General features: G+C 73.5%; 114 protein-coding genes and 6 tRNA genes (2 of these 120 only partly in view). 33 read left to right on the top strand and 87 right to left on the bottom strand.

What is annotated here, in order from left to right:
- Positions 1-969: the 3' portion of a valine--tRNA ligase gene (gene valS, locus GV155_RS13275; protein ID WP_160008649.1), read on the top strand. Its footprint begins 1659 nt before the window's first position; only the last 969 of its 2628 coding nucleotides appear in the window; the start codon falls outside the window, past its left edge; its stop codon occupies positions 967-969.
- A gap of 93 nt (positions 970-1062) precedes the next feature.
- Here the strand turns inward: valS and GV155_RS13280 are convergent, their stop codons facing one another.
- The 18 genes from GV155_RS13280 to GV155_RS13365 all read right to left on the bottom strand — a co-directional run bounded on the left by GV155_RS13280 (position 1063) and on the right by GV155_RS13365 (position 17924).
- Complete coding sequence (locus GV155_RS13280) at positions 1063-1953, bottom strand: hypothetical protein (protein ID WP_160008651.1); 891 nt, start codon at positions 1951-1953, stop codon at positions 1063-1065.
- A gap of 148 nt (positions 1954-2101) precedes the next feature.
- Positions 2102-3385 carry an ATP-dependent Clp protease ATP-binding subunit ClpX gene (clpX, locus tag GV155_RS13285; protein ID WP_160008653.1) on the bottom strand — a complete coding sequence of 428 codons (1284 nt, stop codon included), beginning with the start codon at positions 3383-3385 and terminating at the stop codon, positions 2102-2104.
- 86 nt (positions 3386-3471) lie between these two features.
- A complete protein-coding gene (locus tag GV155_RS13290; protein WP_160008655.1) occupies positions 3472-4086 on the bottom strand; it encodes an ATP-dependent Clp protease proteolytic subunit in 615 nt (204 codons plus the stop codon).
- Between the two features lie 4 nt (positions 4087-4090).
- The gene (locus GV155_RS13295) at positions 4091-4696 is read right to left on the bottom strand and encodes an ATP-dependent Clp protease proteolytic subunit (RefSeq protein ID WP_160011338.1); all 606 of its coding nucleotides are present in this window, start codon (positions 4694-4696) and stop codon (positions 4091-4093) included.
- Between the two features lie 52 nt (positions 4697-4748).
- Positions 4749-5306 carry an SRPBCC family protein gene (locus tag GV155_RS13300; RefSeq protein WP_160008657.1) on the bottom strand — a complete coding sequence of 186 codons (558 nt, stop codon included), beginning with the start codon at positions 5304-5306 and terminating at the stop codon, positions 4749-4751.
- Positions 5307-5313: 7 nt separating this feature from the next.
- Positions 5314-6516: an esterase/lipase family protein gene (locus GV155_RS13305; protein WP_160008659.1), complete on the bottom strand. Its 1203-nt coding sequence runs from the start codon at positions 6514-6516 to the stop codon at positions 5314-5316.
- Between the two features lie 53 nt (positions 6517-6569).
- Positions 6570-8054, bottom strand: coding sequence for a trigger factor (gene tig / locus GV155_RS13310; RefSeq protein WP_160008661.1), 1485 nt, complete (start codon positions 8052-8054; stop codon positions 6570-6572).
- A gap of 51 nt (positions 8055-8105) precedes the next feature.
- Positions 8106-8181: transfer RNA gene (locus tag GV155_RS13315), tRNA-Pro, on the bottom strand.
- A gap of 55 nt (positions 8182-8236) precedes the next feature.
- Positions 8237-8310, bottom strand: a tRNA-Gly gene (locus GV155_RS13320).
- A gap of 73 nt (positions 8311-8383) precedes the next feature.
- A complete protein-coding gene (locus tag GV155_RS13325; protein ID WP_160008663.1) occupies positions 8384-9505 on the bottom strand; it encodes a PP2C family protein-serine/threonine phosphatase in 1122 nt (373 codons plus the stop codon).
- A gap of 34 nt (positions 9506-9539) precedes the next feature.
- Positions 9540-10403 (bottom strand): Fpg/Nei family DNA glycosylase, encoded by an 864-nt coding sequence (locus tag GV155_RS13330; protein ID WP_160008665.1) that lies wholly within the window; start codon positions 10401-10403, stop codon positions 9540-9542.
- A gap of 4 nt (positions 10404-10407) precedes the next feature.
- On the bottom strand, positions 10408-10917 hold the full coding sequence (locus GV155_RS13335; protein WP_160008667.1) for a ribose-5-phosphate isomerase: 510 nt from the start codon (positions 10915-10917) through the stop codon (positions 10408-10410).
- Between the two features lie 12 nt (positions 10918-10929).
- Positions 10930-11856 (bottom strand): alpha/beta hydrolase, encoded by a 927-nt coding sequence (locus GV155_RS13340; protein ID WP_160008669.1) that lies wholly within the window; start codon positions 11854-11856, stop codon positions 10930-10932.
- 14 nt (positions 11857-11870) lie between these two features.
- On the bottom strand, positions 11871-12440 hold the full coding sequence (locus GV155_RS13345) for a hypothetical protein (protein ID WP_236554314.1): 570 nt from the start codon (positions 12438-12440) through the stop codon (positions 11871-11873).
- A 20-nt stretch (positions 12441-12460) separates the two neighbouring features.
- Positions 12461-14272: a methionine--tRNA ligase gene (gene metG / locus GV155_RS13350; protein ID WP_160008671.1), complete on the bottom strand. Its 1812-nt coding sequence runs from the start codon at positions 14270-14272 to the stop codon at positions 12461-12463.
- A gap of 25 nt (positions 14273-14297) precedes the next feature.
- Positions 14298-15494 (bottom strand): N-acetylmuramoyl-L-alanine amidase, encoded by a 1197-nt coding sequence (locus tag GV155_RS13355; protein WP_160008674.1) that lies wholly within the window; start codon positions 15492-15494, stop codon positions 14298-14300.
- Positions 15495-15590: 96 nt separating this feature from the next.
- Positions 15591-16190 carry a mycothiol-dependent nitroreductase Rv2466c family protein gene (locus tag GV155_RS13360; RefSeq protein WP_160008676.1) on the bottom strand — a complete coding sequence of 200 codons (600 nt, stop codon included), beginning with the start codon at positions 16188-16190 and terminating at the stop codon, positions 15591-15593.
- Positions 16191-16247: 57 nt separating this feature from the next.
- On the bottom strand, positions 16248-17924 hold the full coding sequence (locus tag GV155_RS13365) for a CHAP domain-containing protein (RefSeq protein ID WP_160008678.1): 1677 nt from the start codon (positions 17922-17924) through the stop codon (positions 16248-16250).
- 154 nt (positions 17925-18078) lie between these two features.
- Between GV155_RS13365 and pepN the strand changes: the two genes are divergently transcribed.
- The gene (pepN, locus tag GV155_RS13370) at positions 18079-20625 is read left to right on the top strand and encodes an aminopeptidase N (RefSeq protein WP_160008680.1); all 2547 of its coding nucleotides are present in this window, start codon (positions 18079-18081) and stop codon (positions 20623-20625) included.
- 37 nt (positions 20626-20662) lie between these two features.
- On the opposite strand, the gene GV155_RS13375 is transcribed toward pepN, so the two are convergent.
- Complete coding sequence (locus tag GV155_RS13375) at positions 20663-21064, bottom strand: DUF5130 family protein (RefSeq protein WP_160008682.1); 402 nt, start codon at positions 21062-21064, stop codon at positions 20663-20665.
- Positions 21051-21452: a hypothetical protein gene (locus tag GV155_RS13380; RefSeq protein WP_160008684.1), complete on the bottom strand. Its 402-nt coding sequence runs from the start codon at positions 21450-21452 to the stop codon at positions 21051-21053. Before GV155_RS13380 ends, GV155_RS13375 begins: the two co-directional genes overlap by 14 nt.
- 153 nt (positions 21453-21605) lie before the next feature.
- On the opposite strand from GV155_RS13380, the gene GV155_RS13385 reads away from it, so the two are divergent.
- The gene (locus tag GV155_RS13385) at positions 21606-22640 is read left to right on the top strand and encodes a mechanosensitive ion channel family protein (RefSeq protein WP_160008686.1); all 1035 of its coding nucleotides are present in this window, start codon (positions 21606-21608) and stop codon (positions 22638-22640) included.
- A gap of 23 nt (positions 22641-22663) precedes the next feature.
- Entirely contained in the window at positions 22664-23050 is a 387-nt protein-coding gene (locus GV155_RS13390) for a globin (protein WP_160008688.1), read from the top strand.
- On the opposite strand, the gene GV155_RS13395 is transcribed toward GV155_RS13390, so the two are convergent.
- On the bottom strand, positions 23044-23949 hold the full coding sequence (locus tag GV155_RS13395) for an acyl-CoA thioesterase (protein WP_236554315.1): 906 nt from the start codon (positions 23947-23949) through the stop codon (positions 23044-23046). The two genes, GV155_RS13390 and GV155_RS13395, sit on opposite strands and share 7 nt — an antisense overlap.
- 86 nt (positions 23950-24035) lie before the next feature.
- On the opposite strand from GV155_RS13395, the gene GV155_RS13400 reads away from it, so the two are divergent.
- On the top strand, positions 24036-25250 hold the full coding sequence (locus GV155_RS13400; protein ID WP_160008690.1) for an acetyl-CoA C-acetyltransferase: 1215 nt from the start codon (positions 24036-24038) through the stop codon (positions 25248-25250).
- On the top strand, positions 25202-25777 hold the full coding sequence (locus GV155_RS13405; RefSeq protein WP_236554316.1) for a MarR family winged helix-turn-helix transcriptional regulator: 576 nt from the start codon (positions 25202-25204) through the stop codon (positions 25775-25777). Before GV155_RS13400 ends, GV155_RS13405 begins: the two co-directional genes overlap by 49 nt.
- Positions 25778-25804: 27 nt before the next feature.
- On the opposite strand, the gene ettA is transcribed toward GV155_RS13405, so the two are convergent.
- The 5 genes from ettA to GV155_RS13430 all read right to left on the bottom strand — a co-directional run bounded on the left by ettA (position 25805) and on the right by GV155_RS13430 (position 32576).
- A complete protein-coding gene (gene ettA, locus GV155_RS13410) occupies positions 25805-27487 on the bottom strand; it encodes an energy-dependent translational throttle protein EttA (protein WP_160008692.1) in 1683 nt (560 codons plus the stop codon).
- Positions 27488-27497: 10 nt separating this feature from the next.
- Positions 27498-27899 carry a single-stranded DNA-binding protein gene (locus tag GV155_RS13415; RefSeq protein WP_160008694.1) on the bottom strand — a complete coding sequence of 134 codons (402 nt, stop codon included), beginning with the start codon at positions 27897-27899 and terminating at the stop codon, positions 27498-27500.
- A gap of 158 nt (positions 27900-28057) precedes the next feature.
- Positions 28058-29716, bottom strand: coding sequence for a GTPase (locus GV155_RS13420; protein WP_160008696.1), 1659 nt, complete (start codon positions 29714-29716; stop codon positions 28058-28060).
- Positions 29713-31458 carry a GTPase domain-containing protein gene (locus GV155_RS13425; protein WP_236554317.1) on the bottom strand — a complete coding sequence of 582 codons (1746 nt, stop codon included), beginning with the start codon at positions 31456-31458 and terminating at the stop codon, positions 29713-29715. Before GV155_RS13425 ends, GV155_RS13420 begins: the two co-directional genes overlap by 4 nt.
- The gene (locus GV155_RS13430) at positions 31455-32576 is read right to left on the bottom strand and encodes a PrsW family intramembrane metalloprotease (RefSeq protein ID WP_160008698.1); all 1122 of its coding nucleotides are present in this window, start codon (positions 32574-32576) and stop codon (positions 31455-31457) included. The genes GV155_RS13425 and GV155_RS13430 overlap by 4 nt, the downstream gene beginning before the upstream one ends.
- A 53-nt stretch (positions 32577-32629) precedes the next feature.
- On the opposite strand from GV155_RS13430, the gene GV155_RS13435 reads away from it, so the two are divergent.
- Positions 32630-34075 carry an aminopeptidase P family protein gene (locus GV155_RS13435; protein WP_236554318.1) on the top strand — a complete coding sequence of 482 codons (1446 nt, stop codon included), beginning with the start codon at positions 32630-32632 and terminating at the stop codon, positions 34073-34075.
- 6 nt (positions 34076-34081) lie between these two features.
- Here GV155_RS13435 and GV155_RS13440 read toward each other — a convergent pair whose 3' ends face one another.
- The 16 genes from GV155_RS13440 to GV155_RS13515 all read right to left on the bottom strand — a co-directional run bounded on the left by GV155_RS13440 (position 34082) and on the right by GV155_RS13515 (position 50288).
- The gene (locus GV155_RS13440; protein ID WP_160008700.1) at positions 34082-35104 is read right to left on the bottom strand and encodes a hemolysin family protein; all 1023 of its coding nucleotides are present in this window, start codon (positions 35102-35104) and stop codon (positions 34082-34084) included.
- Positions 35101-36546, bottom strand: a complete 1446-nt coding sequence (locus GV155_RS13445) for a hemolysin family protein (protein WP_160008702.1) — start codon at positions 36544-36546, stop codon at positions 35101-35103. The genes GV155_RS13440 and GV155_RS13445 overlap by 4 nt, the downstream gene beginning before the upstream one ends.
- A 13-nt stretch (positions 36547-36559) precedes the next feature.
- Positions 36560-37060: a hypothetical protein gene (locus GV155_RS13450; RefSeq protein ID WP_160008704.1), complete on the bottom strand. Its 501-nt coding sequence runs from the start codon at positions 37058-37060 to the stop codon at positions 36560-36562.
- A 6-nt stretch (positions 37061-37066) separates the two neighbouring features.
- Positions 37067-37546 (bottom strand): hypothetical protein, encoded by a 480-nt coding sequence (locus tag GV155_RS13455; RefSeq protein ID WP_160008706.1) that lies wholly within the window; start codon positions 37544-37546, stop codon positions 37067-37069.
- A 5-nt stretch (positions 37547-37551) separates the two neighbouring features.
- Entirely contained in the window at positions 37552-38832 is a 1281-nt protein-coding gene (locus GV155_RS13460) for a glutathionylspermidine synthase family protein (protein ID WP_160008708.1), read from the bottom strand.
- The gene (locus GV155_RS13465) at positions 38832-39296 is read right to left on the bottom strand and encodes a DUF350 domain-containing protein (RefSeq protein ID WP_160008710.1); all 465 of its coding nucleotides are present in this window, start codon (positions 39294-39296) and stop codon (positions 38832-38834) included. Before GV155_RS13465 ends, GV155_RS13460 begins: the two co-directional genes overlap by 1 nt.
- Before the next feature lie 31 nt (positions 39297-39327).
- On the bottom strand, positions 39328-39720 hold the full coding sequence (locus tag GV155_RS13470; protein ID WP_236554319.1) for a hypothetical protein: 393 nt from the start codon (positions 39718-39720) through the stop codon (positions 39328-39330).
- 37 nt (positions 39721-39757) lie between these two features.
- Positions 39758-40240 (bottom strand): hypothetical protein, encoded by a 483-nt coding sequence (locus GV155_RS13475; RefSeq protein ID WP_160008712.1) that lies wholly within the window; start codon positions 40238-40240, stop codon positions 39758-39760.
- 24 nt (positions 40241-40264) lie between these two features.
- Positions 40265-41650: an HNH endonuclease gene (locus GV155_RS13480; protein ID WP_201300165.1), complete on the bottom strand. Its 1386-nt coding sequence runs from the start codon at positions 41648-41650 to the stop codon at positions 40265-40267.
- 71 nt (positions 41651-41721) lie between these two features.
- Positions 41722-42357, bottom strand: coding sequence for a TetR/AcrR family transcriptional regulator (locus tag GV155_RS13485; protein WP_160008714.1), 636 nt, complete (start codon positions 42355-42357; stop codon positions 41722-41724).
- Between the two features lie 54 nt (positions 42358-42411).
- Entirely contained in the window at positions 42412-44211 is a 1800-nt protein-coding gene (locus tag GV155_RS13490; protein ID WP_160008716.1) for an acetyl/propionyl/methylcrotonyl-CoA carboxylase subunit alpha, read from the bottom strand.
- Between the two features lie 46 nt (positions 44212-44257).
- Positions 44258-45091: an HpcH/HpaI aldolase/citrate lyase family protein gene (locus GV155_RS13495; RefSeq protein WP_201300166.1), complete on the bottom strand. Its 834-nt coding sequence runs from the start codon at positions 45089-45091 to the stop codon at positions 44258-44260.
- 55 nt (positions 45092-45146) lie between these two features.
- The gene (locus tag GV155_RS13500; RefSeq protein WP_160008718.1) at positions 45147-46667 is read right to left on the bottom strand and encodes an acyl-CoA carboxylase subunit beta; all 1521 of its coding nucleotides are present in this window, start codon (positions 46665-46667) and stop codon (positions 45147-45149) included.
- Positions 46660-47136, bottom strand: coding sequence for a MaoC family dehydratase (locus GV155_RS13505; protein ID WP_160008720.1), 477 nt, complete (start codon positions 47134-47136; stop codon positions 46660-46662). Before GV155_RS13505 ends, GV155_RS13500 begins: the two co-directional genes overlap by 8 nt.
- Positions 47133-49088 carry an AMP-binding protein gene (locus GV155_RS13510; protein WP_160008722.1) on the bottom strand — a complete coding sequence of 652 codons (1956 nt, stop codon included), beginning with the start codon at positions 49086-49088 and terminating at the stop codon, positions 47133-47135. The genes GV155_RS13505 and GV155_RS13510 overlap by 4 nt, the downstream gene beginning before the upstream one ends.
- 54 nt (positions 49089-49142) lie before the next feature.
- The gene (locus tag GV155_RS13515; RefSeq protein WP_160008724.1) at positions 49143-50288 is read right to left on the bottom strand and encodes an acyl-CoA dehydrogenase family protein; all 1146 of its coding nucleotides are present in this window, start codon (positions 50286-50288) and stop codon (positions 49143-49145) included.
- Positions 50289-50546: 258 nt separating this feature from the next.
- On the opposite strand from GV155_RS13515, the gene GV155_RS13520 reads away from it, so the two are divergent.
- Positions 50547-53288: a hypothetical protein gene (locus tag GV155_RS13520; protein ID WP_160008726.1), complete on the top strand. Its 2742-nt coding sequence runs from the start codon at positions 50547-50549 to the stop codon at positions 53286-53288.
- A 418-nt stretch (positions 53289-53706) separates the two neighbouring features.
- Positions 53707-53780, top strand: a tRNA-Arg gene (locus GV155_RS13525).
- A gap of 84 nt (positions 53781-53864) precedes the next feature.
- Here the strand turns inward: GV155_RS13525 and GV155_RS13530 are convergent.
- On the bottom strand, positions 53865-55283 hold the full coding sequence (locus GV155_RS13530; RefSeq protein WP_160008728.1) for a glutamate decarboxylase: 1419 nt from the start codon (positions 55281-55283) through the stop codon (positions 53865-53867).
- A gap of 152 nt (positions 55284-55435) precedes the next feature.
- Here GV155_RS13530 and GV155_RS13535 point away from each other — a divergent pair, with 152 nt between their 5' ends.
- From GV155_RS13535 to GV155_RS13550, 4 genes are all read left to right on the top strand, one after another.
- Positions 55436-55987 (top strand): TetR/AcrR family transcriptional regulator, encoded by a 552-nt coding sequence (locus GV155_RS13535; RefSeq protein ID WP_160008729.1) that lies wholly within the window; start codon positions 55436-55438, stop codon positions 55985-55987.
- Between the two features lie 20 nt (positions 55988-56007).
- On the top strand, positions 56008-56358 hold the full coding sequence (locus GV155_RS13540) for a DMT family transporter (protein ID WP_160008731.1): 351 nt from the start codon (positions 56008-56010) through the stop codon (positions 56356-56358).
- A complete protein-coding gene (locus GV155_RS13545) occupies positions 56355-56669 on the top strand; it encodes a DMT family transporter (protein ID WP_160008733.1) in 315 nt (104 codons plus the stop codon). The genes GV155_RS13540 and GV155_RS13545 overlap by 4 nt, the downstream gene beginning before the upstream one ends.
- Before the next feature lie 68 nt (positions 56670-56737).
- On the top strand, positions 56738-57463 hold the full coding sequence (locus GV155_RS13550; protein WP_160008735.1) for a PIG-L deacetylase family protein: 726 nt from the start codon (positions 56738-56740) through the stop codon (positions 57461-57463).
- A gap of 9 nt (positions 57464-57472) precedes the next feature.
- Here the strand turns inward: GV155_RS13550 and GV155_RS13555 are convergent, their stop codons facing one another.
- Together GV155_RS13555 and GV155_RS13560 are read right to left on the bottom strand one after the other, a co-directional pair.
- Positions 57473-58516, bottom strand: coding sequence for an adenosine deaminase (locus GV155_RS13555; RefSeq protein WP_160008737.1), 1044 nt, complete (start codon positions 58514-58516; stop codon positions 57473-57475).
- 5 nt (positions 58517-58521) lie between these two features.
- On the bottom strand, positions 58522-59268 hold the full coding sequence (locus GV155_RS13560) for a DsbA family protein (protein WP_160008739.1): 747 nt from the start codon (positions 59266-59268) through the stop codon (positions 58522-58524).
- Positions 59269-59343: 75 nt separating this feature from the next.
- Here GV155_RS13560 and orn point away from each other — a divergent pair, with 75 nt between their 5' ends.
- Positions 59344-59997 (top strand): oligoribonuclease, encoded by a 654-nt coding sequence (gene orn / locus GV155_RS13565; protein WP_160008741.1) that lies wholly within the window; start codon positions 59344-59346, stop codon positions 59995-59997.
- 47 nt (positions 59998-60044) lie between these two features.
- Positions 60045-60120 (top strand) — tRNA-His (locus tag GV155_RS13570).
- A gap of 48 nt (positions 60121-60168) precedes the next feature.
- Here GV155_RS13570 and GV155_RS13575 read toward each other — a convergent pair.
- From GV155_RS13575 to GV155_RS13595, 5 genes are read right to left on the bottom strand one after another with little or no spacing between them, the layout of a single operon-like run.
- Positions 60169-61239 (bottom strand): sulfate/molybdate ABC transporter ATP-binding protein, encoded by a 1071-nt coding sequence (locus tag GV155_RS13575; protein ID WP_160008743.1) that lies wholly within the window; start codon positions 61237-61239, stop codon positions 60169-60171.
- On the bottom strand, positions 61236-62006 hold the full coding sequence (locus tag GV155_RS13580) for an ABC transporter permease (protein ID WP_236554320.1): 771 nt from the start codon (positions 62004-62006) through the stop codon (positions 61236-61238). The genes GV155_RS13575 and GV155_RS13580 overlap by 4 nt, the downstream gene beginning before the upstream one ends.
- A gap of 28 nt (positions 62007-62034) precedes the next feature.
- Complete coding sequence (modA, locus tag GV155_RS13585) at positions 62035-62811, bottom strand: molybdate ABC transporter substrate-binding protein (protein ID WP_160008747.1); 777 nt, start codon at positions 62809-62811, stop codon at positions 62035-62037.
- Complete coding sequence (locus GV155_RS13590; RefSeq protein WP_442938844.1) at positions 62808-63203, bottom strand: TOBE domain-containing protein; 396 nt, start codon at positions 63201-63203, stop codon at positions 62808-62810. Before GV155_RS13590 ends, modA begins: the two co-directional genes overlap by 4 nt.
- Before the next feature lie 52 nt (positions 63204-63255).
- The gene (locus tag GV155_RS13595; RefSeq protein WP_201300167.1) at positions 63256-64395 is read right to left on the bottom strand and encodes a YibE/F family protein; all 1140 of its coding nucleotides are present in this window, start codon (positions 64393-64395) and stop codon (positions 63256-63258) included.
- Between the two features lie 136 nt (positions 64396-64531).
- On the opposite strand from GV155_RS13595, the gene GV155_RS13600 reads away from it, so the two are divergent.
- From GV155_RS13600 to GV155_RS13615, 4 genes are all read left to right on the top strand, one after another.
- Entirely contained in the window at positions 64532-65977 is a 1446-nt protein-coding gene (locus tag GV155_RS13600) for a cytochrome ubiquinol oxidase subunit I (RefSeq protein WP_236554321.1), read from the top strand.
- Complete coding sequence (locus tag GV155_RS13605) at positions 65974-66981, top strand: cytochrome d ubiquinol oxidase subunit II (protein ID WP_160008751.1); 1008 nt, start codon at positions 65974-65976, stop codon at positions 66979-66981. The genes GV155_RS13600 and GV155_RS13605 overlap by 4 nt, the downstream gene beginning before the upstream one ends.
- A gap of 70 nt (positions 66982-67051) precedes the next feature.
- A complete protein-coding gene (locus GV155_RS13610) occupies positions 67052-67678 on the top strand; it encodes a DUF805 domain-containing protein (protein ID WP_160008753.1) in 627 nt (208 codons plus the stop codon).
- Entirely contained in the window at positions 67678-68307 is a 630-nt protein-coding gene (locus tag GV155_RS13615) for a TetR/AcrR family transcriptional regulator (protein ID WP_160008755.1), read from the top strand. The genes GV155_RS13610 and GV155_RS13615 overlap by 1 nt, the downstream gene beginning before the upstream one ends.
- On the opposite strand, the gene paaI is transcribed toward GV155_RS13615, so the two are convergent.
- The 7 genes from paaI to ctlX form a co-directional block, all read right to left on the bottom strand.
- Positions 68304-68771: a hydroxyphenylacetyl-CoA thioesterase PaaI gene (gene paaI / locus GV155_RS13620; RefSeq protein ID WP_160008757.1), complete on the bottom strand. Its 468-nt coding sequence runs from the start codon at positions 68769-68771 to the stop codon at positions 68304-68306. The two genes, GV155_RS13615 and paaI, sit on opposite strands and share 4 nt — an antisense overlap.
- Entirely contained in the window at positions 68764-69855 is a 1092-nt protein-coding gene (gene paaE, locus GV155_RS13625; protein ID WP_160008759.1) for a 1,2-phenylacetyl-CoA epoxidase subunit PaaE, read from the bottom strand. Before paaE ends, paaI begins: the two co-directional genes overlap by 8 nt.
- 2 nt (positions 69856-69857) lie before the next feature.
- Entirely contained in the window at positions 69858-70373 is a 516-nt protein-coding gene (gene paaD, locus GV155_RS13630) for a 1,2-phenylacetyl-CoA epoxidase subunit PaaD (protein WP_236554322.1), read from the bottom strand.
- Positions 70370-71284, bottom strand: a complete 915-nt coding sequence (gene paaC / locus GV155_RS13635) for a 1,2-phenylacetyl-CoA epoxidase subunit PaaC (protein WP_160008761.1) — start codon at positions 71282-71284, stop codon at positions 70370-70372. Before paaC ends, paaD begins: the two co-directional genes overlap by 4 nt.
- Positions 71285-71293: 9 nt before the next feature.
- A complete protein-coding gene (paaB, locus tag GV155_RS13640; RefSeq protein ID WP_442938845.1) occupies positions 71294-71692 on the bottom strand; it encodes a 1,2-phenylacetyl-CoA epoxidase subunit PaaB in 399 nt (132 codons plus the stop codon).
- The gene (gene paaA, locus GV155_RS13645; RefSeq protein WP_160008763.1) at positions 71689-72678 is read right to left on the bottom strand and encodes a 1,2-phenylacetyl-CoA epoxidase subunit PaaA; all 990 of its coding nucleotides are present in this window, start codon (positions 72676-72678) and stop codon (positions 71689-71691) included. Before paaA ends, paaB begins: the two co-directional genes overlap by 4 nt.
- 87 nt (positions 72679-72765) lie before the next feature.
- Positions 72766-73809: a citrulline utilization hydrolase CtlX gene (gene ctlX, locus GV155_RS13650; RefSeq protein WP_160008765.1), complete on the bottom strand. Its 1044-nt coding sequence runs from the start codon at positions 73807-73809 to the stop codon at positions 72766-72768.
- Positions 73810-73990: 181 nt separating this feature from the next.
- Between ctlX and GV155_RS13655 the strand changes: the two genes are divergently transcribed.
- On the top strand, positions 73991-75373 hold the full coding sequence (locus tag GV155_RS13655) for an HNH endonuclease signature motif containing protein (RefSeq protein WP_160008767.1): 1383 nt from the start codon (positions 73991-73993) through the stop codon (positions 75371-75373).
- 37 nt (positions 75374-75410) lie between these two features.
- Here the strand turns inward: GV155_RS13655 and paaK are convergent, their stop codons facing one another.
- Positions 75411-76718, bottom strand: coding sequence for a phenylacetate--CoA ligase PaaK (gene paaK, locus GV155_RS13660; protein ID WP_160008769.1), 1308 nt, complete (start codon positions 76716-76718; stop codon positions 75411-75413).
- A gap of 113 nt (positions 76719-76831) precedes the next feature.
- Here paaK and GV155_RS13665 point away from each other — a divergent pair, with 113 nt between their 5' ends.
- The gene (locus GV155_RS13665; protein WP_160008771.1) at positions 76832-77329 is read left to right on the top strand and encodes a GNAT family N-acetyltransferase; all 498 of its coding nucleotides are present in this window, start codon (positions 76832-76834) and stop codon (positions 77327-77329) included.
- Here GV155_RS13665 and GV155_RS13670 read toward each other — a convergent pair.
- Together GV155_RS13670 and GV155_RS13675 are read right to left on the bottom strand one after the other, a co-directional pair.
- Positions 77304-79364, bottom strand: coding sequence for a penicillin acylase family protein (locus GV155_RS13670; protein ID WP_160008773.1), 2061 nt, complete (start codon positions 79362-79364; stop codon positions 77304-77306). The two genes, GV155_RS13665 and GV155_RS13670, sit on opposite strands and share 26 nt — an antisense overlap.
- 34 nt (positions 79365-79398) lie before the next feature.
- Positions 79399-80349 carry a pirin family protein gene (locus GV155_RS13675; protein ID WP_160008775.1) on the bottom strand — a complete coding sequence of 317 codons (951 nt, stop codon included), beginning with the start codon at positions 80347-80349 and terminating at the stop codon, positions 79399-79401.
- Between the two features lie 63 nt (positions 80350-80412).
- Between GV155_RS13675 and GV155_RS13680 the strand changes: the two genes are divergently transcribed.
- The 3 genes from GV155_RS13680 (at position 80413) to GV155_RS13690 (ending at position 83986) form a co-directional block, all read left to right on the top strand.
- Positions 80413-82035, top strand: a complete 1623-nt coding sequence (locus GV155_RS13680; RefSeq protein WP_160008777.1) for a phytoene desaturase family protein — start codon at positions 80413-80415, stop codon at positions 82033-82035.
- Between the two features lie 95 nt (positions 82036-82130).
- A tRNA-Lys gene (locus GV155_RS13685) sits at positions 82131-82203 on the top strand.
- Positions 82204-82552: 349 nt separating this feature from the next.
- The gene (locus GV155_RS13690) at positions 82553-83986 is read left to right on the top strand and encodes an MFS transporter (protein WP_160008779.1); all 1434 of its coding nucleotides are present in this window, start codon (positions 82553-82555) and stop codon (positions 83984-83986) included.
- Here the strand turns inward: GV155_RS13690 and GV155_RS13695 are convergent.
- The 10 genes from GV155_RS13695 to GV155_RS13735 form a co-directional block, all read right to left on the bottom strand.
- Positions 83958-85964: an ATP-binding protein gene (locus GV155_RS13695; RefSeq protein ID WP_160008781.1), complete on the bottom strand. Its 2007-nt coding sequence runs from the start codon at positions 85962-85964 to the stop codon at positions 83958-83960. The genes GV155_RS13690 and GV155_RS13695 overlap by 29 nt on opposite strands.
- A gap of 94 nt (positions 85965-86058) precedes the next feature.
- Complete coding sequence (locus GV155_RS13700) at positions 86059-87507, bottom strand: sensor histidine kinase (protein WP_201300168.1); 1449 nt, start codon at positions 87505-87507, stop codon at positions 86059-86061.
- The gene (locus GV155_RS13705) at positions 87504-88214 is read right to left on the bottom strand and encodes a response regulator transcription factor (protein WP_160008783.1); all 711 of its coding nucleotides are present in this window, start codon (positions 88212-88214) and stop codon (positions 87504-87506) included. Before GV155_RS13705 ends, GV155_RS13700 begins: the two co-directional genes overlap by 4 nt.
- 53 nt (positions 88215-88267) lie before the next feature.
- Complete coding sequence (locus GV155_RS13710) at positions 88268-88543, bottom strand: hypothetical protein (protein WP_160008785.1); 276 nt, start codon at positions 88541-88543, stop codon at positions 88268-88270.
- Between the two features lie 126 nt (positions 88544-88669).
- On the bottom strand, positions 88670-88969 hold the full coding sequence (locus GV155_RS13715) for a GroES family chaperonin (protein WP_160008787.1): 300 nt from the start codon (positions 88967-88969) through the stop codon (positions 88670-88672).
- 11 nt (positions 88970-88980) lie between these two features.
- Positions 88981-89229, bottom strand: coding sequence for a DUF3618 domain-containing protein (locus GV155_RS13720; RefSeq protein WP_236554323.1), 249 nt, complete (start codon positions 89227-89229; stop codon positions 88981-88983).
- Positions 89226-89981, bottom strand: coding sequence for an energy-coupling factor ABC transporter ATP-binding protein (locus tag GV155_RS13725; RefSeq protein ID WP_160008789.1), 756 nt, complete (start codon positions 89979-89981; stop codon positions 89226-89228). The genes GV155_RS13720 and GV155_RS13725 overlap by 4 nt, the downstream gene beginning before the upstream one ends.
- Positions 89982-90003: 22 nt before the next feature.
- Positions 90004-90672 (bottom strand): cobalt ECF transporter T component CbiQ, encoded by a 669-nt coding sequence (cbiQ, locus tag GV155_RS13730; RefSeq protein ID WP_160008791.1) that lies wholly within the window; start codon positions 90670-90672, stop codon positions 90004-90006.
- Entirely contained in the window at positions 90672-91037 is a 366-nt protein-coding gene (locus tag GV155_RS20470) for a PDGLE domain-containing protein (RefSeq protein WP_201300169.1), read from the bottom strand. The genes cbiQ and GV155_RS20470 overlap by 1 nt, the downstream gene beginning before the upstream one ends.
- On the bottom strand, positions 91034-91750 hold the full coding sequence (locus tag GV155_RS13735) for an energy-coupling factor ABC transporter permease (RefSeq protein WP_201300170.1): 717 nt from the start codon (positions 91748-91750) through the stop codon (positions 91034-91036). The genes GV155_RS20470 and GV155_RS13735 overlap by 4 nt, the downstream gene beginning before the upstream one ends.
- A gap of 104 nt (positions 91751-91854) precedes the next feature.
- On the opposite strand from GV155_RS13735, the gene bcp reads away from it, so the two are divergent.
- Both bcp and GV155_RS13745 read left to right on the top strand, forming a co-directional pair.
- Complete coding sequence (gene bcp, locus GV155_RS13740) at positions 91855-92355, top strand: thioredoxin-dependent thiol peroxidase (protein WP_160008793.1); 501 nt, start codon at positions 91855-91857, stop codon at positions 92353-92355.
- A 49-nt stretch (positions 92356-92404) separates the two neighbouring features.
- Positions 92405-92486: transfer RNA gene (locus GV155_RS13745), tRNA-Leu, on the top strand.
- A 15-nt stretch (positions 92487-92501) separates the two neighbouring features.
- On the opposite strand, the gene GV155_RS13750 is transcribed toward GV155_RS13745, so the two are convergent.
- The 6 genes from GV155_RS13750 to GV155_RS13775 form a co-directional block, all read right to left on the bottom strand.
- Positions 92502-93083: a 1-acyl-sn-glycerol-3-phosphate acyltransferase gene (locus GV155_RS13750; RefSeq protein WP_160008795.1), complete on the bottom strand. Its 582-nt coding sequence runs from the start codon at positions 93081-93083 to the stop codon at positions 92502-92504.
- Positions 93084-93179: 96 nt separating this feature from the next.
- Complete coding sequence (locus tag GV155_RS13755; RefSeq protein WP_160008797.1) at positions 93180-93587, bottom strand: NUDIX domain-containing protein; 408 nt, start codon at positions 93585-93587, stop codon at positions 93180-93182.
- 83 nt (positions 93588-93670) lie between these two features.
- Positions 93671-94282, bottom strand: a complete 612-nt coding sequence (locus GV155_RS13760) for a non-canonical purine NTP pyrophosphatase (protein WP_160008799.1) — start codon at positions 94280-94282, stop codon at positions 93671-93673.
- A complete protein-coding gene (gene rph, locus GV155_RS13765) occupies positions 94279-95001 on the bottom strand; it encodes a ribonuclease PH (protein ID WP_160008801.1) in 723 nt (240 codons plus the stop codon). The genes GV155_RS13760 and rph overlap by 4 nt, the downstream gene beginning before the upstream one ends.
- 40 nt (positions 95002-95041) lie before the next feature.
- Entirely contained in the window at positions 95042-95857 is an 816-nt protein-coding gene (locus GV155_RS13770; RefSeq protein WP_160008803.1) for an ABC transporter permease, read from the bottom strand.
- Positions 95854-96780, bottom strand: a complete 927-nt coding sequence (locus GV155_RS13775; protein ID WP_160008805.1) for an ABC transporter ATP-binding protein — start codon at positions 96778-96780, stop codon at positions 95854-95856. The genes GV155_RS13770 and GV155_RS13775 overlap by 4 nt, the downstream gene beginning before the upstream one ends.
- A 130-nt stretch (positions 96781-96910) precedes the next feature.
- On the opposite strand from GV155_RS13775, the gene GV155_RS13780 reads away from it, so the two are divergent.
- Both GV155_RS13780 and GV155_RS13785 read left to right on the top strand, forming a co-directional pair.
- Entirely contained in the window at positions 96911-98080 is a 1170-nt protein-coding gene (locus GV155_RS13780) for a histidine kinase (RefSeq protein WP_160008807.1), read from the top strand.
- Positions 98077-98754, top strand: coding sequence for a response regulator transcription factor (locus GV155_RS13785; protein WP_236554324.1), 678 nt, complete (start codon positions 98077-98079; stop codon positions 98752-98754). Before GV155_RS13780 ends, GV155_RS13785 begins: the two co-directional genes overlap by 4 nt.
- Positions 98755-98776: 22 nt before the next feature.
- Here GV155_RS13785 and GV155_RS13790 read toward each other — a convergent pair whose 3' ends face one another.
- Positions 98777-99559, bottom strand: coding sequence for an MBL fold metallo-hydrolase (locus tag GV155_RS13790; RefSeq protein ID WP_160008809.1), 783 nt, complete (start codon positions 99557-99559; stop codon positions 98777-98779).
- The gene (gene murI, locus GV155_RS13795) at positions 99556-100419 is read right to left on the bottom strand and encodes a glutamate racemase (RefSeq protein WP_236554325.1); all 864 of its coding nucleotides are present in this window, start codon (positions 100417-100419) and stop codon (positions 99556-99558) included. Before murI ends, GV155_RS13790 begins: the two co-directional genes overlap by 4 nt.
- 148 nt (positions 100420-100567) lie before the next feature.
- On the opposite strand from murI, the gene GV155_RS13800 reads away from it, so the two are divergent.
- The gene (locus GV155_RS13800; protein ID WP_160008811.1) at positions 100568-101650 is read left to right on the top strand and encodes an alkaline phosphatase family protein; all 1083 of its coding nucleotides are present in this window, start codon (positions 100568-100570) and stop codon (positions 101648-101650) included.
- Positions 101651-101666: 16 nt separating this feature from the next.
- Here GV155_RS13800 and GV155_RS13805 read toward each other — a convergent pair whose 3' ends face one another.
- The 5 genes from GV155_RS13805 to GV155_RS13825 are packed head-to-tail and all read right to left on the bottom strand — an operon-like array spanning position 101667 to position 104412.
- Positions 101667-102614, bottom strand: a complete 948-nt coding sequence (locus GV155_RS13805) for a PLP-dependent cysteine synthase family protein (protein WP_160008813.1) — start codon at positions 102612-102614, stop codon at positions 101667-101669.
- A gap of 29 nt (positions 102615-102643) precedes the next feature.
- On the bottom strand, positions 102644-102928 hold the full coding sequence (locus GV155_RS13810) for a MoaD/ThiS family protein (RefSeq protein WP_160008815.1): 285 nt from the start codon (positions 102926-102928) through the stop codon (positions 102644-102646).
- A 28-nt stretch (positions 102929-102956) separates the two neighbouring features.
- Positions 102957-103397, bottom strand: coding sequence for a Mov34/MPN/PAD-1 family protein (locus tag GV155_RS13815; RefSeq protein WP_160008817.1), 441 nt, complete (start codon positions 103395-103397; stop codon positions 102957-102959).
- 43 nt (positions 103398-103440) lie between these two features.
- The gene (locus GV155_RS13820; RefSeq protein WP_160008819.1) at positions 103441-103923 is read right to left on the bottom strand and encodes an NUDIX hydrolase; all 483 of its coding nucleotides are present in this window, start codon (positions 103921-103923) and stop codon (positions 103441-103443) included.
- Between the two features lie 9 nt (positions 103924-103932).
- On the bottom strand, positions 103933-104412 hold the full coding sequence (locus GV155_RS13825) for an NUDIX hydrolase (RefSeq protein ID WP_160008821.1): 480 nt from the start codon (positions 104410-104412) through the stop codon (positions 103933-103935).
- A 120-nt stretch (positions 104413-104532) separates the two neighbouring features.
- Here GV155_RS13825 and GV155_RS13830 point away from each other — a divergent pair, with 120 nt between their 5' ends.
- Positions 104533-105147: a hypothetical protein gene (locus GV155_RS13830; RefSeq protein WP_160008823.1), complete on the top strand. Its 615-nt coding sequence runs from the start codon at positions 104533-104535 to the stop codon at positions 105145-105147.
- On the opposite strand, the gene GV155_RS13835 is transcribed toward GV155_RS13830, so the two are convergent.
- The 4 genes from GV155_RS13835 to clpS all read right to left on the bottom strand — a co-directional run bounded on the left by GV155_RS13835 (position 105087) and on the right by clpS (position 110320).
- Positions 105087-108365: a DUF3604 domain-containing protein gene (locus tag GV155_RS13835; protein WP_160008825.1), complete on the bottom strand. Its 3279-nt coding sequence runs from the start codon at positions 108363-108365 to the stop codon at positions 105087-105089. The two genes, GV155_RS13830 and GV155_RS13835, sit on opposite strands and share 61 nt — an antisense overlap.
- A gap of 80 nt (positions 108366-108445) precedes the next feature.
- Positions 108446-109402, bottom strand: coding sequence for a LysR family transcriptional regulator (locus tag GV155_RS13840; RefSeq protein ID WP_160008827.1), 957 nt, complete (start codon positions 109400-109402; stop codon positions 108446-108448).
- A gap of 10 nt (positions 109403-109412) precedes the next feature.
- Complete coding sequence (locus tag GV155_RS13845; protein ID WP_160008829.1) at positions 109413-110000, bottom strand: DUF2017 domain-containing protein; 588 nt, start codon at positions 109998-110000, stop codon at positions 109413-109415.
- A 23-nt stretch (positions 110001-110023) separates the two neighbouring features.
- On the bottom strand, positions 110024-110320 hold the full coding sequence (gene clpS / locus GV155_RS13850) for an ATP-dependent Clp protease adapter ClpS (RefSeq protein WP_160008831.1): 297 nt from the start codon (positions 110318-110320) through the stop codon (positions 110024-110026).
- 26 nt (positions 110321-110346) lie between these two features.
- On the opposite strand from clpS, the gene GV155_RS13855 reads away from it, so the two are divergent.
- The 3 genes from GV155_RS13855 to GV155_RS13865 form a co-directional block, all read left to right on the top strand.
- Entirely contained in the window at positions 110347-111141 is a 795-nt protein-coding gene (locus GV155_RS13855; RefSeq protein WP_160008833.1) for an enoyl-CoA hydratase-related protein, read from the top strand.
- 148 nt (positions 111142-111289) lie between these two features.
- Positions 111290-111850, top strand: coding sequence for an ArsR/SmtB family transcription factor (locus GV155_RS13860; protein ID WP_201300171.1), 561 nt, complete (start codon positions 111290-111292; stop codon positions 111848-111850).
- Positions 111847-112681, top strand: partial view of an MFS transporter gene (locus GV155_RS13865; protein ID WP_160008835.1) — the 5' portion only. Its footprint extends 434 nt past the window's final position; the window shows 835 of its 1269 coding nt (coding positions 1-835); the start codon lies at positions 111847-111849; its stop codon lies beyond the right edge, outside the window. Before GV155_RS13860 ends, GV155_RS13865 begins: the two co-directional genes overlap by 4 nt.

A 112681-nucleotide genomic window follows, 5' to 3' on the forward strand; every position in this document is an offset into this window, starting at 1 on the left:
GCCCACGACATCATCCGGACCTGGCTCTTCTCGCGGGTCGTGCGCGCGCACTTCGAGAACGGCGTCGCCCCCTGGAGCCACGCGCTGATCTCCGGCTTCGTGGTCGACCCCGACCGCAAGAAGATGTCGAAGTCCAAGGGCAACGTCGTCGTCCCGACCGACATCCTCGACCGGTTCGGTGCGGACGCCGTCCGCTGGCGCGCCGCGATGTCGCGCCCGGGCCTGGACTCGCCGTTCGACGAGAGCCAGATGAAGGTCGGACGCCGGCTGGCGATGAAGGTCCTCAACGCCTCGCGGTTCGTGCTCGGCAACGTCGGCGCCACCTCGCTGAACGCCTTCGAGGTCGCCGAGCCGGTCGACTGCGCGCTGCTGGGCCGGCTGGCCGGCGTGGTGACCCGCGCGACCGACGCCTTCGAGGCCTACGACTACACCACCGCCCTCGAGGTGACCGAGCGCTTCTTCTGGGAGTTCTGCGACGACTACCTCGAGCTGGTCAAGGAGCGGGCCTACGCCGAGGACGGTGGCTCCCCCACCGCCTCGGCCCGCGCCACGCTCGCACTGGCGCTCGAGGTCCAGCTCCGGCTGCTGGCGCCGTTCCTGCCCTACGTGACCGAGGAGGTCTGGTCGTGGTGGCGACCGGGCTCGGTGCACCGCGCCGCCTGGCCGGTCGTGGCCGACCTCGGCGCGCCCGCCGCTGCCGACGCCTCGTCCCTGGAGGCCGTCGCCGCCACGCTGACCGGCATCCGCGGCGCGAAGTCCCAGGCCAAGGTCTCGATGCGCACCCCGCTGTCGCGGGTCGAGGTGCGCGGCCCGCAGCAGCTGGTCGACGCCGCCGCGACCGCCGAGCGCGACCTGCGGGCCACGGGCCGGGTGACCGGTGAGATGACCTTCGTCGGCGACGACAGCCGTACCGACATCCTGGTCACGGCCGAGGTCGCCCCCGAGGCGCCCGAGGCCCCACAGGGCTGAGCCCGGCGGAGCACCGCCCGGGAGACACAGCAGCGGATCACTGCCACCTGGTGGCAGTGATCCGCTGCTGTCGTACCGGCAGGGGTCGTGTGGTCAGGCGACGGGCGCGGCCGGCTCCGTCGGTACGGCGGGCTCCGCGGGCTCCGCAGGCGCGGCGGGCTCTGCCGGGACCGCGGGCTCGACCGGGACGACGGTCGGCCCCTCCTCCTCGACGCGCGGCTCGCACACGATCGGCGGGGTCGGCGGCACGATCGGCAGCGTGGGCAGGGCCGGGGCCCCCGGTGCCGGCGGCGGTGCCGGGCTCTCGCCGACCGAGGGGCCCTCGTCGGAGCCGTCGTCGCCGCCACCGTCCGGCGCGCCGAGGGTCGGGGCGCCCTTCACGGGCGGCGACCCGGGTGCGGCCGGGGCCGGCCCGGGCGCCGGGGTCGGGCCGGCGGACTGGTCGGGCCCCTCGGCCGACGTGTCGTCGTCCCCGGCGTCCTCGCCGCCGTCGTCGGCCACGTCCGCACCACCGGCTCCGTCCGTCGAGGCGGACCAGGAGCCCGCAGGCCCCTGACCGGAGGATCCCGGGTCGGCCGGGGAGCCCGCACCGGAGGCTGCGGGCCCACGGCCCGCGGGTCCGCCCGAGGTCGCGTCCGGCGCGGACCACTCGCCGGCGGTCGCGGCCGCGGCGCCGGTGGCGGCCGTCATCGGCGGCTCACCCGCGGCCAGCGAACCGTCCGTGGTGTCCGTGGTGTCGACGACCGACCCCGCGCCGTCCTCGGCGGGCACCTCCCAGGGCACGTCGGCCGGCCCGGACTCCTGCAGCAGGGACCCGCCGAGCGGGGTGCGCTGGATCAGCTCGGTGGCGTAGGCGCGCCCGTCGAAGGGCACCCCCGGGGTCCGCGACCCGTCGCCACGCGACGCCGTCGCGACCATGACGAAGCCGCACAGCACCGCCACCATGCAGAACACCAGGAACGGTGCTCGTTGGTTCTTGCTCATCTCGTCCGCTGCCCCCGCAGGTCATGAGGTCGTGAGGACCCGGGAACATCCTCTCGCGACCTCGGGCCCCCGCAGACCAGAACGGGAGAAATGACTCGAAGTGACTAGCAGCCGACGCACCCGGGACGACCCGGGACCGTGCGGAGGCTCAGGCCGACTTCTTCTTCTTGGTCTCGGCCTCGCGCAGCACCAACGTCGGAGGCACCTCGTCGTCGACCACCTCGCGGGTGATCACGACCTTGGCGACGTCGGCGCGCGACGGCACGTCGTACATGACGTAGAGGAGGACCTCCTCGATGATCGCGCGCAGCCCACGGGCGCCGGTGCCCCGCTCCATGGCCTTGTCGGCGATGGCGAGGATCGCCTCGTCGGTGAACTCCAGCTCGACGCCGTCGAGCTCGAAGAGCTTCTTGTACTGCTTGACCAGCGCGTTGCGCGGCTCGGTGAGGATCTGGACCAGCGCCTCCTGGTCGAGCTTGTTGACGCTGGCGATCAGCGGGAGGCGGCCGATGAACTCGGGGATCAGGCCGAACTTCGTCAGGTCCTCGGGGCGTACCTGCGACAGCAGGTCGGTAGCCTCGCGCTCGGCCTGGCCGCGGACCTCGGCGGTGAAGCCCAGGGACTTCTTGCCGACCCGCTGCTCGACGATGTGCTCGAGGCCCGCGAAGGCGCCGCCCACCACGAAGAGGATGTTGGTGGTGTCGATCTGGATGAACTCCTGGTGCGGGTGCTTGCGCCCGCCCTGCGGAGGCACCGAGGCGCTGGTGCCCTCGATGATCTTCAGCAGGGCCTGCTGCACGCCCTCACCGGAGACGTCACGCGTGATCGAGGGGTTCTCCGCCTTGCGGGCCACCTTGTCGATCTCGTCGATGTAGATGATCCCGGTCTCGGCCTTCTTGACGTCGTAGTCGGCGGCCTGGATCAGCTTGAGCAGGATGTTCTCGACGTCCTCGCCGACGTAGCCGGCCTCGGTCAGCGCCGTGGCGTCCGCGATGGCGAACGGCACGTTCAGCATCCGCGCGAGGGTCTGGGCGAGGTACGTCTTGCCGCACCCGGTCGGACCGATCACCAGGATGTTGGACTTGGCGACCTCGACGACCTCGTCCTTGCTGTGCTTGCCCCCGGCCGGCGCGACGCCGGCCTGGACCCGCTTGTAGTGGTTGTAGACCGCCACCGCGAGGGACTTCTTGGCCTGCTCCTGCCCGATGACGTAGGAGTTGAGGAAGTCGAAGATCTCCTTCGGCTTGGGCAGCTCCTCGAGACCGACCTCGGAGCCCTCGTTCAGCTCCTCCTCGATGATCTCGTTGCACAGGTCGATGCACTCGTCGCAGATGTACACGCCGGGGCCGGCGATCAGCTTCTTGACCTGCTTCTGGCTCTTCCCGCAGAAGGAGCACTTCAGCAGGTCACCCCCGTCACCGATCCGGGCCACCGGCGATCTCCCCTCTAGACGGACGTACAACCATCGAACGGTACCCCGTGCCACCCCCGGACCGGCGGGTGACACGGGGGCGGTGCTCAGGTGCCGGCGAGTGCCGGCGTGCCCTTGCGTGAGTCCAGGACACCGTCGATGAGGCCGTAGTCCTTGGCCTGGGCTGCGGTGAGGATCTTGTCGCGCTCGATGTCGCGGCTGACCTGCTCGATGTCCTGGCCGCTGTGCTCGCTGATCATCTTCTCGAGCAGCTCGCGCATGCGCAGGATCTCGTTGGCCTGGATCTCGATGTCCGAGGTCTGGCCGAAGGTGCCCTCGGTGTAGGGCTGGTGGATCAGGATCCGGCTGTTGGGCAGGGCCAGGCGCTTGCCGGGGGCCCCCGCCGCGAGCAGGATCGCGGCCGCGGAGGCGGCCTGCCCCAGGCACACGGTCTGCACGTCGGGCTTGATGAACCGCATCGTGTCGTAGATCGCGGTGAGCGCCGTGAAGGAGCCGCCCGGGGAGTTGATGTAGATCTGGATGTCCTGGTCGGGGTTCAGCGACTCCAGGCACAGCAGCTGGGCCATCACCGCGTTCGCGATGTCGTCGGAGATCGGGGTGCCGAGGAAGATGATCCGGTCCTCGAACAGCTTGCCGTAGGGGTCGATGCGCCGCACGCCGTACGACGTGCGCTCTTCCCACTGGGGGATGTAGTAGTTCATGTCGTCAGTCCTTCGTGTGGGCCGGGCGGCCCTCGTCGGCGGCGTCGCGGGCGTTCTTGACCACCTTGTCGACCAGGCCGTACTCCATGGCCTGCTCGGCGGTGAACCAGCGGTCCCGGTCGGCGTCGGCGATGACCTGGTCGATGTCCTGGCCGGTGTGCTCGGCGATGAGGTCGAGGAGCACCTTCTTGATGTGCAGCGACTGCTGGGCCTGGATCTTGATGTCCGAGGCGGATCCGCCCATGCCCGAGGAGGGCTGGTGCATCATGATCCGCGCGTGCGGCAGGGCGTAGCGCTTGCCCTTCGCGCCGGCGCAGAGCAGGAACTGTCCCATCGAGGCCGCCAGGCCCATCCCGACGGTCGCGACGTCGTTGGGGATGTAGTTCATGGTGTCGTAGATCGCCATGCCGGCGTCCACGGAGCCACCGGGGCTGTTGATGTGCAGGAAGATGTCGGCCTCGGGGTCCTCGGCCGAGAGCAGCAGCAGCTGGGCGCAGATCGCGTTCGCGTTCTGGTCGCGCACCTCGGAGCCGAGGAACACGATCCGCTCGCGCAGCAGCCGCTGGTAGATGTGGTCGTCGAGCACGTTGAGCCCTGCCCCGCCGTTCATCTGCGGGAGGCCCTCGCCAGGTCGGGTCTCGTAGTCGTTCACCCGGCCGACACTAGCCCGCGTCGGGCCCCGAACCACGGGTGATCCACCCCTGTTCGCCAACAGCGGACGCGGACGCCGCGGCGCCCATCCGCTCGACCGTGCGGGCCATGCCCGCCTCGAGCTCGTCGGCGTGGGCGTCGCTGCCGCCCAGCAGCAGCGGCGCCGCCAGCCGGCTGAGCCCGGTGAGCCCCCGGGGCACGGGCCGGCGGTGCACCACCCTGGTCCGGCCGTCGTCGGTCGGCTCCAGCTCCCAGATCCAGCGGGCGCCGCTGGTGCGCGTGTCCCACGACAGCAGGCGCCCCGGCTCCAGCTCGGCCACCACCGACCGGCTGGGCCAGACCACGGCCCCGCGCCGGTTGATCCCGAGGTACTGCTGCCCGACCCGCAGCCCGCCCGGCAGCAGCGCGCGCATGGTGACCAGCTCCGGGCTCCACTCCCCCATCCGCGCCACGTCGGACACCGTGGCCCAGACGACCGCGGGCGGGGCGTCGACCACCCGCTCCGCGCGCAGCTCGCGGGCAGCGGGTGACGGGTCGGGTGACGTGGACGCGGCGGGGTCGGAGGTCATCGCGCGATCATCCCCGGCCGGCCCCGGCGGCGTCGAGCCACCGGCCCAGGGCGGCGTGGACGTCGGGGTGGTTGAGCAGGCCGAAGTGGTCGGTGCCGCCGACGTGGAGCACGTCGGCGCCCGGGAAGAGCTCCGCGCCGCGACGGTCCCGGCCGTACGCCGAGCGCGGCCGCACCAGGACGTCGCCGACCAGGTCGCCCACCGGGTGACGCTGCTCGCGGGTCAGGGTGGCGGCCACCAGGTGGTAGCGCGCGTGCGGCCAGGGCGGCACGTCGGCGGTCAGGCCGGCCACCAGGTCGTGCACGCCCTGGGAGCGCCAGTCGAGGATGCGGCCGAACGCCGCGGTCTCGGGGAGCAGCCCCAGCCCGCGCGAGCCGTGGCCGACCCCCCACGCGATCGGAGCGCCGAGGTGGGGCGTGCCGAGGGTGACGACGTCGCTGACCAGGTCCGCCCACGGCCGTCCCGACTCCGGCGGGGCGGCGGCCACGGCACCGGCGGCCCGCACCACCAGACCACCCATGGAGTGGCCCACCAGGACCACCCGGCGCACCGGGACCGGCCAGGCCTCGACCAGGCGCTGCATCAGGGCGGCGAGCGCGACGCCGTTCTCCCGCAGCGGCAGCCCGGAGTTGAGCCGCAGGAAGAGCGGCGTCCAGCCGCGGGCGGCCACCGCCTCGCCGTAGGTCGTGCCCACACTCTCGCGGTGGAGGTCCCAGGCCTCCTCGCTCTCGCACAGCCCGTGCAGGAAGACCACGAGGTCCCCGGTGGCCGCCGGGAACGCCTCGGCCAGCGGCGCCGGGTCGGGCTCGACGTCACGGTGCCGCACGCGCACCGCCAGCGGGATCGCCATCTGCGGCCGCTCCCGGAGCAGCCGGTCCCCGATCAGCCCGTTGACGGCCGAGGCCAGGAACCGACCGCGCGGGTGGTCCTCCAGCCGGGGCCCGACGCCGGTCGCGGCGAGCCGGTCCAGGCCGGTCGAGGTGACCTGCAGGCCGGCACCGATGCCGGCGTACACCGCCGAGGCGATGCTGCGGTGGGCCACCTCGGGCACGGTGGAGGCACCGAAGGTGGCCTTGCGGGTCACGCAGCGCACCCGGTCGGCGATCGCCAGGTGCGTGTCGCGGGCGCTGCGCACGACGACCTCGTCGGCGACCTGCGCCAGCAGCGACAACGCGTCCAGCACGGACGCACCCGGGGCGGCGGAGCTCATGCCACCACGCTAACCGATCCGGTGCACAGATGTGCACCGGACCGGTCGGCGGCTCACTTCTCGGCGTCGTCCTCGGTGGCGTCGTCCTCGGTGGCGTCGCCCTCGGCGGGCTCGGCCTCGGCGGCGCTGTCCTCGACGGTCTCGTCGGCGGTCTCGTCGCCGGCGGCGTCCTGCTCGGCCGCCTCGGCCGCGGCGACCTCCTCGGCGGAGGCGATGCTGCCGTCGGGGCGCAGGTTCCGCATCTCGACCACGTTGCCGGACTCGTCGGTGACGGTGGCGGACTCGACGATGGAGGCCAGCGCCTTGCCGCGCAGGATCTCCTGGACCAGGTCGGGGATGTGGTTGTGCGCGAACATGTGGTTCGCGAACTCCTGCGGGTCCTGGCCGGACTGCTGCGCGCGACGCACGAGGTGCTGGGAGAGCTCGTTCTGGTCGACGCCGAGCTCCTCCTTCTTGGCGATCTCGTCGAGGATGAACTGGGCGGCGACCGCGTCGCGGACCCGCTTCTCCAGGTCGGCCTCGAACTCGTCGACCGTCTGGCCCTCGTCGTCGAGGTAGGCCTGCATCGTCATCCCGGCCTGGGCGAGCTGCTGCTCGACGCTCTGGCGGCGGGCGGTGAGCTCCTCGGCCACGACGGACTCCGGCAGCGGGACGTCGACCTTGTCGAGGAGGACCTCGAGGACGGCGTCGCGCGCGGCGGCGGCCTGCTCGAGGCGCTTGCCGTTGCGCAGCCGGCCGCGGACGTCCTCGGTGAGCTCCTCGTAGGTGTCGAACTCCGAGGCCTCCTGCGCGAAGTCGTCGTCGAGCTCGGGCAGCTCCTGCTCCTGCACCTGGCTGACGCGCACGCTCACCTCGACGTCCTCGCCGACCAGGTCGCCACCGACGAGCTGCGTGGTGAAGACCTTGTCGTCACCGGCCGACAGCCCGACGAGGGCGTCGTCGAGGCCCTCGATCATGCCGCCGCGGCCGACCTGGTAGCTCATCTGGCTGACCTCGGCGCCCTCGACGGCCTCGCCGCCCTGGGTGGCGAGCAGGTCGATGACCACGAAGTCGCCGTCGGCTGCGGGGCGCTCGACGTCGGAGAGGGTGCCGAAGCGCTCACGCAGCGCGGCGACCTGCTCCTCGACGTCGGCGTCGCTGACCTCGAGGTCCTCGACGCTGGCCTCGATGCCGTCGTACTCCGGCAGCTCGATGGTCGGCTTGACGTCCACCTCGGCGGTGAACTCCAGCTGCTCGTCCGGGGCGAGGTTGGTGACCTCGATCTCGGGCTGGGCCAGCGGCTGCAGGTCGTTCTCCTGCAGCGCCTCCATGTACTTCTGCGGCACCAGGTCCTGCACGGCCTCCTGGAGCACGGCCTCGCGGCCGACCTGCCGGTCGATGATGGCGGCAGGGACCTTGCCCCGGCGGAAGCCGGGGACGTTGATCTGCTGGGCGATCTTCTTGTAGGCCGCGTCGAGGCTCGGCTTGAGCTCCTCGAAGGGCACCTCGACGGTCAGCTTGGCCCGGGTCGGGGTCAAGGTCTCGACGGCGCTCTTCACAGGTTGTCTCCTCGGTGTTCAGGTGTGCTCGGGTGGGTGGTGCTGGGACGGTGGTCGGGGCGACAGGACTCGAACCTGCGGTCTCCTGCTCCCAAAGCAGGCGCGCTAGCCACTACGCTACGCCCCGCCAAGAGGCCCTGGCCGCCTGCGCGGTCACCCGCACAGGTCGTCCGGCAGCTCCTTGGAGCGGATGACGGGAATCGAACCCGCGTAGCCAGTTTGGAAGACTGGGGCTCTACCATTGAGCTACATCCGCCGGCGCGGGATCGGGCCCCGTACACCCCGGGAATCCTCGCACAACGCCGGGACGGCACCCAATCGGGTCCGGCTCAGGAGCGGTGGACCACGATCATCGCCCGGTCGTCGTCGGGTGATCCGAGCGCGGTCACCAGCCGGGTCGCGGCCCCGTCCACGCTGGCCCGGAGCATCTGCTCCGAGGCGCCGAGCAGCCGGTCGATGCCCAGGTCGATGTCGCGCCGGGGCTCCTCGACCATGCCGTCGGTGTAGAGCAGGAGGCTGTCGCCGGGGCCGACCACGCCGCACGCCGCCACGAAGTCCGCTCCCTCGATCAGCCCGAGCACGGGTCCCTCGCTGTCCAGCAGCCCCCACCGGCCGGACCCGGCCGAGCGGTGCAGGGCCGGCGGGTGGCCGGCGGAGCGGACCTCGTAGCGCCCCGTGGCGAGGTCGAGGGAGAGGTGCACGGCGGTCGCGAAGCCCTCGTCCCAGTCCTGGCGCACCATGTAGTCGTTGGCCGCGGGCAGGAACCCGTCGGGACGCGTGGCCCCGAGCAGGCCGCCGAAGGCGCCGGAGAGCAGGAGCGCGCGGGTGCCGGCGTCGGCACCCTTGCCGGAGACGTCCACGACCACCAGCTCGAGACGGCCGGGCAGCTCGGGGCGGCCCGGGTCGTCGACCCGGGTGGCCACCACGAAGTCCCCCGCGAAGGGCGTGCCTCCCGCGGAGTGGATCGCGGAGTCGACCTGCCACCCCGCGGGCAGCGCCGGGATGCCGCCCTGGGTGAGGATCCGGTCGCGGAGGTCGACCAGCATCGACTCCCCCCGCAGGCCGCCGACGCCGAGCTGCGAGCGGCGGAAGGAGGTGAAGAGCACGATCAGCCCCATCGTGAACTGCACCGTGGTCGGGCCGACGATGCGCGGTCCGGAGTTCCCGACGAGCGCGACCTGCGCGGTCAGCAGCACCATCAGGTAGATCACGAACCACGGCAGCGTGCGGGGGCCGAGGAAGATGCTGCCGACCAGCAGCGGGACCATCAGGCTGGTGAACGGCATGATCCCGTAGAAGGCCACCACGAGCAGGGCCACCACGGTCGACAGCGCACCGAGGCCGAGCGAGAGACGCGTCTCCGGGCTCACGCCGTGCCGGCGCAGCGAGCGGAACCCCCTCCGGGGCGCGAGCAGGCGCTCCGGGCGCACGTCCCGGGTCGGGGTGCTCATCGCGGCACGGCCTCCGCTCGCTCGCTGGGAGCGCTCACCCTACGGCGCGGGAGCGGAACACGGGCTGGCAACGCGGGCACCAGAACAGGTTCCGCGCCGCGAGCTCCTTGGTCCGCACCGTCGCCCCGCAGACCAGGCACTCCTGCCCGTCGCGGCGGTAGACGTAGTGCTGACCGGTACGCCGTCGGGCCGGCCGCTGGCGGGCCGCAGCACGGTCCTCGGGGCGCAGCGTCTCGATCCGCCCGCTGCGGACACCCGCGGCCATCAGCTCGACCAGGTCGTCCCACACCGCCTGCCACTGGCTGACCCGCAGGGTCCGGCCGGGGCGCATCGGGTCGAGCCGCTGCCGGAAGAGCACCTCGGCCCGGTAGACGTTCCCGACGCCGGCCAGCACGGACTGGTCCATCAGCAGACCCCCGATCGGGGCCCGGCTGCGGCGGATCCGCTGCCAGGCCCGGTCCGGGTCGGCGTCCGGCTTGAGCGGGTCCGGCCCGATCCGGTCGAGCACGGCGGCCCGCTCGGCGGAGGTGACCAGCGCGCACTGCGTGGCGCCGCGCAGGTCGCCGTACGCCGTGCCGGCGCCGTGCCCGTCGGCGCCGTCGGCGACCAGACGCATCCGGACCGCTCCGACGGGGCCCGGCACCGCGTCCAGGCCGGGCAGTCCCGCGTGGACCGGCAGCTTGCCGTAGAGGCCGAGGTGGACGTGCACGACGTCCTCCTCGTCGAAGTCGAGGAACAGGTGCTTGCCGGTGGCCTCGGCGGCGCGCAGCACCCGGCCGTCCAGGATCGCCGCGGACTCCTCGAAGCGGCCCTGCGGGCTGGTGACGGAGACGTGGCGGCCGCCGAAGGCGGCGTCGAGGTCGAGCGCGAGCCGCAGGAGGGTGTGGCCCTCGGGCACGTCCTCAGCCCTGCTCTGCGGGGGGTCGTGCGGAGGCCGGCAGCGGCGGCAGCCCGCCCCCGGTCTCGTAGGTCGCGAGCTGCTCGATGCGGCGCACGTGGCGCTCGTCGCCGCTGAACGGCTCGGCGAGGAACACCTCCACGAAGCGGGTCATGTCCTCGAGCGGGTGCAGCCGCCCGCCGACGGAGACCACCGTGGCGTCGTTGTGCTGCCGGGCCAGGCGCGCGGTCTCCTCCGACCACGCCAGCGCGCAGCGGACGCCCCGCACCTTGTTGGCCGCGATCTGCTCGCCGTTGCCCGAGCCACCGACCACCACGCCCAGGCTGTCGCGGCCCTCGGCCCGCTCGGTCGCGACGGCCTCGGCCGCGCGCAGGCAGAAGACGGGGTAGTCGTCGAGCGCGTCGTAGGCGAACGGCCCGTGGTCGACGCCCTCGAAGCCGTGGTCGGCGAGCCAGGCCAGCAGGTGGTCCTTGAGCTCGAGCCCGGCGTGGTCGGATCCGACGTGGACGCGCATGGCTCGATCCTCTCAGGCCCCCGGTGCCGGACGGGTGGTGGGCAGGTGGTGCGCGACGAAGGCACCGACCTGCTGCACGGCCGTGGTCGCGGCGTCGTAGGCCGCCGGGTGCCGCCAGAACCCGTGCAGCATCCCGAGGTAGCGGGTGCCGGTCACCTCGACACCGGCCTCGGCCAGCAGCGCGACCAGGTGCTCCCCCTCGTCGAGCAGCGGGTCGTGCTCGGCGGTGAGCACCAGCGTCGGGGGCAGCGTCGCGAGGTGGTCGGAGAGCAGCGGCGCGAGGTCGGGGTCGGCGAGGTCGGCCGGCGACGCGGCGTACTGCGCCCAGTACCAGTCGGCGTCGCGCGGGTCGAAGCCGTGCGTCTCGCGGCGGAAGGACGGGAACGAGCCGGTGGGGTCGAGGAAGGGGTAGATCAGCACGGTCGCGGCGAAGCGGCCGGGGTGGCGCAGCGCCGCGACGAGGGCCAGGTTGGCGCCGGCGCTGTCGCCGTGGACGACGACCGGGACGTCGAGCCCACGCGCGGGCCCCTCGGCGGCCAGCCAGGACAGCACCGCGTCGACGTCGTCGGGCGCTGCGGGGAACCGGTGCTCGGGCGGGCGCCGGTAGTCGACGCTGAGCACGGCGTGCCCGCTGGAGCGGGCCAGGCGCCGGCTGGCGGCGTCGTGGACCTCGACGTCGTTGAGCACGAAGCCGCCGCCGTGCAGGTGCAGGACCAGCCCGGCCACCGGGGCGTCGTCCGGGTCGACGGGCAGGTAGAGCCGGCACGGGACGCCGCCCGCGTCGACGTCCTCGACGTGGGGCAGGTCCTCGCGGGGCTCGGCCGCGGCGGCGGCCCGGGACTCGGCCCGGGCACGGTCGACGTCGAAGGCCGGGTCCCGGACCGGGACGTCGCCGGCGGCCGCCGCCAGCGCGGCCCGGGCCTGGGGGTGCAGCGCCATCGGGGTCCGCCCGCTCAGCGGGCCATCAGGGCGTCGAGCGCCACCGCGACCGCGGCGGCGACGCGGAAGTCGACCTCGGGGTGCGGCACCGTGACCGTGTACTTGTCGCGCACCGAGCCCTGACGCGTGACGGAGAGCAGCGGGGCGCCGTCGGGGGCCACGAAGTCGAAGTGGATCGGCAGGAACGGCAGGTCGGTGACGCGCCGGATGATCGCGACCGGCAGGCTCCGCTCCTGACCGGTCCCGGCGTACCCCGGCCCCTCGAGGTGGAAGGTCGAGCGGAGCAGGCTCGCCCCGAAGTCCTTGCGGAAGAAGCCCAGCGGTGCGCCGGCCTCGTCGGTGACGTCGTAGCCGGAGTTGAGGTCCACCCGCTTGCGCGCCTTGAACGCGAACACCGGGCGGGTCTTGGAGGCGTCCTCGAAGAACGTGACCTGCTCCTTGAACGCCAGCCGCTTCTGCTCGGCCAGGCCCATCAGCGCGCCGAACGAGCCGTCGGGGTTGGCGGCGTAGAGCTCGTAGCGGTTGGTCGTCATCGCGATCTTCTGCTTGACGAAGAACGAGGGCAGGTACATCGAGGCGGTCACGGCGGTGATCCTAGGCCGGTTCAGCCCTCGCGCGTGGCGAGACGCTCCCGCTCCTCCTCGACGACCGACGGGTCGAGCTTGGTGAAGACCGGGGTCGGCTTGGCGACCGGCGTCCCGACAACGACCGGACGGGACTCCCAGCGTGGCGTGGCGGTGTAGTCGCCGGTGATCACCGGGTACGGCCCGAGGCCGGCGCCGGCGCCCGGGTCGAGGTCCTCGACCTGCTCGATGCGCGGCATCGGCACCAGCTCTCCCTCGCCGCCGTAGACCGCCCACACCCGGTTCGCGGCGTGGGGCAGGAACGGCGCGAGCAGCAGGTTGCAGTCCAGGACGCACTGCGCGGCGACGTGCAGGACGGTGCCGAGGCGCTCGCGCTGCGCCTCGTCCTTCATCTTGTAGGGCTCGGTGACGGTGAGGTACTTGTTGACCTCGCCGACGCAGCGCATCGCCTCCGCGATCGCGGCGCGCTGGCGGTGCCGGCCGATCAGCCCGCCGACGGAGTCGAACCCGGCGCGCACGGTGGCCAGCACGTCCTCGTCGACCTGCTCGAGCGGTCCGCGGGGCGGGACCTCGCCGAAGCTCTTGGCGATCATCGTGGCCGTCCGGTTCACCAGGTTGCCCCAGCCGGCCACCAGCTCGGAGTTGGTGCGCTGCACGAACTCGGCCCAGGTGAAGTCGGAGTCGGAGGTCTCGGGGCCGGCGGCACAGATGAAGTAGCGCAGCGCGTCCGGCTGGTAGCGCGTCAGCATGTCGCCGACCAGGATCACGTGGCCGCGGCTGGTCGAGAACTGCTTGCTCTCCATGGTCATGAACTCCGAGGAGACGACCTCGGTGGGCAGCACGAGGTCGCCGTATGTCCCGGGCTCGCCGCCGCGCTCCCCGCGCCCGTCGTAGGCCAGCAGCTCGGCGGGCCAGATCTGGCTGTGGAAGACGATGTTGTCCTTGCCCATGAAGTAGTAGGCCAGGGTCTCGGGGTCGTTCCACCAGTCGCGCCAGGCCTCCGGCGTGCCCTGGCGGCGGGCCCACTCGATCGAGGCCGAGAGGTAGCCGATCACGGCGTCGAACCAGACGTAGAGCCGCTTGGTGGGCTGGTCCTCCCAGCCCGGCACGGGGATGCCCCAGTCGATGTCGCGCGTCATCGCGCGGGGGCGGATCTCCTTCAGGATGTTCTGGCTGAACCGGATCACGTTGGGGCGCCAGAGCCCGGTGGCCTCGCGCTCGTCGAGCCACTCCCCCAGCGCGTCGGCCAGCGCGGGCAGGTCGAGGAAGTAGTGCTGGGTGTCGACGAAGGACGGCGTCTCGCCGTTGATCTTGGAGCGGGGCGCGACCAGGTCGGTGGCGTCGAGCTGGTTGCCGCAGTTGTCGCACTGGTCCCCGCGGGCCTCGGTGTAGCCGCAGATCGGGCAGGTGCCCTCGATGTAGCGGTCGGGCAGGGTGCGTCCGGTCGAGGGGCTGATCGCCGACTGGGTGGTCTGCTCGACCAGGTAGCCGTTGCGGTGCACGGTGCGGAACATCTCCTGCACCGTCAGGTAGTGGTTGCCCGTCGTGGTGCGGGTGAACAGGTCGTAGGAGAGCCCGAGGTCGTGCAGGTCCTGCACGATCACCGCGTTGTTGCGGTCCGCGAGGTCCCGGGCGCTGACGCCCTCGGCGTCGGCGGCGACCAGGATCGGCGTGCCGTGCTCGTCGGTGCCGGAGACCATCAGGACGTCGTGGCCGGCCATCCGCATGTAGCGGCTGAAGACGTCGGAGGGCACTCCGAAGCCTGCGACGTGGCCGATGTGGCGGGGGCCGTTGGCGTAGGGCCAGGCGACGGCGGACAGGACGTGGCTCATGCCGCGATCCTAGGGACCCGCCTGCTCAGCCCAGCCGCTGGATCCTCCCGGCGGCCCGACGGCGCACCCACTTCAGCCGCCCGTAGAGCGCGCTGCCCGGGCAGGCGGTCTCGTTGGTGTCGCGGTGACCGTCGATCACGCGCAGCCGCACCCGCTGGCCGGGGCCGTACCGGTCGCTGCCCGAGGAGGTGACGCGGGTGCGCGCGCGGGGGTGCCGGCCGTGCTTGTGCAGCTTCCACGCCGCGATCTTGGCCAGGCCCTTGATGATGCGCTTGTTCGGCGGCCCCTCCTCGAAGTTGCCGATCACCGCGACGCCGAAGGAGTCGGTGTTGAAGCCGAGGGTGTGGGCGCCGCGCACCGGGCGCTCGACGCCGCCGGCGCGGCCGGTCCAGACCCGGCCGTAGCGGTCGACGAGGAAGTTGTAGCCGATGTCGGACCACCCGAGGTTCTGGGTGTGGTAGCGGTACATGCCGCGGATCAGGCCTGCCACGTCGGCCCGGTCGTAGGAGTTCGAGTTGACGGTGTGGTGCACGTGCATCTGCCGGATCGTGCTGTCGATCGTCGGCGACCCGCTGCGCAGCCCCTCGTCGGCGCCCCAGTCCCGGCGCGACCGGATGGCCGGGCGCAGGCCCTTCCCCCGGGTCGACGTGCGGGGCAGGGCCCGCGCGGTGAGCACCTCGGGCTCGAGGAGGGCCAGGGCGGGGTCCGTCGCGGCGCCGCTGGTGCGGACCTGGAGGGCGTCGCTGGCACCCACCCAGGTCAGCTCGGTGGCCCGGAGGGTGGGGTCGCCCTCGCCGCTGTCGGGGTCGGGGCCGTCGTGCTGGTAGCGCAACGTGCGCCAGCGTCCCCAGGTGCCCGACCCGACCGGGCGGGTCCGCACCTCGACGGTGGTCTCGTCGCCCCGCCAGGTCACCCCGACCATGGAGAACGGGTCGGTCTCGACCGTGCTGGTCTCGAGCCCCGCGGCGCCCGTGCTGCGTCGGGCCGACCCGGCGGCCAGCGAGGACAGCGGCACGTCGGCGGCGCGGACGCCGCCGGGACCGGTGGTCAGGGCGACGCCGGTGCGACCGCCCGACAGGCGGGCCCGGGCGGCGCCGTCACCGGTCCCGGGGTCGTCGCCCCCGCCGGAGAGGGCGTCGATGACGGGCACGGCGACGAGGGCGCCGACGGTCGCCGTCGCGACCACGGTGACGGTGCGTCGGGTGGGAGACGGGAGGTCCATGGTGATTGATCATGCGTCACACCAGCAACATCCGTCCAACCCGTCACACCCCCGGCGCGGCGCGCCGAGGGTCCGGGCGGCGACCGGGGCGACCCGTCAGCTGAAGTCGAGCGCCTCGTTGCGGGACCGCTTGAGCTCGAAGAAGTGCGGGTAGGAGGCCATCGCCACCGCGCCGTCCCAGATCGCACCGGCCTGCTCGCCCCGCGGGATCCGGGTCATCACCGGGCCGAAGAAGGCGACGCCGTCGATGGCGATGGTGGGCGTGCCGACGTCCTCGCCGACCTGGTCCATGCCCTCGTGGTGGGAGGTGATGATGGCCTCGTCGTAGGAGGTGTCGTCGAAGGCCTCGGCCAGCTCGACGGGCAGGCCCACCTCGGCGAGCGCCTCGACCATCACCGGCTTGTCGCGGCCCCGGTCCTGGTCGTGGATGCGGGTGCCCATCGCGGTGTAGAGCGGCAGGAGGTGCTCGCGACCGTGCTGCTGCTGCACCGCCATCGCCACGCGGACCGGGCCCCAGGCGCCCTCGAGCGCCTTGCGGTACTCCTCGGGGATCTCCTTGTCCTGGTTGAGGTAGCCGAGGCTCATGATGTGCCAGGTGACGTCGACGTCACGGACCTGCTCCACCTCCAGCATCCAGCGCGAGGTGATCCAGGCGAACGGGCAGAGCGGGTCGAACCAGAAGTCGGCTTTCGTCATGCCGGTGCAGCCGTCGTCGGGCGCGCGCTATTCCCGCGCGCCCGACGACGGGTGTGCTCAGCGTGCCGGCAGCACGGTCACCGGGACCTCGACCGAGGTCGGCTCGATCAGCTCCGAGCCGAGGAAGTCGACCCGGACCGTGCGCTCGCCGGCGCGCAGCGGCTCGACGACGACGCGCGCGGCGCCGTCCACCACCGTGGCGGGGACCTGGCGGCCGCCCACGGTGACCAGCGCCTCGCCGGTCGGCGCGTCCACGCCCGGGGCGTCCAGCGCGAGGGTGACCACGGCCTTGCGGGCCCGGCCGGAGGTCACCACCTCGAGCTCGGGGGTGGTCCGCACCGCTCGGTCGACCTCGACCACCTGCGTGGTGCGGCGGTAGCCGGACCGGACCAGCTCGACCTCGACCGAGAGCCACGTGCCGACGTCGCGCACCCGGACCGGGTAGGTCGCCTCGCGGGCGCCCTTGATCCGGGTCCCGTCGCGCAACCACCGGTAGCGCACCTCGGCCTGCGCCGGGGCGAAGGTGCCCGGGTCGACGGCGAGCTCCTCGCCGAGCAGCGGCGTGCCGTCCACGCGGGCCGGCTCGACGACCTCGACCGACGGGGCCGCCACGGCCTCGGTGGGCACCGACCGCGTCCGGGCGGGGACGTAGCCCTTGCCGAACCCGTCGACGCCGGCCACCAGGCGGGCGCCCTGGAGCTCCTCGGTCACCGTCAGACGCGGCCCGGTGGCCCCCTCCACGAGCTCCCCGTCGGCGAACCACGAGACCTCGGTGCGTCCCGGCTCCGGCGTCATCGTGCCCGGCGTCATCGTCAGCACCTCGCCCACCTCGGGGGTGCCGGTGACCACGGGCGCGGTGGTCGCGAAGCGGCCGCGCTTGACCGCGGCGCTGCGCTGCGAGACCGCGGTGGCCGGCTCGAAGCCGTCCTTGCGGGCCGTCACCTGCAGGGCGACGGTCTTGCCGAAGTCGCGGGGCCGCGGGGTGAAGCGCTTCGCGGTGGCGCCGGTGACGGCGTCGCCGTCGACCAGCCACTGCCGGGAGACGCCGTCGACCCGGTTGCTCCAGGTGCCACGGCCACTGGCCAGTGACGCGCCGACCTGGGGGGTGCCGCCGAGCTTCGGCACGGTCTTGTTCGCCAGCGCCGGCGTGCTGTCGACGAAGTGGACGAACCCGTCGGGCCAGGTGCCGGCCGCCACGCTGTAGCGGCGCCAGTGGAAGTCGCCGCCCCAGCTGTCCTCGCTGACGATGATCTCGGTCGGGCTGACGACCCGCTCGACGTAGGCGACGTGACCGGCGGAGCCCGAGACGCCGGACCGGTTCGCCCGGAACCAGGCCACCGCCCCCACCTCGGGCGTGCGGTCGGTCTTCGAGGAGTTCGAGGTGCCCCAGAACATCGCGTTGCCGCTGCCGGACCACGGGCGCACGTTCGGCATGCCCGCCTGCACCATCCGGTACGCCACGTAGTTGGTGCAGTTGTGGCCGGAGTACATGTTCCAGTACATCGTCCCACCGCGCTCCTTGTAGCCCGCGTGGCCGTAGCCGGCGCGTGCGCAGGCGTCGTAGCCGGTGCAGAGGTACGAGCTGCTGCTGCTGGTGACCGCCTCCTTCGCCGCGGCGGTGCCGGCGACCGGCAGCAGGGTCGACGCGCCGAGCGCGAGGGCGAGCACGCCCGCGACGAGAAGCCGCAGCAGGGCGTCGGGGCGGGTGCGGGGAACGCTGGACGTGGGGGTCACAGGGTGGAGGGAATCACATGTCAAGCACCGACACGCCGACACGCGACAATTTTCTCAACTTTCCCATGCATCACAGCCGCCCCATCCTCCCCGCGCCCGAGGCCGCCGGACGCCGCCCGGGCCACCACCCCCACCGGGTGGCAGGATCGCGGTCATGCCTGGAACCAACCTGACCCGGGACGAGGCCGCCACCCGCGCCGGCCTCCTCACCGTGGGGTCCTACCTCGTCGAGCTCGACCTCACGACGGGCGAGGAGACCTTCGCCTCGACCACGACGATCGAGTTCACCTGCGCCTCCCCCGGCGCCTCCACCTTCGCCGACCTCGTCGGCGCCGAGGTGCACGAGGTCACCCTCAACGGTCGCGCGCTCGACCCCGCGGCCGTCTACGTCGACAGCCGCATCCTGCTGGACGACCTCGCCGCGACGAACACGCTCGTGGTGCGCGCCGACGGCACGTACTCCCGTTCCGGGGAGGGCCTGCACCGCTTCGTCGACCCGGTCGACGACCGCGTCTACCTCTACACGCAGTTCGAGGTGCCCGACGCCCGGCGCGTCTACACGACCTTCGAGCAGCCCGACCTCAAGTCGGTCTTCACCTTCCGCGTGACCGCGCCCGAGGGCTGGAAGGTGGTCTCGAACTCCCCCACCCCCGACCCCGTCCCGCTCGGGGCCGGCCGTGCCCGCTGGGACTTCAAGCCGACGAAGCCGATGTCGACCTACATCACCGCGGTGGTCGCCGGGGAGTACCACGAGGTGCAGGACGTCTACGTCGGCGCGCACGGCGAGATCCCGCTGGGCCACTACTGCCGCCAGTCGCTGGTCGAGCACCTCGACGTCGAGGAGCTGCTGACGATCACCCGGCAGGGCTTCGAGTTCTTCGAGGAGGCCTTCGACTTCCCCTACCCCTTCGGCAAGTACGACCAGCTCTACGTGCCGGAGTACAACATGGGCGCGATGGAGAACGCCGGCTGCGTGACCCTGCGCGACGAGTACCTCCCCCGCAGCCGTCAGGACGGCGCGTTCTACGAGTTCCGCGCCTCGGTGGTCCTGCACGAGATGGCCCACATGTGGTTCGGCGACCTGGTGACCATGCGCTGGTGGGACGACCTGTGGCTCAACGAGTCCTTCGCGGAGTGGGCCTGCTACCACGCGGCGGTCGAGAACACCGCGTTCACGGAGTCGTGGACCGGCTTCACCAACGCCCGCAAGGTCACCGGCTACCGCCAGGACCAGATGCCCTCCACGCACCCGATCGCGGCCGACAACCACGACCTCGAGGCCGTCGAGGTCAACTTCGACATGATCACCTACGCCAAGGGCGCCTCGGTGCTCAAGCAGCTGGTGGCCTGGGTCGGGCTCGACCCGTTCCTGGTCGGCCTGCGGCAGTACTTCAAGGACCACGCCTACGGCAGCTCGGAGTTCGCCGACCTCCTCGCCGCCCTGGAGCGCTCCTCGGGCCGCGAGCTCCAGGGCTGGGCCCGGGAGTGGCTGCAGACCGCCGGCGTCAACACGCTCGCCCCGGTCTCCGTCGTCGACGACGAGGGCCGCTACACCTCCGTGACCGTCCACCAGACCGCCGTGCCGGAGTGGCCCACGCTGCGTCGCCACCGCCTCGGCGTCGGCCTCTACGACGACGTCGACGGTCGCCTCGTGCTGCGCCGGCACCTCGAGATCGACGTCGAGGGCGCCACGACCGAGGTGCCCGAGCTCGTCGGCGAGCCCCGGCCCGACCTGCTGCTGCTCAACGACCGCGACCTCGCCTACGCCAAGATCCGGCTCGACGAGCAGTCGCTGGCCACCGTCGTGCGGGGCCTGGCCACGCTGGACGACTCGCTGGCCCGCGCCCTGTGCTGGGGCGCCGCCTGGGACATGGTCCGCGACGGCGAGCTGGCCGCCACGGCCTACGTCGACCTCGTCCTCGGGGCGGTCGGCTCCGAGACCGACGCCTTCGGCGGGAGCGTCATCCCGCGCTTCGCCGCCACCGCCGCGAACCTCTACGCGGCGCCCGACCACCGCGACGAGCTCGTGGCGCGCTGGGAGCAGGGCGTACGCCGGCTGCTGCACGAGGCCGCCCCCGGCAGCGACCTGCAGCTGACCTTCGCCCGCGCCCTGGCCGGTGCGGCACGCAGCGACGACGTGCTCGACGAGCTCGAGGGGCTGCTGGCCGGCACCGTCGTCGTCGACGGCCTGGAGGTCGACACGGACCTGCGCTGGGTCCTGGTCACCGCCCTCGCGGCGCGGGGTCGTCTCGGCGAGGACCGGATCGCCGCGGAGGAGGCACGCGACGCCACCATCTCGGGTCGCGAGCACGCCGCCGGCGCCCGCGCGGCCCTGCCGACGCCGGAGGCCAAGGAGGCCGCCTGGCAGCAGGCGTTCCTGGACCCCGGGACCCCGAACGAGACCCAGCGCTCGATCGTCACCTCGTTCTTCCAGCACGGGCAGGCCGACGTCCTGGCGCCGTACGTCGGGCGCTTCCTCGACGTGGCCGGCACCGCCTACGAGCAGCTGGGGACCCAGCGGGCCTCGACGGCGCTGCGCTTCGGCTTCCCCACGCTGCTGGCCTCGCCGGCCCTGCTCGCCGACGTCGACGCGTGGCTGACCACGAACCAGGCGAACGCCAACGCCGTCCGCTACGTCACCGAGGGCCGCTCCGAGGTCGTCCGGGCCCTGGCCGCGCGGGAGGCGGACGCGGCCCGGTAGCGGGACGGCCCGGCAGCGGGCACCCGGCCCCGGTCGCTCAGTCCTCGGTGGAGGAGTGCAGCGTCCGGGGCGCCCGGGCGTGCTCGCCGAGCATCGTGACGCCGCGCCGCAGCCCGCCGATGAGGTCACCCTCGGCGAAGGCGCTCTGCATCGTCAGCGCCACCAGCTCGACCTGCTTGTCGCTGAGGTGCCGGCGCACCCAGCCGCCGGTCACGATCTCCAGGGCCCGGGCGGTCGGGTCGACCATCACCAGGATGCTGCGCGACGGCGCGACCAGCGAGTTGTGCAGCGACGTCGCGAAGGCGCGGGCACCGCCCTCGGCGGTCCCCACGAACACCGAGATCTCGGCCCGGCAGGCCTGCTCGGCACGTCGGATCGTGTCGTCGAGCACGGCCCGGTCGGCGCCCGTCAGGTGGGAGGAGCGGTCACCAGCGGGCACCGGCACCCCCGGCCTCGGAACCTTCACGGTCAGGCCCGGCGAGCTCGCCGGCCGCCTTGCGGGGACCGCCGATCCACTGGTTCTCGGCGACCGAGACACCCGGGGTGATCCGTTCGCCGCGGGCCAGCGCCGGGCCGACGGTGAGCACGGTGATCACGAGGATCACCGCGAGCGTGACCCCGCCGATCAGCAGCAGCGCGTCGAGGATGTTCACCGGGGGGTTCTCGGGCCAGCCCTGGGCCGGCACCTCCGCCGCAGCGGGGGCGGCCAGGGCCACCCCGAGGACGAGGACGGCCGTCACGGCGGTGGTCGCGGAGAGCGCCGCGCGACGGAGCGGGCGCGGGGTGTCACCGGGCGGGCGGGCGGCGGGGCTGGCGTGCTGCGTCACGGCGCCAGGGTATCGGTCCCCACCCCGATCGCCTCCCCCGGAGGCCACCGGGACCGCCGCCGCGTCGTCGCCTTGGTCACACCGGGGCCGTGCATCGGCGACGGGCCCGCCGTCGGGTCGAGATCGGGACCGGTCGGCTGCTACACACGGGGGATGCTTCCCGCCCTCCCCCTCGCCGTGGCCGTCCCCGGCCTCGACACCCTCCTCGACCTCGTCGTCGGTCCTCGGGGTACCGGCGTCGCCAACCCCTGCACCGAGGGCCAACAGGTCTGCACCACCGTCTGGGAGTGGTCGGGCAACTCCCGTCTCGCGGCGGCCGCCGACCTGGTCATCGGGACCCCGCTCCAGCTCGTGGGCTACCTCGTGCTGGCCCTGGTCGTCCGGTGGGTCGTCCACCGGCTCATCGGCCGGGTGGTGCTGCGGGCCGAGAAGGGGCCCGCCGCCGCCCCCGGCCAGCAGCACCGCAGCACCCGGCGCACGCAGCGCGCACAGACCGTCGGCAGCCTGCTCAAGAGCGTGAGCACCGGTGTCATCACCGCGGTCGTGGGCACCATGATGCTGAGCGAGATCGGCGTCAACATCGCCCCGATCATCGCCTCGGCCGGGATCATCGGCATCGCGGTCGGCTTCGGCGCCCAGTCCCTCGTGGCCGACTTCCTGTCCGGCATCTTCATGATCGTCGAGGACCAGTACGGCGTCGGCGACGTCGTCGACCTCGGGGAGGCCATCGGCACGGTCGAGGCGGTGACCCTGCGGATCACCCGGGTCCGCGACATCAACGGCACCGTCTGGTACGTCCCCAACGGCTCGATCACCCGGGTCGGCAACCAGAGCCAGAACTGGGCGCAGACCGTGCTCGACGTGACCGTGGGCTACGACGAGGACCTCGCCCGGGTGCGCAGCGTGCTGGAGTCGGTCGCCCACGACCTGTGGGAGGACGAGGCCTTCGAGGGCAAGATCATCGAGGAGCCGTCCGTCTGGGGCGTGCAGAACCTCGGCCCCGACGGCGTCGACGTCCGGGTCGTGCTCAAGACCGCGCCGCTGGAGCAGTGGGCCGTCGCGCGTGAGATGCGCCAGCGGATCAAGGCCCGCTTCGACGCCGAGGGCATCGAGATCCCGAACCTGCAGCGGATGATGTGGCGCCCGGGAGGCGAGGCCGCCGCCGATCAGCCCGCCTCCGGCACGTGAGCACGGCACGCGATGATGGGGCCGTGAGCACCTACTACGACGAGATCGGCGGCGAGCCCGTCATCCGGGCGATCGTCCACCGCTTCTACGAGGGCGTGGCCGACGACGAGGTGCTGCGCCCGCTCTACCCCGAGGAGGACCTCGGCCCGGCCGAGGAGCGCTTCGCGACCTTCCTGATGCAGTACTGGGGCGGCCCGACGACCTACTCCGAGGCCCGCGGCCACCCGCGGCTGCGGATGCGGCACGCCCCGTTCAAGGTCGACCCGGTCGCCAAGGACCACTGGCTCCTGCACTTCCGGGCCGGCCTGGACTCGGTCGACCTGACCCCCGAGCAGGACGCGCAGTTCTGGGACTACGTCACCCACGCCGCGCAGTTCATGGTCAACACCTTCGACCAGCAGGATCAATAGGCGCGACCCCGCGCGAGGGCCTCCTCCAGGCGCGCGCGCAACCGGGCCGAGGGCTCGACGGAGCGGCCATGCTCGCGGTCGAAGAAGACCATCACCACCCGCCCGCGGGCGCACACCACGTCCCCGTCGCGGATCTCCGAGGACAGGTCCATCGAGCGCGTCCCGAGCCGCGACACCGTGGTCAGCACGGTGTAGGGCTCCGGGCGCAGCACCATCGGGCGGTGGTAGTCCACCTCGGCCCGACCGACGACCACCCCGGTGGCGTCGGAGCCGGGGTCGCGCCACAGCGCGTCGCCGATCGCGATCCGCGCCTCCTGGAGGTACTCGACGTACTTGACGTTGTTGACGTGGCGGTAGACGTCGACGTCGGAGAAGCGCACCCGCAGGTCGTAGGTCGTGGCCCGCTCGGCGTCGACGGCTCCCGGTCGGGCCCCGGCCGGGCGGTCGTCGGGCTCGAGGAACCCGGTGAGCACCTCGCGCTCGGCCGGGGTCAGCCGGCGCGGCCGGCCGCTGGCGAAGACGTACGGCGTGAGCAGCGTCGTGGCGCGGGCGTAGACGCGACGGCCCGCGTCCGGCGCGCCCGGCTCGTCCGACCCGGGGTGGAAGAGCTCGTAGCCGAGGGTGAAGCTGGCGGCCCTCACCTCGGTCACCCAGACCTCGATGTGCAGCGGACCGCGGTCGAGGACGAGGGGCTTGAGGTAGTCGATGTCGTGGCGGACCACCAGGGCGGCCTCCCCCGACGACGCCTCGTCGGGCGAGCCCGGCACGACCCCGGGACGCAGCAGGCGGAGGAGCTCGACCCGGGCCTCCTGGAGGTAGTCGACGTAGACGACGTTGTTGACGTGACCGAGCTCGTCGAGGTCGGCCCACCGCAGAGGGCACAGGTACGTGTGGCGCACGGACCGATGCTGTCAGAAGTCGGCTCCTCTAGGGTGGCCGGAGGCGTCGGAGCCGACGTCGCCCCCGGCAGATCGGAGCCTCACCCATGCCCGAAGCAGTCATCGTCGCCGCGACGCGCTCGCCCATCGGCCGAGCCAACAAGGGCTCGCTGAAGGACCTGCGCCCCGACGACCTGGCGGCGACGATCGTCCGGGCCGCCCTGGACAAGGTCCCCGCCCTGGACCCGAGCACCGTCGACGACCTCTATCTCGGCTGCGGCCTCCCGGGTGGCGAGTCGGGCAGCAACATGGGCCGGGTCGTCAACGTGCTCAACGGCATGGACAGCGTGCCCGGCGCCACCGTCACCCGCTACTGCGCCTCGTCGGTGCAGACCACCCGGATGGCCTTCCACGCCATCAAGGCCGGCGAGGGCGACGTGTTCGTCTCCGCCGGCGTCGAGATGGTCTCGCGCTTCTTCAAGGGCACCTCCGACCACCTGCCCGACACCGTGAACCACGCCTTCGACGACGCCCAGTCGCGCACCAAGGCCACCGCGGAGAGCAACGCGCCGTGGCACGACCCCCGCCAGGACGGCGCGATGCCCGACGTCTACATCGCGATGGGCCAGACCGCGGAGAACCTCGCCACCAGCCGCGGGCTGAGCCGGCAGGAGCTCGACGAGTTCGGTGTCCGCTCGCAGAACCTCGCCGAGAAGGCGATCGCGAACGGGTTCTGGCAGCGGGAGATCACCCCGGTCACCACGCCCGACGGCACCGTCGTGACCGCCGACGACGGTCCCCGCGCCGGCGTCACCTACGACGCGATCAAGGACCTCAAGCCGGTCTTCCGCGCCGACGGCGTCGTCACCGCCGCGAACTGCTGCCCGCTCAACGACGGCGCGGCCGCCGTGGTGATCATGTCCGACACGAAGGCCGCCGAGCTCGGGCTGACCCCGCTGGCCCGGATCGTGTCCACCGGCGTGTCGGGCCTCTCGCCCGAGATCATGGGCCTCGGCCCGGTCGAGGCCACCCAGCGCGCCCTGGCCCTGGCCGGGATGAGCATCGGCGACATCGATCTGGTCGAGATCAACGAGGCCTTCGCGGCCCAGGTGGTCCCGTCCTACCAGGACCTCGGCATCGACCTCGACCGGCTCAACGTCAACGGCGGCGCGATCGCCGTGGGCCACCCGTTCGGGATGACCGGCGCGCGCCTGCAGAACACGATGCTGAACTCGCTGGACTTCCACGACAAGTCGACCGGCCTGATCACCATGTGCGTCGGCGGCGGCCAGGGCATGGCCCTCATCCTGGAGCGGGTCTGACGCCCGGGCCCGGGGCCGGGGACGAGGCGGCCGCCGAGGCCGGTCGTACCCCGACCCCGTGGCTCGACGACGACGAGCAGCACGCCTGGCGCGCGCTGGTCCTCGGCTCCGAGCTCCTCTTCGGCCGCCTCAACGACGAGCTCGAGCGCCGGCACGGGCTGACCTTTACCGAGTACTCGATCCTGGTGCGGCTCTCCGAGCGGGACGGCCGGATGCGGATGGCGCAGCTCGCGGACGCGCTGGCGCACAGCCGGAGCCGCGTCACCCACACCATCAAGCGGATGGAGGGCCGCCAGCTGGTCCGCCGGGAGGACTCCCCCGAGGACGGCCGCGGCGTCGACGCGGTGATGACCGAGGAGGGGCTGGCCGTGCTCGAGCGGACCGCGCCCACCCACGTGCGCGGCGTGCGCCGCCACCTGCTCGACCTCGCCGGGCCCGGCGAGGTGGCCGCGCTCGGCCGCGTCATGGACGCGGTCTGCGACCACCTCATCGCCGGGCACCCGGAGATGGAGATCCGGGAGGGCTGAGCAGCAGGGTCGAGCAGCCGGGGCCGCTCAGTCGCGGGTCAGGCGGCGGTGGGTGACCCGGTGCGGGCGGGTCGCGTCGGCACCGAGGCGCTCGATCTTGTTCTCCTCGTACGACGCGAAGTTCCCCTCGAACCAGAACCAGCGGCCGGGCTCGTCCCCGTCGCCCTCCCACGCCAGGATGTGGGTGGCGACGCGGTCCAGGAACCACCGGTCGTGCGAGGTGACCACGGCGCAGCCGGGGAACTCCAGCAGTGCGTCCTCGAGCGAGGACAGCGTCTCGACGTCCAGGTCGTTGGTCGGCTCGTCGAGCAGCAGCAGGTTGCCGCCCATCTTCAGGGTCAGGGCCAGGTTCAAGCGGTTGCGCTCACCGCCCGAGAGCACGCCGGACTTCTTCTGCTGGTCGGGGCCCTTGAAGCCGAACGAGGCCACGTAGGCGCGGGAGTTCATCTCGAAGTTCGCGACCTTGATGTAGTCCAGGCCGTCCGAGACGACCTCCCACACGTTCTTGGTCCCGTCGAGGCCGCCGCGGCTCTGGTCGACGTAGGAGATCTTGACCGTCTGCCCGACGTCGAGGCTGCCCTCGTCCGGCTGCTCCTGGTCGGTGATCATCCGGAACAGCGTGGTCTTGCCGACGCCGTTGGGGCCGATCACGCCGACGATCCCGGCGCGCGGCAGCGAGAAGGACAGGTCGCCGATCAGCACCCGGTCGTCGAAGCCCTTGGTCAGGTCGCGGGCCTCGAGGACCACGTCGCCCAGCCGGGGGCCGGCGGGGATGTTGATCTCGGAGGTGTCGATCTTGCGGGTCCGGTCGGCCTCGGCGGCCATCTCCTCGTAGCGCGCCAGGCGCGAGCGGCTCTTGGTCTGGCGGGCCTTCGCGTTCGAGCGCACCCACTCGAGCTCGCGCTCGAGCATCCGGGCGCGCTTGACGTCCTTCTGGCCCTCGATCTTGAGCCGGTCCTTCTTGGTCTCCAGGTAGGTGGAGTAGTTGCCCTCGTAGCCGTGGATCTGGCCGCGGTCGACCTCGGCGATCCACTCGGCGACGTTGTCGAGGAAGTACCGGTCGTGGGTGACGGCCAGGACGGCGCCGGGGTAATTCTTCAGGTGCCCCTCGAGCCACTGGACCGACTCGGCGTCGAGGTGGTTGGTGGGCTCGTCGAGGAGCAGCAGGTCGGGCTGCTGGAGCAGCAGCTTGCACAGCGCGACGCGGCGTCGCTCACCACCGGAGAGGTGGTCGACCAGGCTGTCGGCGGGCGGGCAGCGCAGCGCGTCCATGGCCTGGTCGAGGCGGGAGTCGAGGTCCCACGCGCCGGCGTTGTCCAGGTCGGTCTGCAGGTCGCCCATCTCGGCGAGGAGCTTGTCGAAGTCGGCCTCCGGGTCGCCCATCGCCTCGGAGATCTCGTTGTAGCGGTCCAGCTTGCCCTTGACCTCGCCCACGGCCTCCTGGACGTTCTCCAGCACCGTGCGGCCCTCGGTCAGCGGCGGCTCCTGCTGGAGCATGCCGACCGTGGCGTCGGGGTCCTTGACGGCCTCGCCGTTGTTGGCGTGGTCGAGCCCGGCCATGATCTTCAGCAGGGTCGACTTGCCGGCCCCGTTGGGGCCGACGACACCGATCTTCGCTCCGTGCAGGAACGACATCGTGACGTTGTCGAGGATGACTTTCTCGCCGTGGGCCTTCCGCACCTTGTGCAGGGTGAACACATACTCCGCCATGCTCACGAGCCTACGCAGCGACGTGCTCCCCCGGCTCCGCGGGGGTGGCGGCCGCGGTCCGCGTGAAGACGGTGCTGCCGCGGGCCAGGTCGTGGCCCACCAGGACCGCCTCCACCTCGTGCGTGGTGACCGCGACGCCGTCCTTGCCCGTCCAGGTACGCGCCGCCAGCCGTCCGTGGACCACCACCGGCTGACCCTTGTGGAGCGACGCGGCGCAGTTCTCGGCCAGGCCGCGCCAGGCGTTCACGGTGTACCACTGCGTCTCGGCGTCGCCCCAGGTCTCGGTGCGCCGGTTCCAGCGCCGTGGGGTGCAGCCCACCCGGAAGCTGGTCACCGGGATGTCGCCGGCCAGGCGCAGCGAGACCTCCCCGCCGATCCAGCCCTGCAGCGTCACCAGGGTCTCGTTGCTCATGCGTCCGTCCTCCCCGCCCGCCGGCGACGGGCACGGCACCAGCCTGCGGCCGGTGCCCGCGCCGGGGCGACCGGGCCGGGGGCACCGGTGGACGGGCCGTCCGGACGCGGCGCTGTGGACGGATCCCGGTCGGTCCGGGGCCCTCGGCGGGGCGGGGGTCAGCCGCGCCGGATCGTCGCGAGCGCCTCGCGCACCTGGGCGTGCGCGGCCAGCTCGGCGGAGACCGGCGTCACGACCAGCTCGGTGGCGACCTCGCCGACCGCCGCCCGCAGCCGCTTGTCGGCCGTCCTGGCCCGCGAGCGGGCGGTGAACCGGACCAGGACGCGGCCTGCGAGGCCGAGCAGGACCCCGAGCAGCACCCCGCCGAGCAGCATCACCGTGGGCGCCGGGAGCCCGCCGGCCGACGGCGTCGACACCTCGGGGAGACCGAGGAAGCCGAGCACGGCGAGGACCAGCAGCCAGGCCAGCCCCGCGGCACCGGTCAGCAGCAGCACCCACTGCACCGCCCGGACGACACCGGTCCACCACGGCAGGCGGTCGACCTGGAGGTCGGTGGAGGCCATCGCGGCGTCGAGCCGGTCGCCGAGGTCGTCGAGACGCGACGTCGAGGCGCGCCGGACCGAGGCCGCCCACGGCCGGCCGAGGCCGGCAGCGGCCTCGTCGGCCAGGGCGCGCACCTCGGTGTCGACCCGCGCCCGCTGGACGGGAGTCGTCGCCGGCAGGGAGGTGCGGGAGAGCCCGGTGAACTGGCGACCGGCGTCGCCGAGGTCGAGGTGCAGCCGCTTGAGCGGGTCCGGGCGCAGCCGGGCGACCCAGCTGACGACCGGCCAGCCGGTGGCGCGACCGCCGCGCACCCGGGTGGACCGCTCGACGGCCTCGACGACCGTCGGAACGCCCGCCGCGTCGGCCAGGGCGTCCTCCAGCTCGCGGACCCGCTGCTCGGACAGGCTGCGGGCCTGGCCCTCGCCGCTGTGCTCGGCCATCCGGTCGGCCACGGTGCGCAGGTCGGCCTCGAGCCGCAGCCGGGTGGCGGCCTTGTCGCGCACCCGTCCGGCGATCTCGCTGCGCAGGTCCTCGATCCCGATGCCGTGCCGGGCGCTGACGGCGTAGACCGGGACGTCGGGCAGCCCGTCGGCCACGAGCAGCCGGCGGACGTCGGCGACCATCGCCTCGCGCCGGTCCTCGGGCACGGTGTCGATGTGGTTGAGCACCACCACCATCACGTCGCGGTGCGACACCAGGGGGGCGAGGTAGCGGTCGTGGATCGCGGCGTCGGCGTACTTCTGGGGGTCGAGGACCCAGACGAGCAGGTCCGTGAGCTGCACGAGCCGGTCCACCTCGAGGTGGTGGCTGACCTCGGTCGAGTCGTGGTCGGGGAGGTCGAGCAGGACGACCCCGTCGAGCTGGCCGTCGTCGCGGCGCGCGTCGAGCATCGAGTCGCGGGTGGCCCGGTGGCGCGGCGGGATGCCGAGCCACTCCAGCAGCTCCTCGGCGTCCTCGTGGCCCCAGATGCAGGCCGAGGCCCACGAGGTGGTGGGGCGGCGGACGCCGACGGCGGAGAGCTCGAGGCCGGTCAGGGCGTTGTAAGTCGACGACTTGCCCGACCCGGTCGCCCCGGCGAGGCCGACCACGGTGTGCCGGGCCGAGAGACGCATCCGGGACGCCGCGCGGTCCGCGGCGGCCGCGGCCTCGTCGACCAGGCCGTCGTCGAGCCGTCCGCGCGCGCCCTGCGCGGCGACCTCCAGGGCCTCGATCCGGGTCCCGAGCTCGGTGCCCCGGGTGACCAGTCGGCGGGCCCCCTCCAGCAGCGTCGTCACGTCGTCCTCTCCTGGGTGGTCCTCGGGGGCGCGGCCACGCCGCCGTGGCGGCGGGCCGCGAAGCGCTGGTCGTCGACCTTGCGGGCGGCCTCGCGCAGCCGGTCGGCCGCACCGGGGGCCAGCCCCTGCTCGTCGAGCAGGTCGGTGAAACGGGCCCGCTCGCCCTCGAGCAGCGCGCGCAGGCGCTGGTCGAGGGAGCGCTTGGCGCGGTCGGCGAGGCGGCGTACGGCCTGGTCGCCGAAGACGGCCTCGAGCAGCTTCTGGCCGAGCACGGCCGAGCCGCCGGCGATGCCGACCTCGGTGCCGGTGACCCCGGCGGTGCTGGCGAAGACGACCACCATCAGCGCGACGGAGAGACCGTTCACGCCGAAGGCCAGGAAGCGCGCCGTGGTCCGCTTGTCGGCGCCTTCGGTGCGGACCATCTCCAGCACGTCGGACTGCCACTCGCGCACGGTGCGCTCGGCCTGGCGGCGCAGGTCACGCGAGGCGCGGCCGAGGTCGCGGTCGCCACGCTCGAGCAGCGTGCGTCCGGCAGGGCTCTGCCGCCAGGCGGACTCGGCCCGCTCGGCGGCGGCCTCGGCGTGCTCGAGGATCAGCGTCTCCAGGCCGGACTCGACGGCCACCGTGACCTGCTCGGCCTGCCGGGGCTTGCCCTTGACCGTGCTGACCACCCGGTCGCGCAGCCAGCCGACCTTGGCCTCCAAGGACCGCAGCAGGTCGCCGGTGCCCACGAACTCCTGCCACCGGGCCAGGACCTCGCCGCGCAGCAGCGTCCCGTCGGCGCAGGCGCGGTTGACGGCGTCGACGGCCTCCTCGTAGGCCCGGTCCACGTCGTCGCGGAGCGTGTCGGTGGCGCGAGCCTGCTCGGCGACCGCGTCGGCGACGGGGTACGCGCGCCGCGCGACGTCGCGCACGGCCCCCTCGAGGGTCTGCTGGACCACCGCGGCGCGCGCGGCCGTGTCACCGGCGAGGTTCTCCAACCACGCCCGGACCGGAGCGACGTGGGCCGGCGGCAGCAGGCCCTCGTCGTCGACGGGGCCCTCGGCGACGGTGAAGAGCGGGGAGTCCTTGAGACCGCGGCTGGCCAGCATCCGAGCGAGGTGGGAGGAGACCGTGGCGACGGCGTCCTCGGGCGTGCGGTCGAGGACCACGGCCACGGCCGTCGAGCGCTCCGCAGCCTGCTTGAGGAAGCCCCACGGGACCTGGTCGGCGTACCGGGCCGCCGAGGTGACGAAGAGCCAGAGGTCGGCGGCGGCCAGGAGCTGGGCGGCCAGCTGCCGGTTGCGCTCCTCGACGGAGTCGACGTCGGGGGCGTCGAGCACGGCCAGCCCGGCCGGGACGGCCGTGGTCGCGACCAGCTGGAGCGCGGCGGGGTCGTTGGTGGAGTGCGTGACGCGCTCGAGGTCCGGCAGCAGCCGGTCCTGACCGAACCACGCCGCGTCGTCGGGGTGGTGCACGAGCACCGGCGAGCGGGTCGTCGGCCGGAGCACCCCCGGGGTGGTGACCCGGTGGCCGACCAGGGAGTTGACCAGCGTCGACTTGCCGGCGCCGGTGGAGCCACCGACCACCGTGAGCAGCGGGGCGTCGAGCGTCATCAGGCGCGGGATGACGTAGTCCTCGAGCTGGTCGACCATGGCGCGCCGGGAGTCGCGCAGCGCCTCGACCCCGGGGAGGTCGAGGGGCAGCTCGGCTGCCTGGAGCGCGCTGCGGAGCCGCACGAGCGCGGTCACCATCTGGGTCATCGGGTCGGTACCACCTGTCCGGGGAAGGCTACGGCAGGTCGGACCGCTCGGATGCGGAGGACGTGGGCCTGCCCCCGAGCCTGCCAGTCGTCGGGCGCGGTGCCGCGCAGCAGGCGGTGGTGGAGGAAGCCGAGCTCGATCACGGCCTGCTGGTAGTCGCGCATCGCCCGCTCCGCCGGGCGGCCCTCGGTCGCCCGGGCGTGGCGGCGTGCGGCCCGTCGCGCGGGCAGGTCGACGACCCACCCGATGTCGGTGGCGGGCACCAGCCCGCGCTGCGCCGCGTCGCCCAGCGCAGCCGCCAGCAGCAGCCGCTCGGAGCGGCGTGCCCAGACCGCGAGCGCGACGATCCCGGCCAGCGCGGGGAGCATGAGCACGACGTAGACGCCGACGAAGCCGCCGAGACCGGCGACGGTCGAGCCGTTCCACAGGCCGTGGGCCAGCACCGCGGCGACGTAGCCGAGCAGCGGCGCGCCCAGGCGTACCGACCGGGAGCGGCTGGAGACGGCCAGGCCCACGCCGATCCCGATGAAGGCCGTGAACAGGGGGTGGGCGAAGGGGCTGAGCACGCAGCGCACCACGAAGAGCGTGGTCAGCCCGGCCACTCCCCCGGGCCCGGCGCCGTCCGTGCCGTTGTAGGCGGCGGCGAGGTAGAGGATGTTCTCGGTGAAGGCGAACCCGATGCCGACCATGCCGGCGTACACGAGGCCGTCGAGCAGCCCGTCGAGCTCGGCGCGGCGCCACCACAGCAGCAGGAGCAGGAAGAGGCCCTTGCTGGCCTCCTCGGTCACCGGGGCCACCACGGCCAGCGAGGCCGTCTGGCCGTAGCCGATGACGAGCCCGCCGATGCCGCCGAGCACGACCGCCGCGACCGTGGCCACGAAGGCGCCCCAGGCGAGGCCGGCCAGGAGCAGGCCGCGGGGCTCGGGCTCGTAGCGGTCGAGCCACAGGTAGCAGGCCACGAGCGGGACGACCGGGACCGCGGCGGCCACCGCGGCGACGAGCGTGATCGCGGGTGCGCCGGACAGCGCGAGGACCAGCAGCACCGCGAGCGCCCCGAGCACCACGAGGACGGTGACGATGACCGTGAAGGCGACGCTGTCGCGGCGGGGGGCCGGCATGGGCGCAGCCTAACGAAGAGCGGCCCCGGGCCCGGCCGCCGTAGGCTGGCCGGGTGAGCAAGGACGAGCACCAGACCGCTGCCCCGACCGCCGCCGAGCCCGAGCAGGGCACGGAGTCGCACGACCCGGCGGTGCCGCCGGCCTACCGCGACTTCATGCGCACCGGTTGGGGCGAGCGCGAGCTCGACCTGCCTGCCCACCCGGTCGCGCCGTACGCCGCCGCACGCCGCCGCCGTCTGGCCGAGGCGTTCCCCGGGGAGCGTCTCGTGCTGCCGGCCGGCACCTTCAAGGTCCGCTCGAACGACACCGACTACCGGTTCCGCCCCGACACCGCGCACACCTACTTCTCCGGCAACCAGACCACCGACGCCGTCCTGGTCGTCGAGGACGGCACCGAGGTGCTGTACGCCCGCCCGCGCTCCTCGCGCGACACCGACGAGTTCTTCCGGGACCGCCAGTACGGCGAGCTGTGGGCCGGGCGCCGGCCGTCCATGCACGAGATGTCCTCGTCGCTCGGCCTCGAGGTGCGCCACCTGGACAGCCTCGAGGACGACCTGCAGCGCCGCGGGTCCACGAAGACGCGGGTGCTGCGCGGCCTCTCCTCGGCGGTGGACCGGATCGTGACCCCCGACGCCGGCCTCGACGACGAGCTCGGCCGGGTGGCCTCGGAGATGCGCCTGGTCAAGGACGAGTGGGAGGTCGGCGAGCTGCGGGAGGCCTGCGACGTCACCACGCTCGGGTTCGAGGACTCCGTGCGGGAGTGGGACAACGTGCTCGAGCACGGCGAGCGCTGGATCGAGGGCACCTTCTTCCGCCGCGCGCGGGCGATGGGCAACGACATCGGCTACGACTCCATCGTGGGCGGCGGCAAGCACGCGACCACGCTGCACTGGATCGAGAACTCCGGGTCGATCACGCCCGGCGAGCTGGTCCTGCTCGACATGGGCGTCGAGGGCCGCAACCTCTACACCGCCGACGTGACGCGCACCCTGCCCGTCGACGGCCGCTGGACCGCCCGCCAGCGCGAGCTGTACTCCGCGGTGCTCGCCGCCCAGCAGGCCGGCATCGACGCCGTCCGGCCCGGGGCGCGGTTCGCGTCCGTGCACGAGGCCTCGATGGAGGTGCTGGCGCACGCGCTGGCGGACATGGGCCTGCTCCCGGTCAGCGCCGAGGAGGCGCTCGACCCGGAGTCGAAGGTGTACGCCCGGTGGACCCTGCACGGCACCAGCCACATGCTCGGGATGGACGTCCACGACTGCGGGCGGGCGGCGCCGGAGGCGTACGCCAAGGGGGTGCTCGCCGAGGGGATGGTCCTGACCGTCGAGCCGGGTCTGTACTTCCAGGAGGACGACCTGCTGGTGCCCGAGGAGCTGCGCGGCACCGGGATCCGGATCGAGGACGACGTCCTGGTGACCGCCACCGGCAGCGAGAACCTGTCGGCGTCCCTGCCCCGCGGCGCCGACGAGGTCGAGGCATGGATGGCGCGCCTCCGGCGCTGAGGACCGCTACCGCTCGCGGACCCCTTCGGCCCCGGCCGAGGCCGGCATCATCCGGGACAGCAGGTCGGCCAGCGTGACCACGGTCGAGCCGCCGTCGGCGCGGTGGACGACCGCGATCTGGGTGCCGGCGGCGCGCAGCGTCGTCATGGCGTCCAGGACGCTCACGTCGCTGTCGAGCTGGTGCAGGTCCCGGACGTAGGCGGCGACCGGCTCCTGCGCGGCGGCGGTGAGGGTGTCGCGGACGTGCACGACACCGCTGGGGTCCTCGGCGGGGCCGACCAGGATCCGCAGGTGGCCCGACTCGCGGGCCTGCTGCTGGACGTCGGCGACGGTGGCGTCCGCTGGCACGCCCACCAGCCGGGAGCTGCTGGTGATGTCGTCGAGGGTGGCCTGCGAGGTCTCCAGCGCCCCGGAGAGCTGCTCGGAGGACCGCGCGTCGAGGTCGCCGGTCTCGGCGGAGTGCAGGACCAGCTGACGGAGGTCGTCGGGGTTCTGCTCGATGGCCACCTCGTCGACCGGATCGACGCCGACCCGGCGGACCAGCCCGTTCGCGGCGTTGTTGAGCAGGGTCAGCACGGGACGGAAGAGCCACATGAAGCCGCGCATCGGGATCGCGAAGAGCGTCGCCGACTTCTCGGGGTGGCTGATCGCCCACGACTTCGGCGCCATCTCCCCCACGACGAGGTGCAGGAAGGTGGTGATCACCAGGGCGAGGCCGAAGGCGACGGCGTACGACAGCCAGCCCGGCAGGCCGACCTGCTCGATCAGCGGCTCGAGGGCGTGCTCGATGGCCGGCTCGGTGATCGCGCCCAGGGCCAGGGTGCAGGCGGTGATGCCGAGCTGGCAGCCCGCCAGGAGGACGGAGACCTCCGAGGCGCTGCGCAGCGCCGCGCGGGAGGCCTTGCTGTGGGTGGCGGCCTCCTCGAGGCGGGTGCGGCGCGAGGCGATGCTGGCGAACTCGACCGAGACGAAGAACGCGCTCAGCACGATGATCGCCACGGTCGCGGGGATGGCGGCGAGCCCGGTCATCGGCTGACCTCCTCGGTCTGCTCGGTGGTCTCGGTGGTGTCGTCCTCGGTGTCCTGCCCGGGCAGCGGCGCGCCGACCAGCTCCAGGCGCAGGTGGGCGGGCACGTGGTGCGCGACCTCGAGGACCTCCGCGCGCAGGGTCCGCTCCGGCGGGTGCTCGGAGTGGGCGAGCTCGAGCGGGTCCGGTGGGAGGTGGACCTCGACGACGTCTCCCTCCTCCGGCAGCGCCCCGTGCTCGGCGATCACCATCCCGGCGACGGTCTCGAAGTCGCCGCGCGGCAGCACCGCGCCGACCTCGCGCTCCACCTCGTCGAGCGGGGCGTCCCCGCGCACGGTCCAGGCGCGGGCCGAGTCCTCGGGCACGAGGTGCGGCTCCTCGTCGCCGTCGTGCTCGTCGGTGATCTCGCCGACGACCTCCTCCACGAGGTCCTCGAGGGTGATGATGCCGGCGAACCCGCCGTACTCGTCGACGACGCAGGCCAGCTGGTCACCGGCCTCCGTCATCTCCGCCAGGGCGTCGGGCAGGCGCATCAGCGTCGGCAGCACGGTCGCGTCGCGGCTGACCTCGCGCACGGTCACCGTCGGGCCCTCGTGGGCGCGGTCCTCGCAGGGCCGCAGCGCCTCGATGACGTCGACCAGGTGGACCACGCCGACGACCTCGCCGTGGGTGTCGAGCACGGGGTAGCGGGAGTGGCCGCCCTCCATCACCTGCAGGACGTCGCGCAGGTCGGTGCCGGCGTCGAAGACGTCGACCCGCGAGCGCGGGACCAGGGCGTGGTCGACGTCGCGCTCGGGGAAGTCGAGCATCCGGTCCAGGACGAGACTGAGGTCGGCCGGCAGCTCGCCGGCGTCCTTGGACGCACTGACGATGCGCTGCAGGTCGTGCAGGTTGGCCGAGTGGGCCACGTCGTGGACGGGCTCGATCCGCAGCAGGCGGAGCAGGCCGTTGGAGGCCGCGTCGAAGAAGCGGATCACCCACCCGAAGGTGCGCATGTAGAGCAGGGTCGACCCGGAGAGGCGCTGCGCGACGGGGTACGGCCGGGCGATCGAGAGGTTCTTGGGGAACAGCTCCCCGAAGAGCATCTGCGCGAACGTGGCCACCACCAGCGTGCCGACGGTGCCGATCGCGATGCCGGTCCCGGTCGGTACGCCGACCCCGCCGAGAAGCTCCCCGACGGCGGACCCGATCAGCGGCTCGGCGGTGTAGCCGACGAGCAGGCCCGTGACCGTGATGCCGAGCTGGGCTCCGGAGAGCATGAAGGACGTGCGGTCGGTGATCTGCAGCGTCCGCTTGGCCGACCTGTCGCCCTGCTCCGCCAGGGAGTTCAGCCGGGAGCGGTCCACGGCCATGTAGGAGAACTCCTGGGCCACGAAGTAGCCGTTGGCCGCGATGATCAGGCCGATCAGGAGCACACCACCGACCAGGGACAACGCGATGCTCATGGTCGTCATGGTGTCAGTGCCGTGGGCGGTCCCCAGGGGTGTGCGACGCCGACCGGCGCAGGGCCCGGCGCTTCTGGAGGGTGTGGGTCCAGGCCAGGGCCCCCGGGACGCCGGCCAGCAGGGTGAACAGGGGGAACGCGACGAACCCGACCCTGGTGTCGTCCGGACCGGGCACCTGGATCCCCTCGCCCGGGTCGTAGTGGACGAGAGCGTTCTCCTCCAGGCCCCCGCACGTGCCGAGCCGCCCACCGCTGGCCTCCCGGACGGCCTCGACCGGCGGCCCGTCAGGACGGTCGGCGATCACCAGCACGCACTCCGGCGAGCTCGACACGACGTAGCCGGAGGGATCGTCCGCCGCGAGGCGCTCGTGCAGGATGAAGCCACCGGAGACGCCGATCACGACGGCGCAGACCGGGCACAGCCACAGCAGCACGAACCTGCGCCACGCGGTGCTGTCCCAGGGCTTGCCACCCGTGCCGAACCCCTTGTCGAGCATCGACTCGATGGTGGGCATGCCTGGTCACCCGCCGTTCGCGACGAGCCGGCGGCGGGCCCGGCGCTTCTGCACCGTGGCGGTCCAGGCGAGGGCACCCGGCACCGCGCCCATCAGCGCCATGACCGGGAACACCACGAACCCCACCTCGGTGTCGTCGTCGCCGAAGACCTGGATCCCTCGGCCCGGGTCGTAGAAGACCTCCTGGTCGAGGTCCAGGCCTCCGCACGTGCCCAGGCGCCCGCCACTGTTCTGCTCGACGGTCTCGACCGGGGGGCCGCCCGGCGTCGCGGCGACGACCAGCGTGCAGTCAGCGTCGTTCGACACGACGTAGCCGACCGGGTAGTCCGCGGCCAGCCGGTCGCGGACGAGGAACGCACCGGACACACCGATGACCAGGGCGCCGATCGGGCACACCCAGAGCAGGGCCAGCCTGCGCCACCACGTGCGGTCCCAGGGCTGCCCGTTGCTGAACCCCTTGTTGAGGATGTCCTCGGCGGTGGCCATGGCGGTCAGGAGGCCGGCAGGGTGGGCACGTCGGCACCGACGCGGTCGGCCAGCCAGGCCCGGACCTGGGCCGGGTCGGGGCTGACGGTGTCGCTGATGACGTGCGGGACCACCCGGCTGTAGTAGTCGGTGACGAGGCCGTCGGACTCGCGCACGAGCATGCCGGCGGCCTCACCGCCGACGATCCAGGACCCGATGACGACGCGGTTGCCCTCGTAGCTCGGCAGCTCGGCGTACCCCTGGTAGACGAAGCCCTCGGCGCCGTACGCACCCGGCATCTGCACGTCCTCGCTGCCGTCCGCGAGGTGGATGCGGACGTTGTCGCCCTCCCGGCCGTGGAGCGGCTTGGCCACCCACTGCAGCAGGTCGCGCGGCTCGTCGAAGTACGCCGGCAGGAGGTGCCGGTGGCCCGGGTTCCGCTCCCACAACACCGGGAGGATCGCCTTGGTCGACAGCAGGGCCTTCCAGGCCGGCTCGAACCAGGTGACCGGCCTGGCCTCGCGCCCCTCCAGGAGCATCTGACCGAACCGCTCCCCCAGCATGTCCTCCCACGGGTACAGCTTGAACACGTTGCGCAGGGGGAGGTCGTGCGCGTCGCGGAACTCGCGGTGGTCGGGGTTCCACCCGACCTCGGACACGGGGTGCGCCATCACCGTCAGACCGGCCTGGATGGCGGTGTCCATCATGTAGTGGATGGTCATCTCGAGCTCGCCGTCGTCGTACTCCGCGCCGCCGCCGAGGTGGTAGACGAAGTGGACGTGGTCGCCCTCGATGGCCCCGGAGGCCCGCAGCTCGGCCCACCGGGCGACCAGCCGGTCGTGCACGGAGTTCCACTGGTCGGCGTCGGGGAGGACGTCCTCGAGCCAGCGCCACTGGGCGACCGCGGTCTCGACGAGCCCGGTGGGGGTGTCGCCGTTGATCTCGAGCATCTTGAGGGAGCCGTCGGCGCCGTAGACGAGGTCGAAACGGGCGTAGACGGACGGGTGGCCGGCCTCGACCGACCGGCGGACCAGGTCCAGGCTGCCGGCCGGCAGGCCGAGCCGGGCATCGGTCATCCCGGACCCGGGCGAGACCATGTGGGCGACGGCGTCGATGCAGAGCGCCCACAGCTCCTCCGTGGCCGACTCCAGGCGCTCGACCTCGTCCATGGTGACCTCGTACCAGGCCGACTCGTTCCAGTAGGGCACGGTGCTGCCGTCGTCCTTCGTGGTGACGGGGAAGATCAGGCCCTGCTCGGTGACGATCCGTTCCCAGTCCTTGCGGGGCCGGATCCGGTGGCGCCACATCAGGCGATGCTCGCGCTCACGATGGCCGCCACCGACACCGCCGTCGCCGAGGCCACGTAGGCGAGGGGCCGGACCGGGCCCGGCTCGCACACGATCTTGCGCAGGTTGCCCGGGGTGATCGCCTCGATGGCGAAGAACATCACCGTGTTGAGCAGGATGCCGAGCGCACCGAACGACACGGTCCAGAGCAGCGCCCACCCGAGGTCGGTCTCCCCGTTGGTCCAGATGGCGGTGAAGAGGACCAGTGCGTTCGAGACCAGCCAGGCCGAGGTGACCAGGCCCGCGGAGCGGGACTGGGCGTGCACGGACTCGGTGCCGGTCTCGTCGACACCGCGCAGGTGCGAGCCCAGGTGGCCGGGGGTGACCAGGTCGAGCACGTAGTAGGACACCACGAGCATCGCTCCGGCGATGACGGCGTACACGACGGCGTGGTAGAGCGCGACGAAGAGGTCGAGGAAGGTCATCAGGGGTCGGTCCTTTGTCGGTGCGGGCTGGTCAGGATGAGATGCCGCGGCTGATGCCGCCGAACCCGCCCTTGGTCGTCGATGACTTCACGGTGCTGCCGCCCGTGGTGGGCAGCCCGCCGCGCTGGACGGTCCCGGACAGCGAAGACCCGTTGAACGTCCCTCCCGAGACCCCGGAGCCGAGCGCGGGCACCGTCCGGCTCGCCGCCAGGTAGTACCAGAAGAAGCCGGACCCGGTGCCGTTGTAGTCGTCCTGCTCGTCGTCGCAGGACTCGTCGTCGACGCGCTCCTCGGTCTCGGGGTCGACGCACACCGCGGCGTAGTCGGCCGAGGACGAGCAGCCGGTCAGGCCGCTGGCCATCACGGCGGTCACGCCGATCGCGACGGTGGTCGATCGCATCCTGCGACGGGTGGGGGTGTCCATGGGCGTCCTCTGTCGGTCCTCGGTGGTGCCGAGGACGCTACTGCCCCGTCCCGACCCGTCGGCACGACGTCGCCCGCGCGCGCCGCTTCTGCAGCGTGTGCGTCCACGCGAGGGCCCCGGGCACCGCGACGAGCAGGACGACGACGGGCAGGACGACCATCCCGACCACGTTGTTGTCGGGCCCGAACGCCTGGACCCCGCGCCCGACGTCGTAGTAGACCTCCTGGTTCTCGTCCAGCCCGCCGCACGTCCCCAAGCGCCCACCGCTGCTCTGCTGGACGGTGGCGACCGGTGGTCCGTCGGGGCGCTCGGCGACGACGAGCGTGCAGTCCTCCGAGCTCGACACGACATAGCCCATGGGGTAGTCCGCCGTGACGTCGTCGTAGATGATCGTGGCACCTGCCACGGCGATGACCAGGGCGGCCAGGGGCAGGACCAGCAGCATCATCGCCTTGCGCAGCGGGGTCCGGTCCCAGGGCTGCCCGTTGCTGAAGCCCCGGTTCAAGATCCTCTCGCTCATGCCCGTCATCGTGGCAGGGCGGGCTCAGGCCGCGGCGACGTAGTCGACCGCGATGCGCACCGGCCATCGCGCTCCGGGGAGCCGGGGGGCCGACGACGCGTGCTCGTGGCCGGTCGGGGTGGTGGTGACCACCTCGTGCCGGCCGCTGCCGGACGCCGGACCGGGACGGGGCCGGGCAGTCCATCCCGGCGCCTCCTTGGCCCAGTTGCAGGCGGCGCACAACCCCTGGGCGTTCTCCTCGCTCGTGGGACCGCCCTCCGCGACGGCCACCACGTGGTCGGAGTGTCGGATGGGCGCGTCGCACCACGGGGTGCGGCAGATCCCGGCATCCCGGACGGCGACCAGGTCGGCGAGCTGCTCCGGGAAGCCGCGCTGGGTCGAGCTCATCGCCACCACGGCACCCGAGCGCGGGTCGGTGACGATCCTGCGGATCCAGGAGGCCAGGCGGGAGTCATCGTGCGCCGCCGCCGTGACCAGGAGGTCGCGCGCCCACGCCGCGGGGACGGTGCCGTACCCCGGCAGCAGCACGGGCTCGTGCAGGTCGTCCCCCGCGGCACCGGCGAACCCGGTGCCGCCGAAGAACGAGCCGCCGGCACCCACGAGGTGCACCGCGACCGGCACGGCGTCGGCCACCACCTGGCCGGTGACCCGCTCGACCAGGGTGTCCGCCATGACCTGGCCACGCCCCCGGGGGTCTCCGCCGGCCTGGGCGGAGTCCGCCGCCCGCTTCAGGGCCGCGAACACCGCGACCCCTTGGGCCACCGGGAGCAGGGCGCTGACCTGGACCATCGTGTCCGGCATCGGCCGCGTCGTCACCCGACGGTCCGAGGCGGCCCTGGCGGCACGGCGTACGGCTGCGGCCGGGTCCAGCTTCTGCCCCAGCCGTCGCGCGGCGGCGGCGATCCCCCGGTCGCCGAGGCCGTCGAGGGTGGCGGGGTCGGCACAGAGCTTCTCGTCGACGAGCGCCCGCTGCTCGGCCGTCAGCACCGCCGTCTCCCGCGCCAGCAGCGTGGCCTGGAACTCGGTGACGAGGCCGTCGGTCATCCGGGCCAGGGTGTGCGGCATCTCCCCCACCAGCACCCCGGCCAGTCCGAGGTGGACCTGGCCCCGGTGCGGGGACTCGCGCCGCGCGAGCCCGACCTGGGACCCGACGCCCCTGCCCCGGCGCGCTGCCGGCACCCCCGCGGCGGCCTGCTCGGCGCGCTGGGACGTCGCGAAGGCTGCGGTGATCCGGGCCTGCGCTGCGGCGGCGGCCGACTTCAACTCCTCCAGCGCACGCAGCGCCTCGACCCGGCCCGCGTCGTCACCGACCCGCGTGTGCAGCACCGCCATCTCCTCACGCACACCGGACACCCAGGTCGCGGCCGCGGCGTCGGCCGCCGGCAGCAGAGGGGTGGTGACGATCGGCATGGAACGATGCTATCGAACGTCTGTTCGAACGTCAAGCGCGTGATCGGCAGCCATGGGTGATGGGCCGAGGGCTACTGCGGACTGTCGTCCGTCGCCCTCGAGCGGTGGGAGGGCAACGACGACGTTCCCAGCGGGTGGAGTGCGTACGCCGCGATCTGGTGCCCCAGCTGTTCCGGGGTGCTGGCGCCGTCCGAGCGGTACCACTTGTAGACCCAGTTGGCAGCGCCCAGGCACGTGTTCACGAACACGGTGACGTCGATGTCGGGCGGGTCGGGGTGGGCGTCGAGGAAGCGGCGCACCTGGGTGCGGTAGACGTCCTCGTAGCGTCGGCGCTGCTCGATGACGGTCTCGACGAGGTCGCGCGGGAGCTCCTCCTCCTCCTCGAAGAACACCTTGTGGATCGACTGGCGCTCACAGGTCGTGCGGACGCGGTAGACGAGGAGACGGCGGAGCACCTCGAGCGGTTCGTCCACCGCCTCGGAGATCTCGACGGCGTTGTCCACGGCGTCGCTCATCACCTCCTCGTAGAGGCGCACCAGGATCTCTTCCTTGTTGTGGAAGTAGTGGTAGAGCGTCGGCTTGCTCAGACCGACGGCCGCGGCGATCTCGTTCATGGACGTCGCCCGGTAGCCGCGGCGGCTGAAGATGTCGGCGGCACCGTCGAGGATCAGCCGCCTGACCTCGTGGGCCCGGCTGGGACGTCCCATCACCGTCGTCCTCTCAGCCGATGTGACCGCAACCCTACGAGGCCCCTCCGGCTGTCACGGACGTGGGACGGGCCCCGGTGACTCGTTCGCTTCGATCCGGCACACGAGCGATCCCTGGGCGCATACGTCTCCCACGACGACGCTGACCTCACTCACGGTCCCTGACCGGTGTGCCCTGATCGCGTTCTCCATCTTCATCGCCTCGACCGCACCGATCAGGTCGCCCTCCTCGACCTGGTCGCCGTCGTTCACCGCGACCCTGACCACCGTGCCCTGCATGGGCGTGCGCACGTCGTCGCCCGCCTCGGCGGGCGAGACCTGCTCACGCACGCTCTGCCGGATCGGCTCCGCCCGCTCGCCCAGCGTGGCCAGCCCGGGCAGGGCGACCCGGTGCACCTGCCGGCCGATCAGGACGTCGACCGCGTCGGGTGTCTCGACATCGAAACTGCCACCCCCCGCCCCGCCGTCGAGGAGCTCGTCGAGGTGCTCCTCGATCCACCCGGTGTGCACGCTGAAACCGTCTCCCCCGCCGGTGAAGTCGGGATGAGCCAGGATGGCGCGGTCGAGCGGGAGCACGGTCGCGACGCCGACGATGCGCAGCTCGTCGAGCGCGCGCCGCGTCCGGGCCAGCACCGTCGCGCGGTCTTTGCCCGAGACGACCAGCTTGCCGAGCATCGAGTCGTAGAACTCGGTCACCACGCTACCGGCCACGACACCGGTGTCGATGCGGATGCCGGGACCACGGGGGACGTCCCACGTGGTGACGCGGCCCGGTGACGGAGCGAAGGCCCGGCCCGGGTCCTCGGCGTTGATGCGCAGCTCGATGCTGTGGCCGCGCGGGACGGGGGTCTCGCGGACCCGGAGGTGCTCGCCGCGGGCGATCGCGAACTGCTCGCTCACCAGGTCGACTCCGGTGGTCTCCTCGGTCACGGGGTGCTCGACCTGCAGCCGGGTGTTGACCTCGAGGAAGGAGATCACGCCGTCGTCGCCGACGAGGAACTCCGCGGTCCCGGCGCCGACGTAGCCGGCCGACCGGGCGATCGCGACCGAGGCCTCGACGATGGTGGTGGTCTGCTCCTCGGTGAGGAACGGTGCGGGCGCCTCCTCGACCAGCTTCTGGTGCCGGCGCTGCAGGGAGCAGTCCCGTGTCCCCACCACGACGGCGTCGCCGTACCGGTCGGCGAGCAGCTGTGCCTCTACGTGCCGGGGGTGTTCGAGGTAGCGCTCGACGAAGCACTCGCCGCGTCCGAACGCCGCGACCGCCTCGCGCGTGGCGGAGTCGAAGTCCTCGGCGATCGAGGCCCTGTCCCGCACGACGCGCAGCCCGCGGCCTCCGCCGCCGAAGGCGGCCTTGATGGCGATCGGCATGCCGTACGCCTCGACGAACAGCTCGATCTCGGCCACGGTGGCGACGGGCTTCTCGGTGCCCGGGGCCAGGGGTGCCCCGACGCTCCGGGCGACAGCGCGGGCCTCGACCTTGTCTCCCAGGATGTCGATGGCCCGGGGTGACGGGCCGATCCACACGAGCCCGGCGGCGATGACGGCCTCCGCGAAGTCGGCGCTCTCGGAGAGGAAGCCGTAACCCGGGTGGACGGCCTGCGCGCCGGCAGCGAGCGCGACGTCGATGAGCTTGTCGGCGTGGAGGTAGGTGTCCTTGGCCAGGACTCCGTGCAGCGCGTGCGCCTCGTCGGCGGTCCGCACGTGGAGGGCGTCGGCATCGACGTCGGAGTGGACCGCGATCGCGCGAAGACCCTCGTCGCGCGCCGCCTGGAGGACGCGGACGGCTATCTCTCCGCGGTTGGCGACCAGGACGCTGTCGAACGCGCCGTGGACGAGCTCGCGTCGGTCGTTCATGGGGACTCCGTCCGGTTCGGTGGTGGGGGGGCTGCCGCGCACGGCGTCAGCCCTGGTCGCGCTGCAGCAGGGCACGGGCCTGCTCGAGGTGGACGCGGTCGACCATGAGGCCGTCGACGACGCCGACACCCTCGGCTGCGGCCTCCAGGACCCGACGCGCGTGCTCCCGCTCCGCGGGCGTCGGGGTGAAGCTCTGGTGGGCCAGCTCGACCTGACGGGGGTGGAGGCAGATCTTGCCGATGTACCCGAGGTCGCGTCCTCGCTCCGCGTCCGCGGTGAACCGGTCGTCGTCACGCACCGCGACCACCGCTTGGTCGATTGCGAACCGGCCGGTGACGGCAGCGGCCAGGACGACCTGGCTGCGCGCGTACAGCACCTCCGCTCCGCCCTCGGTCCGGCGTCCGCCCAGGTCCGCGATGTAGTCCTCGGCTCCGAAGTAGCACCCGTCCGGCCCCGACGCCAGGATGGAGCGTGCCTCGAGCACGCCCAGCCCGCTCTCCAGGCCGACGACGAGAGGCGCGTCGGGCAGGACGTCCCGGACGGTGGCCACGTCCTGCGGCCCCTCGACCTTCGGGACGACCACACCGACCGCTCCCGACGTGCCGGCGAGCTCCCGGACCAGGGCCAGGTCGTCCTCGAACCAGGGGCTGCCGACCTCGTTGACACGGACCAGGACCACCGACCTGCCACCGAGGACCACCCCGTCCGCCAGGCAGTCACGCACGGCCTGCCTGGCTGCTGCCTTCGCCTCGGTGGCGACGGCGTCCTCGAGGTCGAGCACGGCCAGGTCGGGGCCGATCTCCGGGATCTTGGCGGCCATCCTCGGCCGGCCGGCCGGCATGAACAGCATGCTCCTGGGTGCGGTCAGCGCGCTCGGCACGGGCACTCCTCGTCTGGGGGTCAGGTCGTGGTCGGTCTGCAGGTGGCCGGCCGCATCAGACCGGGCTGATCACGTGGTGCCGCCGAGGCGGCAGGCGGGTCCAGCCTGCGGCGGCGCGGAACCGGGCGACCAGCTCCGCACGGAGCTGCCGGGGCGGTACCACGGCGTCCACCACGAGCCGGCTCGCCACGTCGACCAGGTCGGCACCGGCCGCCTGCTCGGCGATCTTCTCGGCCACGAACGCCTCCCGCTCCTCCGGATCGTCGATGGCCTCGATCCGTCTCGCGTAGATCGCGTTGGTGGAGGCCTCCGGGGACATCGGCGCGATCGCTGATCCCGGCAGGGCCAGCGTCGCCCGCGGCTCGAAGCCGGGCGCGCACATCGCGTAGTAGCCGGCGGCGTAGGCCTTGCGGAGGACGACGGTGATCTTGGGGACCTCCGCGCTCGCCATGGCGGTGACCATCTTCGCGCCGTGCCGGATGATCCCCTGTCTCTCGATCGCCGCACCGACCATGAAGCCGGGCACGTCCTGGAGGAAGAGCAGAGGGATGTTGTAGGCGTCGCACATGCTGATGAACCGGGCGGCCTTGTCGGCGGAGTCCACGAAGATCGCGCCGCTGCGCACCGACGGCTGGTTGGCCACGATCCCGACAACGTCGCCGTCCAGCCGGGCCAGGCCGACGACCATCTCGGTGGCCCAGCGCGCCTTGACCTCGAAGAAGCTGTCGGCGTCGACGAAGCGGTCGATCACCTCGCGGACGTCGTAGCCGGCCTGGGGGTCCTCGGGGATCAGGTCGGCGGGCCAGTCGAGAGGTGTGGGCGGCAGGGGCTCGCGGCGGGCCGGTGCCTGCTCCCAGCTGTCGGGCAGGTAGCCCAGCAGGTGGCGGGCGGCCGCGACGACCTCCCAGTCGGAGTCGAACACCTCGTCGCCGCAGCCCGACACGCTGGCGTGCATCATCGCCCCGCCCATCTCCTCCAGCGTGGTCCTCTCCCCCGTGACCTTCTCGGCCACACGGGGAGAGGCCAGGTACATCGAGGCGTTGCCGGCCACCATCCCGACCCAGTCGGTGAAGGCCGGCATGTAGGCGCCGCCGGCCGCCGACGGCCCGTGGAGGCAGCAGATCTGCGGCACCCGGCCCGAGAGCGCCACCTGGAGCTGGAAGATCCTCGACGCACCGCGGCGGCCGTGGAAGAACCCGTACTGGTCGGTGAGGCGTCCGCCCGCGGAGTCGACGAGGTAGAACACCGGCAGCAGGTCACGGTCGGCGCGCTCGAGGATGCGGATCTGCTTCTCGACGTTCAGCGCGCCCCACGACCCGGCCTTGACCGCGAAGTCGTGTGCGATCACGGCGACCTTGCGGCCGTGGACCTCCCCGACCCCGGTCAGGACGCCGTCGGCGGCCATCCCGTCGACGGTCGCGTTGGCCAGGAGGCCGTCCTCCACCCAGGTGCCCGGGTCCAGCAGCAGCGCGATCCGGTCGCGGACCGGGATCTTGTCCGCCCAGCGGCTGGCGTCGTTCCCTGCGAGCGCCACCTCCATCCTCTCCAGCACCTGCGGCCGGGACTCCTCAGTCATCGGCGGGCTCCTTGAGCATCAGACCGGTGCGCTGCAGGCGGCACACCAGCAGGTCGTGCTGGTTGTGGGCGCGGTGCTCGAAGACGACGAGCCCTGCGTCCGGGCGCGACCTCGACTCCCGCGCACTGACGACCTCGGTCTCCACGCGGATCGTGTCGCCGGTGAAGACCGGGGCGGGGAAGGTCGCCTCGGAGATCCCGAGCTGGGCGACGATGGTGCCCAGGGTCAGCTCGGTGACCGAGATGCCAACGACCAGCGCCATCGTGAACATGCTGTTGACCAGCGGCTTCTTGAACTCCGTCGTCGCGGCGTAGGCGGCGTCAAGGTGCAGCGGCGCGGTGTTCATCGTCATCGTCGTGAACATGACGTTGTCCGTCTCGGTGACGGTGCGCCGGACCGCGTGGTGCACGGTGGTGCCGGGCTGCAGCTCCTCGAACCACAGCCCCCGGGAGGTGCGCGGCCCGCTCACGTGCCTGCCTCCTCGTCCGCGGAGGGCTTCGAGACCAGGGCGATGATCTCGTCCAGGACCGCGACGTCCTCGACCGCGCTCGTGTCCCCGGTCGCCCGTCCGGTGGTGGCGACGTCGCGGAGCAGCCTGCGCATGGTCTTGCCGGTCCGGGTGCGGGGCAGCGCGCCGGCGACGTACACCCTGGCCAGCTGGACGTACCTGCCCAGCTCCCGGGGCACCGCTGCCTGGATCGCCTGCTCGGTGCCGGCGGGCGCGTCCTGGGCCAGGCGGACGAAGGCCACGGGCACGGTGCCCTTGGTCGGGTCCGGCACCCCGACCACGGCGGCCTCCAGGACACCGGGGACGCCGCCGACGACCTCCTCGATCTCCATCGTGGAGATGCGGTGCGCGGCGATGTTGATGACGTCGTCCGACCGACCCAGGACCCAGAGGTGGCCGTCACCGTCGACGACGGCCTCGTCGTTGGTGGCGTACATGCCGGGAAAGCGGCTGAAGTAGGCGTCGTGGTAGCGCTGGGGGTCCTTCCACACCGTGCGGGCCAGCGTCGGGAACGGCCGGGTGATGACCAGGTCCCCCTTCACCCCGGCCGGCACCGGTCGGCCCGCGGCGTCGACGACGGCGTACTCGTGGCCGGGCACCGGCGTTCCGGCGGACCCGGCCTTGAGCGCGTCGACCCCGTAGATCGGGTAGGTCCAGGTCGAGCCGGTCTCGGTCTGGCCGTAGGCGTTGATCACCGGCACGCCACCGCCCAGGTTCTCCGTCGCCCAGGTGAACGACTCGCTGTCGAGCGGCTCCCCCTGCGCGGTGACGAGCTTCAGGGGGGACAGCGGGTGGGCGGCGCGCTTGTCGGGGTCGACGCCGCGCAGCACCCGGAGGATGGTCGGCGCCGCGAGGACCTTGGTGACCCCGTGCTTCTCGCAGACCTCGAAGAACCGCTCGTCGGTGGGGGTGTCCAGCGCGCCCTCGTAGCACAGGACGGTCATGCCGTTCGCGAGACCGCCGACGACCGCCTGGATCGGGAAGGTCAGCCAGCCGACGTCGGCGGCCACCCAGTAGACGTCCCCCTCCTCGGGGCCGACCTGCCAGTGCGCGTTGGCCCACGTGCCGACGAGGAAGCCGCCCACGCTGTGGACGACCCCCTTGGGCTTGGCCGAGGTGCCGCTGGTGAAGATCAGGAAGGCCGGCTCGTTCGGGTCCATCTCCTCCATCGGCGCCCACTCGGTCTGGGCGTCGACCAGCCGGCCGTAGTCCACCTCGCCCGCGACGAGCTCCGTCCCCGACCCCGTCCGGTCGAGCACGACCGTGGTCGGCTGCACCGCCAGCCTCGCTCGTGCGGCCCTCAGCGTCTCGAGGAGCGGCACGACCCGGCCGCGGCGGTAGCTGCCGTCGGCGACGATGACGACCGTGGCCTCGGCCTGCTCGAGTCGCGACCGGGTCGCCTCCTCGCTGAACCCCGAGAAGAGGATCGTGTAGATCGCCCCGATCCTGTTGCAGGCGTGGACCGCGACGAACGCCTCGATCGTGTTGGGCAGGTAGATCGCGACCACGTCGCCGCGTCTCACGCCCAGCTCGAGCAACCCGGCAGCCAGTCGCCCGACCTGGTCGGCGAGCTCGGCGTAGGTCACGGTGCGGGTGTCGCCCGGCTCGCCCTCCCAGATGACCGCCGGCCGGTCGCGGACCGCCGGGTCCTCGGCCCACCGGTCGACGCAGTTGTCTGCGACGTTGATGCGGCCACCGACGTAGTACTCGAAGTCCCCGAGCTCGCCCCGCCGCAACGTCGTCCAGGGGCGCTGCCAGCGCTGCCGGGCAGCGACCCATTCCCAGTACAGGTCGGGGTCCTGGGCGTCGAGCGCACGCGCCTCGGCGGCCTCGTCCTGGTACTGCTGCGAGATCCACTCCGGACGGAGCGGGACGAGCTCCGCGGCGATGAGCGCACTCAGGTTGTCGGACATGGGTTCCTCCTCGAACGGGTGGGCCGACGGCTGCCGGTGGTGGGCGGGTCGGAGCTAGCTCGAGACGAAGGCCTTGCCGAGGATGTCGAGCTGCACCTCGTCCGCGCCGCCGCCGATGCGCAGGATGCGGACGTCGCGGTGGTGCCGCGCGATGTCGGACTCCTCGACGTAGCCGGACCCGCCGTGGAGCTGGACGGCGTCGTCGACGACCCGGGCCGCCGCGACCGCCGCGTGGTACTTCGCCTTGGCGACCGTCCTCGCTGCGTCGGGGTGGCCGGAGCTGAGCTGGGAGGCCGCCAGATGGGTGATCAGGCGCGCCGTGTCCAGGTCGATCTCCATGAGGGCGAGCTTGTGCCTGATGGCCTGCTTCTCGATCAGGGGTGCGCCGAAGGCGACGCGGTCGCGCACGTAGCGCGTCGCCAGCTCGAGGGCCTCGGCAGCGTGTCCGACCGCCATGGCTGCGAGCACGATGCGCTCGAGCTGGAAGGCCGTCATGATCTGGTAGAACCCGCGGTTCAGGTCGCCGAGCACCGCCGAGTGCGGAACAAGCACGTCCTCGAGCACGACCTCGCGGGTGTCGGAAGAGTGCCACCCCATCTTCGCCAGCGGACTCCCCACCGAGAGGCCCGGAGTCCCGGCCGCGACGAGGAACGTCGTGATGCCGCGGTGCCCGAGGTCGGGCTCGGTCTTGGCTCCCACGATGACCACGTCGGCGTACCCAGCGTTCGTGATGTACATCTTCTGGCCGCTGATCCGGTAGCCCTCGTCGGTCTCGACAGCCCTGGTCGTGATGCCGGCGACGTCGGAGCCGGCGCCGGGCTCGGTGACGGCGATCGAGGCGATCGCCTCACCGGCGGCCAGCGGGGCCGACCACCGCTCACGCTGCTCGGCGGTGCCGTGCTCGACGATGTGGGTCCCGGCCATGTAGGCGCTCACCATCGGCCCGATGGCCATCCCGCCGGCGGCCCGGCTGAGCTCGGCGGAGACGATCGCGACGGCGAGCGGGTCCTGACCGCTGCCGCCGTGCTCCTCGGGCGTCATTAGCCCGAGCAGGCCGGCGGCGCCCATCTCGCGCCACAGGTCCGGGGAGGCGAAACCCTTGGCCTCGGCCTCGGCCACGAGAGGGCGGACCTGCTTGTCGGTGAAGGCGCGACACATCGCCTCGAAGTCGAGGTGTTCGGAATCGAGCTGCGCTGTCATGGCTGCCTGCCTTCTGGTTACTTTCCCGACCGGTCGGGAAAGTGTCGCAGAGATGGGCGGTCTCGGGAAGGGCGGTGCTGGCATGGGTCGTCTGGGGCGAGCACCTGCCGCCGATCTGCCGCGTCACCACGACCTCGATACGCGGTCGTCGGACGTCCTCGGCAAGAAAGCAGCCACGTGGGGCAACCGCGCGGTCGACCGTTGCGTCTATGTTCGACGACGGCGTGACCGCACGCCCCGGACGGACGGACGACCACGATGCCGAGCACCTTCCTGACGAGACTGGCGGGCGCCGGCGCTCTCTCCCTGGCTCTCACCGCCTCGTCGCTGCCCCTGTTGCCGGCTGGCGCGGCAGCGACCTCCGCCCCCGCTCCCGGCCCCGCTCCCGACGCCGGCGGCTGGCTGGTCGAGCCGGCGGGCGGCGACTCGTACACGGTGTCGTGGCGCTCCCCCACCCGCTTCCCGCTGACCTCCGACCGGCCCACGGTGGGCCCGGCCGACCCGACCGCCGCCGACGTCGTGGTGGGTCCCCCGACGGTGTCCCGGGACGGCCGGACCGTCACCGCGACGGTCCGTGCCGCCACGGCACCGGTCGCTGCCGACCTCGACGTCGTGCTCTCCGGCGAACGCCTCGACGAGCCCGGCGACGACCGCCGCGCGGCCCCGGCGGGACCGGACGGCCGTACGAGCCGGCTCGCCCCCGACCCCGCCGACGCGGTCGAGCTGCCCGTCGACCCGGGCGAGCCCGGCACCTTCGAGACCGTCACCAGCGACTACGAGCTGGACCCGGTCAAGCTCCCGGGGATGCCCGAGCCCATCGAGATGGTCGGCCACGTCGTCGAGCCCGCGCCCGGTGAGGTCGAGGGCACCACCCCGCTCGTGCTGTTCCAGCACGGCCGCCACGCCGTCTGCTACAAGACCGGCACCGGTCGTCCGGACTCCCAGGCCTGGCCGTGCCAGGCACCGCTGTCGGAGATCCCGAGCCACCTCGGCTACGACTACGTCCAGCGGCTGCTGGCCTCCCAGGGCTACGTCACCGTCTCGGTCCGGGTCAACGGGATCAACGCGCAGGACTACCGGCTGCCCGACGGCGGCGCAGGCGCCCGGGCGGAGATCATCACCCGGCACCTCGACCACTGGACCGGCCTCGCCGAGGAGCACCAGGTCGATCTCGACCAGGTCGTGCTCGTGGGGCACAGCAGCGGCGGGGAGGGCGTCGACCGGGCCTCGATCCGGATCCCGCTCTCCGCGCCCTACCGGATCGCCGGTCAGGTGCTCGTCGCGCCGACCGACTTCGGCAGCCAGACCGCGCCGTACGTGCCGACCGTGACCCTCCTGCCGTACTGCGACGGCGACGTCTCCGACCTGCAGGGGCAGAAGTTCACCGACGTCTCGCGCGACCTCGCCGACGACGACACGTCGCTGAAGAGCTCGGTCCTCGTGCTCGGCGCCAACCACAACTTCTTCAACACCGAGTGGACGCCCGGCGTCGCGGCCGCGCCGGCGAACGACGACTGGTACGGGCCGGACGACGCCCCGTGCGGCACGGCGCACCCGGGACGGCTGAGCGGCGCCGAGCAGCGCGACGTGGGCGCGGCCTACGTCGCGGGCGCGGTGCGTATGTTCACCGGACCCCAGGACGTCCTGGCGATGTTCGACGGCACCCGCGTCTCGGTGCCCTCGATCGGCGACGCCACCGTGCTGAGCCACGCGCTCGGAGGGGGACGCGAGGTGCGGCGGCCGTCGGTGGACACCGGCCTCACCCTGGCCGAGGGCGCCCGCACGTCGTTCTGCGTGGGCGTCCTCAAGGACGGCGTCGGCGCCTGCGGGGCGGACACCGCGCGGCGGCAGGTCAGCCCGCACTGGACCGCCTCGTACGACCCGACGCCCACCCGCCGCTTCTTCGAGATGAGCTGGGACGCGGCCGGGCAGGTCGGCGGCATGCTGCTGGAGGAGCCGCTCGACCTGAGCCAGGACCGCCTGGAGCTGCGCACGCTGCTCGACCCGCGCTCCGGCCCGGTCCGGCTCGCGGTCCGGCTGACCGACGCCGACGGGGCGACCGCCGAGGTCGTGCCCGAGGACGAGGGGGTGCTGCCGGCCCTGCCGCGCGCGCTCCCCAAGGCCTGGGGGCAGGCACTGGTGGTCGACCCGGCCGCGGCAGCCGGCCTCGACCTCACCCGGGTCACCGCGGTCGAGCTCGTCTCGGGCACCGACGCCGGCCGGGTCTGGGTCGCCGACGTGGCGGCCGCGCCGTCGTCGCTGGCGCCCGTGCCGCAGCGGCGGGCGGGCACGATCGACCTCGGCTCGGTGCGGGTGCCGGAGGGCGACGGACCCGGCCGGGAGAAGGCCGAGGTGCCCTTCACCGTGCGCGGACTCGACCGACCGGGGCGCGCCGTGGTCGTCATGGCCGGCAGCACCGGGCGCGACCGGTTCACCCTCGACCTGGCACCCGGTCAGACCTCGGGCTCCCTCCCCTTCACCTACGAGGCCGACGCCCTCGACGACGTCTACGGCGACCGGGTGCAGCTCGTCGCCTACGCCGCGCGCGGCGTGATGACCGACTCCTACCTCGGCGACGCGCGCGTCGTCGACGACGACCCGACCCCGGCGGTGACGGTCCGGCCGGTCCGACGGTCGGTGCCCGAGGGCCGGGACGTCCGGCTGCGGGTCAGCCTGGCCGCGCCCGTCGACTACTCCGTCGGGGTCCAGGCCGCCGTCGTGCGCGGCCCACGTCCCGACGTGGACGTGGCCGACGTCGGCCGGGTGCCGGGCGTCGATCGCGGGACCGCTCCTGGCGACCCGTTCGGGTCGGCCGGTGTCCTCCTCGGCACCTTCGTGCCGGCCGGGGAGACCTCGACGGTCGTCACGCTGCCGACCCGGGTCGACCGCCGCGCGGAGCCGCGCGAGTCCGTGACCTTCCGGGTCACGGTCCGGACCGGCGAAGGCAAGGAGCGGGTGACCCGGACGGTGTACGTGGTGGACGGGTCGCGGGGGCGCTGAGGGGGGCGGCGGCGGTTGCAGTCCGTGGTCGGCTGCCCTCGTCCTTTCAGGTGTAGGGCCTCTCGATCACCAGTCGCTCCAGTCCCGCGTCCGTCAGCGCCTGCCGCACGCGGTCGGTCGCGAGGATCGTCCAGAACAAGGGCCCGTCCCGCCAGAAGACGTCGCTGCCGTCCCAGCCGTTGCTGGGTCGGCGGGGCGAGGAGCGCCGATCCGGGTGTCCGACGCTGTGGACCTCGCCCCGATGAACCAGAACGCCCCTGGGTCGCTCACGCCGCTGGTCTCGCTGTCACTGTGGGAGCAGCCGGCGCCATGGCCGCCTCGTTTCTTCGAGCATCGATCCACATCGGGCATGATGGCGCCGGGTCGAACGACGGTCGAGCTCTCCCCAGGATCCTCCCGGCCGTCGCTCCGGTCCCCCGCCCCCGTAGCTCAGCTGGATAGAGCAGCGGCCTTCTAATCCGCCGGTCGCAGGTTCGAGTCCTGCCGGGGGCGCTGCTCGTCGCCACGTGCGACAGTGCAGCGGATCGGTGCGAACATCCAGCACCGATCCGCTGCACTGTGGCTGAGGACGGTCGATCAGTGCCGGAACGCCCGCCCGGCGTCCTCGCCCGTGCCGTCGCAGCGGCCGACGGCCCGCCCGAGCTCCATCAGGAACATCTGGGCCAGGTCGCGGCTGAAGGCGTTGCGGACCACGATCCGGATGATCTCCAGGTTCTCCCGGTCGGCGCAGAAGTTGTACGCCGGGACGGCCCAGCCGCCCTGCTTCATCCAGTCCGCGACGTCGTTCAACGTGTACTGCACGTTCGCGGCGTAGCTGTCCTTCTTCGGCTTCCCGGACGTGGTGTTGGCGCCCTTGAAGCAGAACGCGACGACCGGCAGGTCGCTGCCGTCGGCGATCACCTCGAACTCGTCCATGCCGTCGATGGCCGCGGCCATCATCTGGGCGATGTCGCGGCTGTGCTGGTGCACGCGCTTGAAGCCCTCGTAGCCCAGGCGCACGAACTGGTAGTACTGCGCCACGACGCCGGAGCCCGGCTTGGTGAAGTTCAACGACATCGTCGGGTGGTCCCCGCCGAGGTAGTCGACGCGGAAGACCAGGCCCTCGGGGCGGGCCTCCTCGTTGCGCCACAGCACCCAGCCGACGCCGGGGTAGACCAGGCCGTACTTGTGGCCGGAGGCGTTGATCGACTGCACCCGCTCGATGCGGAAGTCCCACACCAGCTCGGGGTCGACGAAGGGGGCGAAGAGCCCGCCGGACGCGGCGTCGACGTGGATCGGGACGTACGTGCCGGTCTCGATCTCGAGCTTGTCGAGCGCCTTGGCCATCCCGGCGATGTCCTCGTAGGCACCGTCGAAGGTGGAGCCGAGGATGCCGATGACGCCGATCGTGTCCTCGTCGCACGCGGCGGCGACGTCCTCGGGGTGCAGGGTGGTCTCGCCCGGGCGGATCGGGACCTCGACGGGCTCGACCTCCCAGTAGCGGCAGAACTTGTGCCAGCAGACCTGCACGTTCGCGCCGACGATCAGCTTCGGGTTCGCGCTGGACCGCCCGGCCTTCTCCTGGCGCTCCTTCCAGCGCCACTTCAGCGCCATGCCCGCGAGCATGCAGCCCTCGGAGGAGCCGATGGTCGAGCAGCCGATGGGGTTGTCCGGCTCGGGGGCGTTCCAGAAGTCGGCGATGATGTCGAGGCAGCGGTCCTCGAGCTGCGCGGTCTGCGGGTACTCGTCGCGGTCGACGAGGTTCTTGTCCGCGGCCTCGGCCATCAGCTTCTCAGCCTGCGGCTCCATCCAGGTCGTGCCGAACGTCGCCACATTGAGGCGGGCGTGGCCGTCGAGCATCAGCTCGTCCGCGATCACGTGGTACGCCGTCTCGGGGTCGACCGAGTTCTCCGCCATCCGCCGACGCGGGATGTCGACGACCGCTCCGTCCCGACTGAACTGGGGGCGGACGTCGAGGCCGTCCTGCAGGCTCTGGGCGGACGAGTACTTCGGCATGTGGGGGCCTCCGGGGGTGGTGCGACGGCCCTCTCGAGCCGGCCGGTGATCGACCGACCGACCATGACTACCGGAGTTGCGGACGGCCGTCCACCGCCCTCCCGGCCGCCCACCACCCCTAACTCAGCCATACGTACGGTAAAGTTAGCGACATGAGGCCCAGCCACCGCACCGCCGTGCTCGACGCCGCCCTGCGGCTGCTCGACCGCGAGGGCGGCGCCGAGATCTCCTACGACGCGACCGCCCGTGAGGCCGGGCTGACCAAGGCCGGGGTGATGTACCACTTCGGGACCCGTGAGGAGCTCGTCCTCGGCGTCGTCGGGCACGCCGCCCGTCGCTGCGAGTCCGCGATGCGCGCCGTGGCCGGCGGGGGTCCCGAGGGCCTCTCCCCCGCCGCGCGCACCCGGGCCTACGTCGAGGTCGCGGTCGGCGGCGACCTCAGCACCGCCGACGTGGCGGTCTTCGCCGACGCCCTCTACCGCCCCCACCACGCGGGGCCCTGGCGCGAGGTCTTCGCCCCCTGGTTCGACCTCTCCGACTGCGCCGACCCGGACCTCCGCGCCCGGCTCTGCGCGGCCCGGCTCGCGGCCGACGGCCTCTGGCTGGCGCGCGCCACCGGCCTGTTCGCCCCGGGCGCCGACGGCCAGCCCGGGTTCGACGCCGTGGTCGCCGAGGTCCGCCGCCTGCTGGAGCCGGCCCCGTGAGCCGGCCCGCGAGCCGCCCCGTGAGCACCTGGCTGCCGCTGGCCGCGGCGATCGTCAGTGAGGTCTCCGCGACCCTCGCCCTGCGCGCCGCCGTCGACCAGCCGGCCTGGTACGCCCTGACCGTGGTCGGCTACCTCGCCGCCTTCGGCCTGCTGGCCCGCACCCTCGAGGCCGGGATGCCGGTCGGGGTGGCGTACGCCGTGTGGGCGGCGACGGGCGTCGCCGCCACCGCGGTGCTGGCGGTGCCGCTGTTCGGCGAGTCCTTGAGCCCGACGGCGGGCGTCGGCATCGCGCTGATCGTCGTCGGCGTCGTCGTGGTCGAGCTCGGCTCCCACCGTGCGACCACGCGGCCGACCGGGGCGGAGCGGTGACCGCCGCGCTGCTCGTGCTGGCCGCGGTCGCCGAGGTGTCCGGCACGCTCTCGCTGCGCCAGTCCCGTGGGCTGCGCCGGCCCGGCTGGGTCGCGGCCACCGCGGGGGCGTACCTGCTCGCCTTCGGCCTGCTCGCCCTGGTCCTGCAGCGCGGGATGCCGGTGGGGGTCGCGTACGGCGTGTGGGCGGCGCTGGGCATCGTGATCACCGCGGTGGCGGGGCGGCTGCTGTTCCGCGACCCGCTCAACGCGCCGATGGTGGCCGGGATGGTGGTCGTGCTGGCCGGCGTGGCCCTGGTCGAGCTGGGCTGAGGCGGGTCGGGCCCGATCCACCCGACGGGAGGTTTCTTCCCACGCCTCAGAGGACTAACGTCCTGGGGGTGAGCGTGAACGAGGTGGGGGGGCTCCAGGCTGATCCCCGGTGGGGTCGGCTCCCCGACCTCGAGCTCGACGGCGGGTACGACCGGCTCGTGGTCGTCGCGGCCCACCCCGACGACGAGAGCATCGGCGCCGCCGGGCTGATCGCCCGGGCCCACGACCGGGGCATGCAGGTCTACGTCGCCCTGCTCACCGCGGGCGAGGCCGCCGACCCGACCGTGACCGACGGCAGCCGGCACGCCCTGGCCCGGATGCGGCTGGCGGAGATGGAGGAGGCCGTCGGCGTGCTCGCCCCCGGCGCCCCCGTGGTCTTCCTCGGCGCCCAGGACGGCCACCTCGACGAGTGCGAGCCCCACGTGGCCGCCTACCTCACCGAGACCCTCGGTCAGGGCAGCCGGACCCTGGTCGCAGCGCCCTGGCGCGAGGACCCGCACCCCGACCACCGCTCGGCGGGCCGCGCCGCTGCGACCGCCGCCGCCGCCGCCGGCGCCCGGCTGATCGAGTTCCCGGTGCGCCTGTGGCTCGACACCCACGCCGGTGAGGCGCCGTGGGACCGGATGGTCCAGCTCGCCCTGACCGACGCCGAGCGCGACCGCAAGGTCGCCGCCATCGCCGCGCACGCAAGCCAGTTCCGCTCCCCCGAGGTGCTTCGCACCCGGCTGGCACACCTGGCCGGCTCGGTCGAGCTCCACGTGCTGGAGCCGGCGCCGGTCCCGGCCCAGTCCTGACCGGCGGCGCTACCGCGTGAGGCAGGCCTGCTCGTAGGCGTCGATCTCGCCGAGGACACGCTGCCGCACGCCCTCCGGCGCGAAGGACGCACGGACGCCCTCACGAGCCAGCTCGGCCACCCCGGCCTCGTCGAGGCCCAGCAGATCGGCCGCGATCTCGTGCTCGCGGTTGAGCGTGGTGGCGAACATCGGCGGGTCGTCGGAGCCGATCGTGACCCGGACGCCCGCCTCGACGAAGGCCGGCAGGGGGTGCTCGGCCAGGGACGGGACCGCGCGGGTCGCGACGTTGGAGGACGGGCAGACCTCCAGGGCGATCCCCCGCTCGGCCAGGTGCGCCAGCAGCGCCGGGTCCTGGGCGGCCGAGGTGCCGTGGCCGATCCGCTCGGCGCCGAGGTGATCCAGGGCGTCCCACACCGTCTGCGGGCCGGTGGTCTCCCCGGCATGCGGGACGCTGTGCAGCCCGGCCGCGCGGGCGCGGTCGAAGTGCGGTGCGAACTGGGGCCGCGGTACGCCCACCTCCGGGCCGCCGAGCCCGAAGCCGACCAGGCCCTCGGGGCGGTGGCGCAGGGCGTACTCGATGGTGGCGTCGGCCGCCGGGACGCCGGACTCCCCCGGGATGTCGTAGACGAACCGGAGGACGACGCCGAGCTCGCGCTCGGCCGCGAGGCGGGCGTCCTCGAGCGCCTCGGTGTAGCCCTCGATCGGCACGCCGACCACCACCGAGGTGAAGGGGGTGCAGGTCAGCTCGGCGTAGCGCACCTGCTGGCCCGCCAGGTCGCGGGCGACCTCGTAGGTCAGGGTGCGGACGTCCTCGGGCGTGCGGACGAGGTCGACGACGCTGAGGTAGACCTCGATGAAGTGCGCGAAGTCCCGGAAGTCGAAGAACGCCCGGAGCTCCTCGAGGTCGGCCGGCACCCGGCCCGGGTGCCGCGCCGCGAGCTCGGCGACGATCCGCGGCGAGGCCGACCCGACGTGGTGGACGTGGAGCTCGGCCTTGGGCAGCCCGGCGATGAAGCCGGCGAGGTCCCCGGCTCCGGCGGGCGTCGCGCCCACCCGCCTCAGCCCTGCTCGATCGTGCTGACGAGGTTGGCGGCGAGCTCCTCGACGGTCTGGCCGTCGGTGAACGGCTCCCCGTCGACCAGGATCGTCGGCGTCGCCTGGACGCCGGCGTCCGTGGCCTCCGAGGTGGCCCCGTCGACCCAGTCCTCGAAGGCGAGGTCCTCGATCGCGGGCCGGACCGAGTCCTCGTCGGCACCCGCCGAGACGGCGAGGTCGACCAGCGCGTCGTCGTCGGGGAACGGGCCGGACTCGCTGGGCTGGTTGGCGAACAGCTCGTCGTGGAAGGTCTTGGCGACCTCGGGGCCCTCGGAGTCGAGGACGGCGGCGAAGGCGTTGGTGGCGCGCTGGGAGTAGTCGCCGATGCGGGCCAGGAAGTTGATCGGGCGGTACTCGACGTAGACCTGGCCGTCGTCGGCGAGACGCTGCAGCTCCTCACCGCTGGCGGCCTCGAACTGGCCGCAGAACGGGCAGAGGAAGTCCTCGTACACCACGACCTGCGTCGGGGCCTCGGGGTCGCCGACGCCCAGGGCGTAGTCGCTGGCGCCGGCCGGTGCGGCGTCGACGTCGCTGCTGTCGTTGCTCGGCCAGAAGAAGTAGAGCGCGCCGACGACCAGCACCACCACGAGGACCACCGCCCCCACCGAGGCCAGCTGGCGGTTGCGGTTGCGGCGGCGCTCGGCCTCCAGCGCGGCGGCGGTGCGCTGGGTGCGCGCGGCCCGGGACTCCTGATCAGAACTCTTCGACACGGGCACCACCGTAGTGAGCGGTGCTGAACGCGTCCTGAGAAGGGCCACCCCGCCCGCGCGCGTAGGGTGCGCCGCATGAGTGAGCGACTGGTGTGGATCGACTGCGAGATGACCGGGCTCGACCTCGAGAAGGACGCCCTGATCGAGGTCGCCGCCCTGGTCACCGACTCCGACCTCAACGTGCTGGGCGAGGGTGTCGACGTGGTGGTCAAGCCCCCGCCGGGCGCGGTGGAGCAGATGATCCCGCTGGTGCGGGAGATGCACGAGAAGTCCGGGCTGCTCGAGGAGCTGGACGCCGGGACGACCCTGGCCGACGCCGAGAAGCAGGTGCTGGACTACATCACCGCGCAGTGCCCCTCGGGCTCGCGCCCGCCGCTGGCCGGCAACACCGTCTCCACCGACCGGATGTTCCTGGCCCGGGACATGACCGACCTCGACGCCTACCTGCACTACCGGATCGTCGACGTGTCCTCGATCAAGGAGCTGGCCAAGCGCTGGTTCCCGAAGTCCTACTACGCCGCCCCGGCCAAGCGCGGCAACCACCGGGCGCTGGCCGACATCCAGGAGAGCATCGAGGAGCTGCGCTACTACCGCGAGGCCGTCTTCGTGCCGGCCCCCGGCCCGGACTCCAGCCGGGCCCAGGAGGTCGCGGCGCGCCACGGGGGCGCCGTGACCGGCCTCGGCCGCGAGGACACGTCGCCGTCCCCCGATGCGGGCGCCACGGCCTGAATGTCCTATAGTCGCCTCCGGTCTGCGGTGCGTCCGCGGACCGCGCGGTGGGTATAGCTCAGCTGGTAGAGCGCCGCCTTGTGGTGGCGGATGTCGCGGGTTCAAGTCCCGTTACTCACCCCAGTCGTCAGAGCCCCCGACCCGGTCCAGGGTCGGGGGCTCGACGCGTCCTCAGCGGGTGCGGTAGACCGCGACCTCGGAGGCCTTGACCACGAAGTACGCCCGCGTGCCCGGCGCCAGGTCGAGCTCGCTGACGGCCCGGACGGAGACGTCGGCGCTCAGGGTGTCGGCGCGCACCCGCACCTGGCCGCCGTGCGGCGCGAGGTCGGAGAGGGTCACCTCGATCAGGTTGCGCGGGCTCCCGTGGGGCGCCTCGAGGAAGACCGAGACCGCCGACGGACCGAAGACCGCCACCGCCTCCTCCCCCTCGCCCGGCACGGGGTCGGCCGCGATCCCCTCGACCCGCATCGACCGGCCGCCGTGGACGACCTCGACCGCGCCGTCGCGCCAGGTGCCACGCAGCATGTTCAGCCCGGCGACCCGGGCGGCGAAGGTGCTGCGGGGGCGCGAGAGCACCTCGGCGCACGGGCCCTGCTCGACGACGGCGCCGTCCTCGAGCACGACGACGCGGTCCGCGAGCAGCAGCGCGTCGAGCACGTCGTGGGTGACCAGCAGGACGGTGCGCTCGGCCAGCACCCGGCGCAGGGTCTGCCGCAGCTGGGGGGCCACGTCGACGTCGAGGGCCGCCATCGGCTCGTCGAGGAGCATCAGGGACGGGGTCGCGGCGAGGGCGCGCGCGACGGCCGCCCGCTGCGCCTGCCCCCCGGAGATCTCCGAGGGACGGCGTCCGGCGAGGTCGGCGACGCCGACCTCCTCGAGCCAGCGCCGGGCGGTCTCCTGGGACCCCGAGCGGCCCACGCCGGTGCTGCGCGGGCCGAAGGCGACGTTGTCGAGGACGGTGAGGTGGGGGAACAGCAGCGGCTCCTGGGCGAGCAGGGAGACGCGGCGGTCGTGGGGCGCGACCTGCGTACGCCGCTCGCCGGGGCGGCCCAGGGAGGTCAGCACCCGCCCGTCCAGGACGACACGGCCGCGGTCGGGGACCAGGTGGCCCGCCAGCACCGACAGCACGGTGGACTTGCCGGCGCCGTTCGGGCCGAGCAGGGCGACGGTCTCGCCCTCCGCGACCTCGAGCGCGACGTCCACCCCTCGCTCGTCGACGGTGGCGTCGACGGTGAGGGTCACACCGCGCTCCTGCTCTGGCGGGCGAACCCGATCACGACGACCGCGACGACGACGAGCACCAGGGACAGCGCGACGGCGGCCTCGGCGTCGGTCTCGCGGCGCAGGTAGATCTCCAGGGGCAGGGTCCGGGTGATGCCCTGGAGGCTGCCGGCGAAGGTGATCGTGGCGCCGAACTCGCCCAGGGAGCGGGCGAAGGCCAGCACGGCGCCCGAGGCCAGCCCGGGCAGCACCAGCGGCAGGGTGACGCGGCGGAACACCGTGGTCGGTCGGGCTCCCAGCGAGGCTGCCACGGCCTCGTACCGTCGACCGGCGCTGCGCAGCGCCCCCTCGAGGCTGACCACCAGGAACGGCATCGCCACGAAGGTCTGGGCCAGCACCACCGCGGTAGTCGAGAAGGCGACCTGGAGGCCGAGCACCTCGAAGGTCTCGCCGAGCAGCCCGCGGCGGCCGAAGGTGTAGAGCAGCGCGATCCCGCCGACGACCGGCGGCAGCACCAGCGGCAGCAGCACCAGGGAGCGCAGGATCCCCTGGCCGCGGAAGCTGGTCCGGGCCAGGACGACCGCCATCGGGACGCCGAGCAGCACGCAGATCAGCGTGCTGGTCGCCGAGGTCCGTAGGCTCAGGGCGAGCGCCTCCCGCGACGACTCGGACGTGATGAGCTCGAGGAACCGGCTCCACGGGGTCCGGGCGACGATGGCCACCAGCGGGAGCAGCACGAAGGCCGCGCCCAGCAAGGCGGGGACGAACAACCAGCGGGGTACGCCCACCTGGTCCTGGTGCCGAGCGCGGGCCACGTCAGGGCGCCGGCGCGAACCCGGCGTCGGCGAGCGCGTCCTGACCGGTCGGCGCGAGGATGAGGTCCACGAACGCCTGGGCGAGGTCGGCCTCCTCGCTCTCGGCGACCGTCGCGACCGGGTAGAGGTTCACCGCGTTCACGTCGTCGGGGACCTCCACGCCCTCGACGTCGTCGCCGGCCGCGATCACGTCGGTGACGTAGACCAGTCCTGCGTCGGCCTCGCCGGTGCCGACCTTGGCCAGGACGTCGGTGACGGACTGCTCCTCGCTGACCGGGGAGAGGTCGAGGTCGGCGGCCTCCGCGACGGCCTCGGCGGCCGCGCCGCAGGGGACCTCGGGAGCGCAGAGCACGAGGTTGAGCCCGTCGGCCGTGAGGTCGTCGACCGAGGTGATGCCGGCCGGGTTGCCCGGCGGCACGGCGATCTCGAGCGTGTTGGAGGCGAACAGGGTCGGGGTGCCCACGAGGTCGTCGGCGGTCGCCTTGTCCATGTTCGCCTCGTCGGCGGTCGCCAGGACGTCGGCCGGCGCACCCTCCTGGAGCTGGGCGACGAGGTCGGAGGAGCCGGCGAAGTTGAACTGGATCTCGACCCCGTCGTTCTCGGCCTCGAAGTCGGTGGCGAGCTCCTCGAAGGTCGAGGTCAGCGAGGCAGCGGCGAACACCGTGATCGTGGTCGTCCCGCCGTCCGCTCCCGCGTCGGACTCGTCGCCGCCGGACCCGCAGGCCGCAGCCGCCAGGGCGACGAGGGCGGTGACGGCGAGGGCGCTGGTCTTCTTCACGACTGTCCTTGAGGGGTCTCGACGATGACGGTGGTGGACTTGATGACCGCGACCGCGACGGACCCGAGCTCGATCCCGAGGTCGCGCACCGCCTCGCTGCTCATCAGCGACACCACCCGGAACGGGCCGCACTGCAGCTCGACCTGGGCCATCACCGTGTCCACCTCGATGTGGGTCACCAGGCCGACGAAGCGGTTCCGGGCCGAGCTGACGACGCCGTCCGGCGGTCCCGGCGGGGCGGAGTGCTGGCGGGCGACGAGGGCGACGTCATAGCCGTCGACGACCTTGCGGCCGGACTCGTCGGTCGAGGCGGCGAGCAGGCCCCGGTCGACCCAGCGGCGGACGGTGTCGTCGCTGACGCCGAGGTAGGCGGCGGCATCTCGAACTCTCATGTGCGGCATCGAGCCGAACATTATCCCGCAGATGCCTCCGCGTCGAGCACTCTCAGACCCGTTTGCGGAAAGTCAGCGCGGCCAGCCCGGTGGTCAGCGGGACCGCGGCCACCAGCCCCAGCGTCGCGACCACGCTCCGCACGATCTCCTGGGCGATGACCTGGTCGGTCACGACACCGCCCAGGGAGTCGTCGTTCGCGACGATCAGGATCAGCAGCGGAAGCGCCGACCCGGCGTAGGCCAGCACGATGGTGTTGACCACCGAGGCGATGTGGGAGCGCCCGACCCGGCTGCCGGCGCGGTAGAGCTGCCCGAGGCCGTACGACGGGTTGGCCCGCGCGAGCTCGGTGACCGTCGCCGACTGCGTCACGGTGACGTCGTCGAGCACGCCGAGCGAGCCGATCACGATCCCGGCGAGCAGCAGGCCCTGGGTGTTGATGCCCTGGGACGTGCCGACGGAGGCGGAGAGGTCGTCGGTGACGCCCGTCAGGTGCAGGGCCCCGACCGCCAGCGACGACAGCAGCCCGGTGAGCGTCAGGCTGACCAGCGTCCCGAGCACCGCCACCGTCGTCGACAACCCGAACCCGTGGGTCAGGTAGAGCACCGTCAGCATGATCGCGCACGACCCCACGAGCAGCGGCGGCTCCCCGGCCAGGATGGCGGGCACGACGAAGAGCAGCAGCAGCGCGAACGTCACCCCCAGCCCGGCCAGCGCGGCGAGCCCGCGCCACCGCCCGAAGGCGACCAGGGCCAGGGCGAACGCCGCCGCCAGCACCCACAGGCCGGTGCCGCGCTGCTGGTCCACGATCGAGTACGTGTCGCCGTCGGGGCCGGTGCGGATCAGCACCACGTCGTCGCCCTCGGCCACCTCGGGCGCGCCGGTGCCGTTGGGCAGCGGGACCTCGAGGTCCTCGCCCCGGTCCGCACCCCCGGTGACCTGCACGGTGGCCGAACCGCACCCGTTGACGTCGTCGGGCAGCTCCTCGGCGCACTCCTCGGCCTGGATCGCGACGACCTCCCCGGTCAGCTCTTCGGCACCGCCCTGCTGCTGCGGCGCGGCGACCCCGTCGCCCGGCCAGAGCCAGACCATCGCGGCCAGGGTCAGGGCAGCGATCGGGACGATGACGGACAGCGCGAGACGGCGCATCCGACGGGTCTCCGGCACGGCGTGCCGGGGGTGGTGCGCGCCCATCGTGGAGGCTCCTCACCGAGGTCGGGGGCGGGTCCGCGGCCACGGGCCGCCGGGCGACGATGCTACGACGTCGCGGTCTTGTGAAAACATTCACAAGAGTCTCGGAAGACCTCGTCCCGGTCGTACCGTCCGAGGTGTGGACCCCGTGCTGACCACCCTCGCCCCCCTCCTCACCACGCTGGCCTCCGACGTCGCCGGCGCTGCCGCCGAGCCCGCCGGGCTGCTCCCGGCCCGACAGCAGATGGCCCTGTCCCTGGGTTGGCACATCGTGCTGGCGTGCTTCGGCGTCGCCCTGCCCACGATCATCGCGGTCGTGCACTGGCGCGGCGCCTTCCGGGGCGACCAGGGCGCCCTGCTGCTGGCCAAGCGGTGGGGCAAGGTGTCCGCGGTCCTGTTCGCGATCGGCGCGGTGTCCGGCACGGTGCTCGGCTTCGAGATGGGGCTGCTCTGGCCGGGGCTGATGGGCACCTTCGGCGACGTGGTCGGCCTGGCCTTCGCCTTCGAGGGGCTCTCGTTCTTCGTCGAGGCGATCTTCCTCGGGATGTACCTCTACGCCTGGGGGCGGATGGACCCCCGCCACCAGTTCTGGATGCTGGTGCCGATGGCCGTCTCGGGCATCTCCGGCACGTTCTTCATCCTGAGCGTGAACGCCTGGATGAACGCCCCCGTCGGCTTCGACATCGTCGACGGCGAGGTCGTCAACATCGACCCGTGGGCGGTCTTCACCAACGACCAGGTGTGGATGCAGTTCCTGCACATGTGGCTGGCCGCCTTCATGGTCGCCGGGTTCGCGGTCGCGGCCGTCTACGCCGCCGGCATGCTCCGCGGGCGCCGCGACCGCCACCACCGCCTCGGCTTCATGGTCCCCTTCGCCTTCGCCACCGTGGCCGCCCTGATGCAGCCCTTCGTCGGCCACCTCCTCGGCCTGCGGGTCGCCGAGACGCAGCCGGCCAAGCTGGCCGCCTTCGAGCTCGCCCTGGAGACCGAGAGCCCCTCCCCCCTCCGGCTCGGCGGCATCGTGGTGGACGGCGAGGTCGTCGGGTCGATCGACGTCCCGGTGCTCGGCTCGGTGATCGCCCGCAACTCCTTCACCGAGCCGGTGCAGGGCCTCGACACGATCCCGCCCGAGGACCAGCCGCCCGTGAACGTGGTGCACCTGGCCTTCCAGACGATGATCGGGATCGGCAGCCTCTTCGTGCTCGTCGTGCTCGCCTTCTGGGGTGCCCGCTGGCGGGGCCGCGACCTGCTGGAGAACCGCTGGTTCCTGCGCGCCGTGGTCGCCTGCGCCCCCCTGTCCGTCGTCGCGCTGCAGGCCGGGTGGATCGCCACCGAGGTCGGCCGGCAGCCCTGGGTGGTCTACGGGGTGATGCGCACGACCGAGGCCGCGGGCGACAACTCCGGCCTGTGGTGGCTGCTCGGTGCGACCACCGTCGTCTACACCGCGATGACGGTGGGCGCGGTCCTGGTGCTCCGCTCGATGGCCCGCCGGTGGCGCGACGGCGAGGAGGACCTGCCCAGCCCGTACGGCCCCGAGCCCGGTGACGCCGAGGTCGAGCCGGCCGGTGCGGAGACCGCCCGATGAGCCTGGAGCTGGTGGTCGCCGCGGTGATGTTCACCGGCGTGCTGGCCTACGCCGTGCTCGGCGGCGCGGACTTCGGCTCCGGGTTCTTCGACCTCACCGCCGGCGGCGACCGCGCCGGGGCGGCCCTGCGCACCCGGATCGACCACAGCATCGGGCCGGTGTGGGAGGCCAACCACGTGTGGCTGATCTTCGTCCTGGTGACCTGGTGGTCGGCCTTCCCGACCGCCTTCGCGGCCGCGATGGACGCCCTGATCCTGCCGATGCTGCTGGCCCTGCTCGGGATCGTGCTGCGCGGGTCCTCCTTCGCGTTCCGCAAGTACGCCGCCACCCTCGGCCAGGCGCGCTTCTTCGGGGTCGTCTTCGCCGGGTCGTCCCTGGTCACCCCGTTCTTCCTCGGCGCCACCGCGGGAGCGATCGCGTCCGGGCGGGTGTCCCTCGACGGCCGCGAGGACGTGTGGTCGTCCTGGCTCACGCCCACCTCGGTCATCGGCGGACTCGTGGCCGTCGGCACCTGCGTCTTCCTCGCCGGCTGCTTCCTGGTCGCCGACGCCCGACGCGGGGGCGAGGAGGACCTCGCGGAGACGCTGCGTCGACGCACCCTGGGCGTCGGCCTGGTCACCGGGCTGGTCGTCTTCGCCGGGCTGCTGCCCCTGCGTGCGGACGCGCCGACCCTGTGGGACGGCCTGACCGGCCGGGCGCTGCCACTGGTGCTGGTGGCGTTCGTGGCCGGCCTGGCCACGCTGGGGCTGCTGCTGGTGCGGCGCTACGCGCTGGCCCGGCTGACCGCGGTGGTCGCCGTGGCGTCCGTGGTCAGCGGCTGGGGCGTCGGTCAGCTGCCCTGGCTGCTGGTCGACGAGGTCACGGTGGTCGACGCCGCCGGCGCGACGGCCACCCTGCAGGGGCTGCTGGTGGCCTTCGGCCTCGCCGCCGTCCTGGTGCTGCCCCCGCTGGCCTACCTGCTCCGGCTGACCCAGACCGAGCAGTGGTCGCGCGCCGCGCACTGACGCGCCGAGCGGTCGGGGCGCGCCCTGCCCGACGGATAGCATCGGGCCCCGCCCACCCCGAGGAGCCGCCGTGTCCCTGCCCGACGCCGTGCGCAGCGTGCTGCGCCAGTACGCCGGGTTCTCCGGCCGTGCACCCCGCTCGGAGTTCTGGTGGTGGTTCCTGGTCACCCTGGTGCTGGGCCTGGTCGCCGGGACCGTCGACCTCGCCGTGGCGGCGGTCGTCGGGGTCTCGCCGTTCAACCTGCTGCTGGCCCTGGCCCTCTTCCTGCCCACCCTCGCCGTCACCGTCCGCCGCCTGCACGACAGCGGGCTCAGCGGGTGGTGGGTGCTGCTGGTCTACGGCCTCGGGCTGGCCTCGGCCGTCGTGTCGGTGGTCGCCGTGGTGACCCTGGTCGTCGGCGCGGTCCAGGGCTCCGACCTGGCCCCGGACGGCTCGGACGGCGGGGCGGCGCTGACCGTCGGGCTGGTCCTGCTGGGCGTGGCGGCCGTGGCCGCCCTCTTCTCGGCGATCGCCTGGCTGGTGCTGATGGTGCGGCCCTCGACGCCGGGCGCGAACCAGTACGGCCCGCCGCACGGCGCGCCGACGCCGCCGCAGTGGGCACCGCCGGCGGCCCCGCCGTACGGCCCGTCCTACGGCCCGTCCTACGGCCCGTCCTACGGCCCGGACGACACCCAGCCGTTCGGCCGGCCGTACTAGTGAGCGCGGCCCAGCCGCCGGCGCCGCCTCCCGCACGGCGCGGTCGGCCCGGCTACGACCAGGAGACGGTGCTGCGGCGGGCCGTCGAGCTGTTCAACCGCCAGGGCTACGACGCCACCAGCATGGGCGACCTCGCCCGCGAGCTCGGGCTGAGCAAGTCCGCGATCTACCACCACGTCGACAGCAAGGAGCAGCTGCTGTCCGCCGCGCTCGACGAGGCGCTGGACGAGCTGACCGCGGCGGTGGAGCAGGCCGTCGACCCGGCGTCGACGGACCCCGCGTCGACGCGGCTCGAGGACGTCGTGCACCGCTCGGTACGGATCCTGGTGACCCACCGGCCGGCCGTCACGCTGCTGCTGCGCGTGCGCGGCAACAGCGAGGTCGAGCTCGCGGCGCTGCGCCGTCGGCGGAAGCTGGACGAGGACCTGGCCGGCCTGGTCGCCGAGGCGGCGGAGGAGGGTGCGGTGCGCTCCGACATCGCCCCCGAGCTGACCAGCCGGCTGCTCTTCGGCCTCGTCAACTCCCTCGTCGAGTGGTACCGCCCCGACGGCCCGGTGGACGTCGACACCCTGGCGCGGTCGATCGCCGTGCTGGCCTTCGACGGGCTCCGCGTCCCGCCGGCCGGCTAGGACGGCGGCGGGTCGGACAGGGCCGGGCTGGGTCGCCCGGTGCTCCGGCTGCGGCCGCGGAACTCCGCGATCGTCGCGCCGTCGGCGCTCCGGGCGACCCGGACGTCGAAGATCCCGGACCTCCCCCGGAGCACGACCTCGCGCGCGGTCGCGACCAGCTCGTCGCCGAGGCGGCCGGGCTCGAGGAACACGACGTCGAAGCCGGCCGCGACCGTCACGGTGCCGCGGGAGTTGCAGGCCACGGCGAAGGCGCTGTCGGCCAGGGTGGCCAGCAGGCCGCCGTGGCAGGTGCCCCACCCGTTGACCATGTCCTCGCGCACCGTCATCGTCACGCTGGCCGTGCCGGGCCCGGACGCGGTGACCTCCATGCCGAGCATCCGGCTCGCGGCGTCACCGGCCCACATCGCCTCCGTGCTGAGCCGCGCGACCTCCTCCTCGGCGTCGGCCCGCGTCCCGTCAGGCATCGAAGTCCACGGTGACCTCGTCACCCACGGGGAAGCTCTGGCAGGTCAGGACGTAGCCGCGGGCGACCTCGTCGTCGTCGAGGGCGTAGTTGCGCCGCATGTCGACCTCACCGGTGGGGACGTGTGCCCGGCAGGTGCCGCAGACCCCGCCCCTGCAGGCGAACGGCAGGTCGTGCCGGGTCGCGGCGGCGCCGTCGAGGACGCTCTGCCCGCGCGGCATCGCCGCGGTCGTCGTGCGCCCGTCCAGGACGATCGTCACGTCGGTGGTCTCGCCCTCGACGACGGCCTCCTCGCGGCTGACCTCCGGCGGCGCCTCGTCGACGTAGAACAGCTCGGCGTGCACCCGCTCGGCGGGCACGCCGAGCTCCTCGAGCACCTCGCGCGCGTCGGCGACCAGGCCGTACGGCCCGCACAGCCAGACGTGGTCGACCGCGCCCACCGGCACCAGCGCCCCCAGCAGCCGGCGCAACCGGTCGGCGTCCAGCCGCCCGGAGAACAGCTCGACGTCGCGCGGCTCGCGCGACAGCACGTGGATCAGGTCCAGACGCGGCCCGTGGACGTCCTTGAGGTCGGCGAGCTCTTCGGCGAACATCACGGTGCTGGTGCGGCGGTTGCCGTAGACCAGGGTCACCCGGGAGTCCGGGTCGGTCAGGACCGTGCTGGCGATCGAGAGCATCGGGGTGATCCCCGAGCCCGCGGCGATGCACAGATGGCGGGTCCGGCTCGTGGGCTCCGCCCGGAAGCTGCCGGTCGGGGTCTGCACCTCCACCACGTCGCCCACGGCGACCTCGCGCACCAGCCAGGAGGAGAAGAGACCACCCGGGATCTCACGCACCCCGACCCGGGGCGCGGCGCCGGCGGGCGCGCAGATCGAGTACGACCGCCGGTGCTCCTGCCCGTCGAGGTGGCGCCGCAGCGTCAGCGTCTGGCCGGCCCGGAAGTCGTACGCCTCCGCGAGCTCGTCCGGCACGGCGAAGGTGACCGCGGCCGCGTCGTCGGTGAGCCGCTCGACGGCGCTCACGGTCAGCTCGTGGAAGGCGGCGCGGCCGGCGCGGGCGCGGACCTCGGGCTCGACGGCGGTCATCCTCAGATCTCCTTCACGTGCTCGAACGGCTCGAGGCAGTCCTCGCAGCGGTACATCGCCTTGCAGGCGGTCGGGCCGAACTCCGAGGTCACCGCGGTCGCGGACGAGCCGCAGCGCGGGCAGGCCAGGTCGCGCCGGGTCGGTCGCAGGGTCAGCGGCACCGGTCCCCCGGCCGCCGGCGCCGGCCCGGGGGCCGAGAGGCCGTGGTCGCGCAGGGCCTGCCGGCCGCGCTCGCTGATCCAGTCGCTGGACCAGGCCGGGGTCAGGGCGACCCGGACCCGTACGTCGTCGAAGCCGTGGTCGAGCAGGCGGTGGACCAGGTCGTCACGCATCGTGGCCATCGCCGGGCAGCCGGAGTAGGTCGGGGTGATGGTCACCGTGACCGCGTCGTCCTCGACCGCGACGTCGCGCAGCACCCCGAGGTCGGCCAGCGTGAGCATCGGCATCTCGGGGTCGGTGACCTGCGCCGCGACCCGCTTCGCGGTCTCGAGCGCGGGCGCGGTGCGTGTCGTGGTCACCAGCGGCCCTGCGGGTGCGCCCGGGCGACGACCTGCATCTCGGCGAGCATGCGGCCCATGGCCTCGGTGTGCCGGCCGTCGCGGCCCGCGCCCCGACCGAGCGGGCCGGTGGGGCGCACGTCGGGCCGCTCGACCCCGCTCACCGACAGCACCTGCTCGAGCAGCAGGTCGACCTCGTCGGCGACGACGGCCGGGTCCACGCCGAAGGCCTCCTCCGCGGCGGTCGCCTCGACCGGGTGGGTCTCGAACAGCTCGGCGCGCAGCGGCCAGACCACCGCGAGCCCGGCGAGCAGCCGGCGCCGGGACTCGTCCGTGCCCTGCGCGAGCGTCAGGAACCACCGGGCGGCGTAGTCGCGGTGGTAGGCGACCTCCTTGACGCCCTTGGTGGCGATCGCGGCCAGCACGGTGTCGTTGCTCGAGCGCAGCCGCTCCAGCAGCGCCAGGCGGTAGGTCGAGAACAGCAGCAGCCGGGCCACCGTCACCCCGAAGTCGGCGTCCTCGGGCTCCACCAGGCGCACGTTGCGGAACCCCGCCTCGTCGCGGAAGAACGCCAGCGCGTCCTCGGCCGGCACCGGTGACCCCTCGGGCAGCACCGGGACGACCGTGGGGTCGGCCGCTGCGGCCCGCGCGAGCAGCAGCCGCGCCTGACCGAGGAGGTCGAGGGCGATGTTGGCCAGCGCGATGTCGTCCTCGAGGTCGGGGGCGTTGCTGGCCCACTGCGAGAGGCGGTGGGAGTAGACCAGCGCGTCGTCACCCAGCATCAGGCAGTACGCCGCCAGCCCGGCCGGGTCGACGCCGTCGGCGATCGTGGTGTCGACCCCGGCCAGCGGGTCCTCGAAGTCGGTCCCGAAGGCCCACTGCGAGTCGTCGCCACCGAGCAGGCCCTCGTAGGCGTTGTCGTGGTCGGTCATGGCCACTCCCTACATGTGGGGGACGTCGTCGGGGATGTCGTAGAAGGTCGGGTGCCGGTAGACCTTGTCGCCGGCCGGCGCGAACAACGGGTCCTTCTCGTCCGGGCTGCTCGCGGTGACCTCCGACGAACGGACCACCCAGATGCTCACGCCCTCGTTGCGCCGGGTGTAGACGTCGCGGGCGTGCCGCACGGCCATCTGGTCGTCGGCGGCGTGCAGCGAGCCGACGTGGACGTGGTTGAGACCGCGCTTGCCGCGCACGAACACCTCGTAGAGCGGCCACTCCCCCTGCGGCGCCTCGCCGATCGCGGTCGGCACCCCTTCCAGCGGCACGGCGCCGTGGCCGCCACCGGCGTTGAAGTCCTTCTCCGCAGGTCCCCCGTCCGGTGCCGGGGCCCCGTCGCTCACGACGCGGTCTCCTGCTGCGTGCGGGCGAACGCGGTCGCGGCGTCGCGCACCCAGGCACCGTCCTCGTGCGCGCGGCGGCGGTGCGCGATCCGCTGGGCGTTGCACGGACCCGAGCCCTTGACGACGGCGTAGAACTCCTCCCAGTCGGGCTGGGTGAAGTCGTGGTGGCCCCGCTCGGCGTTCCAGACCAGGCCGGCGTCGGGCAGCGTCACGCCGAGCGCCGCGGCCTGCGGCACCGACATGTCGACGAACTTCTGGCGCAGCTCGTCGTTGGTGTCGCGCTTGATGCCCCACGCCATCGACTGCTCGGTGTTCGGCGAGTCGTCGTCGGGCGGACCGAACATCATCAGCGCCGGCCACCAGAACCGGTCGACCGACTCCTGCACCATCGCGCGCTGCGCCTCGGTGCCGCGCATCATCGTGGAGAGCAGCTCGAAGCCCTGGCGCTGGTGGAAGGACTCCTCCTTGCAGACCCGGATCATCGCGCGGCCGTACGGCCCGTACGACGTGCGGCACAGCGGGACCTGGTTGCAGATCGCGGCCCCGTCGACCAGCCAGCCGATCGTGCCGACGTCGGCGTAGGACAGCGTGGGGTAGTTGAAGATCGAGGAGTACTTCTGCCTGCCCTCGATCAGCTTCAGCGTCAGCTCCTGGCGGGAGACCCCGAGGGTCTCGCAGGCCGAGTAGAGGTACAGGCCGTGGCCGGCCTCGTCCTGGACCTTGGCCAGCAGGATCGCCTTGCGACGCAGCGAGGGAGCGCGGGTGATCCAGTTGCCCTCGGGCTGCATCCCGATGATCTCGGAGTGCGCGTGCTGCGCGATCTGGCGCACCAGCGTCGAGCGGTACTTCTCCGGCATCCAGTCCCGGGGCTCGATCCGGTCGTGCCGCGCGATGGTGGCGTCGAAGGCGGCCAGCAGGGCGGCCTCGTCCGGACGCTCGTCGGGGCCCTCGTCGCCGGGGCGGGTCTCCTGGGTCTGCGCCGTCATCGCTACCTCCGGGGTCGGCGTCCGCTCAGTTAACAGACCGAACGGTCAGGAATGAGTTTCGCACGCGGCCGACGGCGGCGCAACGCCTCACGCCCCGCCGCGGCCCTCGGCGTCGACCAGGTGGCCGTCGGGGGTGACGGGGTGGTCCTCGTTGATCGCGACCACGGCCTGCGTGAGCCCGGGCGCGACGTCGTCCGGGCGCCGGTCGAGGTGGACCCCGGCGATCATGCAGCGCACCGACCCGCCCGCCAGCTCGATGGTCGGGATGTCGACGGCGACGATCCGGCACGACTCCTCGATGACGGCGACCTGGTCGGGACGCAGGCTGCGCCGGGCCCGCGCCGACATCACCATCACGTAGCTGCGCCGACCCTCGGGCGTACGGCCGCAGAGCTCGACCGCGTTGCCGGCGAACTCGCGGACCTGCTCCTCGGTCAGCTCGACGACCGACCGGCCGTTCACGCTGAGGCGCTCGCGCACCTGCTCCCGGCGCCGCTCGTCGGGGATCATCCCCAACGCCATCAGGGCGACGTCGGTGCCGACGCAGCCCATGACGTTGGTGTGGTAGACCGCCACGCCGCCGGCGTCGACCGCGTCGAAGGCCATCGGCTCGTAGTTGAAGTCGGTGCAGAACCGCTCCAGGACCTGGGTGTCGGCGCGGTGGCTGCGCGCGGTGTAGGCGACCCGGGAGACGTGGTCGAGGACCATCGCCCCGGTGCCCTCGAGGAAGATCCCGTCCGGCTCGAGGCCCGAGTAGTCGACGATCGTCTGGACCCGGTACTGCGACTTCAGCATCTCCAGCACGTCGGCACGCCGCTCGTGGCGGCGGTTCGAGGCGTACATCGGGAAGACGGCCACGGCCCCGCCGGCGTGCGTGGAGACCCAGTTGTTGGGGAAGACGCTGTCGGGCCTGGTGTGGTCCTGGTCGTCGAAGACGTGGACCCGGACGCCGACCGCGCGCAGCGCCTCGGCCACCGCGTCCATCTCGCCGAGCGCGCGGGCCGAGACGGCCGCGTCCGTCTCGCCCGCGGGCACGACCGACTGGAAGGCGTTGTCCGCGGCCGTGGCCGGGTTGGGCAGGAACTTGCCTGCGCGGACGAGGATGACGGCGGACGGGGCCTGGGCGCTCACGTCGGGGCACGTTACGGCCCGCCGAGATGGCGCTTGCGGCGCCTCGAGATGACGTTTCCGGACACCCCTCCCGACCCGATCACAGCCGATCACCGAACGTTTGTTCTACTGTTACTCCCATGTGGTCAGGAAAGGCCCTCTGAACGGCAGGGCTGTCGGCGGTCAGTGCTTGAGTAGACCCATGACCACCACCACCCACGACACCCACACCGAGGCCGCCGACCTCGGATGTGACGGACCGTGGGTGCCGGGGCCGACACGGGTACGTCCCGGGGTCCGCATCACCGGCGCCCTCCTCGACGCCCGCGGTGCGGTCTCAGCCGCAGCCGGGGTGTCGACCACCGCACTATCCAACACCGACCTGACCACCGCAGCCCACGAGATCACCGCCCTGGAGTCCCAGGTCGCTGCCTACAAGCTCGCCGTCCTCGCCGAAGCCCGCGACCGCGGACAACAAGGCCCCGTCGGCGACGAAGCCGACCCCGACCCCGCCTCCTGGCTCGCCAAGCTCACCGGCGACCCCACCGAGGTCCTCCGCGGAGGGACCTACATCGCGACCCTCCTGCAGACCCGGTACCACCACACCCGCCGCGCCCTCGAAGCCGGAACACTCCGCCTTTCGCAGGCCAAGGTCCTCGTCCGTGCCGCCGAACGCGCCCCCAAGGCGTTGACCCCCGAGCAGATCGAGTCGGCGGAGGAATCACTGGTCCTGACCGCGACCGGGGAGTCCTCACCCACGAAGGGCAAGGGCCGGCCGATGTCGGCCAAGAGGCTCCGTGACGAGGCACGGCGGGTGTTCGCCAACATGCTCCCGTCGAAGGCCGAGGCCGACACCGCCGAGGGCGACGACGTCGCTGATGAGGAGCACGAAGCGCACCGGGAGTGCTACCTGTCCCTGAACGACCGGGGTGATGGGACCTTCCGTGGGACGTTCGTGATCCCCACCTTGCACGGCAGGATCCTGCAGGCGGCGTTGGAGAAGCTCACCGCACCGAGGCGTCACACCCGCGACACCGACGGCACGCCCCTGACCGACGAGTCGGCACAGCACGGCACCTCCTACGGGGAGAAGATCGGTGCGGGGTTCTGCGAGCTCATCGAGCACCTGCCCACCACGGGCTTCGACCACGGCAACACCATCGGCCTGCTCATCACCGCAGCCCTCGACAAGATCGCCGCCGGCGTCGGGACCGGGACCCTGGCCACCGGCGAGGTCATCTCCATCCGCTCGATCCGGCGCCTGGCCTGCAACGCCGGCCACCTCCCCGTCGTCCTGGGCGGGGACTCCATGCCCGTCGATGTCGGGAAGTCCCGGCGCAAGTTCACCCGCCACCAGGGCTACGCCCTGAACACCCTGCACGACACCTGCGGCATCGCCGGCTGCGAGAGACCCTTCGCCTGGTGCGAGCTCCACCACCTCCTCGAGTGGTCCCGCGGCGGCCCCACCGACCTCCGCAACGCCCTGCCCCTGTGCGGACACCACCACCGCAGAGCCCACGACCCCGCCTACGAGATGCGCCGACACCGAGGCCGCGAGTACGTCCTGAAGAAGATCAGGCGGTAGGCCGGGCGTCGGCCCACCCACCGACGCCCGGCGACTCCTACCGCGCCGCCCGCCGGTCCACGATCCGTCGCATCTTGCCCATCGAGCGCTCGACCGAGCCCGGGGCCACGGCCCGCACCTCGACGCTGACCCCGATCCGGTTCTTGACCAGCCTCTGGAGCTCGAGCCCGGCCCGCTCGGCCGCCGCCGGCTCCACGCCCTCGCGGCTCTCGACCACGACGACCATCGAGTCCAGCGTGCCGGTCCTCTCCAGCACGCACTGGAAGTGCGGCGAGAGCACCGGCAGCGAGAGGATCAGCTCCTCGATCTGCGTGGGGAAGAGGTTCACGCCGCGCAGGATGATCATGTCGTCGGTGCGGCCGGTGATCTTCTCGATCCGCCGCATCGTGCGCGCGGTCCCCGGCAGCAGCCGGGTGAGGTCGCGGGTGCGGTAGCGCAGGACCGGCATCGCCTGCTTGGTCAGCGAGGTCAGCACCAGCTCGCCCTCCTCGCCGTCGGGCAGCACCTGGCCGGTCACCGGGTCGACGACCTCGGGGAAGAAGTGGTCCTCCCACACCGTCAGCCCGTCCTTGGTCTCCACGCACTCCGCGGCCACGCCCGGGCCGATCACCTCCGACAGCCCGTAGATGTCCACGGCGTGCATGTCGAGGCGCCGCTCCATCTCGCGGCGCATGTCGTTGGTCCACGGCTCGGCGCCGAAGATCCCGACCCGCAGCGACGTCGCCCGGGGGTCGACGCCCTGGCGCTCCATCTCGTCGACGATCGCGAGCATGTAGGACGGCGTGACCATGATCAGGTCGGGCTCGAAGTCGACGATCAGCTGGACCTGCCGCTCGGTCATCCCGCCGGACACCGGCACGACGGTGCAGCCCAGCTTCTCGGCGCCGTAGTGCGCCCCGAGGCCGCCGGTGAACAGGCCGTACCCGTAGGCGTTGTGCAGCACGTGCCCCGCCCGGCCGCCGGCCGCGCGGATGCTGCGCGCCATCACGTGGGCCCACGTCTCGATGTCGTCGCGCGTGTAACCGACCACCGTCGGTCGTCCGGTCGTGCCGGAGGAGGCGTGCACCCGCACCACCTGCTCGCGCGGCACCGCGAACATGCCGTACGGGTAGTTCTCCCGCAGGTCGGGCTTGGTGGTGAACGGCAGCCGCGCCAGGTCGGCCAGCTCGCGCACGTCGTCCGGGTGCACCCCGACCGCGTCCAGCGCCGCGCGGTAGTGCGGCACGTTCTCGTAGGCCTGCCGCACGGACCAGCGCAGCCGCTCGGTCTGCAGGGCGCGCAGCTCGTCGACCGACGCGGTCTCGATCGCCTCCAGGTCCCCGGGTCGGGGGCTGAGGTCCTCCATGGGCTGCTCCTCGCTGCGCGACATACCTGACCGATCGGTCGGCAAGTCTAGGTGACCGGGGTCACGGGCGGTAGGGCGCGCTGCGGCCGACCGCCCCCTCCTAGGGTCGGTCCGTGACCAGCTCCCCCGCCCCCGCCGCGTCGATCGCCGAGGTCGACCCCCGCGACCCGCTCGCCCGGGAGGCGCTCGGCGCGTACCTCGCCGAGGTCGCCGCACGCTTCGAGGGCACCTTCGACCCCGGCCCGGTCTCGGACGCCGGGCACTGGCTGCTCGGGCGCGACGGGGCGGACCCGTCCCGGCCGGTGGCGTACGGCGGCGTGGTCGCCGTGACCTCCGGGCCCCAGCGCGGCGCGGGCGAGGTCAAGCGGATGTGGGTCGACCCGGCCTGGCGCGGCACCGGTCTCGGCGGACGGCTCCTCCGCGACCTCGAGGCGCTGGCCGGCCTGCTCGGCCACCTGCGCGTCGTGCTGGACACCAACCTCGTCCTGACCGAGGCGGTGGGGCTCTACGAGCGCGCCGGGTACGCGCGGGTCGAGGCGTACAACGACAACCCGCACGCCCAGGCGTGGTTCGCCAAGGACCTGCTCAGCCCCGGTCCCGCCGCCCGCTGAGCGGCTCCTCGGCCAGCCGGTCCCAGTCCGTGACGACCGGCAGCAGCCGCCCGGCCGCCCAGGCGTCGAGCTGGTCGTGGTGGTGGGGGCTGCGGGGGTCCGCGTGGGTCCCGGTCGGGACCACCCAGCCCGAGGCCTGCACGTCGGCGAGGTCCCAGGCGTACCGCGCGACGGAGCCGCGCCCGCAGGCGTCGGTGAGTCCCGGGTAGGACGCGCACGCCCGCACGCAGTCGGTGTCGCCCGACAGCGGCACGGCCGGCACCGCCGCCACGGCCGGGGCCGCGACGCCGAGCGGGTGGACCGGCGCGAAGACGTGCGTGTCGCCCCAGGTGTCCGCCGGCCGGCCGGCCGCGCGGGCGGCGTCACGGGCGGCGAGCACCTCGTCGCGGGCGGCCTCGGCGTGGGCCACGAGGTCGATCCCGAGCGGCCGGTCCGTCGCGGCCAGCGTCGGCAGCGCCCGCCCGACCCGGACCGTGAGGTCGAGGGAGGGCGCGTGCACGGCGCTCGGCGCGGGCACGCGCAGCGGGTCGAGGACCGGCTCGGCGACGACCCGACGGGTCAGGGACGAGCGCCAGGCCGCGAAGAGCGCGGCGTCGGCCGACCCGGCCTCCATCCGGCCGTCCCAGCCCGCGAGCCAGCCGTCCCAGCCGTCGGTCAGGACGGTGAGCCGGGCGCGGGGGTCGAGCAGGGCGTCGTCGTGGAAGCCCGCGAGGTCGGCGACCGTCAGGTCGCGGCGGTCCTCGAGCAGCGCCCACAGCCGGTCCCGGCGGTAGGGGCCGGCGAACAGCGCCCCCACGTCCTCGCTCTCCGGGCCGCGCCGGTCGTTGGCGGTGACCAGGGCGCCGTCCGGGCCGACGTCGTCGGGGCGCGGCGGGTCCAGCCAGCCGCGCCACTCGGCGGCCGGGTCGTCGGGGTCCGCCAGCCGGCGCCGGTTGGCGTCGTCGCGCAGCGGGACCCGGCCGACCAGGCGGTAGCGGACCGCACCGCCGCGGTCGGCCACGACCAGGTTGTTCACCGGCTCCACCCAGCCGGCGAACGCGGCCTCGACGTCGTCGGCGCTGCGCGCGCGGAGCAGCCCGAGCAGCGCCCCCAGACCGGTGTCACCGAGCTCGGAGACGGCCGTCCGCAGGGCCAGCCCGCGCCCCTCGGCGAGGCCGCCCTCGATCACGTCGCCCCACGGGGTCCGGACCACCTCGACCTGGACCGGCTCCTGCCCGGCGACCTCGACCACCTCGACGTGGTGGTCGGTGACCGAGGCGGGGTCGGCGGCGTCGAGGCGCACGGCGTACACGTCCTGGTAGTCGGCCATCGCGTTGGTGATCGCCCAGGCGACCTCGCCGGCGTGCGCGAAGTGGGGCGCCCCAGGCACCCCGGGGAAGGCGAACCCGACCACGTCGAAGGCGTCGTCGGGGTCCTCGCACGCCAGCCGCACCTGCAGGTAGGCACCGGGCGACTCGATGACGCGGTGCGGGTCGCCGGCGACCAGGGGCCACCCGCTCGCGGCGCGCGCGCCACCGACCACCCAGGCGTTGCTCCCGCCCTCGGGTCCCTCGGGGTCGAGCAGGTCGGCACCGTCGCCGAGCGCCTCGTGGGTCCGCTGGCCCCACAGCTTGCCGCCGAGGTTGGCGAAGAGCAGGTGCTGGGCCAGGAAGACCGCCAGCGGCGTCCACTCCTCCCACGGCTGGGGCGTCGTGCCCAGGGCCGCGAGCTCGGGCACCTCGGCGTGGCCGGGGTCCGCCAGGCCGACGTTGACCCCGTCGACGTAGGCCGAGACGAAGGCACGGGACTCCTCCTCCAGGGCGGCCCAGCCGCGGCGGGCGACGTCGACCAGCCGGGTACGCCGGGCCAGCACGTCCCAGTCGAGGCCGGCCGGGCCGACGACGGCCGCGGTCGTGCCGGTCGCCCGGCGGCGCAGCCACTCCAGCTGGAAGGCGCGGTCCCGCGCGGTCACCTCCCCCTGGCCGTGGGCGAGGTCGAGCACGTCACCGGCGCGGACGTGCGGGACGCCGTGCTCGTCGCGGAAGAGGCGGGCCATGCCCGCACGCTAGCCGCGCGGACCGGACCGGCGCTCAGGCGCCGACGGGGTGCCCGAACGCGCCGCGCTGGAAGTCCTGGTAGGCCGCCAGCACCTCGTCCTTGCTGTTCATCACGAACGGCCCGGCCCAGGCCAGCGGCTCGCGGATCGGCTGCCCGCCGACGACGACGACCTCCATCGACGGCGAGCGGCTCTCCTGGGTCCCGGACGCGGCGAGGCCGAGGTAGTCGCCGGCCCCCATCACGGCGGCCTGGCCCGCGACGATCGGGCGCTGGTCGACGCCGACGGTCCCGCGGCCACTGAGGACGTAGACCAGGGCGTTGAACTCGACGGTCCAGGGCAGCTCGAGCTGCGCGCCCGCCTCGACGGTGGCGTGGACCATCGTCATCGGGGTGTACGTCGAGCCCGGACCGTCGTGGCCGCCGACCGAGCCCGCGATGACCCGGACGAGCGCGCCCGCGTCGGGCGTGGTCAGCAGGGCGACGTCGGTGCTGCGCAGGTCCTGGTAGCGCGGGGCGCTCATCTTGGCCGCGCGGGGCAGGTTGACCCAGAGCTGCAGCCCGTGGAAGAGCCCGCCGGACTGCACCAGCGACTCCGGCGGGGCCTCGATGTGGAGCAGCCCGGACCCGGCGGTCATCCACTGGGTGTCGCCGTTGGTGATCGTGCCGCCACCGCCGTGGGAGTCCTGGTGGTCGAAGGTGCCGTCCATGATGTAGGTGACGGTCTCGAAGCCCCGGTGCGGGTGCCAGGAGGTGCCCTTGGGCTCGCCCGGCGCGTACTCCACCTCGCCCATCTGGTCCATCATGATGAACGGGTCGAGCTGGCGCAGGTCGATGCCGGAGAAGGCGCGGCGGACCGGGAAGCCCTCCCCCTCGTAGCCCTGCGGCGCGGTGGTCACCGACCACACCGGACGCGGCTGGTCGCCGAGACCGGGCGCGGACAGGCGGGGCAGGACGGTCAGGTCGTCGACGGTGATCGCGGGCATGCCCCGATCGTACGTCGTCTTGGTTGAACCTTCAAGCATCTTGGGCGGCGCTAGGTTGTCGCCGTGAACGCCTCCACCCCGTCCCGCTCGCACTACGACGTCGTGGTCGTCGGGGGCGGCCACAACGGACTCGTCGCGGCCGCCTACCTCGCCCGCGCCGGACGCTCGGTGCTGGTGCTCGAGCGGCTGGACCACACCGGTGGCGCCGCCGTCTCGGCGCCGGCCTTCCCCGGCGTGCCGACCCGGCTGTCGCGCTACTCCTACCTGGTCTCGCTGATGCCGACCCGCCTGGTCACCGAGCTCGGCCTCGACCTCCGCCTGGTCTCGCGCGACACCGCCTCCTACTCCCCCGACGAGCGTGACGGGCGGGCTGCCGGCCTCCTGGTCGAGTCGGTCGAGGGCGAGGCGACCCGACGCTCCTTCACCGACCTCCTCGGGGCCGAGCGGGGCCGCACCGAGCACGAGGCCTGGCAGCGCTTCTACGCCGACGTCGCCGGGCTCGCCGCGGTCGTCGCACCGACCCTGATGGACCCGCTGCCCGCGGAGCGCGCCGTGCGCGACCAGGTCGACGCCGGGGTCTGGCGCGACCTGGTCCAGCGCCCGCTCGGCGAGACGATCGAGGCCCGCTTCTCCGACGACCTGGTCCGCGGCATCGTCGGCACCGACGCCCTGATCGGCACCTTCGCCTCGATGCACGACCCGTCGCTGGCCCAGAACCGGTGCTTCCTCTACCACCTGGTCGGCAACGGGACCGGCGAGTGGCGGGTGCCCGTCGGCGGGATGGGCGCGGTCACCGACGCCCTCGCGCGGGCCGCCGCGGAGGCCGGCGCCGAGGTGGTCACCGGCGCCGGCGTCAGCGCGATCCGTACGGGTGCCGCCGGCGAGGCCGGTGGGGGCGCCGAGGTGACCTGGCACGACGGGACCCGGGAGCGCACCGTCGGCGCGACGCGCGTGCTCGCGAACGTCTCGCCCTGGGTGCTGTCGATCCTGCGGGGCGAGCCGGAGGAGCCGGCCCTGAAGCCCGAGGGCTCGCAGCTGAAGATCAACCTCCTGCTCGACCGGCTGCCACGGCTGCGCTCCGGGGTCGACCCGGCCGTGGCGTTCGCCGGGACGCTGCACCTCGGGGAGTCCTGGAGCGCCCTCCAGGCGGCCTACGACGACGCCGCGGCCGGGCGGGTGCCCGCGCGGCTGCCGGGCGAGGTCTACTGCCACTCGCTGTCGGACGACTCTATCCTCGGCGACGTGCCCGTCGGCACCCACACGCTGACCTACTTCGGGCTGCACACCCCGGCGCGGCTCTTCGAGGGCGACGACGGCAGCCGCAAGCAGCTGGCCGTCGAGCGCGCGATCGCCTCGCTGGACGAGCACCTCGCCGAGCCGCTGATGAGCTGCGTCGCACGCGACGCGAACGGCGACCCGTGCCTGGAGGCGAAGGTGCCGCAGGACGTCGAGCGCGACCTCGCCATGCCCGGCGGCCACATCTTCCACGGCGACCTGGACTGGCCCTGGGCGCCGGGGCGCGCCCTGCTGGACACCCCGGCGCGACGCTGGGGCGTGCAGACCGACCACGAGGCGGTCCTGGTCTGCGGGTCGGGCTCGCGCCGCGGCGGCGCCGTCTCCGGGCTCGGCGGCCACAGCGCCGCGATGGCCGCGCTCGAGGACCTCGACGGGGACGCCACGCGCTGAACGCCGGGTGAGCGCAGGATCACCTCCGGCTGATTTCACGCCGCGGCGGGGACGCTGGTAACGTCTGTCCTCGCCGCAGCGCAGCACCGCGGCATGCGCCATTAGCTCAATTGGTAGAGCAGCTGACTCTTAATCAGCGGGTTGTAGGTTCAAGTCCTACATGGCGTACCGACAGCGAAGCAGGCAGGCCCTCCCAGGTAGACCGGGGAGGGCCTTCGTCGTTCGCGGGCACCGGTACGCATCCGATGCAGCACGACGAGAGGCTCCCCCATGGCACAGCGCCAGTACGGCTTGGTCAAGTTCGCGTTCGACGCCGTCCTGACCCTCCTCACCGGGGGCCTCTGGCTGATCTGGATCTTCGTCCGGGAGATGCGCCGCAGGTAGCACGACACGTCGCGCACCTCACCCCGCCCCGGATGTGACCGCACCGCCGGGGCGGACCTAGGCTCGGACATCGTTGCTTTGGACAACCGTCTCGGCAGCCTCCTGCACCCGATCCTCCGAGGAGCTCCTGACCGTGTCCCCCGCCACGCGCCGCCGACAGCGGGTGACCTTCGCCGTGCTGACCGTCGCCGTCGGCGCCTTCGCCCTCCTCCAGTCGATGGTGGTGCCGGTGCTGTCGCTGATCCAGGTCGAGTACGACACCGACCAGTCGACGGTGACCTGGGTGCTCACGGCGTACCTGCTCTCGGCCTCGGTCGCGACGCCGCTGCTCGGCCGGATCGGCGACGTGGTCGGCAAGAAGCGGATGCTCGTCGTGACGCTGATGGCGCTGGCGGTCGGCTCGCTGCTGGCCGCGCTGGCGCCGAGCATCGGCTGGCTGATCGCGGCCCGCGTGGTCCAGGGCGCCGGGGGCGGGGTGCTGCCGCTGTCGTTCGGGATCATCCGTGACGAGTTCGGCGACAAGATGACCGGAGCGCTGTCCGTGCTCGCCTCGCTGACCGCCGTCGGGTTCGGGCTGGGCATCGTGGTCGCCGGTCCGGTCGTCGACGCCCTCGGCTACCACTGGCTGTTCTGGCTCCCGATGGGCGCCACCCTGCTCGCGGCGGCCGGCGCCGCGCGCTTCGTGCCGGAGTCCCCGCGCGGGGCGGCCACCCGCCTGCCGCTGGCCCCGGCCGTGCTCCTGGCCGGGTGGCTGGTCGCGCTGCTGCTGCCCGTCAGCCAGGGCAACACCTGGGGCTGGGGCTCGCCCCGCGTGATCGGGCTGCTCGCCCTCTCGGCGGTGCTCGCCGCGGCCTGGATCCGGCTCGAGACCCGCGTGCGCGTCCCGTTGATCGACATGCACATGATGCGCCGGCGCGGGGTGTGGACCACGAACCTGGTGACGCTGTTCGTCGGCTTCGGGCTCTTCGCGTCCTTCGGCTTCCTGCCCCAGCTCCTGCAGACCCCGGAGTCCTCGGGGTACGGGTTCGGAGCGTCGGTGACCGTGTCCGGCCAGCTGCTGCTCCCCTCCGCGGTGGCCAGCTTCCTGGTCGGCTTCTCCACCTCGAGGCTGATGGGCCGCTTCGGCGCCCGCGCGGTCATCCTCACCGGCGCCCTGATCTCGGGGCTGTCCTACCTGAGCCTCGCGCTCTTCCACGACACGGTGCTCCAGATCCTGGTCGGGATCACCGTCCAGGGCCTCGGCACCGGGCTGGTCATCTCCAGCAGCGCCTCGGTCGTCATCGCCTCCGTGCCGGCCTCCCAGACCGGCGTGGCCAGCGGGATGAACGCCAACATCCGGACGATCGGCGGGTCCATCGGCTCGGCGGTCATGGCCGGCGTCGTGACCGCGCGTACGGGACCGGGCGGCTTCCCCGCCGAGAGCGGCTACACGATCGGGTTCGCGGTGCTGGCCTTCTTCCTGCTCCTCGCGACCCTGGCCGCCACCCGCGTGCCCGACCTCCACCGCAGCGGTGCGGTGGACGTCCGCGACGACGAGGTCAGCGAGCCGGCGCCAGCGGGAGCGTGACGACGAAGGTCGTCCCCACCCCGACCTCGGACTCCACCTCGATCGTCCCGGCGTGACGCTGCACGACCCCCTGGACGATGGCGAGGCCGAGCCCGCTCCCGGGGATCGAGGTGTCCCGCACCGTCGACGAGCGGAAGAACCGGGTGAAGAGCAGCTCGAGCTCCTCGGCCGGGATGCCGATGCCGGTGTCACGGACGCACAGGCGTACGGCCCCGGCGTCGTCGGCCTCGTCCTGCTCGATCTCGATGATCACCTCGCCCCCGGACGGCGTGAACTTCACGGCGTTCCCGACCAGGTTGATCACCACGCCCTCCAGCGCCTGGCGGTCGCCGCTGACGACCGGGCCCGGCCCGCGCGACCCGGGCTGGCGCAGGGTGACGCCGGCCTGGTCGGCCTGCGGCGCCACGACCGCGCACCCGGAGCGCACCACCTCGAGCAGGGGCACCGGCTCCCCCGAGCCCACCGGGTCGGGTGCGTCGTTCATCCGGGCCAGGGTCAGCAGGTCGTCGACCAGGGCCAGCAGCCGGCCGCTGTTGGCCTCGACCCGGGCCACCGCACCGCGCTGGTTGCGGGAGAGCTCGCCGAACTGGCCGTCGCCGAGCATCTCGAGGTAGCCCACGATGCTGGTCACCGGTGTCCGGAGCTCGTGGCTGACCGTGGAGATGAAGGAGTCCTTCAGCGCGTCCACCTCCTTCATCCTGGTCAGGGCGCGCTCGGTGGACCGCTGGGTCTCCAGCTGCTCGGTGACGTCCTCCGAGGTGCTGACCCAGCCGCTGACCCGGCCCCGGTCGTCGACGATCTCGGCGAGCGTCGTCAGGTGCACGCGCTCCTCACCGTCGCTGCGTCGGTAGGCCAGCAGGGTGCGGTCGTGCGCGCGGTCGACGAGGGCGCTGAGCACGGCCTCGTACTCCGCCGGGACCCCGAGCTCCGCGGCCTTGGCCCGGATCGCCTCCTCGGAGTGCAGGAAGCGGCCGGTGCGGCCCAGGACGGTCTCCGAGCGGTAGCCCAGGAGCCGCTCGGCACCGGGGTTGAACAGGGTGATCCGGCCCCCGTCGTCGGTGCCGATGATCGCGACCCCGCGGGCGGCGTCGACGACGCTGGCCAGCTTGTCGCGCTCGCTGGCGGCCTCCCGGTCCGAGGTGCGCCGCAGGCTCACCATCAGCACGAGCGGGATCACCACCAGGGCGCACCCCACGACGTAGAGCTGCAGGAGCACCGCGAGCACCTCGGGCGACGCCCCCGGCGGCAGCCACGCGGCGGGGCCGCGCCCGAGGGTGTAGAAGACGCACGAGATGCCGGCCACGACGAGCACCTGGGCCAGGGCCTGCCAGGTCCCCAGCCGCAGCGCGCCCCACACCAGCAGCGGCATCACCAGGAAGCCGAGCGCCGGGACCTCGTCGACCACGAAGACCATCGGGGAGACCAGCAGGACCGCCAGCCACGCGACCACCTGCTCGCGCCGCTCGGCGCCGGGTGGCTCGACCACCGGGGAGAGGAAGAACGGCAGCACCACCAGCAGCGAGGACAGGTGCGTGGCCCCGACGGCCAGCGCCACCAGGGGCGGGTCGCCGTACCCCGTCGCCGCCGTCGTGGCCAGGGCCACCAGGGCGGCGGTGGCCGCCCCGAGCACGGAGGCGGTGGCGTACCGGTCGAGGTCGGCGAAGCTGTGCAGCCGCGGTCGCTCCCGCCCGCTGGCGGTGAGCACGAGCCAGACGACGGTCACCTCGGCGGCGATCCCGAGGGCCGAGCCCGCGGCGGCCTCGACCGGCCGGCCACCGGCCCACGTCCCCAGGAACGCGACGACGGCGAGCGGCGGGAGCCAGGCCCAGGCCCGGCGCCCGGCCAGCAGCAGCACGCCCGAGGCGACCCCGACCGGCCACAGGTCGCCGCCGCGCAGCCCCTCGGGGGCGGTGAGGACCGCGCACCACCCGACGAGCCCGACGACGACGAGGAGACCGGCGGACCACCAGTGCCTCATGACCCTCCCCGGACGCTCGACTCGCGGCGTCACCGTGCCCCGAGGAGTCCGATCCTCGCACCCGGCCCGGACGCCCGGGACCGGACCAGCAGGATCAGGCCGGATCGGCGGACGGTGGTACGGACACCGCGCCCGGCAGCCGCACGTCGATCGTGGTGTCCCCCGGCGCACTGCGCAGCGCGACCGTGCCCCCGTGGGCGGTGACCACCGCCTGGACGAGCGACAGGCCGAGCCCGACCCCTCCCGGACCGGGCCCGACCCCGGTCCCGCGGTGCCGTGCGGGGTCACCGCGCACGAAGCGCTCGAAGGCGTGGGGGGCCACCGCCGGGTCGAACCCGGGCCCGTCGTCGTGCACGGTGAAGCCGGCCGGGTCGCCGACGACGGTGACCTCGGTGCCGTCCGGGGTGTACTTGCGGGCGTTGGTGAGCAGGTTCGTCACCACCTGGTGCAGCCGCAGCACGTCGCCGGGGACGACCAGCGGCTCGGCCGGCAGCTCCAGGCGCCACCGGTGGCCCGGGGCCAGGACCTGGGCGTCGGCCACCGCCTCGACCAGCAGCCGGCTGAGGTCGACCGGGGCCTGCTCCAGCGGCCGGCCGGAGTCGAGCCGGGCGAGCAGCAGCAGGTCCTCGACGAGGGCCGTCATCCGGTGCGACTCCTCCTCCACCTTCGCCAGCGCCGTCCGTGCGGCGACCGCGTCGTCGGGCCGCCGGCGGGCCAGCTCGCTGTAGCCGGCGATGGTGGCCAGCGGCGTGCGCAGCTCGTGGGAGGCGTCGGCGACGAACTGGCGGACCTGGAGCTCCGAGCGCTGCCGCGCGGCGAGCGCCGCCCCGACGTGGTCGAGCAGCGTGTCCAGCGCGGCGCCCACCTGGCCGACCTCGGTCCGGTCGTCGACGAGGTGGGCGGGCACCCGCTCGCCGAGGTCGACGTCGCCGGAGTCCAGCCTCAGGGCGGCCACGCCCCGGGCGGTCCCTGCGACCTCGCGCAGCGGGCGCAGCTGGCGCCGGACCAGCCAGCCGCCGGCGGTGAGCGCGAGCAGGGCGACCGCGCCCCCCACGCCGGCCTGCACGAGGACCAGCCGGGTCACCACCTCGGTGACCGACTCCTCGGGCAGCGCGCTCACCACCACGCCGCCCGACGTCGACACCGCAGCCGCCCGGTACGAGCCGAGGCCCGGCAGGTCGACCTGGCGGGCCTCGCCGTCCGGCCGCACCTCGGTCAGCACCGCCAGCGCGTCGTCGGGGAGCTCCTCGTCGCCGTCGGGGCCCAGGATCCCGCCGCCGACCTCGCCCTGGTCGGTGCGCACCGCGGTCACCGCCCCGAGCGGCACCCCCTGGGGCAGGTCTCCCTGCGGCGGGGGGCTGCCGAAGACCTCGCCGGGTCCGGGGATCCGCTCGAGCGACCGGGTGACGTCGCGGTCCAGCCGCTCGAGCAGGTAGGACCGGGTCGCGAGGGTCGCCACCGCCCCCACCACCAGCGTGGTCAGCACCGTCAGCACCACCACCGTGGCCACCAGCCGGGCGGTGAGCGTGCGCGGGTGCCTCACGCGGCCGGCTTCAGGACGTAGCCCGCGCCGCGCATCGTGTGGATCATCGGCTCGCGCCCGGCGTCGACCTTCTTGCGGAGGTAGGAGATGTAGAGCTCGACCACGTTGGCCTGCCCGCCGAAGTCGTAGTGCCAGACCCGGTCCAGGATGTGCGCCTTGCTCAGCACCCGGCGCGGGTTCAGCATCAGGAACCGCAGCAGCTCGAACTCGGTGGCGGTCAGGCTGATCTCCTCGCCGGCACGGGTCACCTCCCGGCTGTCCTCGTCGATCTGGAGGTCGCCGACGGTCAGCACCGACGACGTGCTGGCCTGCGCCGCTCCCGCCCGACGCACCAGCGCCCGCAGCCGGGCGACGACCTCCTCGAGCGAGAAGGGCTTGGTGACGTAGTCGTCCCCACCGGCGGTCAGCCCGGCCACCCTGTCCTCGACGGCGTCCCGGGCGGTCAGGAACAGCACCGGGACCGCGTCGTCCTGCGCGCGCAGGCGCCGCAGCACCTCCAGACCGTCGATGTCGGGCAGCATCATGTCCAGCACCACCGCGTCCGGACGCAGGTCGCGCGCGGTGGACACGGCCGCGGTCCCGGTGTGCGCGGTCGCGACCTGCCAGCCCTCGTAGCGCAGCGCCATCGCGACCAGCTCGGCCAGGTTCTCCTCGTCGTCGACGACGAGCACGCGCAGCGGCGTGCCGTCGGCCCGGGTCAGCTCCATGGGGCCATGCTGCCCGCTCGACCTGTGCGTCCGCTGTGGAGGCGCTGTGCGCCTCAGGCCTGCGGGAGGACGCCGGCCGTCGAGCAGGTCGAGGACGGTCGACCCGACGGGACATGGGGCGGGGTCCCGTCGGGTCGACCGTCCTCGACCTGCTCGACGGCCGGCGTCCGCTCGTCCTCGCCGAGCGTCGACCCGGCGGCGTACCCGGCCCCGCCGCCGGCCAGCAGCAGCCCGGCGGCGATGCCCCCGGCCAGGCCGTGGCGGCGCCAGCGCAGACCTGTCGGTCGGGTCCGCCACCGGGGTCGGGTCTGGTCGTCGTCGTCGCTCACGTGAGGCTCCTCGGTCGCACCCCGCGCGGGTCGCGGGGCTCGTGGGACCGAGCCTGCGCCGCCCTGCTGGGCGGGTGCTGCGGGCTGCCTGTGCGGGTCCTGCGGATCGGCGGCCCGCCGGTCGGCCTAGAGGTAGAGGCCGGTGCTCTCGGGCTCGAGCCGCTCGGCGGCCACGGCGTGGACGTCGCGCTCGCGCATCACCACGTAGGTCTCGCCCTGCACCTCGACCTCGGCCTTCTCGGTGGGGTCGAAGAGCACCCGGTCGCCGGTCTCGACCGCCCGCGCGTGCGGGCCGACGGCGACGACCCGCGACCAGGCCAGGCGCTGGGCACCCATCGCCGCGGTCGCCGGGATGACGATCCCACCGGACGAGCGCCGTTCGCCCTCCTGCGGGTCCACCTCGACCAGCACCCGGTCGTGGAGCATCCGGATGGGGGTCAGGACGCGACCTTGCGCACCACGACGAAGAGCAGCACGACGCCGGCGACGGCACCGACGGTCTTCAGGATGTTGTCGGTGCGCGGCTCGCCGGTGGCGGCGTCGACGTAGTGGCCCTTGACGGCCGCCACCTCACGCTGGGCGATGGTCTTGGGGTGGGACCGGTAGAGCAGCTGGTCGATCGTCGTCGCCAGGCGCTCCCGGGTCTCCTCGATCTCGCGCTCGAGGTCCGACATCTGGTTGCTCACCGGGGAAGGCTACCAATGCGCCGGGGGTCGAAGCCCCACGGGAGCTCGAGGCGGTGGGTCGCCATCAGGTCGTCGTCGGTCAGCACCTCGAGGGTGGGGGCGTCCGCGACGACCTGGCCGTCGCTGAGCACCACCGCGCGCGAGCACAGCTCGAGGGCGTACGGCAGGTCGTGGGTGACCATCAGGACGGTCACGTCCAGCGAGCGCAGGATGTCGGCCAGCTCGCGCCGCGAGGCCGGGTCGAGGTTCGAGGACGGCTCGTCGAGCACGAGGATCTCGGGCTCCATCGCCAGCACGGTGGCCACCGCGACGCGGCGGCGCTGGCCGAAGGAGAGGTGGTGCGGCGGGCGGTCGGCGTACTCGGCCATCCCGACCTGCTCGAGCGCGGCGGCGACGCGGCGGTCCAGCTCGGCGCCCTTGAGCCCGAGGTTGGCCGGGCCGAAGCCGACGTCGGCGCGGACCGAGCCCATGAACAGCTGGTCGTCGGGGTCCTGGAAGACGATGCCGACCCGGCGGCGGACCTCCTGCAGGTTCTTCTTCTCGACCGGCAGCCCGCTGACGTGGACGGTGCCGGCCCCGCCGCCGAGGATGCCGTTGAGGTGCAGCACCAGGGTGGTCTTGCCGGCACCGTTGGGTCCGAGCAGCGCGACCCGCTCGCCCTGGTGGACGTGGAGGTCGACCCCGAAGAGGGCCTGGTGGCCGTCGGGGTAGGCGAAGGCGAGCCCCCGGACGTCCAGCACGGGCGTGGTCACGTGGGTCCTCTCGTCGGGACGGTCATCGGGGCAGCTCCCCGTCGTAGCCGCGGCTCAGCATGGCCAGGTGGACCCGCTCGCCGCGTTCGTAGGACCGGATGAACAAGGCTCCCATGGAGCGCGCCAGCGTGGGCCAGTGCCGCGGCGAGCGCGGGTCGCAGCCGCGCGAGCGCATCGAGGTGGTCATCCGGGCGAGGTCGGCGGTGACCACGTCGAGGTAGCGCAGCATGAACGACATGATCTGGACCAGCAGGTCCGGCATCCGCAGCCGACGCAGCCCGCGCAGGACGTCGGCCGGCTCGGTGGTGGCCGCCATCGTCAGCGAGGCGAGCACGCCCAGGGTGCCCTTGGCCGCCAGGCCGCCGGCGGCGACCAGACCCGGCTCGGAGAGCGAGAGGAAGCCGACCTCGACCCGCGGGCCGGTGGCCACGAAGGGCAGCAGCACCGCGAAGACCAGGAACGGCACCTCGATCCACATCCGCCGCGCCAGGTAGCCCAGCGGCACCCGGGCGAGCAGGACGACCCCGAGCAGGACCGCGAGCAGCACCGGGTACGCCGCCCACCACCCGGGCGGGACGGCCACCGCGAGCAGGACGAAGCCGAGGAGCGCGAGGAGCTTGAGGTGCGCCGGGGCCCGGTGGACCCGGCTGTGGCCGTGGTAGTGGAGCCGGTGGCCGTGCCCGGCGCCCATCAGCGCCCGGCGTCGACGGAGGTGGAGCGGCGCCCGGGGCTCGGCGGGCCGCCCCCGTCCCCGTCCTCGCCGCGGTCGCCGCGGCGTCGCAGTGCCCAGAACAGCCCGCCGGAGAGCCCCAGCACGGCGGTGACGCCGATCAGGCCGGCCAGGCCGCCGGAGACGCGCTCGTCCTCCACGCCGCGGGTCTGGTAGTCGGCCAGGGGCGAGTCGGCGGTGGCGGAGTCCTCGGCGCTGTCGAGGAAGCCGGTCCTGTCCGCGACGTACTCCAGGCCGTCGGGGTGGCTGCTGGCGTAGAAGCTCAGGCCACCGGCGAGCAGGAGCGTGACGAGCAGGGCCACGGCGGCCAGGCGACGCCCGCTCACGCGACCTCGCCCGCCCGGGCCGGGGCGGCCAGCCCGGAGGGACGGACCTCGAGGGTGCGCGCCTGGACCAGCCGCTGCGCGCCGTGGACGAGGTCGGGGCGGACCGCGACGACCGAGCCGACGACGAGGCCGGTCACGACCGCCTCGCCCACGCCGATCACGACGTGCCAGCCGAGCATCGCGGTGAGGACCGCGCCGGTGTCGATCGGGGCGTTGCCCCCGATGACGAAGAGCAGGGTGAAGACGGTCGCCGCCGCCGGCACCGAGACGAGGGCGCCCACCGCGGCGGCCGGGGCCACCGAGCCGAGCCGACGGGGCAGCACGAGCAGCGCCAGGCGGAACACGGCGTACCCGACGAAGCAGCCGACCACGCCCATCAGCGTGATGTTGGTGCCGAGCGCGGTGATGCCGCCGTCGGCCATGAACAGCGCCTGGACCAGCAGCACCACGCTCAGGCACAGCATCCCGGTCCACGGCCCCACCAGCACCGCGGCGAGCGCACCGCCGAGCAGGTGGCCGCTGGTGCCGGCGCCCACGGGGAAGTTGATCATCTGACCGGCGAAGACGAACGCCGCGACCAGGCCCGCCATCGGCGCGGTCCTGTCGTCGAGCTCCCCGCGCGCCTTGCGCAGGGCCACGGCGATGCCGGCCGCCGCGACGACGCCGGTGGCCACCGAGGTGGGGGCGTCGAGGAAACCGTCGGGCACGTGCACGGGGGACCTCCGCAGGTCACTAGGTTGGACTGGGTCGAGCACGCCCAACGTACGCTATTGCGACCAGTTCGCAGCAACTATCCGACCGGACAGGATCCTCTCCCGTGACGCAGCCCGCCAGCCAGCCCGTCAGCCAGCCCGCCCGTCTCTCCCCCGGCGACGTCGCCCCCGACTTCACCCTGCCGACCGACACCGGGGACCAGGTCACGCTCTCCGCGCTGCGCGGGCGCAAGGTGGTCGTCTACTTCTACCCGGCCGCGATGACCCCCGGCTGCACCACGCAGGCCTGCGACTTCTCGGAGTCGCTCGGCTCGCTGGAGGCACAGGGCTACACCGTGCTCGGGGTCTCCCCCGACAGCCCCGAGAAGCTGGCCCGCTTCCGGGAGCGCGACGGCCTGTCGATCACGCTGCTGGCCGACGCCGACAAGCAGGTGATGACCGCCTGGGGAGCCTTCGGGGAGAAGAAGAACTACGGCAAGGTCGTGCAGGGCGTCATCCGGTCCACCCTGGTGCTCGACGAGGACGGCGTGGTGACGCTGGCGCAGTACAACGTGCGCGCCACCGGCCACGTCGCCAAGCTGCGCCGCGACCTCGGCCTGGCCTGAGCCGCCGGCGGCCCCGCGCGGCGGCACGGCCTAGGATCGGGCCGCTCACGCCGGAGTGGTGGAACTGGCAGACACGCAGGATTTAGGTTCCTGTGCCTTCGGGTGTGCGGGTTCGAGTCCCGTCTCCGGCACGGTGCGACCGCGCGTCAGGCGCGGTCCTCCTCCTTGAGCCGCGGCGGCGTGGTCAGCTCGGGGTGGATGCCGGTCTTGTCGGCGTAGAACGCCCGGATCCGGTCCATGTCGGCGCGCACGTCGCCGGACAGCTCGAAGGTGGGGCCCCATCCCACCCGTCGCGTGGGGCGGTCGATGTAGGCCAGGGTCACCGGCAGGCCGGTCTGCTGGGAGATCCGGTAGAAGCCGGACTTCCAGTGCTCGGCCTTGCTGCGGGTGCCCTCGGCGGCCAGCCCGAGCAGGAACGAGTCCTCGGTGCGGGCGTCGGCGACGAGGCGGCGGATCGTCCCGCCCGGGTCCTTGCGGTCCAGCGGCACCGCGCCGGTCGCGCGCAGCAGCGGGCCGAGCGGGCCGACGAACAGCTCCTTCTTGACCAGGAGCCGGATCACGATCTTGCTCTCCCAGGCCAGGAGCAGCGTCAGCACCCAGTCCCAGTTGGAGGTGTGCGGCGCCCCCACGAGCACGCCCCGGCGAGGCACCTCGCCGACGGCGCGCCAGCGCACGGCGCCGAGCAGGAGGCGGGACAGCGAGCGTCGGACGAGGAAGGGTCGGGCCACGCAGGGACTGTAGTGGGCGGCGTCCGCCGCCTGGACGCGTCCGTGTCCGTGTCCCCGTGACAGGACGGGGACCGCGTCGCAGCGCCGGACAGCACGCTACGACTGGTCGCCCATCTCGTGGAGGACACCCAGGATGCTCGGCAGGATCGTCGGGTGCGCCAACGTCAGGTCCGCAAGACCGCCGGGCGCGAACCAGCGAAGGTCGTCGTGCTCCTGGGGTGCGGCGTTGACGGGTTCGCCTTCCCACCGCATGACGAGGAAGGCGTGCATCTCCAGGTCGGGGTCACTCACGGCCATCGGGAGGGGTAGCGGGTCGAGCACGCGCACACCGAGCTCCTCGACGCACTCGCGCTCGACCGCCTGGTGGGGCGACTCACCCCGTTCGACATGACCGCCGACGAGGTCCCAGCAGTCGGGATACCTCCGACGCGACGGGTGGCGGTGCCCCAGGAGCACGAGTCCGTCGCGCACCAGGGCAGCAACGGCGATCCGGGTCCGGGTCACCGTGCCTCCAGCGCAGTCGTGTGCCTCAGCACGGCCTCCTGAGCGTCTACAGGCACACGACTCCCGGGACGGCGCTGCTCCACCTAGGCCGTCAGCGCCTCGCGGGCCAGCGGGGCCAGCAGCCGCAGCGCCTCGCCGCGGTGGGAGATGGCGTCCTTCTCCTCCGGCGACAGCTCGGCGGTCGTCCGGCCCGGGGCCGAGTCGGCCTCGAACAGCACGTCGTAGCCGAAGCCGCCGCTGCCGACGACCTCACGGCGTACGGACCCGGGCATCACGCCCTCGGTGATCAGCTCGCGCCCCCCGGGCAGGCACAGGGCGACCGCGCAGGCGAAGTGGCCGCGCCGCCGGGCGTCGGGCACGTCGGCGAGCTGGTCGAGCAGCAGCGCGTTGTTGCGCTCGTCGCTCTTCGGCGGCCCCGCCCAGCGGGCCGAGAGCACCCCGGGCATCCCGTTCAGGGCGTCCACGCACAGGCCGCTGTCGTCGGCGATGGTCGGCAGGCCGGTGGCCGCGAACCCGGCCCGGGCCTTGACCAGCGCGTTGCCGGCGAAGGTGGGGGCGTCCTCGACCGGCTCGTCGTAGGCGTCCACCGCGTCGAGCCCCACGACCTCGAGGTCGGGCACGACGTCGCCGAGGATGCGCTGCATCTCGGCGATCTTCTTGGCGTTGCGCGAGGCCAGGTGGACCTTCGTCGTCACGCCCGCGACTCCTTCTGGAGGCGGGTGAGGTCGGCGCAGCCCTTCTCGGCCAGGCCGAGCAGCGCGTCCAGCTCGGCGCGGTCGAAGGGGGCGCCCTCGGCGGTGCCCTGGACCTCGACGAACGAACCGGTGCCGGTCATCACGACGTTCATGTCGGTCTCGGCGCGCACGTCCTCCTCGTAGGGCAGGTCCAGGCGCGCGACGCCGTCGATGATCCCGACGCTGATCGCGGCCACGGACCCGGTCAGCGGCTCGCCCTTGAGCGAGCCGGCCGCGCGCAGGTGGTCGACGGCGTCGGCCAGGGCGACCCAGGCGCCGGTGATGGCGGCGGTCCGGGTGCCCCCGTCGGCCTGCAGCACGTCGCAGTCGAGCTGGATGGTGTTCTCACCCAGCGCCTTGTAGTCGACGACCGCGCGCAGCGACCGGCCGACCAGGCGGCTGATCTCGTGCGTGCGTCCGCCGATCCGGCCCCTGACCGACTCGCGGTCCGACCGGGTGTGGGTCGCGGCCGGCAGCATGGCGTACTCGGCGGTCACCCAGCCGAGGCCGGAGCCCTTGCGCCAGCGCGGCACGCCCTCGGAGGCCGAGGCGGCGCAGAGCACCTTCGTCTGACCGAACTCGACCAGCACGGAGCCGGCGGCGTGGTCCAGCCAGTTCCGGGTGATCTTGACCTGGCGGAGCTCGTCGTCGGCCCGACCGTCTGCACGCTTCGTCGTCATGCGTGCACGCTACTGGTCGCTGCGGTCGGGCCGACGGCGGCTACTTCGGCTCCGCGCGCAGCAGGCGGAGCAGGCCGATCACGAACGGGATGACCAGCCAGATCGTGCCGGAGACGAGCAGCTGCGCGACCAGCTCACCGCTGGGCGCCCCCTCCTCCTGGAACAGCACGCCCTGCGCGGTGTTGAACTCGATCCACGGCGCGAGGTCGGCGAACCACTCCTGGAACGCCGAGAGGATGCCGACCGCGATCGGCAGCACCAGCGTGTAGATGAAGTAGGTGACGATCGCCGCGGCGCTGTTCATCAGGAGCATCCCGATCGCGAAGCCGGTGAGGATCCCGACCAGGTTCGCGACCAGGAACCCCTTGACGAGGATGTCGGCGGTGAGCGACCAGTCGCCGCCACCGAGCAGCGTGCCGACCACCGCGACGAGGGCCGCGACGGCGATCAGGGCGGCGCCCAGGATGAGCCCGGCGACGAACTTGGCCCCGACCACGCGGCCGCGGTGCGGCTCCAGGGTGAAGGTGGTCAGGCCCGTGCGCTGGCTCCACTCGCTGGTGACCATCAGGATCAGCAGCACCGGCAGGAAGTAGCCCAGGACCGCCCCGGAGACGCCGATGACGTCGCCGTAGTCGGTGGCCCCCTCGGGCGCCGCGAAGGCGTAGATCACCACCACGACGAGGCAGAGCGCCACGATCGAGGCGGTGAACCAGCGCCCGGCGCGGGTGTCGAGGGCCTTGCGGAGCTCGACCGAGACCAGGCGGGTGAACGGGACGGCGGGGGTGCCGCTGACGTCGAGGACGCCGGCGGGGGTCGGTGCGGTCGTGCCGGTCGGGCCGGTCGTGTCGGTGCTCATGCGGTGGCTCCCTGGTGGGTCGCGGCGACGGGGTGGCCCTCGCGCTGGGTGTCCTCGGTCAGCTCCAGGAACAGGTCCTCCAGGCCCCCGGAGCCCGAACGGAGGTCGGTGAGGACCACGCCGGCCTGCAGCGCGGCCCGGCCGACCTCGGCGGGGGCGCACGGCACGCGCAGGCCCTCCCCCGCCGGGGTCGGCTCGTAGCCGGCCCGGGCGAGCGCGGCGCCGAGCGCGGCGTCGTCCTCGGAGGAGACCAGCGTGGCGCTGGCCCGTCCGGCGAGCAGCGACTTCTTGTCGCCCTGCGCGACGATCCGGCCGCGCCCGATCAGGATCATCTCGTCGGCGATCATCTCGACCTCGTGCAGCAGGTGGCTGGAGAGCAGCACCGTGCCGCCGCGGTCGGCGTAGCCCCCGAGCAGGCCCCGCATCCACCGGATGCCGGCGGGGTCCAGGCCGTTGGCCGGCTCGTCGAGGATCAGCACCGACGGGTCACCGAGCAGCGCGTGGGCGATGCCGAGGCGCTGGCGCATCCCGAGCGAGTAGTTGCGTACCCGGCGCTTGGACTCCGTGCCGCTCAGCGAGACCAGCTCGAGCATCTCGTCGACCCGGGAGTCGGGCAGGCCCATCGTGCGGGCCCCGATGGTGAGGACCTCGCGGCCGGTACGCCCGGCGTGCTGGGCAGAGGCGTCGAGCAGGACGCCGACGTGGCGCCCGGGGTTGGGGATGTCGGCGTACGGCAGGCCGCCGACGCGCACGCTGCCGGAGGTGGCCGGGGTGAGCCCGACCATGATCCGCATCGTGGTGGTCTTGCCCGCTCCGTTCGGCCCGAGGAAACCGGTGACCCGGCCCGGGCGTGCGGTGAAGCTGACGTCGTCGACGGCGGCGAAGCCGCCGTACTTCTTGGTGAGGTGCTCGACCGTGATCATGCCCCCAGCCTGGCCCCGGACGGCCCGCCGCGCATCGGCCCCGCGTCCCGACACACCCCCTACCTAAGAAGGGGTGCGCGCGCGACCGGGGCCGCAGGCGCCCGCGGCCCGGAGTCCCTAGCCTGGGTACGTGGCCCCGGACCGACCCGAGCAGCAGCACCAGCCCCCGCTGACCGCGTGGGGCCAGGTGTGGCGGCTCGTGGTGTGCGTCCTGATCGGCGCGCTGGCCTGGACGCCGTACGCCGAGGCGCAGTGGGACCAGAGCCGCACCCTGTTCTGGATCGACGGGGCCGTCGGCGTGCTCGCCCTCGTGGCCGTGCTCTGGCGGCGACGGTGGCCGTTGCCCGTCGCGCTGGCGCTCAACGCCGCCACCGTCGTCTCGGGCGCCGCCGCCGGGCCGGCCACCCTGGCCCTCGTCTCGCTGGCCACCCGACGCCGGGCCCTGCCGATCACCGCGGTCGCGCTCGTCGCCTTCGCCGGCGGGATGGTCTACATCCAGACCACGCCGAGCACGGACGTGCGCCAGCCGTGGCTGGACGCGACCGTGACCGTGATCGCCCTGGTCGCCACCGTCGCCCTCGGCCTCTACCTCGGCTCGCGCCGGGAGCTGCTCTGGACGCTGCGGCAGCGCGCCGAGCGGGCCGAGGCCGAGCAGGAGCTCCGCGCGACCCGCGCCCGGGAGAACGAGCGGGCCCGGATCGCCCGGGAGATGCACGACGTGCTGGCCCACCGGATCTCCCAGATCTCGATGCACGCCGGGGCGCTGGCCTACCGCTCCGACCTCGGCCCCGACCAGCTGCGCGGGCAGGCGGAGGTCATCCAGACCGCCGCCAACGAGGCGCTGGCCGACCTGCGCGGCGTGCTCGGCGTGCTGCGCGACCCCGGGACCGGGGTCGCGCTCGAGCGTCCCCAGCCGACCTGGGACGACCTCCCCGGTCTGGTCGCCGAGGCCCGGGCGGCCGGCCAGCACGTGCAGGTCGTCGACCGCGTCGACGCCGGGCACCCGGTGCCCGACCCGGTCGCCCGCACCGTCTACCGGATCGTCCAGGAGGGGCTGACCAACGCAGGGCGGCACGCCCCCGGCGCGCTGCTGACCGTCGACCTCGACGGGTGCCCCGAGAACGGGATGACGGTGCGGCTGAGCAACCCGCGCGGCTTCGGCCACCGAGACACCAGCGGGGCCGGCCTCGGACTGGTCGGGCTGAGCGAGCGGGCCGTGCTGCGCGGCGGCTGGCTGGAGTCCGGCACCTCGGGCCGTGACTTCGAGCTGCACGCGTGGCTCCCCTGGGCGTCGGCGTGAGCAGCGCGGGAGACGTCGCCGGGCCGACCCGGGTGCTCGTGGTCGACGACGACGCGCTGGTGCGCTCGGCGCTGGTGCTGATGCTCGGCGGCGAGGCCGACCTCGAGGTGGTCGGCGAGGCCGCCGACGGCCGGGAGGCCCTGGCCCGGGCGGCCGAGACCCGGGCGCACGTCGTGCTGATGGACATCCGGATGCCGGTGATGGGCGGGCTGGAGGCCACCCGCGCGCTGTGCGCCACGCCGGGCGCCCCGCGGGTGATCGTGCTGACCACCTTCGACGCCGACGACTACGTCGTCGAGGCGGTCGGCGCCGGCGCCGACGGCTTCCTGCTCAAGGACACCCCGCCCGCCGCGATCGTCGCGGCCGTCCGCGCGGTCGCCGCGGGCGAGCCGATGCTGTCGCCCTCGGCCACCCGCGCGCTGGTCGCCGCCGCCCGCCGCCGCCCGGCCGACGACCGCGGCCAGGAGGCCCGGGCGCGCCTGACCCGGCTGACCGGCCGTGAGGCCGAGGTCGCCGACGCGGTGGCCCGCGGGCTGAGCAACTCCGAGGTCGCCGCCGAGCTCTTCCTGTCGGTGGCCACCGTCAAGGCCCACGTCTCGCGGCTCTTCGACAAGCTCGGCGTGGTCAACCGGGTCCAGATCGCGATCTGCGTGCACGACGCCCGGGCCGGCTGAGCGGCGAGGCGGCTGAGCCGGCTCAGCCCAGCAGGTAGGTCGCGCCGGGGTGGGCCAGCTCGACCGAGCCGTGGTGGACCGCGCGCGCCTCGGCCAGGATCTCCTCGCGGTCGAACCACGGCGGGACGTGCGTCAGCACCAGGCGGTCCAGCCCCACCCGGGCGGCCACGTCGCCGCAGTCGGCGCCGGTCAGGTGGACGCCGGGCGGGTTGTCGTCGCCGGTGCGGAAGGACGCCTCGGCCAGGAGCAGGTCCACGTCGGCGGCCACCGCGTCCAGTCCGGCGCACGGGGCGGTGTCGCCGGAGTAGCCCAGGACGTGCCCGTCGGCGGTGACCCGCAGGCCGTACGCCTCGACGGGGTGCTCGACGCGGATCGGCTCGACCAGGAACGGGCCGAGGGTGAACGCGCCGTCGTAGGGCCGGAAGTCGAACTCCTCGGTCATCCCGGGGTCCTCGGGCAGGTCGTAGGCCCGCGCCATCCGCCCGGCGGTGTCGGAGGGTCCGTAGACCGGGATCCGCGGCTGCGGCCCGCGCGGGTGGTACTTGCGCATGACGTAGTAGCCGCAGAGGTCCAGGCAGTGGTCCGCGTGGAGGTGCGAGACCAGGACGGCGTCGATGGTGAGCGGGTCGACGTAGCGCGCCAGCGCGCCGAGGGCGCCGTTGCCGAGGTCCACCAGGACCCGCCAGGGCCTCGGTCCTGCGTCCGGTGCGGCGGGGTCGACCCCGTCCGCCTCCAGCAGGTAGCAGCTCGCCGGGCTGTCGGGCCCGGGGTAGGACCCCGAGCACCCGATCACCGTCAGCCTCATCCTGGTCTCCCCCCGACCGGTGTGGGTCCACCGGCGTACTGCGCCGCCGAGACCATCTCGGGACCCAGGAAGCGCCGCCCGATCGTCTCGAACTGCTCGGGCGAGCCGGTGGTCCAGAAACGGTACGCGGGGTCACCCCCCGCACGCATCAGCCCCGTGTCGGCCAGCACCCGGTAGACGTCCTTGGCGCACTCCTCCGCGCTCGAGACCAGGGTGACCTCCTCACCCATGACGTAGGAGATCACCGCCGTCAGCAGCGGGTAGTGCGTGCAGCCCAGGACCAGGGTGTCCACGCCGGCGGCCGTCAGCGGGTCGAGGTACTCGTGGGCCGCGGCCAGCAGCTCCTCGCCGCCGGTCACCCCGGACTCGACGAAGTCGACGAACGACGGGCACGCGCGGGTGCGCAGGTCGACCTGCGGGGCGGCCGCGAACGCGTCGTCGTAGGCCATCGAGGCGGCGGTGGCCTCGGTGCAGATCACGCCGATCCGCCCGCTGCGGCTGGCCGCGACCGCGCGGCGGGTCGCGGGGTAGATCACCTCGACGACGGGCACGTCGTAGCGCTCGCGGGCGTCGCGGAGCATCGCGGCGCTGGCGGAGTTGCAGGCGATGACCAGCGCCTTGACGCCCTGGCCGACGAGGTGGTCCAGGCACTCCAGGGCGTACTCGCGCACCTCGGCGATCGGCTTGGGCCCGTACGGCTGGCGCGCGGTGTCGCCGAGGTAGACCAGCGACTCGTGCGGCAGCTGGTCGATCACCGACCGGGCCACGGTCAGCCCACCGAAGCCCGAGTCGAAGATGCCGATCGGGGCCTCGCGCAGCACGGCGAGGTCGGCCTCGGACGGTCGCGGGCGGGGGGGCACGGAACGCAACGTTAGGTCCTCGGCCCCGCCGCCCGCACGTCCCCGGCCCCCGGGGCGACGGACATCACGCCGCCGGACGCCGCGGACAGGGCCGGGACCGGCCGGGACCGGCCGGGACCGGCCGGGACCGGGACCTACCCTGGCGCCCATGAGGTCGTCTGAGTCACCGGTCCGCCGTGCCCTGCTCCCGCTCGCCGTCGCCGTCGCCGCGCTCGCGGCGTGCACCTCAGCACCGCCACCCCCGGCGGGAGCCGCGTCGTCGGCGCCGACGGCGTCCGCCGCCTCTGCACCGTCCGCCGCTGCTCCCACGGGTCCCGCGGCGCGGCAGCAGGTCGAACGGGTGCTGGCGATCTCGATCGACGGCCTGAACCCCGACGCGCTGAAGCGGCTGGGGCGCGACGGCGCCCCCGCGATCTGGCGGCTCATCGACCACGGCGTGCACACCTTCGACGCTCGCGCGTCGGTCGAGCTGACCGACACCCTGCCCAACCACACGAGCATGGTCACCGGACGCGCGATCGAGCGCGACCGCAACGGGCACGGCGTGACCTGGAACGACGAGCGTCGGGACCCCGCGACGGTCCAGGAGGCCGCCGGCGAGGACGTCGGCTCGGTGTTCGCCGAGGTCGGTGACGCAGGCCGTTCGTCGGCGCTCTTCACCACCAAGGAGAAGCTGCGGCTGTTCGGCCGCTCCTGGTCCGCCGCGCTGGACAAGGTGGCCGTGCAGTACCGCGACGAGACCCTGGCGGACGCGGCCCGCAAGGACCTGGTCCGGCACCACCGCGCGTTCACGTTCGTCCACCTCGGCGGGGCCGACGCGGCGGGCCACGCGAACGGGTTCATGTCGCCGGAGTACATCGACACGGTCGGCCGGCTCGACGGGCTGGTGGGCCGGCTCGAGCACGCCGTGCGCCACCGGCCGCAGCTCGAGGGCACCGCGATCGTCCTGACGGCCGACCACGGCGGCCGTGGGGAGAGCCACCGCGAGCCGGAGAAGCGGGCCAACTACCGCGTGCCGTTCGTCGTGTGGGGGCCGCAGGTCGGCACCGGCGACCTCTACGACCTCCAGGGCAGGGCGTACGCCGACCCGGGACGCGAGCAGGTCGGCTACGGCGCCCGCCGGCAGCCGGTGCGCAACGGCGACGTCGCGAACCTCAGCCTAGACCTGCTCGGTCTGGGTGCGGTGCCCGACAGCCGGTTCGACGACAAGCAGGACCTGCGGGTGCGCTGAGGCGCGCCTGCGGGCCTCAGGCCCAGAGCTGGCCCTCGAGCCGCTCCTCGGCCTCCTCGATGGTGCCCTCGTAGGCCCCGGTCGAGAGGTACTTCCAGCCGCCGTCGCAGACGATGAAGGCGATGTCGGCGCTCTCGCCGGCCTTGACCGCCTTGGCGGCCTGGGCCAGGGCGGCGTGCAGGATCGCGCCGGTCGAGATGCCGGCGAAGATGCCCTCGAGCTCCAGCAGCTCGCGGACGCGGCGGACCGCGTCGCGCGGGCCCACCGAGAACCGTCCGTCGATCATGTCGGGGTCGTAGAGCTCGGGCACGAAGCCCTCGTCGAGGTTGCGCAGGCCGTACACGAGCTCGCCGTAGCGCGGCTCGGCGGCCACGATGCGTACCTCGGGCTTGGCCCGGCGGAAGAAGCGGCCGGTGCCCATCAGGGTGCCGGTGGTGCCCAGGCCCGCCACGAAGTGCGTGATGGAGGGCAGGTCGCGCAGCAGCTCGGGGCCGGTGCCGTCCTCGTGCGCCAGGGCGTTCGCGGGGTTGCCGTACTGGTAGAGCATCACCCAGTCCGGGTGCTCCTGGGCGACCTGCTTGGCCACGCGGACGGCCTCGTTGGACCCGCCGGCGGCCGGCGAGGAGATGATCTCGGCGCCCCACATCCGCAGCAGCTGGCGGCGCTCCCCGGAGGTGTTCTCCGGCATCACGCACACGATCCGGTAGCCCTTGAGCTTGGCCGCCATGGCCAGCGAGATGCCGGTGTTGCCCGACGTCGGCTCGAGGATGGTGCAGCCCGGCCGCAGGGTCCCGTCCTTCTCGGCCTCCTCGATCATCCGCAGCGCCGGCCGGTCCTTGATCGAGCCGGTCGGGTTGCGGTCCTCGAGCTTGGCCCACAGCCGCACGTCGGCCGACGGCGAGAGTCGCGGGAGCCCCACCAGCGGCGTGTCGCCGACGGAGGCCAGGAGGCTGTCGTAGCGCATGGGAGCGGGTCCGGTCCGGGGGTCGGGGGTCAGCCGCCGGCGACGGCCGGCAGCACGACGACCTGGTCGCCGTCGGAGAGCTCGGCGCCGAGGCCGCCGATGAAGCGGACGTCCTCGTCGTTGACGTAGACGTTGACGAAGCGGCGCAGCTCGTCGGAGCCGTTCTTGTCCTCGACGAGGCGGTCCTTCAGCCCCGGGTGGTGGGCCTCCAGGTCCTCGATCAGCGCGGTCAAGCTGGCGCCCTCGGCCTGGACGGCCTTCTCGCCGCCGGTGTAGGTGCGCAGGATGGTCGGGATTCGGACCTCGATGGCCATGCTTCGGATCTCCTCGTGCGGATCGGGATCAGGGGGTGCGGGGTGGGAGCGCGTCGACGACGGCGACCTCTTCCTCGGTCACCGTGCCGTCCACGATCCTGTACGACCTGAACTCCACAGCGCCGTCGTTATTCCCGTGCTCACGGGTGCTGACCAGCACGTAGTGGGCGTTCGGCTCCTGCGCGAGACCGATGTCGGTGCGGCTCGGGTAGGCCTCGGTGGCCGTGTGGGAGTGGTAGACCACCACCGGCTCCTCGTCCCGGTCGTCCATCTCGCGGTAGAGCTTGAACAGGTCGGTGGAGTCGAACTCGTAGAACGTCGGGCTGCCCGCGGCGTTGACCATCTCGACCAGCCGCTCGGGCCGGTCGCTGCCCTCGGGCCCGGCGACCACGCCGCACGCCTCGTCGGGGTGGTCGCGCTTGGCGTGCGCGACGATGCCGTCGTACGTCGTCTGGTCGATGGTCAGCACCCCGGAAGCCTAGCGAGGCCCGACCACCCCTGCCCCCGCCGGCTCAGGCGCGGAACCGGGCGGCCACCTCCTCGGAGAGCCCGACCTCGATCCGCTGGCGCATCCGCTCGCTCAGCGGCGGAGCGCCGGCCAGGGTGAACCAGCCGACGTCGACCGACTCGTCGTCGGCGACGTGCGCCTCCCCGCCGAGCCAGGTGCAGGCGAAGGTGTGGTCGAGGAAGACGTTGCGGTCGCCGTTGGGGTAGGCCACCTGCTCCCCCGCGGTGACCTGGGCCAGCCGGTCGACGCGGATGTCGACGCCGGTCTCCTCGAGCGCCTCGCGCCGCGCCGCGACCCCGGGGTCCTCGCCGGGGTCGACGATGCCGGTGACCGGGGTCCAGGCGCGGTTGTCCGAGCGCTGCACCAGCAGCACCTCGGTGGCGCCGTTCGCGCCCTCACGCCTGATCACGGCGGTGACGCCGGGGAGCCAGAGCTCGGCGTGGCCGACCTTCTCGCGCAGGGCCAGGATGAAGTCGGGGGTCGGCACGGGCCCAGGCTAGGAGACGAACCGGGTGGCGACCTCGTCCGACAGGGCCGCCTCGACCCTCTCCCGGAAGCGCGGTGCCATCGGGGGCAGGTCGTCGACGGGGAACCACACGACCTCGACCGACTCGTCGTCGGCGACGTGCGCCTCGCCGGACACCCAGGTGCAGGCGAAGGTGTGGTCGAGCACGACGACGCGGTCGCCGTTGGGGAACGTGTGCGGCGCCGCGGCACCGACCGACGCGAGGCGGTCCACGCTGATCACCACGCCGGCCTCCTCCTCGGTCTCGCGACGCGCGGCGGCCGCGGGGTCCTCCCCCGGCTCCACGATGCCGCCGGTCGCGGTCCACTCGCCGGTGTCCGCCCGACGCACCAGGAGCACCTCGGGGCCGCCAGCGCCCTCACGGCGGACCACCGCCGTCGCGCCCGGCAGCCACAGCTCGGCGTTCCCGACGTCCTCGCGCAGGGCCAGGATGAAGGCGGGGGTCGGCACGGGGAGACGCTAACCCGGTCGGTGGGTGGTCGACGTTCAGCCATGAGTGCGATCGACGTATCGACCAAGGTGAGCAGGAGTGCTCATGCTCCCGGGGCTCGTGACGCGCACCGTAGGGCCATGACCTCGACCACCTGGCCGACCGCCCTGTCCCGGGTCCTCGCTCTCGGCGTGACCAGCGTGCTGGCCACCGCGGGCTCCTGGACCGTGTCCCTCCTGACGGGCCTGCCGTGCGGCCTGTCCGGCGCTGACTGCTCCGGTACGCAGGCAGTCCTGGTCGCGGGATGGGTGGTGCAGGCCGTCCTGCTGCTGGTCGCGGTCGTGCTGTTCCTGCCGCCGGTGGAACGCCGGCTCCGTGGCGCCCGGATGGTCGCGACGGCGCTCGCGGTGCCGGCCACGGCGATCCTGGTGCTGGTCACGACGTTCCTGGTGGCCGACCAGGCCGACGACACCTTCTCCCGCCCGCACGACAGGGGCCGGTACGACAGAGACCAGCACGACAGAGGCCAGCACGACAGAGGCCAGCACGACAGAGGCCAGCACGACAGAGGCCAGCACGACAGAGGCCAGCACGACAGAGGCCAGCACGACAGGGGCCAGCACGACAGGGGCCGCGCGCCCACGACTCGCGATCTGGTGCCGTCAGGTGGCACCAGATCGCGACCCGATGCCTCTCAGACCCAGATCGGCGAGGACCACGCGGCCTCGCCGTCGACCTGGACGACGCGGGCGTAGTAGAAGTGCTCCGCGCCGTCGTCGGGGGCGTCGTCGTCCCAGACCAGGTCGGTCGCCGTCGAGCCGAGGCTGGTGAGGCCGCCGTACGCGTGCTGCAGCCGGGCGTGGCCGAGCGGGGCGAGCAGGGCGTGGTCGCGGCCGGCAGCCAGGGTGTCGGCGAGGTCGCCGAGCCGGACGGTGCCGGCCTCGGCGTCGCCGAAGCAGACCCGCACCTCGGCGTCGTCGGGGCCGAGGAGGGTGACCTCGACGCCGCCGCGCTGGGCGCCGTACGGCTCGCCGAAGCTGTGCGTGGTGGCCTCCCAGGCCAGGCCGCGGTCGTCGACCGCGGTCACCTCGGGGCTCCAGAAGTCGGTGCGCAGGACCCGGCCGCCGAGGACCTGCAGGCTGCCGTCCCAGCGGGTCGTGGACTCGGCCTCGCCCCACTCCACGCGCAGCGGCACGCGCCGCCACCCGGTCGGCAGGTCGAGGGCGGCGTGCAGGTCGGGCACCAGCTCGTGGACGACCTCGCCGTCACGGAGCAGGTCGACGCGGGCGAGGTCGGCGTACCCCTCGGCGTGGACGGTGAGCCGGCGGCGGGTGCCGGTCGGCGCCTCCTGGCCCATGAAGACCTCGCCGTGCTCGCCGGCGCGGAGGTCGACCACCACGCCGCGGGTGGTGGCGGCGAAGGTGCGGCGCGACTGCAGCGCGTCGAACACGTCGCCGCGGTCGAGGGTCTCGGCGAACGCACCCACGTAGGACGCGCCGTGACCGTGGTCGGAGGAGGCGATCATGCCGACCTTGTGCCCGGCCTTCAGCCCGTCGACGACGAAGGTGCCCTGGCGGGTGCCGTCGGCGTACTGCCGGAACGCGCGGTCGCTCTCGTAGCTGCCGCGGCAGGCCTGGAAGACCTCGACGAGCCGGCCGTACCGCTCGTCGTGGAAGCCCCAGTCGTGGTGCACCATCGCGGCACCGGGGTGGTGCGGGATGGTCACGGCGGGGTACGCCGGGTGCTCGGCCAGGGCGTCCCAGAGCCCGCGCGGGGTGGTGGTGCCCTCGGCGAAGGCCGAGAAGATCGGGGCGCCGCGCTCGACGTCGCCGTAGATGACGTTCTGGTGGCCGGTGTCGGCGGAGGTCCACTCGAAGCCGTAGAGCGGGACGAAGCGGCCGGGGACGTGGAACAGGTCGGCGATCTTCTGCAGCGACCACCACTGGTGGTCCGAGGAGTTCTCGGCGTGGTCGGTGACGGCCCAGAAGTCGTACTCGCAGACGTCCCAGGCGTAGCGGTAGAAGTCCTCGAGGCTCGGCTCGTCGCCGGCCGTGCAGCGGCTGACCAGCGAGTGGCGGTGCAGGTCGCCCCAGTAGAGCGTCCAGCGGTGGTCGCCGACCTCGGCGACGTAGCGCTCCGGCACGGTGGCCCCTGGCCCCGCGGTGCGCGCCTCGGCCCAACGGCGCGCCTCGCGGCGGTCGTCGGACAGCAGGGTGCCGGCGAGCGGGGCGGTCGCGGCCAGGGCGGTCGCGGTCGGCACCGGTCCGACCGAGGGCACGTGGGCGACCGCGACGGTGCCCAGGCCGTGGATGCCGTGCCAGACCACCGATCCGTGGTGCTCGAGCAGCGTGGGGCACTCGCGACCGCCGAAGCCCTCGGTCCACTGCAGCGCGCGGGCCAGCCGGGCGTCGGTCTGCACCGCGACGCGGACGCCGCCGGCCTCCGCGGCCAGGCCGGCCTCCTCGAGGGTCCCGTCGCTGCCGCGGAGGGTGGTCGGCGGCTCCCAGCCGTCGGCCCCGAGGGCCTGGACGGCGACCTCCCAGTAGTAGGTCATCAGCGGCAGCCGGCGGTGCACCCGGTAGGCCACCACCAGCCCGCCGTCGTCGGTCGCGACCAGCTGCGGCATCGCCGACGGCACGACGTCGAGACGGGGTGCCAGCTCGCCGGGGGGCGTACGGACGCCGTCCTGCTCGACGGCGACCACGCGCAGCGAGGCGCTGACCTCGGGCAGCAGCTCGGGCGGCACGGCCTCACCGGCCTCGCCGGCACCGCTGCCACCACCGGCGTCGGGGTGCCCGGTCAGCGCCGAGGCCGGCTGGAGCCGGGTCGGCCCGCTGCCGCCGTGGCCGACGACGGTGATCACGTCGAAGGCACACCACAGCTGTCCGTCGGTCGTCGCCGCCAGGCTCGGGTGCAGCGCGTAGTCGCGGCCGGCGGTGACCTCGACCGGGTCGGCGAGCACGCCGTCGGCGTCCCGGCGGCGGACGACCACGCGGTAGGTGGCGTCGCGGTACTCCGACCACGCGTACGCCGCCGCGCCGCCGGGCAGCGCGGTCACGGTCGGGTCCCAGACGTTGGCCTCGACGCCCTCGGTGACCAGGGTGGCCGGGCCCCAGCCGCCGTCGGCGAAGCGCCGGGCGTGGACGCCGAAGCGGCCCTCGACCCGCCCCTGCCAGACCAGCTCGAGGGAGCCGTCCTCGTGCGCGGCGAGCTCGGCGTTGAAGGCCGGGGCGTCGCCGAGGCTGACCACCTCGGGAGCGGTCCAGCTGCCGTCGACGTGGGCGCTGGCCAGGACCAGCGCGCCGCCGCCGGGCTCGGTCGGGCCGATCGGGCGGGAGCCCCAGACCACCCAGGGCGTGCCGTCGGCGGTGACCGCCGCGCGGGGGCGCACGACGTCGGCGACGACGGGGGTCAGCGTGTCGGGCTCCTGGTCCTCCGGCTCCGCGGAGGCGCCGCCGAGGAGGGCGCGGACGACCTCGCCCTCCCCCGGGACCCACTCGATCCAGGCGGTGACGACGACGGTGCCGCCCGGACCGCCGCGGGCCAGGGCCGGCCGCGAGGCCTGGGTGGAGCCGGGGACCGGGACGGCGGTGACGCGGCCGTGCCCGTCGAGCGCCGGGACGTGCGCGAGGACACGGTCGGCGGCGGTGACCGTGTCGGCCACCCGGCCCTTGCCCTCGTCCACCCACATGTAGCGCAGCGGGTCGGGGTCGAGGAAGTCGAGCACGTCGGTCAGGTCGCGGCCCTGGTCGACGGCGGTGGCCAGCCGGTCGTTCAGGCCGAGGACGAGGTCGAGGTCGGCGCGCTGCTGGGGCGTGTAGTCACCGGTGTGGTGGTCGAGGCCGCCGCACATCGGGTGCCCGTGGCCGTGGCCGTGCCCCTGGTCGAGCCCGTGGTCGTGCCCGTGGTCGTGCTCTGCGTCCGGACCCGTTCCCAGCGTCTTGCCCTGGTGGTCGTGGTCGTGGTCGCGCACTGGTCCCCCTCTGTCGCCGGAGGCAGTCTGCCCCCACCCTCAGAGGCTAGGTCGATCGCAAGGCCGAGCACGACCGTTCCTCAGTCGCGTTGTCTGGTGCGCCCATAGTTTGTGGCTATGTCATGCGCCACGGCGCGGTCGTCGGCGTGCAGAGAGCGCGCGACCTCGAGGAAGTGCGCGGCGAGCTCCGGCAGCCCGTCGCGGCGCCAGACGAGGTGCACCGAGGTCCGGGGCGCGCCGGCCAGCGGGAGGATCTCGACGCCGGCGTCCGGCCCGCCGGGCGAGCCCGCGGTGAGCCCGGCCGCCAGGCCGACCGGCAGCAGCGCGGCCCCGGCCCCGGCCGCGACGAGGGGGACGACCGCGGCGAGGTGGGCGGTCTCGACCGCCGCCTCCTCGGGCAGCCCTGCCTCGGCGAGCAGCGCGTCGACGTACTCGCGCAGGGCGGTGCCGGCCGGTGTGGTGACCAGCCCGAGCGGCAGGAGGTCGGCGACGCCGAGCGGGGAGGGCAGGCCGGACCGGGCCCGCGGCACGACGGCCACCAGGTCCTGGTCGCCGAGCCACTGCGTGGCCAGCGGGCCGCCCGGCGGGGTGCCGCCGACCAGGCCGAGGTCGGCCTCTCCGGAGCGGACCGCCTCGAGCACGTCGCTGCGGTGGACCGGGTCGACCACCACGATCCGCGCGCCGGGGCGTACCTGCCGGAAGGCGCCGATGACGCGCACCAGCGGGTCCATCGCCCAGAGCGTGTTGGTGATGACGCGGACCCGGCCGTACCCGGTGTCGCTCGCGCCGCGGACCGCACCGGCGGCCAGGCTGAAGGAGCGCAGCGTGCGCCGGGCCGGGGCGACCAGCGCCTCGCCGGCGGGGGTCAGCCGGACGCCGCGACCGCCGCGCTCGAAGAGGTCCGCGCCGAGCTCGCGCTCGAGCAGGCGCACCGCGTGCGACAGCGAGGGCTGCGCGATGGTCAGCCGGGCGGCGGCGCGGGTGAAGCTGCCGGCCTCGGCGACGGCGAGGAAGTACTCGAGGTGGCGACGGTCCACGGCGGGCGGCTCAGCCGTCGGTGAGGGCCTGGACCAGGGTCTCCTGGAGGTAGCCGACCCACTCGAAGATGTCGTGCGCCTGGGCGCGCGGGTCGTCGTCGGGCATCGAGAACCAGACCTCCTCGTCGCCCTCCTCGACCCCGAGGCGGACGGCCAGGGCCAGGCGTACGTCGGTGAAGGAGCGCAGCCACGTCTGGGCGGCGGCCTCGTCGAGCTCGACGTCGATCATCAGCCCGTCCTCCTCGAGCTGCGGGGGCAGCCCGGCCTCCTCGAGGGTGTCGATGACCTGAGCCGCCGCGCGCGCCTTGCCGTCGCGCAGACCGCCCTCGGTGAACCGGCGGAACTCCGAGGCGGCCTCGTCGTCCTCGGCGTAGGCCGTCGGGAAGAGCCGGGCCAGCACGGGGTCCTCGGGGGCGTCGGTGGGCCCGGAGAAGTCCAGCATCGCCTCCAGCGGGTCGCGCCCCTCGTCGGGCACGGCGGCCTCGTTGCGCAGCAGCTCGACCAGCTGGCCGGCCAGCGAGCGCAGCAGGTCGGCCTCGAAGCCGGAGAAGGTCGCGATCACGCGCCGGCTGCGGCGGTGGCGGGTGAAGCCGGTCATGGGGCGGTCCTCGGGGTGGGGGGTCAGTCCTGTTGCGAGAGGGTCGCCCACAGGCCGTACTCGTGCATCGCCTGCACGTCGCGCTCCATCTCCTCGCGCGAGCCGTTGCTGACCACGGAGCGGCCGTCCTCGTGGACCTCCATCATCAGCTTCTCGGCCTTCTTCTTGCTGTAGCCGAAGTAGGTGCGGAAGACGTAGGTCACGTAGGACATGAGGTTCACCGGGTCGTTCCAGACGATGGTCACCCACGGCTTCGCGGGGACGACCAGCTCGTCCGGGACCCGGGTCGGCTCGACCTCGACGGGGCTCGGGGCTGACACCTCGTCATGGTGGCACACTCCCGGCCATGGCCCACGACGGCTCCGAGCCCGCCACCGACCTGCTCGTCTCCTGCACCGACGGCGTGCTGCGGCTGACGATGAACCGGCCCGCCGCGCTCAACGCGATGACGGACGCGATGAACGACGCGCTCGCCACCGAGCTCGAGGGCGCCGTGGCCCGCGAGGACGTACGGGTGGTGCTGCTGGGCGGCTCCGGCGGCGCGTTCTGCGCGGGCGCCGACATCGGCGGCACCGACGCCCACGAGCGGCTCGACCACCGGGCGCTGGACCGCGCCAACCGGCTGGTGCGGGCCGTGGTGGCCCTCGACAAGCCGGTCGTGGCCGCGGTCGGCGGGGTGGCCGCCGGCGTCGGCTGCTCGCTGGCCCTGGCCTGCGACCTCGTCGTGGCGGCGCGGTCGGCGCGGTTCCTGCTGGCCTTCGCGCGGATCGGGCTGATGCCCGACGGTGGGGCCAGCGCGACCGTCGCCGCCTCCGTGGGCCGGGCCCGGGCGATGCGGATGGCGCTGCTGGCCGAGCCGCTGTCCGGCGAGGAGGCCCACGCCGCCGGCCTGGTGAGCCACCTCGTCGACGACGAGGCGCTCGCGGAGACGGCCGAGGACGTCGTACGCCGACTCGCCGCCGGTCCCCCGCTGGCGCTGGCCGCGACCAAGCGCGCGGTCAACGCCGCCACCCTCGTCGAGCTCGACCCCGCCCTCGAGAGGGAGCGCAGCGGCCAGTCCCTGCTGCTGCGCACCGACGACGCGGCCGAGGGGATGCGCGCGTTCTCCGAGCGCCGGCGCCCGGAGTTCCGCGGGCACTGAGGCCCCGGTCGGTCGCGGCACGACAGCATTGGATCACTGCCACCACGTGACACCGATCCGCTGCTATTCGCACCACCCCCCAACGACTGCTTGACAGTCGGCGGGACCCACCACAGACTGACTCCCAACGACTTCTTGGGAGGTTTCCGTGACGGACGACGAGCAGCGGATCGCCGCGCTGCGGGCGACCGCCCACCCCGTACGCCTGCGGATGCTGAGCCTGCTGACCGGGAGCGCGATGAGCGCGGCCGAGGTGGCGCGCGAGCTGGGGATCACCCACGCCAACGCCTCCTACCACCTGCGCGTGCTGCGCGACGTCGGTGAGCTGGTCGAGGCCGGGGAGGAGCGGATCCGCGGCGGGGTGGCCAAGCGCTACCGCTACCCCCACGAGCGCGCCGAGCAGGAGTCGACGACGCCGCCCGACGGCGGCTCCCGGGCCACGCCCGACGAGCAGGCCGCGTACGTCCGCGCCGTCGCCGTCGAGCTCGAGCGTCGCGCGCGGCGCCACGCCGGACGGGGCTTCCACAGCGACCTCGAGGGCTGGGTCGACCCGGGGACGTACGAGCGGGCGCGCGACCTGCTGCTCGAGGCCAGCCGGCTGCTGCACGCCGCCAACCGCCCCCCGCGCACCCCCGGCACGGTCCACGTCGCCCAGACCACCTGGACCTTCGCCATGTCCGACGAGCCGACCCCGACGGACCCCTCGTGAGGACCGGCGCCTCACTGGCCCCGCTGGCGGCCCGCCCCTTCCGCTTCTACTACGCCTCGCGCGTGGTCAACATGGCCGGCACCTTCATGGCCTCGGTCGCGCTGGCGTTCGCGGTGCTGGGCATCACCGACGACCCGGCCGCGCTCGGGTACGTCCTGGCCGCCCACACCGTGCCCATGATCGTCTTCGTGCTCTGGGGCGGCGTGGTCGCGGACCGGTTCCGCCGCACGGCGGTGCTCCAGGTCTCGAACCTCACCTCGGCCCTCACCCAGGGCCTCGTCGCCGCTCTGGTGCTGACCGGCGTGGCCGAGATCTGGATGCTGGTGGTGCTCAGCCTGCTGCACGGCACGGCGAGCGCCTTCGGCTTCCCCGCGATGGCTGCGATCATGCCGAGCCTGGTGCCGCGCGAGCAGCTCCAGCAGGCCAACGCGCTGGTCTCGCTGGCCCGCTCCGCGCTGGTGGTCCTGGGCCCGAGCATCGGGGCGCTGCTCGTCGTCACCGCCGGCGCCGGCTGGGCGCTGGCGGTCGACGCCGCCGCCTGGCTCGTCGCCGCGGTCCTGCTCGGTTTCGTCCGGGTCCCCCCGCGCGTGGCCCGACCGTCCGACGAGGCCGCCCCCGGCACGTTCGCCGAGCTGCGGGAGGGCTGGTCGTTCGTGCGGTCGACGACGTGGCTGTGGGTCGTCGTCCTGGCCTTCGGTGCCCTCAACGCCCTCCATGCGGGGGCGTGGACGACGCTCGGACCGGCCCGGGCCCAGGACACCATCGGCGCCCAGGGCTGGGGCCTGGTGGTCTCCGCCGAGGGCGCCGGCCTGCTGCTGATGACGCTGGTCC

It is taken from the genome of Nocardioides sp. AX2bis (assembly GCF_902506435.1).
In the GTDB taxonomy this organism is placed as follows: Bacteria; Actinomycetota; Actinomycetes; order Propionibacteriales; family Nocardioidaceae; genus Nocardioides.

Coding starts and splice junctions, on each gene's coding strand:
- GV155_RS13300 (WP_160008657.1), bottom strand. CDS start 5,306: ATGACCTCCGACCCCGCCGCGTCCACGTCACCCGACCCGTCACCCGCT.
- GV155_RS13535 (WP_160008729.1), top strand. CDS start 55,436: ATGAGGCCCAGCCACCGCACCGCCGTGCTCGACGCCGCCCTGCGGCTG.
- GV155_RS13515 (WP_160008724.1), bottom strand. CDS start 50,288: ATGACAGCGCAGCTCGATTCCGAACACCTCGACTTCGAGGCGATGTGT.
- GV155_RS13655 (WP_160008767.1), top strand. CDS start 73,991: ATGACCACCACCACCCACGACACCCACACCGAGGCCGCCGACCTCGGA.
- GV155_RS13470 (WP_236554319.1), bottom strand. CDS start 39,720: ATGGACACCCCCACCCGTCGCAGGATGCGATCGACCACCGTCGCGATC.
- GV155_RS13445 (WP_160008702.1), bottom strand. CDS start 36,546: ATGAGCATCGCGTTGTCCCTGGTCGGTGGTGTGCTCCTGATCGGCCTG.
- rph (WP_160008801.1), bottom strand. CDS start 95,001: ATGACGACGAAGCGTGCAGACGGTCGGGCCGACGACGAGCTCCGCCAG.
- GV155_RS13855 (WP_160008833.1), top strand. CDS start 110,347: ATGGCCCACGACGGCTCCGAGCCCGCCACCGACCTGCTCGTCTCCTGC.
- pepN (WP_160008680.1), top strand. CDS start 18,079: ATGCCTGGAACCAACCTGACCCGGGACGAGGCCGCCACCCGCGCCGGC.
- ettA (WP_160008692.1), bottom strand. CDS start 27,487: ATGGCGGAGTATGTGTTCACCCTGCACAAGGTGCGGAAGGCCCACGGC.
- GV155_RS13430 (WP_160008698.1), bottom strand. CDS start 32,576: ATGCCGGCCCCCCGCCGCGACAGCGTCGCCTTCACGGTCATCGTCACC.
- GV155_RS13810 (WP_160008815.1), bottom strand. CDS start 102,928: ATGGCCATCGAGGTCCGAATCCCGACCATCCTGCGCACCTACACCGGC.
- cbiQ (WP_160008791.1), bottom strand. CDS start 90,672: ATGGGCGCCGGGCACGGCCACCGGCTCCACTACCACGGCCACAGCCGG.
- GV155_RS13400 (WP_160008690.1), top strand. CDS start 24,036: ATGCCCGAAGCAGTCATCGTCGCCGCGACGCGCTCGCCCATCGGCCGA.
- paaI (WP_160008757.1), bottom strand. CDS start 68,771: ATGCCTGACGGGACGCGGGCCGACGCCGAGGAGGAGGTCGCGCGGCTC.
- GV155_RS13705 (WP_160008783.1), bottom strand. CDS start 88,214: ATGGAGCTGACCCGGGCCGACGGCACGCCGCTGCGCGTGCTCGTCGTC.
- GV155_RS13385 (WP_160008686.1), top strand. CDS start 21,606: ATGCTTCCCGCCCTCCCCCTCGCCGTGGCCGTCCCCGGCCTCGACACC.
- GV155_RS13830 (WP_160008823.1), top strand. CDS start 104,533: ATGACCTCGACCACCTGGCCGACCGCCCTGTCCCGGGTCCTCGCTCTC.
- GV155_RS13415 (WP_160008694.1), bottom strand. CDS start 27,899: ATGAGCAACGAGACCCTGGTGACGCTGCAGGGCTGGATCGGCGGGGAG.
- GV155_RS13490 (WP_160008716.1), bottom strand. CDS start 44,211: ATGAACGACCGACGCGAGCTCGTCCACGGCGCGTTCGACAGCGTCCTG.
- GV155_RS13425 (WP_236554317.1), bottom strand. CDS start 31,458: ATGACCCAGATGGTGACCGCGCTCGTGCGGCTCCGCAGCGCGCTCCAG.
- GV155_RS13450 (WP_160008704.1), bottom strand. CDS start 37,060: ATGCCCACCATCGAGTCGATGCTCGACAAGGGGTTCGGCACGGGTGGC.
- GV155_RS13460 (WP_160008708.1), bottom strand. CDS start 38,832: ATGTGGCGCCACCGGATCCGGCCCCGCAAGGACTGGGAACGGATCGTC.
- GV155_RS13510 (WP_160008722.1), bottom strand. CDS start 49,088: ATGTCCGACAACCTGAGTGCGCTCATCGCCGCGGAGCTCGTCCCGCTC.
- GV155_RS13335 (WP_160008667.1), bottom strand. CDS start 10,917: ATGCGCGTCCACGTCGGATCCGACCACGCCGGGCTCGAGCTCAAGGAC.
- GV155_RS13355 (WP_160008674.1), bottom strand. CDS start 15,494: ATGGACCTCCCGTCTCCCACCCGACGCACCGTCACCGTGGTCGCGACG.
- GV155_RS13800 (WP_160008811.1), top strand. CDS start 100,568: ATGAGGTCGTCTGAGTCACCGGTCCGCCGTGCCCTGCTCCCGCTCGCC.
- GV155_RS13695 (WP_160008781.1), bottom strand. CDS start 85,964: ATGAGGCACTGGTGGTCCGCCGGTCTCCTCGTCGTCGTCGGGCTCGTC.
- GV155_RS13805 (WP_160008813.1), bottom strand. CDS start 102,614: ATGCGCTACGACAGCCTCCTGGCCTCCGTCGGCGACACGCCGCTGGTG.
- paaC (WP_160008761.1), bottom strand. CDS start 71,284: ATGACCGACCACGACAACGCCTACGAGGGCCTGCTCGGTGGCGACGAC.
- GV155_RS13770 (WP_160008803.1), bottom strand. CDS start 95,857: ATGAGCACCGACACGACCGGCCCGACCGGCACGACCGCACCGACCCCC.
- orn (WP_160008741.1), top strand. CDS start 59,344: ATGAGTGAGCGACTGGTGTGGATCGACTGCGAGATGACCGGGCTCGAC.
- GV155_RS13715 (WP_160008787.1), bottom strand. CDS start 88,969: ATGCTCCACGACCGGGTGCTGGTCGAGGTGGACCCGCAGGAGGGCGAA.
- paaA (WP_160008763.1), bottom strand. CDS start 72,678: ATGACGGCGCAGACCCAGGAGACCCGCCCCGGCGACGAGGGCCCCGAC.
- GV155_RS13290 (WP_160008655.1), bottom strand. CDS start 4,086: ATGAACTACTACATCCCCCAGTGGGAAGAGCGCACGTCGTACGGCGTG.
- GV155_RS13605 (WP_160008751.1), top strand. CDS start 65,974: ATGAGCCTGGAGCTGGTGGTCGCCGCGGTGATGTTCACCGGCGTGCTG.
- GV155_RS13790 (WP_160008809.1), bottom strand. CDS start 99,559: ATGAGGCTGACGGTGATCGGGTGCTCGGGGTCCTACCCCGGGCCCGAC.
- GV155_RS13500 (WP_160008718.1), bottom strand. CDS start 46,667: ATGACTGAGGAGTCCCGGCCGCAGGTGCTGGAGAGGATGGAGGTGGCG.
- GV155_RS13305 (WP_160008659.1), bottom strand. CDS start 6,516: ATGAGCTCCGCCGCCCCGGGTGCGTCCGTGCTGGACGCGTTGTCGCTG.
- GV155_RS13295 (WP_160011338.1), bottom strand. CDS start 4,696: ATGAACGGCGGGGCAGGGCTCAACGTGCTCGACGACCACATCTACCAG.
- GV155_RS13480 (WP_201300165.1), bottom strand. CDS start 41,650: ATGCCGATCGTCACCACCCCTCTGCTGCCGGCGGCCGACGCCGCGGCC.
- GV155_RS13475 (WP_160008712.1), bottom strand. CDS start 40,240: ATGAGCGAGAGGATCTTGAACCGGGGCTTCAGCAACGGGCAGCCCTGG.
- GV155_RS13360 (WP_160008676.1), bottom strand. CDS start 16,190: ATGACGAAAGCCGACTTCTGGTTCGACCCGCTCTGCCCGTTCGCCTGG.
- GV155_RS13775 (WP_160008805.1), bottom strand. CDS start 96,780: ATGATCACGGTCGAGCACCTCACCAAGAAGTACGGCGGCTTCGCCGCC.
- metG (WP_160008671.1), bottom strand. CDS start 14,272: ATGAGCCACGTCCTGTCCGCCGTCGCCTGGCCCTACGCCAACGGCCCC.
- GV155_RS13520 (WP_160008726.1), top strand. CDS start 50,547: ATGCCGAGCACCTTCCTGACGAGACTGGCGGGCGCCGGCGCTCTCTCC.
- paaK (WP_160008769.1), bottom strand. CDS start 76,718: ATGGAGGACCTCAGCCCCCGACCCGGGGACCTGGAGGCGATCGAGACC.
- GV155_RS13465 (WP_160008710.1), bottom strand. CDS start 39,296: ATGACCTTCCTCGACCTCTTCGTCGCGCTCTACCACGCCGTCGTGTAC.
- GV155_RS13845 (WP_160008829.1), bottom strand. CDS start 110,000: ATGACCGGCTTCACCCGCCACCGCCGCAGCCGGCGCGTGATCGCGACC.
- GV155_RS13670 (WP_160008773.1), bottom strand. CDS start 79,364: ATGGCCCGCCTCTTCCGCGACGAGCACGGCGTCCCGCACGTCCGCGCC.
- GV155_RS13675 (WP_160008775.1), bottom strand. CDS start 80,349: ATGCCCGCGATCACCGTCGACGACCTGACCGTCCTGCCCCGCCTGTCC.
- paaE (WP_160008759.1), bottom strand. CDS start 69,855: ATGACCGCCGTCGAGCCCGAGGTCCGCGCCCGCGCCGGCCGCGCCGCC.
- GV155_RS13455 (WP_160008706.1), bottom strand. CDS start 37,546: ATGGCCACCGCCGAGGACATCCTCAACAAGGGGTTCAGCAACGGGCAG.
- GV155_RS13595 (WP_201300167.1), bottom strand. CDS start 64,395: ATGGGCGCGCACCACCCCCGGCACGCCGTGCCGGAGACCCGTCGGATG.
- GV155_RS13325 (WP_160008663.1), bottom strand. CDS start 9,505: ATGAGCACCCCGACCCGGGACGTGCGCCCGGAGCGCCTGCTCGCGCCC.
- GV155_RS13530 (WP_160008728.1), bottom strand. CDS start 55,283: ATGCCGAAGTACTCGTCCGCCCAGAGCCTGCAGGACGGCCTCGACGTC.
- GV155_RS13340 (WP_160008669.1), bottom strand. CDS start 11,856: ATGGCGCTGCACCCCCAGGCCCGGGCCGCGCTGGCGGCGGCCGCCGGC.
- GV155_RS13590 (WP_442938844.1), bottom strand. CDS start 63,203: ATGAGAGTTCGAGATGCCGCCGCCTACCTCGGCGTCAGCGACGACACC.
- GV155_RS13440 (WP_160008700.1), bottom strand. CDS start 35,104: ATGACCGGGCTCGCCGCCATCCCCGCGACCGTGGCGATCATCGTGCTG.
- GV155_RS13280 (WP_160008651.1), bottom strand. CDS start 1,953: ATGAGCAAGAACCAACGAGCACCGTTCCTGGTGTTCTGCATGGTGGCG.
- GV155_RS13485 (WP_160008714.1), bottom strand. CDS start 42,357: ATGGGACGTCCCAGCCGGGCCCACGAGGTCAGGCGGCTGATCCTCGAC.